The organism is Bradyrhizobium sp. JR4.1, assembly GCF_040548605.1.
Classification (GTDB): Bacteria; Pseudomonadota; Alphaproteobacteria; order Rhizobiales; family Xanthobacteraceae; genus Bradyrhizobium; species Bradyrhizobium canariense.
Genome location: NZ_JBEPRY010000002.1, coordinates 114,634 through 228,361, shown reverse-complemented (window position 1 = coordinate 228,361; position 113,728 = coordinate 114,634). Strand labels below are relative to the sequence as shown.

Annotated in this window: 104 protein-coding genes and 1 pseudogene (1 of these 105 cut by a window edge); 55 read left to right on the top strand and 50 right to left on the bottom strand. The window is 64.1% G+C overall.

Annotated elements, in window-relative coordinates:
* Nucleotides 1-778, bottom strand: partial view of a branched-chain amino acid ABC transporter permease gene (locus ABIB90_RS06315; RefSeq protein ID WP_354200450.1) — the 5' portion only. It extends 263 nt beyond the left edge of the window; the window shows 778 of its 1,041 coding nt (coding positions 1-778); its start codon is at nt 776-778; the stop codon falls past the left edge of the window.
* 176 nt (nt 779-954) lie between these two features.
* Here ABIB90_RS06315 and ABIB90_RS06310 point away from each other — a divergent pair, with 176 nt between their 5' ends.
* On the top strand, nt 955-1,476 hold the full coding sequence (locus tag ABIB90_RS06310) for a MarR family winged helix-turn-helix transcriptional regulator (protein WP_219682933.1): 522 nt from the start codon (nt 955-957) through the stop codon (nt 1,474-1,476).
* Between the two features lie 60 nt (nt 1,477-1,536).
* Here ABIB90_RS06310 and ABIB90_RS06305 read toward each other — a convergent pair whose 3' ends face one another.
* The 10 genes from ABIB90_RS06305 to ABIB90_RS06260 all read right to left on the bottom strand — a co-directional run bounded on the left by ABIB90_RS06305 (nt 1,537) and on the right by ABIB90_RS06260 (nt 13,766).
* Complete coding sequence (locus ABIB90_RS06305; RefSeq protein ID WP_354200449.1) at nt 1,537-3,633, bottom strand: putative bifunctional diguanylate cyclase/phosphodiesterase; 2,097 nt, start codon at nt 3,631-3,633, stop codon at nt 1,537-1,539.
* Between the two features lie 222 nt (nt 3,634-3,855).
* Nucleotides 3,856-5,139 (bottom strand): glycerate kinase type-2 family protein, encoded by a 1,284-nt coding sequence (locus tag ABIB90_RS06300; protein WP_354200448.1) that lies wholly within the window; start codon nt 5,137-5,139, stop codon nt 3,856-3,858.
* A gap of 193 nt (nt 5,140-5,332) precedes the next feature.
* Nucleotides 5,333-6,562: an ABC transporter substrate-binding protein gene (locus ABIB90_RS06295; protein WP_007599704.1), complete on the bottom strand. Its 1,230-nt coding sequence runs from the start codon at nt 6,560-6,562 to the stop codon at nt 5,333-5,335.
* Nucleotides 6,563-6,801: 239 nt separating this feature from the next.
* Nucleotides 6,802-8,028 (bottom strand): ABC transporter substrate-binding protein, encoded by a 1,227-nt coding sequence (locus tag ABIB90_RS06290; RefSeq protein WP_354200447.1) that lies wholly within the window; start codon nt 8,026-8,028, stop codon nt 6,802-6,804.
* A gap of 120 nt (nt 8,029-8,148) precedes the next feature.
* Complete coding sequence (locus ABIB90_RS06285; RefSeq protein ID WP_007599706.1) at nt 8,149-9,384, bottom strand: ABC transporter substrate-binding protein; 1,236 nt, start codon at nt 9,382-9,384, stop codon at nt 8,149-8,151.
* Nucleotides 9,385-9,415: 31 nt separating this feature from the next.
* Entirely contained in the window at nt 9,416-10,432 is a 1,017-nt protein-coding gene (locus ABIB90_RS06280) for a branched-chain amino acid ABC transporter permease (protein ID WP_007599707.1), read from the bottom strand.
* Between the two features lie 2 nt (nt 10,433-10,434).
* The gene (locus ABIB90_RS06275) at nt 10,435-11,313 is read right to left on the bottom strand and encodes a branched-chain amino acid ABC transporter permease (protein ID WP_007599708.1); all 879 of its coding nucleotides are present in this window, start codon (nt 11,311-11,313) and stop codon (nt 10,435-10,437) included.
* A gap of 12 nt (nt 11,314-11,325) precedes the next feature.
* Nucleotides 11,326-12,039, bottom strand: coding sequence for an ABC transporter ATP-binding protein (locus ABIB90_RS06270; RefSeq protein WP_007599709.1), 714 nt, complete (start codon nt 12,037-12,039; stop codon nt 11,326-11,328).
* Entirely contained in the window at nt 12,036-12,833 is a 798-nt protein-coding gene (locus ABIB90_RS06265) for an ABC transporter ATP-binding protein (RefSeq protein WP_007599710.1), read from the bottom strand. The genes ABIB90_RS06270 and ABIB90_RS06265 overlap by 4 nt, the downstream gene beginning before the upstream one ends.
* A gap of 66 nt (nt 12,834-12,899) precedes the next feature.
* A complete protein-coding gene (locus ABIB90_RS06260; protein WP_007599713.1) occupies nt 12,900-13,766 on the bottom strand; it encodes an IclR family transcriptional regulator in 867 nt (288 codons plus the stop codon).
* 128 nt (nt 13,767-13,894) lie between these two features.
* On the opposite strand from ABIB90_RS06260, the gene ABIB90_RS06255 reads away from it, so the two are divergent.
* The 6 genes from ABIB90_RS06255 to ABIB90_RS06230 all read left to right on the top strand — a co-directional run bounded on the left by ABIB90_RS06255 (nt 13,895) and on the right by ABIB90_RS06230 (nt 22,628).
* Nucleotides 13,895-15,991, top strand: a complete 2,097-nt coding sequence (locus ABIB90_RS06255) for a 3-hydroxyacyl-CoA dehydrogenase NAD-binding domain-containing protein (RefSeq protein WP_354200446.1) — start codon at nt 13,895-13,897, stop codon at nt 15,989-15,991.
* A 205-nt stretch (nt 15,992-16,196) separates the two neighbouring features.
* The gene (gene pimA, locus ABIB90_RS06250; protein ID WP_354200445.1) at nt 16,197-17,891 is read left to right on the top strand and encodes a dicarboxylate--CoA ligase PimA; all 1,695 of its coding nucleotides are present in this window, start codon (nt 16,197-16,199) and stop codon (nt 17,889-17,891) included.
* Entirely contained in the window at nt 17,888-19,075 is a 1,188-nt protein-coding gene (locus tag ABIB90_RS06245) for an acetyl-CoA C-acyltransferase (RefSeq protein ID WP_354127154.1), read from the top strand. Before pimA ends, ABIB90_RS06245 begins: the two co-directional genes overlap by 4 nt.
* A gap of 132 nt (nt 19,076-19,207) precedes the next feature.
* Nucleotides 19,208-20,398, top strand: coding sequence for a pimeloyl-CoA dehydrogenase large subunit (gene pimC, locus ABIB90_RS06240; RefSeq protein ID WP_007599723.1), 1,191 nt, complete (start codon nt 19,208-19,210; stop codon nt 20,396-20,398).
* 188 nt (nt 20,399-20,586) lie between these two features.
* A complete protein-coding gene (gene pimD / locus ABIB90_RS06235; RefSeq protein ID WP_354200444.1) occupies nt 20,587-21,729 on the top strand; it encodes a pimeloyl-CoA dehydrogenase small subunit in 1,143 nt (380 codons plus the stop codon).
* A 125-nt stretch (nt 21,730-21,854) separates the two neighbouring features.
* Nucleotides 21,855-22,628, top strand: coding sequence for an SDR family NAD(P)-dependent oxidoreductase (locus tag ABIB90_RS06230; protein WP_007599725.1), 774 nt, complete (start codon nt 21,855-21,857; stop codon nt 22,626-22,628).
* Between the two features lie 14 nt (nt 22,629-22,642).
* Here ABIB90_RS06230 and ABIB90_RS06225 read toward each other — a convergent pair whose 3' ends face one another.
* The gene (locus ABIB90_RS06225; protein ID WP_354200443.1) at nt 22,643-23,536 is read right to left on the bottom strand and encodes a hypothetical protein; all 894 of its coding nucleotides are present in this window, start codon (nt 23,534-23,536) and stop codon (nt 22,643-22,645) included.
* A 1-nt stretch (nt 23,537) separates the two neighbouring features.
* On the bottom strand, nt 23,538-24,896 hold the full coding sequence (locus tag ABIB90_RS06220; protein WP_354200442.1) for an MBOAT family O-acyltransferase: 1,359 nt from the start codon (nt 24,894-24,896) through the stop codon (nt 23,538-23,540).
* Between the two features lie 418 nt (nt 24,897-25,314).
* Here ABIB90_RS06220 and glpK point away from each other — a divergent pair, with 418 nt between their 5' ends.
* On the top strand, nt 25,315-26,820 hold the full coding sequence (glpK, locus tag ABIB90_RS06215; RefSeq protein WP_354200441.1) for a glycerol kinase GlpK: 1,506 nt from the start codon (nt 25,315-25,317) through the stop codon (nt 26,818-26,820).
* Between the two features lie 266 nt (nt 26,821-27,086).
* Nucleotides 27,087-27,692, top strand: a complete 606-nt coding sequence (locus ABIB90_RS06210) for a GNAT family N-acetyltransferase (protein ID WP_354200440.1) — start codon at nt 27,087-27,089, stop codon at nt 27,690-27,692.
* A gap of 283 nt (nt 27,693-27,975) precedes the next feature.
* Here the strand turns inward: ABIB90_RS06210 and ABIB90_RS06205 are convergent, their stop codons facing one another.
* Nucleotides 27,976-28,395 carry a DUF6636 domain-containing protein gene (locus tag ABIB90_RS06205; RefSeq protein ID WP_354200439.1) on the bottom strand — a complete coding sequence of 140 codons (420 nt, stop codon included), beginning with the start codon at nt 28,393-28,395 and terminating at the stop codon, nt 27,976-27,978.
* Between the two features lie 118 nt (nt 28,396-28,513).
* Between ABIB90_RS06205 and ABIB90_RS06200 the strand changes: the two genes are divergently transcribed.
* Nucleotides 28,514-29,143: a glutathione S-transferase family protein gene (locus ABIB90_RS06200; protein WP_035995420.1), complete on the top strand. Its 630-nt coding sequence runs from the start codon at nt 28,514-28,516 to the stop codon at nt 29,141-29,143.
* Between the two features lie 284 nt (nt 29,144-29,427).
* Here the strand turns inward: ABIB90_RS06200 and ABIB90_RS06195 are convergent, their stop codons facing one another.
* From ABIB90_RS06195 to metF, 5 genes are all read right to left on the bottom strand, one after another.
* Nucleotides 29,428-30,435 (bottom strand): DUF3592 domain-containing protein, encoded by a 1,008-nt coding sequence (locus tag ABIB90_RS06195; RefSeq protein WP_088941392.1) that lies wholly within the window; start codon nt 30,433-30,435, stop codon nt 29,428-29,430.
* An 83-nt stretch (nt 30,436-30,518) separates the two neighbouring features.
* Complete coding sequence (locus ABIB90_RS06190; protein WP_311985863.1) at nt 30,519-31,286, bottom strand: hypothetical protein; 768 nt, start codon at nt 31,284-31,286, stop codon at nt 30,519-30,521.
* A complete protein-coding gene (locus tag ABIB90_RS06185; RefSeq protein WP_007599743.1) occupies nt 31,268-31,399 on the bottom strand; it encodes a hypothetical protein in 132 nt (43 codons plus the stop codon). The genes ABIB90_RS06190 and ABIB90_RS06185 overlap by 19 nt, the downstream gene beginning before the upstream one ends.
* Before the next feature lie 516 nt (nt 31,400-31,915).
* Complete coding sequence (metH, locus tag ABIB90_RS06180) at nt 31,916-35,779, bottom strand: methionine synthase (RefSeq protein WP_354200438.1); 3,864 nt, start codon at nt 35,777-35,779, stop codon at nt 31,916-31,918.
* Between the two features lie 5 nt (nt 35,780-35,784).
* Nucleotides 35,785-36,696 (bottom strand): methylenetetrahydrofolate reductase [NAD(P)H], encoded by a 912-nt coding sequence (gene metF, locus ABIB90_RS06175; RefSeq protein ID WP_354200437.1) that lies wholly within the window; start codon nt 36,694-36,696, stop codon nt 35,785-35,787.
* Between the two features lie 392 nt (nt 36,697-37,088).
* Between metF and ABIB90_RS06170 the strand changes: the two are divergent.
* Nucleotides 37,089-38,100 (top strand): annotated as a pseudogene (locus ABIB90_RS06170) (LLM class flavin-dependent oxidoreductase).
* Nucleotides 38,101-38,145: 45 nt separating this feature from the next.
* On the opposite strand, the gene ABIB90_RS06165 reads toward ABIB90_RS06170, so the two are convergent.
* Both ABIB90_RS06165 and ABIB90_RS06160 read right to left on the bottom strand, forming a co-directional pair.
* The gene (locus tag ABIB90_RS06165; protein ID WP_007599747.1) at nt 38,146-38,991 is read right to left on the bottom strand and encodes a prephenate dehydratase; all 846 of its coding nucleotides are present in this window, start codon (nt 38,989-38,991) and stop codon (nt 38,146-38,148) included.
* Nucleotides 38,992-39,012: 21 nt separating this feature from the next.
* Nucleotides 39,013-39,753, bottom strand: a complete 741-nt coding sequence (locus ABIB90_RS06160) for a 3-deoxy-manno-octulosonate cytidylyltransferase (protein ID WP_007599748.1) — start codon at nt 39,751-39,753, stop codon at nt 39,013-39,015.
* Nucleotides 39,754-39,985: 232 nt separating this feature from the next.
* On the opposite strand from ABIB90_RS06160, the gene ABIB90_RS06155 reads away from it, so the two are divergent.
* The 6 genes from ABIB90_RS06155 (at nt 39,986) to ABIB90_RS06130 (ending at nt 48,474) form a co-directional block, all read left to right on the top strand.
* Complete coding sequence (locus ABIB90_RS06155; protein ID WP_007605350.1) at nt 39,986-40,540, top strand: c-type cytochrome; 555 nt, start codon at nt 39,986-39,988, stop codon at nt 40,538-40,540.
* A 208-nt stretch (nt 40,541-40,748) separates the two neighbouring features.
* A complete protein-coding gene (locus ABIB90_RS06150) occupies nt 40,749-42,650 on the top strand; it encodes an extracellular solute-binding protein (RefSeq protein ID WP_007599751.1) in 1,902 nt (633 codons plus the stop codon).
* Nucleotides 42,651-42,664: 14 nt separating this feature from the next.
* Nucleotides 42,665-44,545 (top strand): extracellular solute-binding protein, encoded by a 1,881-nt coding sequence (locus ABIB90_RS06145; RefSeq protein WP_354200436.1) that lies wholly within the window; start codon nt 42,665-42,667, stop codon nt 44,543-44,545.
* On the top strand, nt 44,542-45,651 hold the full coding sequence (locus ABIB90_RS06140) for a microcin C ABC transporter permease YejB (protein ID WP_007605353.1): 1,110 nt from the start codon (nt 44,542-44,544) through the stop codon (nt 45,649-45,651). Before ABIB90_RS06145 ends, ABIB90_RS06140 begins: the two co-directional genes overlap by 4 nt.
* Complete coding sequence (locus ABIB90_RS06135; protein ID WP_007599755.1) at nt 45,651-46,832, top strand: ABC transporter permease; 1,182 nt, start codon at nt 45,651-45,653, stop codon at nt 46,830-46,832. The genes ABIB90_RS06140 and ABIB90_RS06135 overlap by 1 nt, the downstream gene beginning before the upstream one ends.
* Before the next feature lie 4 nt (nt 46,833-46,836).
* Complete coding sequence (locus ABIB90_RS06130) at nt 46,837-48,474, top strand: ABC transporter ATP-binding protein (protein ID WP_007599757.1); 1,638 nt, start codon at nt 46,837-46,839, stop codon at nt 48,472-48,474.
* A gap of 6 nt (nt 48,475-48,480) precedes the next feature.
* Here ABIB90_RS06130 and ABIB90_RS06125 read toward each other — a convergent pair whose 3' ends face one another.
* Together ABIB90_RS06125 and ABIB90_RS06120 are read right to left on the bottom strand one after the other, a co-directional pair.
* Nucleotides 48,481-49,335, bottom strand: coding sequence for a C40 family peptidase (locus ABIB90_RS06125; protein WP_354200435.1), 855 nt, complete (start codon nt 49,333-49,335; stop codon nt 48,481-48,483).
* On the bottom strand, nt 49,328-50,701 hold the full coding sequence (locus tag ABIB90_RS06120; protein WP_354200434.1) for a leucyl aminopeptidase family protein: 1,374 nt from the start codon (nt 50,699-50,701) through the stop codon (nt 49,328-49,330). Before ABIB90_RS06120 ends, ABIB90_RS06125 begins: the two co-directional genes overlap by 8 nt.
* Nucleotides 50,702-50,901: 200 nt before the next feature.
* Between ABIB90_RS06120 and ABIB90_RS06115 the strand changes: the two genes are divergently transcribed.
* The 3 genes from ABIB90_RS06115 (at nt 50,902) to ABIB90_RS06105 (ending at nt 53,823) form a co-directional block, all read left to right on the top strand.
* Nucleotides 50,902-51,105, top strand: a complete 204-nt coding sequence (locus ABIB90_RS06115) for a hypothetical protein (RefSeq protein WP_007599763.1) — start codon at nt 50,902-50,904, stop codon at nt 51,103-51,105.
* Between the two features lie 266 nt (nt 51,106-51,371).
* Nucleotides 51,372-52,886 carry a metallophosphoesterase family protein gene (locus ABIB90_RS06110; RefSeq protein ID WP_007599764.1) on the top strand — a complete coding sequence of 505 codons (1,515 nt, stop codon included), beginning with the start codon at nt 51,372-51,374 and terminating at the stop codon, nt 52,884-52,886.
* 94 nt (nt 52,887-52,980) lie between these two features.
* The gene (locus tag ABIB90_RS06105; protein WP_354200433.1) at nt 52,981-53,823 is read left to right on the top strand and encodes a tetratricopeptide repeat protein; all 843 of its coding nucleotides are present in this window, start codon (nt 52,981-52,983) and stop codon (nt 53,821-53,823) included.
* 74 nt (nt 53,824-53,897) lie between these two features.
* On the opposite strand, the gene ABIB90_RS06100 is transcribed toward ABIB90_RS06105, so the two are convergent.
* From ABIB90_RS06100 to ABIB90_RS06055, 10 genes are all read right to left on the bottom strand, one after another.
* Complete coding sequence (locus ABIB90_RS06100; protein WP_007599767.1) at nt 53,898-54,872, bottom strand: type II secretion system F family protein; 975 nt, start codon at nt 54,870-54,872, stop codon at nt 53,898-53,900.
* Between the two features lie 9 nt (nt 54,873-54,881).
* Nucleotides 54,882-55,859 carry a type II secretion system F family protein gene (locus ABIB90_RS06095; protein ID WP_354200432.1) on the bottom strand — a complete coding sequence of 326 codons (978 nt, stop codon included), beginning with the start codon at nt 55,857-55,859 and terminating at the stop codon, nt 54,882-54,884.
* A gap of 16 nt (nt 55,860-55,875) precedes the next feature.
* Nucleotides 55,876-57,336: a TadA family conjugal transfer-associated ATPase gene (locus tag ABIB90_RS06090; protein WP_354159461.1), complete on the bottom strand. Its 1,461-nt coding sequence runs from the start codon at nt 57,334-57,336 to the stop codon at nt 55,876-55,878.
* A gap of 21 nt (nt 57,337-57,357) precedes the next feature.
* Nucleotides 57,358-58,626, bottom strand: a complete 1,269-nt coding sequence (locus tag ABIB90_RS06085; RefSeq protein WP_007599774.1) for a CpaE/TadZ family protein — start codon at nt 58,624-58,626, stop codon at nt 57,358-57,360.
* Nucleotides 58,623-59,360 (bottom strand): CpaD family pilus assembly protein, encoded by a 738-nt coding sequence (locus tag ABIB90_RS06080; protein WP_007599776.1) that lies wholly within the window; start codon nt 59,358-59,360, stop codon nt 58,623-58,625. Before ABIB90_RS06080 ends, ABIB90_RS06085 begins: the two co-directional genes overlap by 4 nt.
* A 17-nt stretch (nt 59,361-59,377) precedes the next feature.
* The gene (locus ABIB90_RS06075; RefSeq protein ID WP_007599778.1) at nt 59,378-60,853 is read right to left on the bottom strand and encodes a type II and III secretion system protein family protein; all 1,476 of its coding nucleotides are present in this window, start codon (nt 60,851-60,853) and stop codon (nt 59,378-59,380) included.
* Between the two features lie 11 nt (nt 60,854-60,864).
* Nucleotides 60,865-61,662 carry a Flp pilus assembly protein CpaB gene (cpaB, locus tag ABIB90_RS06070; protein WP_219682905.1) on the bottom strand — a complete coding sequence of 266 codons (798 nt, stop codon included), beginning with the start codon at nt 61,660-61,662 and terminating at the stop codon, nt 60,865-60,867.
* Between the two features lie 127 nt (nt 61,663-61,789).
* Entirely contained in the window at nt 61,790-62,314 is a 525-nt protein-coding gene (locus tag ABIB90_RS06065) for an A24 family peptidase (protein WP_007599781.1), read from the bottom strand.
* A 121-nt stretch (nt 62,315-62,435) separates the two neighbouring features.
* Nucleotides 62,436-62,576, bottom strand: a complete 141-nt coding sequence (locus ABIB90_RS06060) for a hypothetical protein (RefSeq protein WP_198288341.1) — start codon at nt 62,574-62,576, stop codon at nt 62,436-62,438.
* Between the two features lie 72 nt (nt 62,577-62,648).
* Nucleotides 62,649-62,813, bottom strand: coding sequence for a Flp family type IVb pilin (locus ABIB90_RS06055; RefSeq protein WP_007599783.1), 165 nt, complete (start codon nt 62,811-62,813; stop codon nt 62,649-62,651).
* Nucleotides 62,814-63,074: 261 nt separating this feature from the next.
* Here ABIB90_RS06055 and ABIB90_RS06050 point away from each other — a divergent pair, with 261 nt between their 5' ends.
* The 4 genes from ABIB90_RS06050 to ABIB90_RS06035 all read left to right on the top strand — a co-directional run bounded on the left by ABIB90_RS06050 (nt 63,075) and on the right by ABIB90_RS06035 (nt 66,066).
* Nucleotides 63,075-63,902 carry a sterol desaturase family protein gene (locus ABIB90_RS06050; RefSeq protein ID WP_219682903.1) on the top strand — a complete coding sequence of 276 codons (828 nt, stop codon included), beginning with the start codon at nt 63,075-63,077 and terminating at the stop codon, nt 63,900-63,902.
* A 153-nt stretch (nt 63,903-64,055) separates the two neighbouring features.
* Nucleotides 64,056-64,553, top strand: a complete 498-nt coding sequence (locus ABIB90_RS06045) for a pilus assembly protein N-terminal domain-containing protein (RefSeq protein ID WP_007599785.1) — start codon at nt 64,056-64,058, stop codon at nt 64,551-64,553.
* 287 nt (nt 64,554-64,840) lie between these two features.
* A complete protein-coding gene (locus ABIB90_RS06040; protein ID WP_007599786.1) occupies nt 64,841-65,413 on the top strand; it encodes a TadE/TadG family type IV pilus assembly protein in 573 nt (190 codons plus the stop codon).
* Between the two features lie 23 nt (nt 65,414-65,436).
* The gene (locus ABIB90_RS06035; RefSeq protein ID WP_007599787.1) at nt 65,437-66,066 is read left to right on the top strand and encodes a TadE/TadG family type IV pilus assembly protein; all 630 of its coding nucleotides are present in this window, start codon (nt 65,437-65,439) and stop codon (nt 66,064-66,066) included.
* Between the two features lie 77 nt (nt 66,067-66,143).
* On the opposite strand, the gene ABIB90_RS06030 is transcribed toward ABIB90_RS06035, so the two are convergent.
* From ABIB90_RS06030 to ABIB90_RS06020, 3 genes are all read right to left on the bottom strand, one after another.
* Nucleotides 66,144-66,356, bottom strand: a complete 213-nt coding sequence (locus ABIB90_RS06030; protein WP_007599788.1) for a cold-shock protein — start codon at nt 66,354-66,356, stop codon at nt 66,144-66,146.
* A gap of 266 nt (nt 66,357-66,622) precedes the next feature.
* The gene (infA, locus tag ABIB90_RS06025) at nt 66,623-66,910 is read right to left on the bottom strand and encodes a translation initiation factor IF-1 (protein WP_007599789.1); all 288 of its coding nucleotides are present in this window, start codon (nt 66,908-66,910) and stop codon (nt 66,623-66,625) included.
* Nucleotides 66,911-66,933: 23 nt separating this feature from the next.
* Entirely contained in the window at nt 66,934-68,514 is a 1,581-nt protein-coding gene (locus ABIB90_RS06020; RefSeq protein WP_051058446.1) for a DEAD/DEAH box helicase, read from the bottom strand.
* A gap of 479 nt (nt 68,515-68,993) precedes the next feature.
* Between ABIB90_RS06020 and urtA the strand changes: the two genes are divergently transcribed.
* The 15 genes from urtA (at nt 68,994) to ABIB90_RS05945 (ending at nt 83,139) form a co-directional block, all read left to right on the top strand.
* On the top strand, nt 68,994-70,316 hold the full coding sequence (gene urtA / locus ABIB90_RS06015; protein WP_007599797.1) for an urea ABC transporter substrate-binding protein: 1,323 nt from the start codon (nt 68,994-68,996) through the stop codon (nt 70,314-70,316).
* A gap of 84 nt (nt 70,317-70,400) precedes the next feature.
* Nucleotides 70,401-72,008 carry an urea ABC transporter permease subunit UrtB gene (gene urtB / locus ABIB90_RS06010; protein ID WP_007599798.1) on the top strand — a complete coding sequence of 536 codons (1,608 nt, stop codon included), beginning with the start codon at nt 70,401-70,403 and terminating at the stop codon, nt 72,006-72,008.
* Nucleotides 72,005-73,183 (top strand): urea ABC transporter permease subunit UrtC, encoded by a 1,179-nt coding sequence (gene urtC, locus ABIB90_RS06005; protein ID WP_007599799.1) that lies wholly within the window; start codon nt 72,005-72,007, stop codon nt 73,181-73,183. Before urtB ends, urtC begins: the two co-directional genes overlap by 4 nt.
* Nucleotides 73,180-73,941 (top strand): urea ABC transporter ATP-binding protein UrtD, encoded by a 762-nt coding sequence (gene urtD / locus ABIB90_RS06000; protein WP_007599801.1) that lies wholly within the window; start codon nt 73,180-73,182, stop codon nt 73,939-73,941. Before urtC ends, urtD begins: the two co-directional genes overlap by 4 nt.
* 3 nt (nt 73,942-73,944) lie before the next feature.
* On the top strand, nt 73,945-74,640 hold the full coding sequence (urtE, locus tag ABIB90_RS05995) for an urea ABC transporter ATP-binding subunit UrtE (protein ID WP_007605420.1): 696 nt from the start codon (nt 73,945-73,947) through the stop codon (nt 74,638-74,640).
* A gap of 31 nt (nt 74,641-74,671) precedes the next feature.
* Nucleotides 74,672-75,502 carry an urease accessory protein UreD gene (locus ABIB90_RS05990; RefSeq protein WP_007599808.1) on the top strand — a complete coding sequence of 277 codons (831 nt, stop codon included), beginning with the start codon at nt 74,672-74,674 and terminating at the stop codon, nt 75,500-75,502.
* Between the two features lie 24 nt (nt 75,503-75,526).
* Nucleotides 75,527-75,829, top strand: coding sequence for an urease subunit gamma (locus tag ABIB90_RS05985; protein WP_007599811.1), 303 nt, complete (start codon nt 75,527-75,529; stop codon nt 75,827-75,829).
* A 111-nt stretch (nt 75,830-75,940) separates the two neighbouring features.
* The gene (locus tag ABIB90_RS05980; protein WP_007599812.1) at nt 75,941-76,246 is read left to right on the top strand and encodes an urease subunit beta; all 306 of its coding nucleotides are present in this window, start codon (nt 75,941-75,943) and stop codon (nt 76,244-76,246) included.
* Nucleotides 76,247-76,303: 57 nt separating this feature from the next.
* Nucleotides 76,304-76,843, top strand: coding sequence for an HD domain-containing protein (locus ABIB90_RS05975; RefSeq protein WP_007599813.1), 540 nt, complete (start codon nt 76,304-76,306; stop codon nt 76,841-76,843).
* 37 nt (nt 76,844-76,880) lie between these two features.
* Nucleotides 76,881-78,596, top strand: a complete 1,716-nt coding sequence (gene ureC / locus ABIB90_RS05970) for an urease subunit alpha (protein WP_007599814.1) — start codon at nt 76,881-76,883, stop codon at nt 78,594-78,596.
* 142 nt (nt 78,597-78,738) lie between these two features.
* On the top strand, nt 78,739-79,038 hold the full coding sequence (locus tag ABIB90_RS05965) for a putative quinol monooxygenase (RefSeq protein ID WP_354200431.1): 300 nt from the start codon (nt 78,739-78,741) through the stop codon (nt 79,036-79,038).
* A 14-nt stretch (nt 79,039-79,052) separates the two neighbouring features.
* Entirely contained in the window at nt 79,053-79,682 is a 630-nt protein-coding gene (ureE, locus tag ABIB90_RS05960; protein ID WP_354200430.1) for an urease accessory protein UreE, read from the top strand.
* Entirely contained in the window at nt 79,663-80,391 is a 729-nt protein-coding gene (locus ABIB90_RS05955; protein WP_354200647.1) for an urease accessory protein UreF, read from the top strand. The genes ureE and ABIB90_RS05955 overlap by 20 nt, the downstream gene beginning before the upstream one ends.
* 159 nt (nt 80,392-80,550) lie before the next feature.
* A complete protein-coding gene (gene ureG / locus ABIB90_RS05950) occupies nt 80,551-81,174 on the top strand; it encodes an urease accessory protein UreG (RefSeq protein WP_007599817.1) in 624 nt (207 codons plus the stop codon).
* Nucleotides 81,175-81,471: 297 nt separating this feature from the next.
* The gene (locus tag ABIB90_RS05945) at nt 81,472-83,139 is read left to right on the top strand and encodes a CHASE domain-containing protein (RefSeq protein WP_219682899.1); all 1,668 of its coding nucleotides are present in this window, start codon (nt 81,472-81,474) and stop codon (nt 83,137-83,139) included.
* Here the strand turns inward: ABIB90_RS05945 and ABIB90_RS05940 are convergent.
* From ABIB90_RS05940 to ABIB90_RS05920, 5 genes are all read right to left on the bottom strand, one after another.
* On the bottom strand, nt 83,136-83,744 hold the full coding sequence (locus tag ABIB90_RS05940) for a TetR/AcrR family transcriptional regulator (protein ID WP_198288318.1): 609 nt from the start codon (nt 83,742-83,744) through the stop codon (nt 83,136-83,138). The genes ABIB90_RS05945 and ABIB90_RS05940 overlap by 4 nt on opposite strands.
* An 87-nt stretch (nt 83,745-83,831) precedes the next feature.
* Entirely contained in the window at nt 83,832-84,974 is a 1,143-nt protein-coding gene (locus ABIB90_RS05935) for an OpgC domain-containing protein (RefSeq protein ID WP_219682898.1), read from the bottom strand.
* Between the two features lie 179 nt (nt 84,975-85,153).
* Entirely contained in the window at nt 85,154-85,609 is a 456-nt protein-coding gene (locus ABIB90_RS05930; protein WP_007599822.1) for a hypothetical protein, read from the bottom strand.
* Between the two features lie 76 nt (nt 85,610-85,685).
* Nucleotides 85,686-86,057: an ElaB/YgaM/YqjD family protein gene (locus ABIB90_RS05925; protein ID WP_007599824.1), complete on the bottom strand. Its 372-nt coding sequence runs from the start codon at nt 86,055-86,057 to the stop codon at nt 85,686-85,688.
* A 78-nt stretch (nt 86,058-86,135) separates the two neighbouring features.
* Nucleotides 86,136-87,248 (bottom strand): AI-2E family transporter, encoded by a 1,113-nt coding sequence (locus ABIB90_RS05920; protein WP_354200429.1) that lies wholly within the window; start codon nt 87,246-87,248, stop codon nt 86,136-86,138.
* Between the two features lie 208 nt (nt 87,249-87,456).
* On the opposite strand from ABIB90_RS05920, the gene ABIB90_RS05915 reads away from it, so the two are divergent.
* Nucleotides 87,457-88,287 carry a L,D-transpeptidase gene (locus ABIB90_RS05915; RefSeq protein WP_354200428.1) on the top strand — a complete coding sequence of 277 codons (831 nt, stop codon included), beginning with the start codon at nt 87,457-87,459 and terminating at the stop codon, nt 88,285-88,287.
* A 17-nt stretch (nt 88,288-88,304) separates the two neighbouring features.
* Complete coding sequence (locus ABIB90_RS05910; RefSeq protein WP_219682895.1) at nt 88,305-88,958, top strand: DUF2865 domain-containing protein; 654 nt, start codon at nt 88,305-88,307, stop codon at nt 88,956-88,958.
* 167 nt (nt 88,959-89,125) lie between these two features.
* Here the strand turns inward: ABIB90_RS05910 and ABIB90_RS05905 are convergent, their stop codons facing one another.
* On the bottom strand, nt 89,126-91,219 hold the full coding sequence (locus ABIB90_RS05905; protein WP_219682894.1) for a methyl-accepting chemotaxis protein: 2,094 nt from the start codon (nt 91,217-91,219) through the stop codon (nt 89,126-89,128).
* A gap of 274 nt (nt 91,220-91,493) precedes the next feature.
* On the opposite strand from ABIB90_RS05905, the gene ABIB90_RS05900 reads away from it, so the two are divergent.
* The gene (locus ABIB90_RS05900; RefSeq protein WP_007599832.1) at nt 91,494-91,649 is read left to right on the top strand and encodes a Thivi_2564 family membrane protein; all 156 of its coding nucleotides are present in this window, start codon (nt 91,494-91,496) and stop codon (nt 91,647-91,649) included.
* Between the two features lie 152 nt (nt 91,650-91,801).
* Here ABIB90_RS05900 and ABIB90_RS05895 read toward each other — a convergent pair whose 3' ends face one another.
* From ABIB90_RS05895 to cysD, 3 genes are all read right to left on the bottom strand, one after another.
* Nucleotides 91,802-93,967 (bottom strand): malate synthase G, encoded by a 2,166-nt coding sequence (locus tag ABIB90_RS05895; protein ID WP_354200427.1) that lies wholly within the window; start codon nt 93,965-93,967, stop codon nt 91,802-91,804.
* 370 nt (nt 93,968-94,337) lie between these two features.
* Nucleotides 94,338-96,254, bottom strand: a complete 1,917-nt coding sequence (gene cysC, locus ABIB90_RS05890; protein WP_007599836.1) for an adenylyl-sulfate kinase — start codon at nt 96,252-96,254, stop codon at nt 94,338-94,340.
* Nucleotides 96,255-96,273: 19 nt separating this feature from the next.
* Nucleotides 96,274-97,068, bottom strand: coding sequence for a sulfate adenylyltransferase subunit CysD (gene cysD / locus ABIB90_RS05885; protein ID WP_026232781.1), 795 nt, complete (start codon nt 97,066-97,068; stop codon nt 96,274-96,276).
* Nucleotides 97,069-97,313: 245 nt separating this feature from the next.
* Between cysD and cysG the strand changes: the two genes are divergently transcribed.
* From cysG to ABIB90_RS05825, 12 genes are all read left to right on the top strand, one after another.
* A complete protein-coding gene (gene cysG, locus ABIB90_RS05880) occupies nt 97,314-98,750 on the top strand; it encodes a siroheme synthase CysG (RefSeq protein ID WP_007599840.1) in 1,437 nt (478 codons plus the stop codon).
* Nucleotides 98,747-99,064: a DUF2849 domain-containing protein gene (locus tag ABIB90_RS05875; RefSeq protein ID WP_007599842.1), complete on the top strand. Its 318-nt coding sequence runs from the start codon at nt 98,747-98,749 to the stop codon at nt 99,062-99,064. Before cysG ends, ABIB90_RS05875 begins: the two co-directional genes overlap by 4 nt.
* Before the next feature lie 11 nt (nt 99,065-99,075).
* Nucleotides 99,076-100,731, top strand: a complete 1,656-nt coding sequence (locus tag ABIB90_RS05870; RefSeq protein WP_007599843.1) for a nitrite/sulfite reductase — start codon at nt 99,076-99,078, stop codon at nt 100,729-100,731.
* Complete coding sequence (locus tag ABIB90_RS05865; protein ID WP_007599845.1) at nt 100,718-101,233, top strand: DUF934 domain-containing protein; 516 nt, start codon at nt 100,718-100,720, stop codon at nt 101,231-101,233. The genes ABIB90_RS05870 and ABIB90_RS05865 overlap by 14 nt, the downstream gene beginning before the upstream one ends.
* Nucleotides 101,230-101,961, top strand: coding sequence for a phosphoadenylyl-sulfate reductase (locus ABIB90_RS05860; protein WP_354200426.1), 732 nt, complete (start codon nt 101,230-101,232; stop codon nt 101,959-101,961). The genes ABIB90_RS05865 and ABIB90_RS05860 overlap by 4 nt, the downstream gene beginning before the upstream one ends.
* A gap of 112 nt (nt 101,962-102,073) precedes the next feature.
* On the top strand, nt 102,074-103,087 hold the full coding sequence (locus ABIB90_RS05855; protein WP_088941139.1) for a sulfate ABC transporter substrate-binding protein: 1,014 nt from the start codon (nt 102,074-102,076) through the stop codon (nt 103,085-103,087).
* An 86-nt stretch (nt 103,088-103,173) separates the two neighbouring features.
* Nucleotides 103,174-103,959, top strand: coding sequence for a sulfate ABC transporter permease subunit CysT (gene cysT / locus ABIB90_RS05850; RefSeq protein WP_354200646.1), 786 nt, complete (start codon nt 103,174-103,176; stop codon nt 103,957-103,959).
* Nucleotides 103,960-103,969: 10 nt separating this feature from the next.
* On the top strand, nt 103,970-104,881 hold the full coding sequence (gene cysW, locus ABIB90_RS05845; RefSeq protein ID WP_007599850.1) for a sulfate ABC transporter permease subunit CysW: 912 nt from the start codon (nt 103,970-103,972) through the stop codon (nt 104,879-104,881).
* Nucleotides 104,871-105,908, top strand: coding sequence for a sulfate/molybdate ABC transporter ATP-binding protein (locus ABIB90_RS05840; protein WP_354200424.1), 1,038 nt, complete (start codon nt 104,871-104,873; stop codon nt 105,906-105,908). Before cysW ends, ABIB90_RS05840 begins: the two co-directional genes overlap by 11 nt.
* Nucleotides 105,909-105,998: 90 nt before the next feature.
* Entirely contained in the window at nt 105,999-106,502 is a 504-nt protein-coding gene (locus ABIB90_RS05835; protein ID WP_219682889.1) for a CAP domain-containing protein, read from the top strand.
* A 78-nt stretch (nt 106,503-106,580) separates the two neighbouring features.
* On the top strand, nt 106,581-107,756 hold the full coding sequence (locus ABIB90_RS05830) for a DUF3734 domain-containing protein (protein WP_354200423.1): 1,176 nt from the start codon (nt 106,581-106,583) through the stop codon (nt 107,754-107,756).
* A 1-nt stretch (nt 107,757) separates the two neighbouring features.
* Complete coding sequence (locus tag ABIB90_RS05825; RefSeq protein WP_007599857.1) at nt 107,758-108,546, top strand: 3-hydroxybutyrate dehydrogenase; 789 nt, start codon at nt 107,758-107,760, stop codon at nt 108,544-108,546.
* Between the two features lie 136 nt (nt 108,547-108,682).
* On the opposite strand, the gene ABIB90_RS05820 is transcribed toward ABIB90_RS05825, so the two are convergent.
* The 5 genes from ABIB90_RS05820 to ABIB90_RS05800 form a co-directional block, all read right to left on the bottom strand.
* The gene (locus ABIB90_RS05820; protein ID WP_007599859.1) at nt 108,683-109,507 is read right to left on the bottom strand and encodes a sulfite exporter TauE/SafE family protein; all 825 of its coding nucleotides are present in this window, start codon (nt 109,505-109,507) and stop codon (nt 108,683-108,685) included.
* A gap of 230 nt (nt 109,508-109,737) precedes the next feature.
* Nucleotides 109,738-110,052, bottom strand: coding sequence for a type II toxin-antitoxin system RelE/ParE family toxin (locus ABIB90_RS05815; RefSeq protein WP_354200422.1), 315 nt, complete (start codon nt 110,050-110,052; stop codon nt 109,738-109,740).
* Entirely contained in the window at nt 110,049-110,285 is a 237-nt protein-coding gene (locus ABIB90_RS05810) for a hypothetical protein (protein ID WP_219682885.1), read from the bottom strand. The genes ABIB90_RS05815 and ABIB90_RS05810 overlap by 4 nt, the downstream gene beginning before the upstream one ends.
* Nucleotides 110,286-110,338: 53 nt before the next feature.
* Nucleotides 110,339-111,706, bottom strand: coding sequence for a flippase (locus ABIB90_RS05805; RefSeq protein WP_219682884.1), 1,368 nt, complete (start codon nt 111,704-111,706; stop codon nt 110,339-110,341).
* Between the two features lie 249 nt (nt 111,707-111,955).
* A complete protein-coding gene (locus ABIB90_RS05800; protein WP_354200421.1) occupies nt 111,956-112,795 on the bottom strand; it encodes a protein-disulfide reductase DsbD domain-containing protein in 840 nt (279 codons plus the stop codon).
* A 142-nt stretch (nt 112,796-112,937) separates the two neighbouring features.
* Here ABIB90_RS05800 and ABIB90_RS05795 point away from each other — a divergent pair, with 142 nt between their 5' ends.
* A complete protein-coding gene (locus tag ABIB90_RS05795) occupies nt 112,938-113,582 on the top strand; it encodes a YqgE/AlgH family protein (protein WP_007599866.1) in 645 nt (214 codons plus the stop codon).
* The last annotated feature ends 146 nt before the right edge of the window (nt 113,583-113,728 follow it).

The window sequence follows — 113,728 nt, the reverse complement described above, 5'->3', positions numbered from 1 at the left end:
ACAGTGCGCCGATGACGGACGCCAGTAGGAAGGCGATCTGCCCGGATAGCGTGGTGCGGATGCCGACGAGCCGGGCACCGAGCCGGTTCACGGCGGTCGCGCGCAGCGCCTTGCCGTAGAGTGTCAGCCCGAAGAACAGCCACAGCCCGACGATGAAGGCGATGGTAATGCCGTAGACCGTGATGCTCTGGCCTGTGAAGCGCAGCGCGCCGGTGGTGAAAGATCCCGACAGTACGGCAGGTCCGCGCTGACCTTCGGCGCCGAAGAACAATAGGCCTAAACCCTGAAGTGCGAGATGGACGCCCACCGAGGCGATCAGCAGCACCAGCACGGAGGTGTGCGCCAGCGGCTGGAATGCGATGCGGTAGAGAAACAGGCCGATCATCGCCACGATCACCAGCGACAGCGCGATGCAGACCGCAACCGGCGGCTTCTGAGCGGCGTAGTAGACAGTCAGCGCCAGCACGATGGCCGGCAGCACGATGTTGGTCAGGATGCTGCGCAGCACCAGGCGCCCGTGCAGCGCCTTGCGCGCGGCGAACAGGTCGAACGCGAAGGCGCCAAGGCCCAGGGCGAGCGCGAGTTTCGCCGTACCCGGCATCTGGCCCGCGGCCAGCGAGGCATAGGTCAGCGCGCCATAGGTGACGAATTCGCCCTGCGGGATGAGGATGACGCGGGTGACGGCGAACACCAGCACCAGCGCCAGGCCGAGCAGCGCATAAATCGCGCCATTGGTGATGCCGTCCTGCAGCAGGAACAGCATGATGGTGGTATTCAAGACCGGACGCTCCCCCTCAAAGATTCAGGACCGGTCCCCTGATTGTGGTGGACGGTCCGCTCACAGCCATTGAACAGCGCTGACGATATTTGATATGGTCCATAACAATTATCAAATATAACATCAAGAGTGGCGAACGATCCTCCCGAACTTAACGGGATTGCGAGCATGAGGCGATGACCGTTTCCAAAACCGCTGAAAAGTCCTCTGAAAAACCCGCCGAGACCGCCAAGGGCCGCAAGGACGCGGCCGACGGGCCTGGCGAAGCCCTCCAGCTCGGCGAGCTCTCGGAGCAGCTCGGCTATGTCCTGAAGCGGGCACAGCTCAAGGTGTTCGAGAACTTCCTGCGCTGCATGGCCTCGCTCCAGCTCACGCCGGCGCAGTTCTCAGTGCTGCTGTTGGTCGAGAAAAACCCCGGCCGTAACCAGACCGAGATCGCCTCCACCCTCGGCATCCTGCGCCCGAACTTCGTGGCGATGCTCGACAATCTCGAGAGCCGCGACCTTTGCGCGCGGATCCGCTCCACCAACGACCGCCGCTCGCACATCCTGGTGCTGACCGACAAGGGCAAGGCCGTGCTGGCCCGCGCCAAGAAGCTCGTCGCCACCAAGCACGAGGCGCGGCTGAACGAGGTGCTCGGGCCGTCCAACCGCGCAGCCCTGCTCGGGATGCTCTCGAAGATCGCCAACGAGTTTTGACGGTTGATTGCCCCCGGCGACCGGGCATCAAACCCGGAAGCGCGGGCGGGCTGGCCGCGGTTATGCCGCAGCGAACCGGTCGGGCATGGCAGGTGCTTCCGCGGACAGGAAACGGCGCTCGATTTCCACGGCGGGCAAGGGCGGGCTGAACAGATAGCCCTGCATTTCGGTGCAGCCCTCCGCTGCGATCCGATCCCTTTGCTCCTCGGTCTCCACGCCCTCCGCGGTCGTCGTCATGCCCATCCCGCGCGCCAGTGCCGCCACCGCGCGCACGATGCTGAGGGATGCCGCATTGTTTTCCACGCCGCTGACGAACGACCGGTCGATCTTGATCTTGTCGAAGGGGAAGCATTGCAGATAGGTCAATGACGAATAACCGGTGCCGAAATCGTCCATGGCGACCTTGATGCCCAGCGCGCGGAGCTGGTGCAGCGTCGTCAGCGTCCCGTGCCTGTCCTGCAGCAAAACGCTTTCCGTGATCTCGATCTCCAGCCGCCGCGGATCGAGGCCAGAGGCCGCCAGGGTGCCGACGATCACCTCGGTCAGGCCCGGCTGGCGGAATTGCACCGCCGAGATATTGACGGCGACGTGCAGATGGTCCGGCCACCGGCTTGCAGTGGCACAGGCCTGCCGGATCACCCACTCACCGATCGGCACGATCAGGCCGATCTCTTCCGCAAGCGGGATAAAGCTGTTCGGCGCGACCAGTCCGCGTCGTGGATGTCGCCAGCGGATCAAGGCTTCGAAGCCGCTGATCTCGCCGCCGTCGGTCTTCACGACCGGCTGGTAGTGCAGTTCGAACTCGCCGGCGGCAAGGCCGTTGTGCAGGTCCTGCTCCAGCGCGCGGCGGCTTTGCGCCTCTTCGCCCATGGCCGGTTCGAAGAAGCAGTGCATGCCGCGGCCGTCGCTTTTCGCGCGATACAGGGCCAGATCGGCATTGTGCAGGAGTTGCTCGGGCGTCGAGCCGTCGCCGGGCGCAATGGCGATCCCGACGCTCGCGCCCACAATAGCCTGATGTCCGTCGAGCCCGAACGGAGCACTCAGGGCGCTGACAACATCACGCGCCAGCGTGTCCGCTTCGTTCGAATCGGAGATCGGCGACTGGAGGATGACGAATTCATCGCCACCCATACGCGCGACGGTATCGCTGTCGCGGGCGAGCTGCTTGAGGCGGCGGCTGACATCCTGCAGCAGGATGTCGCCGGCCTGGTGGCCAAGGGTGTCGTTGACGGCCTTGAACTTGTCGAGATCGATGTGGTGGATCGCGAACATCCCACCCTGTTCGAGCGCCTGCTTGAGGCGCTGACCGAGCAGGGCGCGATTGACGAGGTCCGTCAGCGCGTCGTGGTGCGCCATATGCGCGATCTGCAATTCCGCCTTGCGCTGCTCGGTGATGTCTTCGTGGGTCGCGACCCATCCGAGATCGGGCATCGGTCGGTGCCTGATCTTGAAGGTCCGCCCGTTCCGCATCTCGACGATGCTGTCCATGGCCTCGGCCGACGTGGCGACATCGGTCCGCCATGTGGCGTATTCCTCCCGCGTCATTGTCGGCACGCTGCCGGCTTCGAAGCGCAGGTCGAGGATCTCCTGGAGCGGCGTGCCCGGACGAACGCGGTCGGGCGGCAGGCCGTACATTTCGATATAGTGCGTGTTGCAGACCAGCAGCCGATGGTCGGCGCTGAAGAAGCAAAGTCCCTGCGACATGTTGTTGATCGCGATGTCGAACTGGAAATTGCGTTCCTGTAGCCGCGCACTGAGCTCTTCGCGCTCTGTAATGTCCTCGTGCGTCGCCATGCCGCCGCCGTCGGGCAGGGGATGGATGGTGTAGGCGATGATTCGTCCGTCGGCGAACTGCTGAACCGTCTGCTCGCTGACGACCGAACCCTCGGTGCGGGCACGGACATAGGCGCCGGCTTCTCCGCCGATGTTCAGGCCCAGTTCGAGCCGATGCTGGATCAGGTCCTTGATCGGCGTGCCCGGGTGCACCTGCTCGGGCGAGAGCGCGTACATCTCGCGGTAGCGCGGATTGCAGAAAATGACCCTGCGGTCGCTGCCGAACAGGATGATCCCGAGCCACAGATTATTGGCGGCGCACTTGAGCAGCTCGCCGAGCACGAGCGGATCAATGCTTGCGACCTCCTGATCATTCTCCGCCATGCGCCTTGCCCCCGAAACGACGCGATTAGAGCAGGCGGTGGTGAATCAGCCCAACAATTCGCCCAGTTTCGGGACATGTTCCTGAAACTGCGGCGAACGCGAGGTTAAGGGCGGCGATGCCCGCCCCCTGGAAAAGAGGACGCCGACGAGAATTCAGAGATCGTTAACCATGTCGTCCCGCCGAACCGCGCGCGGTGCCGGCGGGATGGCGATGCCGCCGTGTCAGTCGACCAGGATCACCCGGATATCGTTCACATTGGTCAGCGTGGGACCCGGCAGCAACAGGTCGCCCGTCGCCTCGAAGAACGTCGTCGCGTCGTTGTTGTCGAGATAGGCCTGCGGCTGCAGCCCCTGCGCCGTCATCTTCGCGAACGTCGCCGCGTCGATCAGCGCGCCGGCGGGGTCGGTGGGGTTGCCGGCACCGCCATCGGCGCCGTCGGTGTCGCCGGCGAGCGCGGAGATGTCAGGCGTGTCCTTCAAGAGGCCGGCGAGCGCCAGCGTGTATTCCTGGTTCGGGCCGCCGCGGCCATTGCCGCGCACGGTGACCGTGAGCTCGCCGCCGGACAGGATCGCGACGCGCTTGCCTTCCGCGCGGGCCTGAAGCGCCAGCCTGGCATGAGCGGCGGCAACGTCGCGGGCCTCGCCTTCGAGGTCGGCGCCGAGATCGATCGTCTCGTAACCGGCCTCATGCGCGAGCCTCACCGCAGCGTCGAGCGATTGCTTCGGACGTGCGATCAGTTCGAAATGCGCGCGCGCGAACGCGGCATCACCGGGCTTGCAGCTCTCGTTGGCGGGGTCGTCCAGCGCGCGGCGGACGGCATCGTCGATGTCGAGCTTGTATTTGGCGACGATGGCGCGCGCATCATTGAGCGTGGTCGGATCGGGCACGGTCGGACCCGAGGCGATCGCCGAGGGGTCGTCATGCGGCACGTCGGAGATCGCAAGCGTCACGATCTCGGCGGCATTTTTGCCGGCGCGCGCCAGCCGCCCGCCCTTGATCCGCGACAGATGCTTGCGCACGACATTCATCTCGCCGATCGGCGCGCCGGAGCGCAGCAGCGCCTTGTTGACCGCCTGCTTCTGCGCGAAGCTGATGCCGTCCACGGGCGCGATCCAGTTCGCCGAGCCGCCGCCGGTGAGCAGCACCAAAAGCAAATCGTCCGGCCCGGCCTCGGCTGCGAGCGCGAGCGTATCGGCCGCGCCCTTCAGGCCGGCTTCGTCAGGCACGGGATGACCGGCCTCGACCACACGGATGCGGCGCGTCGGCACGCCGTAGCCGTGTCGCGTGGTGGCGATGCCGACGAGACGTTCCGGCGCGAGCCCGAGCGCGTCGAGATAATGCCGCTCGGCGGCGGCGGCCATCGCGGCCGCGCCCTTGCCGGCGGCGAGACAGATCACGCGTCCCCTTGGCGCGGGCCGCAGGTGCGGCGCCAGAATCGTGCTCGGATGAGCGGCGGCAACGGCGGCGTCGTAGAGCGCGCGGAGCAGGGGGCGTCGATCGGACATGACGAAGGGCCTTGAGCGGACAGGAAAGACTGGCGGCAAACGCGCCGCTCACCTGCCTACCGCATCATGCGCCAAAGCGTAAGCCGGCTTCACCATCATTCGATTGTGCAATCGCGTGATCATAATCGACGCGCAAGCAAAAACCCCCTGCGATGGTTCGCAGGGGGTTTTCATCGTCGTGGGTATCAGGCGGTTAGCCGCCGACGTCGGCGCTGATCACGTCACCGAACAGCTCCCACTTGTCGCCCTTGAACTTCTCGAGCTGGAGCTGGCTGATCGGCGCGAAGTCGGTCGGAGAGGTGTTGATCTGCACGCCCGGCAGCAGCACTTCGGTGCGGAAGTTCTTCAGGCTGGCGGCCTGCTTCATGACGTTCGCGCGCGTGAGATCGTCGCCGCACTGCTTGAGGACTTGGACCAGGGTCTGCGCCACGCCGTAGCCGACGATGGTGCCGTGGTCGAGCTTGTCGCCGTCCGGAAAGTACTTGTTCATGAACGCGACGAAGTCCTTCATGCCGGGATCGCTGTTCCACGCCGGATCCGAAATGTCCTTCAGGTAGTCGGCGGAGATGATGTCCTGCGAGTTCTCGAACCCGGCGGGCTTGAGCACGCTGCCGACGGACGCCGAGACGTTGTTGAGGAAGTGCAGCGGCTTCCAGCCGATCTCGGCATTCTTCTTGATTGCCTGCGCCGCGAATTTCGGCGTCGTGATGTTCATGAAGACGTCGGCGCCGGTCGATTTCAGCTTGACGATGTGGTTGTCGATGGTCGGCTCGGAGGTCTCGTAGCTCTCCTCCATGACGATCATCGACGCGGCCTTGGCGCCGAGGCCGTCCTTCAGGCCCTTGAGATAATCCTTGCCGTAATCGTCGTTTTGGAACAGCACGGCGATCTTGGCATCCGGCTTGTTCTTGAGCAGCCATTTCGCGTAGATCTGCGTCTCGCTCTGGTAATTGGGCTGCCAGCCCATGGTCCAGGGGAAATCCTTCGGGTCGTTCCACTTGGTGGCGCCGGTCGCGACGAAGAGCTGCGGCACCTTCTTCGAGTTCATGTATTTGTGAATCGCGGAGTTCGGCGGCGTGCCGAGCGAGTTGAAGATGAACAGCACCTCGTCGCTCTCGACCAGCTTGCGCGCCTGCTCCACCGTCTTCGGCGGCGAGTAGGCGTCATCGTAGCTGATGAAGTTGATCTTGCGGCCGTTGATGCCGCCTTCGTCGTTGATCTTCTTGAAATAGGCCGCTTCCGTCCGTCCGATGATGCCGTAGGCGGAGGCCGGTCCGCTGTAGGGCATGATGTTGCCGATCTTGATCTCGGTATCGGTCGCGCCGGTATCGTATTTCTTCTGGGCCGATGCAGTGGAGGCCGAGGCCGCAATGAGCGCGAGCGCGAGTGAGGCGGCCGCAAGTTTGCCGGTGACAGCGGGCATTCCTATCTCCCTATTTTCTTGGTGTGTGCGCGTCCCTTTTCTTGTGTTGCCTGTTTTTGCTGACGCAGCCGCAATTCAATACGATTTACCGGACGCCTTCAACAGAAAGCCCCTGCGGCGGGGGCGCAGGGGCTGCTTCTTTAGTAGTCACGGACCGGCGCGCGCTCGTGTGCGACTGCGAGAAGGTGCATCCGCCTGAGTTGACGAACCGATCTGGAGCGAGTTTGAGTTGCGTGGCTTCAGTGGCCGAGCTCGCTCGAGATGATGTCCCCGAACAGCTCCCATTTCCGGCCTTTGAACCGCATCATCTGGAGCTGCTCGATCGGGGCGAAATTATCGGCTGCGGTGTTGATCTTGATGCCGGGCAACAGGGTGTCGGGCTCGAAATCCTTCAGGCTTGCCGCCTGCTTCATGACGTTGTCGCGGGTGAGGTCGTCGCCGCACATTTGCAGCACCTTCACCATGGTCTGCGCGGCGGCATAGCCGAACACCACGCCGGCATCGAGCTTGTTGGCCTTGGGATCGTATTTGGCGAGGAAGTTGTAGAACTTCTTCATGCCGTCATCGGCATTCCATTGCGGGTCGGAGCCGTCCTTGGTGTAGCTCGCCGACAGGATGCCTTGCGAGATCTCGAGCCCCGCCGGCTCGAGCACGCCGCCGACGGAAGCCGAGACGTTGGAGATGATGTGGACCGGATGCCAGCCGATCTCGGCCGCTTTCTTGATCGCTTGCGCTGCAAATTTCGGCGTGGTGATGCTGACGAAGATGTCGGCGCCGGAGGCCTTCAATTTCACGACGTGCTCGTCGATCGCCGGCTCCGAAGTGTCGTAACCGTCTTCCAGCACGATCATCGAGGCCTTGGGCCCAAGGCCGTCCTTCAGCCCCTTGAGATAGTCCTTGCCGAAATCGTCGTTCTGGTAGAGCACGCCGATCTTGCCGTCCGGCTTCTCCTTCATGATGTACTTGGCGTAGATACGCGCCTCGCTCGCGTAGCTCGGCTGCCAGCCCATGGTCCAGGGATATTGCTTCGGATCGTTCCACTTCGAAGCGCCGCTCGCCACGAACAATTGCGGCACCTTCTTCTCGTTCATGTATTTGCGAATGGCGCCGTTGGTGGAGGTGCCGAGCGAGCCGAAGATCAGCAGCACCCCGTCGCTCTCGACCAGCTTGCGGGCCTGCTCCACCGTCTTCGGCGGCGAATAGCCGTCGTCGTAGGAGATGAACTTGATCTTGCGGCCGGCGATGCCGCCCTCGGCATTGATCTTGTTGAAATAGGCTTCCTCGGCTTTGCCGATCGCCGCATAGGCGGAGGCCGGGCCGCTATAGGGCATGATGTTGCCGATCTTGATCTCGGTATCGGAAGCGCCGCTGTCGTATTTCTTCTGCGCCAGGGCTGGGCCGCTCATCGCAGTGCACAACGCGAATGCGGCCAGTACGCCCGCAACCTGAAATCGAACGGCAGTCATCTTTCTCCACCCGGAACGGATCGCCGCCGCATTGAACAAGATTGATGCGGGACGTCAACAAAAAGCCCCCGCGATCGTTCGCGGGGGCTTCTCGAGGTGTCGGACTATTGCGTCAGAGCGTCACTCGGTGGCGATGTCGCCGCTGATGATTTCGCCGAAGAGTTCCCACTTCTCGCCCTTGAAGCGCTGCATCTGGAGCTGCGCGATCGGGGCGAAGTCGGTGGGGCCGGTGTTGATCTTGACGCCGGGCAGCAAGGTGTCCGGTGCGAAATCCTTCAACGAGGCCGCCTGCTTCATGATGTTGGCCCGGGTCAGATCGTCGCCGCACATCTCCAGGACCTTGGCCAGCGTCGACGCTGCGCCGTAGCCATAGACCATGCTGGTGTCGGACTTGTCGGCACCCGGCATGTACTTGTCGACGAACTCGTTCCACTTCTTCATGCCGGGGTCGTTGGCCCACTGCGGGTCCGTGGAGTCCTTGGCATAGGCCGCCGACAGCACGCCCTGTGAGGCCTCGAAGCCGGCCGGCTTCATCACGCTGCCGACCGAGATCGACACGTTGGTGAGGATCTGCAGCGGCTTCCAGCTCAGCTCCGCGGTCTTCTTGATGGTCTGGGCCGCGAACTTCGGCGTCGCGTAGATCAGGAGCACGTCGGGATTGGCCGCCTTAATCTTGACGATGTGACCGTCGATCGAGGGCTCGGACACCTCGTAGCTTTCTTCCATGATGATCATGGACGCGCCCTTGGCGCCCAAGCCGTCCTTGGTGCCCTTGAGGTAGTCTTTGCCGAAATCGTCGTTCTGATAGAGGATCGCGATCTTGGCGTCGGGCTTTTCCTTCAACAGCCATTTCGCGTAGATCTGCGCTTCGCTCTGGTAGGAGGGCTGCCAGCCCATGGTCCAGGGGAAGTTCTTCGGGTCGTTCCACTTGGTGGCGCCGGTGGCGACGAACAGCTGCGGGATCTTCTTGGCGTTCAAATACTTCTGGATCGCGCTGTTCGAGGGCGTGCCGAGCGGGTTGAACACGACGATCACTTCGTCGCTCTCGACCAGCTTGCGGACCTGCTCCACGGCCTTTGGCGGCGAATAGCCGTCGTCATAGGTGACGAAGTTGATCTTGCGGCCGTTGATGCCGCCCTTGTCGTTGATCATCTTGAAATAGGCTTCTTCGGTCTTGCCGATGATGCCATAGGCCGACGCCGGACCGCTGTACGGCATGATGTTGCCGATCTTGATCTCGGTATCGGACGCGCCGGTGTCGTATTTTTTCTGGGCAAAAGCGGCGCCGGAGGTGAGAGTGATGACCGCCGTTGCCGTTACCAGCGCAGCGGTTCGCAGTGTTCTTTCAAAAAACAATTCGGGTCTCCTTGGCTTAATCAACGGGTTGTCAGTTCTTTCTGAGCCGGCCGACGAGTTGCTGGCCCATGATCGCGATCTGCCTCGCGCCGTGCGGCACCAGGTAGATGACGGCGAACAGGAGTACGCCGAATACGGCGCCGGAGAGGCCCTTGGAGATGCCCTCCGCCATGTTCGGCACGAAGATGATGAAGGCTGCGCCGACGAACGAGCCGGGCAGCCAGCCGACGCCACCGACGACCATGCCGAGGAACAGCGAGATCGCGAGCGTGATCGTGTAGCTGTCGGGCGCGACGAACTGCACGGCGATGGCGCCAAGCGAGCCGGCAACGCCGGTGATGCCGGCGGACACGCCGAAGGCCAGTGTCTTGTACAGTGCGACGTTGACGCCCATCGAGGAGGCCGCGATCTCGTTGTCGCGGATCGCCATGAAGGCGCGGCCCGAGCGGGAGCGCAGCAGGTTCACCGAGAAGATGTAGATCGCGAGCACGACCGCGAGCGAGAAGTAGTAGAGCCAGGTGTCCTGCGACATCGGCAACCCGAACGGCGCGTCGGGCTTGGTGACGACGAGGCCCTGCACGCCGCCCGTCCAGTGCTCGAGGAAGTTCAGCTTCAGTAGCTGCGGCATCGCGGTGGCAAGCGCAAAGGTCGCGAGCGCGAGATAGACGCCCGACAGCCGCAGCGCCGGCTTGCCGAACAGGTAGCCGAAGGCGAAGCAGACCGCGGCGGAAACCGGAATTGTCAGCGCATAGTTGACGTTGAAGTACTCCATCAGCACCGCCGACGTATAAGCGCCCACGGCATAGAAGGCGCTCTGGCCGAGCGAGAACTGGCCGGAGCCGCCCGTCAGAATGTTCAAGGCCAGCACCGCGAGCCCGTAGATCAGGAGCATCGTCATCTGGAAGATGATGAAGTTCTTCACGAACATCGGCACGATCAACAGCACCGCCAGCACTAGCAGGGAGGTGCCCGTGCCCAGCGTCATCGCCCGCTTCGGAACCGCCTCGACGGCCGGGGCTTCCGTGACGACGTCTTCTGCAGCGCTCATGATCAAACTCGCTTGACAATTTGCCGGCCGAACAGGCCAGCGGGTTTGACGACCAGGACGGAAATGATCAGCGCGAGCGCGATCGGAAGCTTCAGCTCGTTGCCGACGCCGGGAATGTAGGTGCCGGCGAGGTTTTCGAAGACGCCGACCAGGAAGCCGCCGACCACGGCGCCGAACGGGCTGGTCAATCCGCCGAGCACCGCCGCAGCGAAGCCGTAGATCAGCACGCCGCCCATCATGTTGGGCTCGAGGAACACGACCGGTGCGATCAGCATGCCGGCGATCGCACCGATCGCGGACGCCATGCCCCAGCCCAGCGCAATCATCCAGCTCGTGTTGATGCCGACCAGCCGCGCCGATTCAGGCACGGAGGCGGCCGCGCGCATGGCGAGGCCGATCTTGGTGTACTGGAAGAAGAAGTAGAGGCCGAGCAGCAGCAGCACGGTGACGCCGATCATGCCGGCCTGGTGGGTCGAGATCAGCTGGCTACCGAGGAACGGCGAGGAGCCGAACGGGGTCGGATACTGCTTGATGGTGAAGTCCCAGATCAGGCCTGCCGAGGAGTTGATGATCGCGAACAGCGCGATGAAGCCGGCGACGTTGGTCAGCACCGGCGCCTTGGCGAGCGGCTTGAACAGGATGCGCTCGATCGCGATGCCGCCGACAAAGGACAATGCCAGCGTGATCACGAAGGCGGCCCAATAGGGGATGCCCCATTGCATCAGCTGCCAGGAGATGAAGGTCGAGAACATCGCCATCTCGCCCTGAGCGAAGTTGAGATGGTCGATCGCCTGATAGATCATGACCACGGCGAGCGCCATGCAGGCGTAGATCGCGCCCGTGGCGATGCCGGCCAGCACTTGGTTGGTGAACAGCTCCATCGTGCCGGCTCCTCAGTAACCCAGGTAGGATTTGCGGATTTCTTCGTTGTTCGCGATGTCCTTGGCGTTGCCCGACATCACGATGCGCCCGGTCTCGATCACATAGGCCTGGTCGGCGAGCTCGAGCGCGAGCTGGGCGTTCTGCTCGACCACCAGGATCGACACCTTGTCCTCGCGGTTGATCTTGCCGAGGATGCCGAACAGGTCGCGCACGACTAGCGGCGCCAGTCCGAACGAGGGCTCGTCCAGCAGCATCAGCCGCGGCCGCAGCATGAGGGCGCGGGCGACCGCGAGCATCTGCTGCTCGCCGCCCGAGAGCGTGCCGGCCTGCTGCGTATGCCGCTGCTTGAGCACCGGGAAATGCGCATACATGCGCTCGATGTCGGAGACGATGCCGGCGCTGTCCTTGCGGGTGATGGCGCCGAGCTGGAGGTTTTCCTCCACCGTCATGGTGGTGAAGGTGCCGCGGCCCTGCGGCACATGGGCGATGCCGAACCGCACGATGCTTTCGGTGGAGCGGTTGTTCAGCGGCTTGCCGTCGAACTCGATGCCGCCGGTCGAGCGCACCATGTTGCAGATCGCGCGCAGCGTGGTGGTCTTGCCGGCGCCGTTGGCCCCCAGCAGCGTGGTCAGCGATCCCTCGCTGAGCGAGAAGGACAGGCCGTGGAGCGCCTGGACCTGGCCGTAATAGGCGCGCAGGTCCTTGACGTTGAGGAGCGTCGTCATTGGTCCTTGCTCCCGAGATAGGCCTTGATGACGTCGGGATCCGCCTGCACCTGGGCCGGCGTGCCTTCCGCGAGCTTCTTGCCGAAATTCAGCGCGACGACGTGGTCGGCGATCGACATCACGAGGCCCATGTGATGCTCGACCAGCAGCACGGTCATATGGCGTTCGTCGCGGATGCGGCGGATGAGGTCGCCGAGCACGTAGACTTCCTCGTGGTTGAGGCCGCCGGCGGGCTCGTCGAGCAGCAGGATCTTCGGATCGGCAGCGAGCGCGCGCGCCAGCTCGACGCGCTTCTGCGTGCCGAACGGCAGGCCCGACACGACGGTGTGGGCGACGTCCTCGAGGTCGAGATAGGCGAGGATCTCATGCACCTTCTTGTTGACGTCGCTCTCGCTGCGGCGAACCCAGGCCAGCCGCAGCGAGTCGCTGATGATGTCGCTGGAGGTGCGGGCATGGGTGCCGACGCGGACATTGTCCATCACCGACAAATTCGGAAACAGCGCCACGTTCTGGAAAGTGCGGCCGATGCCGATCTCCGCGATCCGGTGCGGCGGGCGCGTCAGGATGCTCGCGCCCTCCATCAGGATGTCGCCGGACGACGGCTGGTACAGCCGCGAGAGGCAGTTGAAGAGCGTGGTCTTGCCGGCGCCGTTAGGGCCGATCAAGCCGAGGATCTGGCCCTTGTGCATGTCAAAGGACACGCCGTTGAGCGCGACGATGCCGCCGAACACGACGCTGACGTCGCGAACCGCGAGCAGGGGCGATGTCCCCTGCGCGAGTTGTGCCTGCGTCATCTCGTCTCGCCCACTGTGTTCAGTGAGCGAAGGGGCGATGTGAACCGCTCCCGATGACGACAAAGGCTATCTGATCCCCTCGGCCACACGCGCAACTTTCCCTCCTGATTTCAGCTTTTTGCTGACGTCTTTTTTGGAATGCGGCATCAGACCCCCAAGTGCCGCTTCGATGTTCCTTACCATCGCAAGCAGACGCGGTCCAATGTCGTTGATCAAACGCTCTTCCGTGAAGCGGAATGCCGGCGCGCCGCAATTGAATGCGTAAGGACCGGTTCCGTCGTTGAGCCTGAGCGCGACGCCGGCGGCGCCGATATCGTCGTGCCAGTCGCCGACCGAAATCGCAAATCCGTATTTCGCGACCGTCTCGCCGGAGCGTTCCAAACCGTCGCGCATCTTGGGCCAGCGGCTGCCGTAATGTTCGCGCAAGACACGAGACAGTTCCGCCCGATCGTTTTCCTCGAGCGCCCAAAAATAGGCGCGGCCCATCGCGCTGGTTGCAATCGGCACGCGGGAGCCGACGTCAAGTTGAACGCCGACCGTCTCGCTGCCGCGGCTTTGCCCGAAATAGATCATGCTGTGACGGTCGCGGCCGCCGACGGCAACGGCTCCGCCGGTCGCGCGCATCATTTCCTCGCGGAACGGTTCGGACAAATGCCGAACGCCGAGATTGGACAACGCGGCGTAGCCGAGCGCCATCGCGGCCGGCGCAAGCTGATATTTCTCGAAGCGGGGAACCGGCGTCAGATAGCCGAGCTTCGTCAACGTATAGGTCAGCCGCGAAACGGTCGGTTTGGGCAAATTGGTACGGGCCGCGATTTCCTGATTGCCAAGAAGTCCGTCGCTGGGCTGGAATGCGCGCAATACGTCTAGCCCGCGGGAAAGCGCGACGACGAAATTCCGATCGGTCGCTGTCTTCTTTCCTGTACGCTTCATCCCTGATCTGCTTCTTGCGCGGAGTCGTTGACAAGCCACGTGCTTCAAAATAACCCTGCCGTCAAGATGCGGAATTAAATTCCGCAGTGCGAAATTGAACAAAAGTTACCCCACCAAGGAGGGACACCGTGAGCGAAGTGGTCAAGCTTGAGCGTCATGACGAAGTCGGGATCGTCACGGTCGACAGCCCTCCGGTCAACGCGCTGAGCGCCGCGGTTCGCGGCGGAATTCTGGAATGCATCAAGGCCGCGGTCGCCGATCCCGCAATCAAGGGCATCGTGCTGACCTGCGCCGGCCGTACCTTCATCGCAGGCGCCGACATCACCGAATTCGGCAAGCCGCCGAAGCCGCCCGCCCTCAACGACGTGCTTTCCGAGATCGAGAATTCACCGAAGCCGGTCGTTGCCGCGATCCACGGCACCGCGCTCGGCGGCGGCCTCGAGGTCGCGCTCGCCTGTCATTTCCGCGTTGCGGTGAAGGAAGCCAAGCTCGGCCTGCCCGAGGTGAAGCTCGGCCTGCTGCCGGGCGCCGGTGGCACTCAGCGCCTGCCGCGCGCAGTCGGACCGGAGCTCGCGGTCAAGATGATCGTCGGCGGTGATCCGATCGGCGCTGCGGAAGCGCTGAAGAACGGTCTGATCGAGGAGATCGTCGAGGGCCCGGCCGCCGGAGGCGAAGCCTTCGTACGAAAGCTGCTGGCTGAAAAGCGTCCGCTGCGCCGCCTGCGTGACGACGACTCCAAGATCGCGGCGGCCAAGGCCGACCGCTCGATCTTCACCAATGCGGTCGCGGCCATGACCAAGAAGTCACGCGGCCTGGAAGCGCCGTTCGCGGCGGCCGACGCCGTCGGCTACGCCATCGACCTGCCATTCGATGAAGGGCTGAAGAAGGAGCGCGAGGGCTTCCTGAAGCTCGTCGCCAGCGATCAGTCCAAGGCGCAGCGTTATGCCTTCTTCGCCGAGCGCGAGGCCAGCAAGATCGCCGGCGTTCCTGAGGGGACCAAGCCGCGGCCCGTGAACCGCGTCGCCATCCTCGGCGCCGGTACGATGGGCGGCGGCATCGCGATGTCCTTTGCCAATGCCGGCGTTCCCGTCACTCTGATCGAGACCGGCGAGGAGCAGCTCAAGCGCGGCATGGGCATCATGCAGAAGAACTGGGAAGCGACCGCGGCGCGCGGCGGCATCCCGGCGGACGCGCCCGCCAAGCGCATGGCGCTGATCAACGGCGTCGTGGGCATCGAGAACGTCGGCGACGCCGACCTCGTCATCGAAGCCGTGTTCGAGACCATGGCGGTGAAGAAGGAAGTGTTCGGCAAGCTCGACCAGTACGTTAAGCCGGGCGCCGTGCTCGCCTCCAACACCTCGTACCTGAACATCGACGAGATCGCGAAGTCGACCAAGCGGCCGCAGGACGTGCTCGGCATGCACTTCTTCTCGCCCGCCAACGTCATGAAACTGTGCGAGATCGTGCGCGCCGACAAGACCGCGCCCGATGCCCTCGTCACGGCTGTCTCGATCGCACGCAAAATCGCAAAGGTGCCGGCCGTGGTCGGTGTCTGCGACGGCTTTGTCGGCAACCGCATGCTGGCCCAGCGCGGCAAGCAGTCGGAGAAACTGCTGTTCGAAGGCGCGCTTCCGCAGCAGGTCGACGCCGTCGTGACGAAGTTCGGCATGCCGATGGGGCCGTTCGCCATGGGCGACCTCGCCGGCCTCGACATCGGCTGGCGCTCGCGCAAGGACCGCGGCATCAAATCGGAGATCGCGGATGCGCTCTGTGAAGCCGGGCGCTTCGGCCAGAAGACCGGCAAGGGCTATTACAAATACGAAGCCGGCTCCCGTTCGGCGCTGCCGGATCCGGAAGTCGAGAAGCTGATCGACGAGACGCTGCTTCGTTTGGGCCGCAAGAAGCGCGTCGTCAGCGACGACGAGATCCTCGAGCGCATGATGTATCCGATGATCAACGAGGGCGCAAAGATCCTGGAAGAAGGCATTGCCGCGCGCCCGTCCGATATCGACGTGGTCTGGCTCTATGGCTACGGCTGGCCGATCTACCGCGGCGGCCCGATGTTCTGGGCCGACACCGTCGGCCTCAAGCACATCGCCGATCGTCTCTCTTTCTATGCCAAGGAGACCAACGACCCCAGCCTCGAGCCCGCGCCGCTGCTGAAGAAGCTCGCGGCCGAAGGCAAGACCTTTGCGTCATTGGCCGCGACATCAAAGGCGGCGTGATTGGATTGGGCTCGGTGACCGCGAACACCTTCGCCAGGGCAACGCTCTCTCCGTTCCCTCCCCCCTTGTGGGGGAGGGTCAGGGAGGGGGGTAGCCCCGGGCGAGGTCCGAGTTCGTGGCACCCCCTTCCCCAACCCTTCCCCACAAGGGGGAAGGGAGCCCGTCTGTCCGTACCCGCCTTACGTTTGCAGAGCATTGATCGTTGATGACCCATCCCGGCGAACAGTTTTATCCCGAGGGCGTGCGCTGGGACGAGACCATCGTCCAGGGCCCGTTGCCTGACCTGCTGGCAAAAGCCGCCGCAGAGTACGGACCGCGCACCGCGCTGGAATTCCGGGATCGTCCGATCACCTACACCGAACTCGCCGCGATGGCGGAGCGTGCGGCTGCCGCGTTCCTGCGCGCCGGTTGCGGCAAGAATGCTTCCATCGCCCTGTTCCTCGGCAATACGCCGGACCACCCCGTCAATTTCTTCGGCGCGCTGAAGGCCGGCGCCCGTGTCGCGCATCTCTCACCGCTCGACGGCGAGATCGCGCTGACCCACAAGATCTCCGATTCCGGTTCGCGCCTGCTCGTCACCACCAACCTCGCGGCGCTGCTGCCGACCGCGCTGAAATTCCTGGACAAGGGCCTGATCGACCGCCTGATCGTCTGCGAGGAGGACAGTTGGGGCAGGGTCGGCACGCCGCAGGCACCGATCCCCGATGATCCCCGCATCGTCACCTTCAGGGCCTTTGTCGAGGGCGCCACTGCGCCGGCAGAGTGGCCGCAAGTGAGCGCCGACGATGTCGCGCTGCTGCAATATACCGGCGGCACCACCGGCCTGCCCAAGGGCGCCATGCTGACGCACGGCAATCTCACCTCGGCGGTGTCGATCTTCGACATCTGGGGCAAGCCGTCCCGAGCCGCGCGTGGCGACGTGGTCGAGCGCGTGATCGGCGTGCTGCCGCTGTTCCACATCTATGCGCTGAGCCTCGTGCTGCTGTGCTCGCTCCGCCGCGGCTATCTGATCTCGCTGCATCAGCGCTTCGATGTCGAAGCCGTGATGCGCGACATCGAGGTCAAGCGCGCGACCTATTTCCCAGGCGTGCCGACGATGTGGATCGCGATTGCAGCGCTCCCGGATCTCGACAAGCGCGACTTCTCCTCGCTCAGCACCATTGGCTCCGGCGGCGCGCCGCTGCCGGTGGAGATTGCGAGTTTCTTCGAGCGCAAGGTCGGCAAGAAGCTCAAGAGCGGCTGGGGCATGACCGAGACCTGCTCGCCCGGCACCGGCCATCCGCCCACAGGCCCTGACAAGCCGGGCTCGATCGGCCTGATGCTGCCCGGCATCGAACTCGACGTCGTTTCCCTGGAAGATCCCACAAAAGTGCTGCCGCCGGGCGAAGTCGGCGAGATCCGCATCAAGGGCCCGAACGTCACCATGGGCTACTGGAACAAGCCCGAGGGATCCGCGGAGGCCTTCGTCGACGGCCGCTTCGTCACCGGCGACATCGGCTATGTCGATAGCGACGGCTATTTCTTCCTGGTCGACCGCAAGAAGGACATGATCATCTCCGGCGGCTTCAACGTTTATCCGCAAATGATCGAGCAGGCGATCTACACCCTACCAGGCGTGCACGAGGTGATCGTGCTCGGCATTCCCGACTCGTATCGCGGCGAGGCCGCAAAAGCCTTCATCAAGCTCAGGCCCGGCGCAAAGCCGTTCTCGCTCGACGAGCTGCGCGCGCAGCTCGCCGGCAAGCTCGGCAGGCACGAATTGCCGGCGGAGGTCGAATTCGTCGACGATCTGCCGCGCACGCCGGTCGGAAAGCTGTCGCGCCATGAGTTGCGCCAGCAGCAGAAACCATCACAATCCGCCCAACTTGTCACCCGACTTGCATCAGGAGATCGCTCTTGACCGACGCCGTCATCGTTTCCACCGCCCGCACCCCGATCGGGAAGGCCTATCGCGGCGCGCTCAACGCCACCGAGGGCGCAACGCTGCTCGGCCACGCCATCGGCGAGGCCGTCGCGCGCGCCAAGGTCGACCCCAAGGAGGTCGAGGACGTCGTGATGGGCGCAGCGCTCCAGCAGGGCGCTACCGGCGGCAACATCGCGCGCAAGGCGCTGCTCCGTGCCGGCCTGCCGGTTACCGTCGCCGGCACCACCATCGACCGGCAATGCGCCTCGGGCCTGCAGGCGATCGCGCTCGCCGCACGTTCGGTGATCTTCGACGGCGTCGAAATCGCGGTCGGCGGTGGCGGCGAGTCCATCTCGCTGGTGCAGAACGACAAGATGAATGGCTTCCACGCGCAGGACCCGGCGCTGCTCGAGATCAAGGGCGAGGTCTACATGCCCATGATCGACACGGCGGAGATCGTCGCCAAGCGCTACGGCATCTCGCGCGAGAAGCAGGACGAATATTCGCTGGAGAGCCAGCGCCGCACGGCCGCGGCCCAGCAGGGCGGCAAGTTCAGGGACGAACTCGCGCCGATCACCACCAGGATGGCGGTGACCGACAAGGCGACCGGTGCAGTCTCGTTCAAGGACGTCACGCTCTCGCAGGACGAGGGCCCGCGCCCCGAGACCACCGCTGAAGGTCTCGCCGGCCTCAAGGCCGTGCGCGGCGAGGGATTTTCGGTCACCGCCGGCAATGCCAGCCAGCTTTCGGACGGCGCCAGCGCGAGCGTGATCATGAGCGACAAGGAAGCGGCGAAGCGCGGGCTGAACCCGCTCGGCATCTTCCGCGGCTTCGTCTCCGCCGGCTGCGAGCCGGACGAGATGGGCATCGGCCCGGTGTTCGCGGTGCCGCGCCTGCTCAAGCGTCATGGCCTCACCGTCGACGACATCGGCCTGTGGGAGCTCAACGAAGCCTTCGCGGTGCAGGTGCTGTATTGCCGCGACAAGCTCGGCATCGACCCCGACAAGATCAACGTCGACGGTGGCGCGATTGCGGTCGGCCATCCCTACGGCATGTCGGGCGCGCGCCTCACCGGCCACGCTCTGATCGAAGGCCGCCGCCGCAAGGCGAAGTACGCGGTCGTCACCATGTGCGTCGGCGGCGGCATGGGCGCGGCGGGGCTTTTTGAGGTGTTGCAGTAGCCGTCGTCCTGGCGAAAGCCAGGACCCATACTCCGCAGCCGGAGTGTGGTGCTCAGACAGCCTTCGCATAACGAAGGCCGGTAGTAATGGGTCCTGGCTTTCGCCAGGACGACGAGGAAACAGGAGGATCCGATGGATCTCGCATTCACGAAAGAAGAGCAGGCGTTTCGCGAGGAAGTGCGGTCATTCTTCCGCGACAACGTGCCGCCGGATACCCGGCGCAAGCTGGTCGAGGGCCGCCACCTCTCGAAGGACGAGATGGTGACGTGGTGGCGCATCCTCAACAAGAAGGGTTGGGGCGTCAGCCACTGGCCCAAGCAATATGGCGGCACCGGCTGGACCTCCGTGCAGCACTACATCTTCAACGAGGAGCTGCAGTCCTATCCGGCGCCGCAGCCGCTCGCCTTCGGCGTCAGCATGGTCGGTCCCGTGATCTACACCTTCGGCAATGAAGAGCAGAAGAAGCGGTATCTGCCCCGCATCGCCAATGTCGACGATTGGTGGTGCCAGGGTTTCTCCGAGCCCGGCTCCGGCTCCGACCTCGCCTCGCTGAAGACGAAGGCCGAGCGCAAGGGCGACAAGTGGATCATCAACGGCCAGAAGACCTGGACCACGCTCGCCCAGCACGCCGACATGATCTTCTGCCTCTGCCGCACCGACCCGTCCGCCAAGAAGCAGATGGGCATCTCCTTCATCGTGTTCTCGATGAAGTCGAAGGGCGTCACCGTGCGTCCGATCCAGACCATCGACGGCGGCGCCGAGGTTAACGAGGTCTTCTTCGACGACGTCGAAGTGCCCTACGAGAACCTGATCGGCGAGGAGAACAAGGGCTGGGACTACGCGAAATTCCTGCTCGGCAATGAGCGCACCGGCATCGCCCGCGTCGGCGTCTCCAAGGAGCGGCTGCGCCGCATCCGCGACCTCGCCGGCAAGGTCGAATCCGGCGGCAAGCCGATCATCCAGGACGCGGCCTTCCGCGACAAGCTCGCGGCCTGCGAGATCGAGCTGAAGGCGCTCGAGCTGACGCAGCTCCGCGTCGTCGCCGACGAAGGCAAGCACGGCAAGGGCAAGCCCAATCCGGCTTCCTCGGTGCTGAAGATCAAGGGCTCCGAGATCCAGCAGACCACCACCGAGCTGCTGATGGAAGTGATCGGCCCGTTCGCAGCGCCCTACGACGTGCACGGCGACGACGGCTCGAACGAAGCCATGGACTGGACCGCCCAGATCGCGCCGAGCTACTTCAACAACCGCAAGGTCTCGATCTACGGCGGCTCCAACGAGATCCAGCGCAACATCATCGCCAAGGCGGTGCTGGGGCTGTGATCGATTGAATACAGGACGGTGTCGTCCCCCGCGAAGGCGGGGGACCCAGTACGCCGCGGCGGTCGTGAGTACAAGCGGACGGCTGCGTTTACTGGATCCCCGCTCCAGTGCGCAATTGCGCACAAGGCGGGGATGACGTCTGAGAGTGAGGCGACGGCACGGCAATTCCGGCCGATTTGGAGAGAAACATGGATTTTGATCTGAACGAGGAGCAGCGGCTTCTCAAGGAAAGCATCGACGGCCTCTTGACCGATTCCTACGATTTCGAGAGCCGCAAGAAGTACATGAAGGAGAAGGGCGGCTGGAGCCGGACCGTCTGGGGCAAGCTCGCCGAGCAGGGCCTGCTCGGTCTGCCCTTCGCGGAGGCCGATGGCGGCTTCGGCGGCGGCGGCGTCGAGACCATGATCGTGATGGAAGCGCTCGGCAAGGCGCTGGTGCTCGAGCCTTATCTCGCAACCGTCGTGATCGGCGGCGGCTTCCTGCGCCATGCGGGCAGCGATGGGCAGAAGGCCGCGCATGTGCCCAGCATCGTCGACGGCAGCAAGACGCTCGCCTTTGCCCAGCTTGAGAAGAACTCGCGCTACGATCTCTTCGACGTCACCACGACGGCGAAGAAGAGGGGTGATGGTTGGGTCATCGACGGCGAGAAGTTCGTCGTGCTCAACGGCGAGAACGCAGACACCCTCATCGTGACCGCGCGCACCAGGGGCGAGCGCCGCGACAAGAGCGGCATCGGCGTGTTCCTGGTGCCGGCCAACGCCAAGGGCGTCGCCAAGAAGTCGTATCCGACCCAGGACGGCCTGCACGCCGCCGACATCACCTTCACCGGCGTCGAGGTCGGTGCCGACGCGGCGCTCGGCAATCCCGACGATTCGCTCGCGCTGATCGAGCGTGTGGTCGACGAAGCCCGCATCGCGCTCTGCGCCGAAGCGGTCGGCCTGATGGACGAATCGCTCAAGACCACGGTCGAGTACATCAAGACGCGCAAGCAGTTCGGTGTCGCGATCGGCTCGTTTCAGTCGCTGCAGCACCGCGCCTCCGACATGTTCGTCGCCACCGAGCAGGCGCGATCGATGTCGATGTTCGCGACCATGGCTGCTGATTTCGAGGACGCCAAGGAGCGCAGCAACGCCGTTGCCGCGGCCAAGGTGCAGATCGGCAAGTCGCTGAAGTTCGTGGGGCAGCAGGCGATCCAGCTCCACGGCGGCATCGGCATGACCATGGAGGCGAAGATCGGCCATTACTTCAAGCGCCTGACCATGATCGAGAACTCGTTCGGCGACACCGACTACCATCAGCGCCGCGTGGCGGATGGTGGCGGGTTGATCTAGGGCTCTCCACCGTCATTGCGAGCGAAGCGAAGCAATCCAGAGTCTTTCCGCGGAGACGGTCTGGATTGCTTCGTCGCTACGCTCCTCGCAATGACGGAGTACGCGGCCTCAACGGAGCAACAACAATGAAAAACACCCCGTTCGATCTCACCGGCAAGGTCGCCGTGGTCACCGGCTCCAGCCGCGGCATTGGCCGCTCTTCCGCCGAACTGCTCGCAAAGCTCGGCGCCAAAGTCGTGGTCTCCTCGCGCAAGGCCGATGCCTGCCAGGACGTCGCCGACGGCATCAAGGCGGCCGGCGGCGAGGCAACCGTCATTCCCTGCAACATCGCGCGCAAGCAAGAGGTCGAGGCGCTGATCGCGGGCACGATCAAGCACTACGGCAAGATCGACATCCTCGTCTGCAACGCCGCCGTCAACCCGTATTACGGCCCGCTGCTCGACATCACCGACGAAGCCTTCGACAAGATCATGGGCTCGAACGTCAAGAGCAACATCTGGCTCTCCGCGCTGGCGATCCCGCAGATGGCCGAGCGCGGCAACGGCTCCGTCGTCATCATCTCCTCGATCGGGGGCCTGCGCGGTTCGACCGTGATCGGCGCCTACGGCATCTCGAAAGCCGCTGACTTCGCGCTGTGTCGTTCGCTCGCCGGCGAATGGGGCCCGAAAGGCGTCCGCGTCAACTGCATCGCGCCCGGCCTCGTCAAGACCGACTTTGCCCGCGCGCTGTGGGAAGACGAAGCAAATCTAAAGCGCCGCACCGCCACCACCCCGCTGCGCCGCATCGGCGAACCCGACGAAATCGCAGGCGCGGTGGCCTACCTCGCCTCGGATGCTTCGAGCTTCATGACCGGACAGACCATCGTCATCGACGGCGGCGTGACCACGGCGGCGCCGTAGCCGCCGCTCCTCCGCTACGGGCGGCGCTCGGCCAAGGTGCGTTCGATGGCGCTCTCGATGGCGCGTACGACGATCAGGGCCGAACGTTCGTCGAGATGCACGCCGTCGTCCCAACGCAGCTCGCGTCGCGGCGGATCGATCGGCAGCCAAAGCGCGCGATCCGGGAAGGCTTCGTCGACGATCTCGTTGGTGATCCGGACCATGCGCGAGCCTTCGATCTCCGGCGCAAACGGAACGTGAATCAGAAACACGCGGGTGCCGCGCCGCTGCAGTTCCTCGATGAGCTGTCTGACGCGGACCACATTCGCGCGTACCGGCACGGTCGGGTCAGCTTCGTTCATCTGCTCCAGCGCGCGGTCGAGATAGACCTTGTTGTCGAACGTGCCCGGCGGCTGGCTGAGCAGGCGATCCCGCTCGGCGCGCGCCCGGGCGGGATCGGGTTCACCGTGTTTCCAGCTTTCATAGCCCGCGACCGCTGTTCGCACCGGGCGCAGCAGCAGCGCTTCGGTACGCGCGCCGCCGGAAAATTTCTCGATCAGCGCGCTATCCGGCTCGCGCGTCAGGACATTCGTCTCGATCAGCACGATCTTCGGCGGGGTCGGTCGGTTCGCGACGATCTCGAGACCCGTCACCGGTGAGCCGCCCGCCAGCGAAAGATTGCGGACGCGCGGCGGCGAGAAATACTCCTCCTTGAGGCGCCAGGCGACCGAGCTGCCGACCAGCACGATATCAGGCGTGGGATCCCGCACATAGCGGTTGAGACTGACGAGGCTGCCGCCGCGGGTCGTGACCGCCGGCTGCTGCAGGGCCGAGCCGATGCGCGCCGTGGTGAAGGCGCAGGCCAGCAGCAGCGCGGCTGCCGCCACCGCGCACTTGATCAGCCATGAAAGCGAAAAATCCTGCTGCATGTCAGAACTGGAAGTAGATGAAAGTGCTGTCGGGCCCCGCCTCGAGACAGGCGAGCGCCGCGAGCGCGCCGTAGAGATACGGCTCCCATCGCCGCAACCGGCCTTCGATGAGCGCGCCGATGCCCGCATGCTGGATGATAACAGGCAAGGCGTAAAGCAAAGCCAGATTGGTGAACAGTTTTGGCGGATTGGGCGCGTCCGTCGCCATGAACATTCCCTTGAGATAGCTGAGCGCGTGGTCGAAGTTCGGCAGCTTGAAGAAGATCCAGAGCATCGTGACGCAGAAGAACACGACGCCCATCCGGATCACCCGCACCGCGGGGCTTCGATCGCCCAGCAGCTTCAGGAACGGTCGTTCGATCACGAGCAGAAACCCGTGCGCCATCCCCCACAGCGCGTAGCTCAGGCTTGCACCATGCCAGAGACCGCCAAGCGTCATCACGATCATCAGGTTGAGACAGGTTCGTGCCGGTCCATGACGGTTGCCGCCGAGCGGAATGTACAAATAGGTCCTGAGCCAGCTCGACAACGAGATGTGCCAACGCGTCCAGAACTCCGAGAATGAAATCGAGATGTAGGGCAGGTTGAAGTTCACGGGCAGGCGATAGCCGAACAATAGGCCGAGGCCGAGCGCGATCGCCGAATAGCCGAAGAAGTCGGCGTAGATCTGGTAGCTGTAGAGGAACACCAGCAGCCAGCGATCCTGCGTGCGCAGCGTCTCGTAGAGCGGGAAGTCCATATAGGACGTCATCTCGTTGAGATTGTTCGCCACATACAGCTTGAAGAAATAGCCGACCAGAATCCACTTCGCGGCCTCGACGAAGGCAACGTCGCCGAGCCGCTTGGGAACGATCTGCGGCATGAACTGGGCCGCACGCGTGATCGGCCCGGACACCAGCTGCGGAAAGAAGATGATGTAGAGGAACACCTCGCGCAAGCGCACGGTGCGCTTCTCGCGCGTCAGGTCGACCAGCAGGCTGATGTTGTGGAACACGAAGAACGAGATGCCGATCGGCAGCGGCAGCCGCAGCAGGAAGTCGATCGGCGCGGAGCCGGTCAGATGGGCCGCGGCGGCGTCAACGAACAGGAACTTGTATTTGAAGAACGCCAGCAGGCCGAGATTGAAGACGATGCCGGCCGGCATCCAGAAAGTTCGGTTATCAAACGCAAGCGCGAGGCAGAGATGGGTGCCGAGCACCGCGACGAGCAGCAGCGGCAGCAGCTCGGGCTGCCCGAAGCCATAGAAGAACACGCTTGCAAGGACGAGCAGCGGGACCTGGAAGCTGCGCAGTGAAGGCAGGTAATAGACGCCGAACACGATCGCGACGAAGACGCCGAACTGAAAAGAAGTGAAGGTCATGCCGCCCCATCTGCCCGCCCGGCATGTAGCATTTTCGCATTCTCTGTCCTAGTCCGGTGTCCTCCCCCGCTCCAGGGCAGTGGCATATGAAATTCAAAAGGACCGCGCCGCTTGCTCCGCCTCTCCCGCTTGCGGGAGAGGCCGACGCGCCCCGGGCGATGCGAAGCATCGTCCGCGCGCGGCGGGTGAGGGCTCTCACCCCTTGGGGATTCCCTCCGCAATTCTCGACAATCCTATTGCGGAGACAGCCCTCACCCCAGCCCTCCCCCGCAAGCGGGGGAGGGAGCGCACTGCCGATGCCGCCGCACCCCCCAGGGGAGGATCAACGCCCGCGCCTTGACCTGCTGCCGGCAATCCCGTTTTCTCTGCCCCAACACAACAACCCCTCCTCACGGGAACACGCCAAGGGCAAGCCGCCATGTCTTTCGTCCTCGCCATCGACCAGGGCACCACCTCCTCGCGCGCGATCGTGTTTCGCGGCGACATTTCCATTGCGGCAAAGGCGCAGGCCGAGTTTCCGCAGCATTTCCCCGCCTCGGGCTGGGTCGAGCACGAGCCGGAGGACATCTGGACCTCGACCATGACGGTCTGCCGCGAGGCGATCGCGCAGGCCGGCATCAGTGCAAAGGACATCGCCGCGATCGGCATCACCAACCAGCGCGAGACGACCGTGGTGTGGGATCGCGCCACCGGGCAGGCCGTGCATCGCGCCATCGTCTGGCAGGACCGCCGCACCGCCGACATCTGCGCGAGACTGAAAGCCGACGGCCGAGAGCCCGTGATCTCGCAGAAGACCGGCCTGATCATCGATCCCTATTTCTCCGGCACCAAGGTCGCCTGGATTCTCGACCACGTCCCCGGCGCGCGGGCGCGTGCCGCGCGCGGCGAATTGATGTTCGGCACCGTCGATTGCTATCTGCTGTGGCGCCTCACCGGCGGCAAGGTGCATGCCACCGACGCCACCAACGCCTCGCGCACGCTGCTGTTTAACATCCACACCGGGCAGTGGGACGACGAGCTCTTGGAGATCATCGGCGTGCCGCGCTCGATGCTGCCCGAGGTAAAGGATTCCTCAGCCCGCTTCGGCGAGAGCACGCCGGATCTGTTCGGCGGCGCGATTGCGATCTCCGGCATCGCCGGCGACCAGCAGGCCGCGACCATCGGCCAGGCCTGCTTCCGTCCGGGCATGATGAAATCCACCTACGGCACCGGCTGCTTCGCCCTGCTCAACACCGGCACCACGCCCGTGGCCTCGAAGAACAAGCTGCTCACCACCATCGCCTACCAGCTCGGTGGCAAACGCACCTACGCGCTCGAAGGCTCGATCTTCGTCGCAGGTAGCGCGGTGCAGTGGCTGCGCGACGGCCTCGGCATCATCAAGCACGCCGCCGAGACCGGACCTCTCGCCGATCAATCGGATTCGATGCAGAGCGTCTATCTCGTCCCGGCCTTCGTCGGCATGGGCGCGCCGTACTGGAATCCGCGCGTGCGCGGCGCGCTGTTCGGCCTCACCCGCAACACCGGCCCGGCCGAGCTTGCCCACGCCGCTCTGGAAAGCGTCTGCTACCAGACCTTCGACCTCTGGGCCGCGATGCGGGCCGACTGGCCGAGCTCGGAGGTGGCGAGCGTGGTCCTCCGCGTCGATGGGGGCATGACCGCATCCGACTGGACCATGCAGCGCCTCGCCGACCTGCTCGACGCGCCGGTCGATCGCCCCCTGATCCAGGAGACGACGGCACTGGGCGCCGCCTATCTCGCGGGTCTCGAGGCCGGCGTCTATCCCGAACCGACCAAGTTCGCCGACAACTGGCGCCTCGAGCATCGCTTCAAGCCGAACATGAGCCAGGCGACGCGCGAGCGGAAGCTGGCGGGCTGGGCGAGGGCGGTGAAGGGCGTGCTCGCGAGCGACGAGGGCGAGGGTTAGGCCGATCTCGTAGCCCGGATGGAGCGCAGTGAAATCCGGGGTTCTCTGGAAGCGATTACCCTGACGCCGCGATGAACGAGGCGTATCCACAAACTCCGCCGTCGTCCTGGCGAAAGCCAGGACCCATAACCACCGTGCTAAGTTGCCTTGGACCGCTGTCGGCCCCAGCCTGCCGCAACGGCGACCAGCTGTGGTAATGGGTCCTGGCTTTCGCCAGGACGACCCGGAATGTGTGGCCGGCGCTCAGCTTCAACGGGACGCATCCCATGATCCTCCCCGACGGCTATTCCGACATCCCCGCCGGCAAGATCGTTGCCGTCGTCACCCATCTCGAGATGACCGCGCGCCCTGCGCGCCGCGCCGATCCGCCGGGCGCTCCATCAGGTCTTTGGACCCTGCGCAAGGTCGATACCCCCGCGCTTCATTGGTATCGCGACCTCCATCGTCGCGTTGGCGAGGAGTGGTTGTGGTTTTCGCGGGCGCGCATGAACGACGCCGAGCTCGCCGCAATCATCCACGCACCGGGCGTCGAGGTCTATGGGCTTGTCGTGGACGGCCACGATGAAGGCCTGCTGGAGCTGGACTTTCGCGAGGCCGGCCAGTGCGAGCTCGTGTATTTCGGTGTCACCGCGAAACTGATCGGGAGCGGTGCCGCCCGTTTTATGATGAACCGCGCGCTTGAGCTCGCATGGTCACGCGACCTGTCCCGCGTCTGGGTGCACACCTGCACCTTCGATCATCCGTCGGCCGTCGCGTTCTACCAGCGCTCGGGCTTCCGCCCGTTCCGCCGCCAGATCGAGATCGCCGACGACCCGCGCCTCGATGGCACCGCGCCACGGACCGCGGCCAAGCATGTGCCGATCATCGAATAGTGCGCAGCTGCCTCCCCGCCGTCATTGCGAGGAGCCCTTGCGACGAAGCAATCCAGACTGTTTCCGTGGAAAGATACTGAGCCTCCCCTAAATCGGTGGCTGGATTGCTTCGCCGCGCTCGCAACGACGGAGTGTGGCGCTGTCGTCGCGTTTCATTCGGGCTACGCGCTCCCAAGTTGACGCGACGCAAGCAATCAAGCCTCGGAAGCGTAGCCCGGATGGAGCGGAGCGAAATCCGGGACAGCGTCCCCGCATTCCGCTCCGCTCCATGCGGGCTACACGCTCAAAACACCTTCTGCTCTGCCCGTGCCAACGAAAACCCTCGCTGCATCGCATTGAAGCACGTCAGCCCCGTCGGCTCCGACCGGCACGTAAACCCCGCGCGCTGCCAGACCTCGCCATAGGACAGCACCGGCAATGACGGGTCCATGATGGTATCGCCGGCGCAGATGCGGCCTGCGCTGCCTTTCGCACTCATCTCGAAGGCGTTGCCCCATTCGAGCTCGCAATCGGCGGGACGGCGCGGCCGCGTCTCCAGGTTCATGATGTCGCAGCGGAGCACGCCTTGACCATTGTCAGTGAAGAACTGGCAGGCGATGTTTTTCGACGGCGTCTGAAAGCCGATCGGACGGTCCTGCGCGTGGGCGAGGCTCGCGGCCAGCAGGGAGAGCCCGAGTGCGACCGTTGCAAGTCGTTGCGTCATGCATGCTCCTGCGCCCAGCTCTGCCATGCCCGGACTTGATCCGGGCATCCATCGCTTCCTAATCTGAGAAGAGATGGATTGCCGGGTCAAGTGCGGCAATGACAAAGGCTGCCAAACCATGTTCCTGATCGGCCAATACGATTCCCCCTTCGTCCGCCGCGTCGCGATCGCGCTGCGGCTTTACGGCCTCGCCTTCGAGCACAAGCCGTGGTCGACCTTCGGCGATGCCGACAAGATCGCGCCCTACAATCCGCTGCGACGCGTGCCGACGCTGGTGCTCGATGATGGCGAGGCGCTGATCGAGAGCACGGTCATCCTCGATTATCTCGACGAATTGGTAGGGCCGGAGAAGGCGATGCTGCCGCGCTCCGGCGCCGAGCGCCGGCGTCATTTGCGCATCTGCGCGCTCGCGTCCGGCCTCGGCGACAAGGCGGTCAGCCTGCTCTACGAGCGCGTGTTGCGGAAGGAGCAGCTTGCGCTGTGGGTCGAGCGTTGCCAGGCGCAGATCGCGGACGTGCTGAAAGCGCTGGAGGCCGAGCGCGCCAGGGTGACCACGCCATACTGGCTGGGCGATCGTATCGGCCACGCCGACGTTGTGGTCGCCTGCGTCGTCCGCTTCACCCGTGAGGCGCACCCGCTTCTGTTCGAGCCATCGCGCTATCCGTCGCTATCGGCGCATGCCGACGCTTGCGAGGCGCTGGCGCCGTTCCGGGAGATCGTGCAACCGCTGGCACCGCCGAAGGGGTGAGGCTCTTTCAATCTCTCCCGCGGGCGGTAGGGCCATCGCATATGAAGAAGCATATGGCTGGAAGCTCGGCTGCGGCCATCCTTCGAGACGCCCGCCTGCGGCGGGCCCTCAGGATGAGGGATGCGTATGCGGCAGCACTTCACGCGGATGGATGCAGCTGAGCCTCATCCTGAGGAGGCCGCGAAGCGGCCGTCTCGAAGGACGAGGCGCTCGCTCAAGCGCCGCCGAGACGTCATATCCGTTTGTCCTTCAGCCAGAGGGGAGAGGCGAACGGAGAAGCGCCGCTACGCGAACCCGACCTTGATCAGGATCATCAGGAAAAGGCCGCCGACGACCGCGCAGACCGCGGCACCGATCAGCGGCCCCAGCGCGCCCTCCCGGCGTGCCGGCTCCAGCACGGCCTGTCCCGGCTGGTCCGGATCGTAATAGACCTGGACGCTCTTCCCGGGCCGATATTTCGCCGCGCCCTCTTCGGCGACCTCGCGCAGGCCGGAGATCATGGTGCCGTTCCAATCGACTTCGGTGCCGATGAAGTCGCGCTTGCCGACCCTGTAGGCGTAGCGCAGGTCGACCTGATAGCGGTGGACGAGCTTTGATGTCGTCGGTCGATTGTCGTGCTCGGTCTTCTCTTCGATGATTTCCTCGATCACGTCGCAATGGATGACCCTGCCCGACGCGGTCGGCCAGCGCAGGCTGGCGCTCGCCAGCCGGCGCGTCCGGACATAATCGGCGGCGAAGAACACCCCGCCCACGAGCACGATGATCGGCACCGCGAACGCGAATAGCGGGACGCCCTTGTCGGCGTAGAGCACGTGGCCTGCGAACGAATGCGCGGTCAGGGTGGCGGCGATAATTCCGAACACCAACGTGAACGCCACCAGCGCCGCGACGTTCTGCGCGGCGGCGGGCTCCAGCAGCGCCTCGGTCGGTTGCTTCGGATCGACATGGACCTCGACATGGGCGCCGACCGGATAGCGTCCGGTCAGTTTTGCGGCCAAGACCCTCGTCGTGATGACGGGGCCGCCGACAAAGATCTTGTCGCTTTCCAGCTCCTGGCCGCCGGCCTGATAGCGATAGCGGATGATGGGCTTGGCGTCGTTCCGATCGTCCGAGGAATGCGCCGCCGGCTGGTCGACTCGGGAGACCGTGATGATGCCCTCCACCTTGTCCCAGCTCCGCGCGGCCACCATCCGGCCGCGCATGCGGACCAGGTTGAACAGCGTCAATCCAAACAGCAGCACGGCGATGCCGGCGGCAATCTGTGTCCACATCAATTGTTGGGCGTTCAGCATCCGATTCCCCTGCGCTTCGGCGGCGACCGCCATTGGTCGCAGCGAACGCGGGTTGCGTTCATGGCAGGGGTGCGGCGCCGATCCTATCTCCTCGTGCAGGGCTTGATCTCGCCCGAGGCAGAGTGCATCACGATCGGATTGGGCGACAGTCTGATGCCAAAGAACAATTGAGAGCCGGAGACCTTGTCGTTCGTCCCCTCATGGACGTCCAGATCGAGCTTCGTCGCGATCTCGGAGGTCAGTTTGGCCCTCTCCTCCATCGAAATCGCGTTGTGATATTTGATTTCGTAGACGACGTCGGCCTCCAGCACGGACCGCGTCTGGCACACGACGCCGCCGCTCGAAACGTTCTGAGTGACCGCGTCCTCACACTCGGCCTTCAGCAAGGCGTTGCGGGCCGAGATCAGCGACTCGTCGGATATCAGCAGAATGCTGGCATTCTCGAGCTTGAGGTTGACGGCCTCGACCTGCTGCATTCCGGCGAGGGCCGACAGCTTGTCCTTGACCTGGGCCGACACGTCGAGCCTCTTCTCGAGCGACTGCTTCAGGTCCCGGTCGACGGTCCGCGATTTCTGGATCTTGCCGGTCAGCAGCGTTGGATCGACATCACAAGTCGGATGCAGCTCCAGCCGGCCGTTGCTCAGATACTCGATGGTGTTGATCGTGCCGGGGCCGCCGAACGTGCTTGGCGGCACCACCTCGAAATATCCGGTCTCGGAGAGGATGGCCGTGATCGTCTGCTTCTTCCGCGGGAATCCGGCGTAGACCGCGACCATCACGAGGCCGATCGCGATGAAGACTCCGCTACCAAGCCAAAGCCATTTGCGGCTTGCTATTTTCCCGGGCAGCACAACTGATTTTTCTCGCCGCATGGCACATAGCCTTTCGGACAGTCCGCCGCGGCAATCGTGGGCAGCACGACGAGAGCGATCGCGGCGAGGAACGGTGCAATGAACTGCTTCATTTGTTCGATCCCAAGCAAATCGTCGGTTGAAGGTAGTAGGCCGAGAGAGTAGCGAACCAAGGTTGAGCGGACAAGTGAACGAGTTCACAAGCGGCCGATTCTTGCGAGGGCGCATTCGCAGCTGTTCGATGTGCTGCGTCGTTCCGGTACAGGCCGAGCATTTGCTTCACCAATGTCGTCCTGGCGAAAGCCAGGACCCATGACCCAAATGGGTCATTTGGCGAAGATTGGTCGTTCGGTATTACCAGCGATGGTCACCGATGGATCACGCGGTATGGGTCCTGGCCTTCGCCAAGACGACACCGAACGGACGACACCGAACGTGTGGTACGCGCGCATGATCGCGACGGACGAGGCAGCGAGTGTCAAACGGGCGCGGTGGGCGATCATGCATTCATACAGGTGTTTTGCCCGACGCCGCAAGTCCATTTCGGCAATACCGAAATTTATCGAGCTTTTTCAACCCCATGTCTACTGTGCATGGGGTTGATTTCTCGCTTTTTGTTTGGAGGGCGCCTAACCCGCGCCCGCGCGCTTCTTCTGCCAGACTAAATGCACCGCGCAGGTGCAGCCCGGCGGATGCGAGGCAAGCTCCTTCGACGTTTCGTCGTTCGCCGGCGTTGCCGCGAACGCCGCCTTGTCGCTCGCGCCCTCTCGCGCCGGGATGTAGTTCAGGATCGGCGCGAGCCAACGCTCGGTCTCGGCGACGCTCATGCCCTTGCGCGCAGCATAATCCTCGACCTGATCGCGCTCGATCTTGCCGACGCCGAAATAATAGCTCTCGGGACTGGCGAGATAGAGCCCCGACACGGAAGAGCCCGGCCACATCGCAAAGCTCTCGGTCAGCTTCACGCCGGCGGTGTTCTCGGCGTCGAGCAGCTCGAACAGCGTCGCCTTCTCGGTGTGATCGGGCTGCGCGGGATAGCCGGGGGCGGGACGGATGCCCTGGTACTTTTCGAGGATCAACTCGTCGGTCGAGAGCGCCTCGTCGGGCGCATAGGCCCAGAACTCGCGGCGGACGCGGGCATGCATGCGCTCGGCAAAGGCTTCGGCGAGGCGGTCGGCCAGCGCCTTGCACAGGATCGAGGAGTAGTCGTCATTGGCCATCTTGAACCGGTCGGCGACCACATCCTCGCCGATGCCGGCGGTGACGACGAAGCCCCCGACATAATCGGGCACGCCGGTGGTGGCGGGTGCGACGAAGTCGGACAGCGCGGCGTTGAAACGGCCCGCGCGCTTCTCGAGCTGCTGGCGCAGCGTGTGCAGCGTCGCGATCGTCCTGGTCCGGCTCTCGTCGGCATAAAGCACGATGTCGTCGCCCTCTGCATTGGCCGGCCAAAAGCCGACGGTGGCGCGCGCTCGGAACCATTTTTCCTTGACGATCAGGTCGAGCATTTTCCGCGCGTCTTCGTAGAGCGAGCGCGCGACCTCGCCGACCTTGGCATCGCTAAGGATGGCGGGGAAGCGCCCGGCGAGCTCCCAGGTCTGGAAGAACGGCGTCCAGTCGATATAGGGCACCAGCTCGGCGAGATCGTAGTCGTCAAAGCTCCTGGTGCCGAGGAAGGTCGGCTTCACCGGCTTGTTGGCGGCAAAGTCGACCGGCACGCGGTTGGCGCGGGCGGTCGCCAGCTTCAGCCGCTTCTTGTCGGCCTGGGCGCGCATATGCGCATCCGAGATCTTTGCGTATTCGGCGCGGACTTCGGCAGCATAGGCCTCGCGCCGCTCGGGCGACAGCAGCGCGGACGCAACACCGACCGCGCGACTGGCGTCGTTGACATGCACCACGGGGCCGGCGCGATAGCTCGGGTCGATCTTCACCGCCGTATGCACACGGCTCGTGGTGGCGCCGCCGATCAGCAGCGGCAGCTTGAGGCCTTCGCGCTGCAATTCGCCGGCGAAGAACGCCATCTCGTCGAGCGAGGGCGTGATCAGGCCGGACAGCCCGACGATGTCGGCCTTCTCCGCCTTCACGGTCTCGACGATCTTGGCCGCGGGCACCATCACGCCGAGGTCGATCACCTCGTAATTGTTGCACTGGAGCACGATGCCGACGATGTTCTTGCCGATGTCGTGGACGTCGCCCTTGACGGTCGCGAGCACGATCTTGCCGGCGGACGAGGAGCCTTCCGTGCCGATGCCGTTGGCGAGATTGCGCGCCTTCTCCTCTTCCATGAAGGGCATTAGCCAGGCGACAGCCTGCTTCATCACGCGGGCCGACTTCACCACCTGCGGCAGGAACATCTTGCCGTCGCCGAAGAGATCGCCGACTACGTTCATGCCGGCCATCAGCGGTCCCTCGATCACGTCGAGCGGGCGCGTCGAGGCCTTGCGGGCCTCTTCGGTATCCTGCTCGATGAATTCGGTGATGCCGTGCACCAGCGAATGCGACAGCCGCTTCGCCACCGGCCATTCGCGCCAGCTGAGATCGGCTTCCTTAGTCTGGGTCTTGTTGCCGCGGAATCTTTCCGCGAGCACCAGCAGACGCTCGGACGCACCGGGGTCGCGGTTGAGGATGACGTCCTCGCACACCTGGCGCAATTCGGGATCGATGTCGTCATAGACGATCATCTGCCCGGCATTGACGATGCCCATGTCCATGCCGGCCTTGATGGCATGATACAGGAACACCGAGTGCATGGCCTCGCGCACCGGCTCGTTGCCGCGGAACGAGAATGACAGGTTGGACACACCGCCAGAAATGTGCGCGCCCGGCAGATTCTTGCGGATCCAGCGCGTCGCCTCGATGAAGTCGACGCCGTAATTGTTGTGCTCCTCGATGCCGGTTGCGATCGCGAAAATATTCGGATCGAAGATGATGTCTTCCGGCGGGAAGCCGACGCGGTTCACCAGGATGTCGTAGGCGCGCTTGCAGATCTCGGTCTTGCGGGCGAACGTGTCGGCCTGGCCGACCTCGTCGAACGCCATCACCACGACGGCCGCGCCGTGGCGGCGGGCGATCTTGGCCTCGTGAACGAACTTCTCCTCGCCCTCCTTCATCGAGATCGAGTTGACGACCGGCTTGCCCTGCACGCATTTCAGGCCGGCCTCGATCACCGAGAATTTCGAGGAATCGACCATCACCGGGACTCGGGCGATGTCGGGCTCGGCGGCGACGAGGTTGAGGAAGGTCACCATCGCGGCTTCCGAGTCCAGAAGACCCTCGTCCATGTTGACGTCGATGATCTGCGCGCCGTTCTCGACCTGGTCGCGCGCGACTTGCAGCGCGGCGGTGTAGTCGCCGGCAGTGACCAGCTTGCGGAAGCGGGCGGAGCCGGTGACGTTGGTGCGCTCGCCGACATTCACGAAAGGAATCGCGTCGGTCAGGATGAACGGCTCGAGGCCGGAGAGCCGCAAGCGAGGTTCGATCTCCGGCACGATGCGCGGCTTGTGCGGCGCGACCGCAGCCGCAATCGCCGCGATATGGTCCGGCGTGGTGCCGCAGCAGCCGCCGACGATATTGACCAAACCATCACGCGCGAACTCGCCGACCAGGCGAGCCATGTATTCCGGGGTCTCGTCATACTGGCCGAACTCGTTGGGCAGGCCGGCATTGGGATAGGCACAAACGAGCGTGTCGGCGACGCGGCCGATATCGGCGATATGCGCGCGCAGATCTTCCGCGCCGAGCGCGCAGTTGAAGCCGATGGTGACGGGCTTGGCGTGCTGCACCGAATGCCAGAACGCTTCCGGCAACTGGCCGGACAGCAGGCGGCCGGACTTGTCGGTGATGGTGCCCGACACCATCACGGGCATGTCGATGCCGCGTTCTTCGGTGATCTCGGCGATCGCGTAGAGCGCCGCCTTGGCGTTCAGCGTGTCGAAGATGGTCTCGACCAGCAGCAGATCGACGCCGCCGTCGAGCATGCCGTTGATCTGCTCGCCATAGGATTTGCGCAAATCGTCGAACGTGACGGCGCGGTAGCCGGGATTGGACACGTCGGGCGAGATCGAGGCGGTGCGGTTGGTCGGTCCGATGGCGCCCGCGACGAAGCGCGGCTTGCCGTCCTCGGCCTCGACGCGGCGTGCGGCATTGCCGGCGAGGCGGGCGCCTTCGCGCGCCATCTCGTAGATGATGTCGGCGAGATCGTAATCGGCCTGCGCGATCGAGGTCGTGGAGAACGTGTTGGTCGCGACGATGTCGGCGCCGGCGCGCAAGTAAGCCGCGTGGATGTCCTCGATCGCCTGCGGCTGGGTCAGGATCAAGAGATCGTTGTTGCCGCGCAGGTCGCGATGGAAATCCTTGAAGCGCTCGCCGCGGAAGGCGGCCTCGTCGTACTGGAGGTTCTGGATCATCGTGCCCATGGCGCCGTCGAGCACGAGGATGCGCTCGCGAGCGGCATTGAGCAGGGCAGTTCGCTTCGGAGAGGGAGATACGGTCATTTCTCTTACGCCGCCTTCTGTGCGCTCTTGGCGCGAATGCCGAGCAAGTGGCTGATCGCGAACACGAGATCGGCGCGGTTCATGGTGTAGAAATGGAAGGTGTCGACGCCGTGCTTGGCCAGCTTCTGCACCTGGCCGGCGGCGACGGTGGCCGCCACCAGCTTGCGGGTCTCGGCGTCGTCGTCGAGGCCCTCGAATTTCGCGGCGAACCAATCCGGCACGGAGGTGCCGGCGCGGGTGACGAAATTGCGAGCCTGCTTGAAATTGTGCATGGGCATGATGCCCGGCACGATCGGGATGTTGATCCCGCGCGCCCGCACGCGGTCGAGATAGCGGAAGTAGAGGTCGTTATCGAAGAACACCTGCGTGATCGCGCGGGTCGCGCCCGCATCGACCTTGGCCTGCAGCGTGTCGATGTCATCGTCGAAGTCGCGCGCCTCGGGATGCTTCTCGGGGTACGCCGACACCGACACCTCGATATCGCCGTGCCGCTTCTTGATGCCGGCGACGAGGTCGGCGGAACTCTGGTAGCCGTCGGGATGGCTGGAGTAGGCCGTGCCGATGCCGCCGGCGGGATCGCCGCGCAAAGCCACGATGTGGCGGACGCCGACCTCGTGATAGCGGTCGACGATCTCGTCGATCTCCCCGCGCGAGGCGCCGACGCAGGTCAGATGCGCGGCCGGCAGCAGCGCGGTCTCTTTCAGGATGCGCGAGATGGTCGCGTGGGTCCGCTCACGGGTCGAGCCGCCGGCGCCATAGGTCACTGAGACGAATTTCGGGTCGAGCGGGGCCAGGCGGTTGATGGTGTCCCAGAGATTGCGCTCCATATCTTCCGTCTTGGGCGGAAAGAACTCGAAGGAGATCGCAGGCCGCTTCAGGTACCCGTCGGTGTGGGCAGGCATCGTCGCGTCAGTCATGGGCACCACTCACTCCAAGGGCTCGCCGGGTCGTTGGCGGCCGGCGGTCAGGTCTAGATTGGGAGAGGTCAAGATAGGCCAAAGCGGCCGCTCTCGACAGCCCATCAGTGATGGGAAATTGCCCACTTTACGGGTATAAATTAAGAAACGTCTGAGGTTAGAGGTCGAGGTGGGAAATTCGATTTTAGATAAAATATCTGATATATCAGATATATAATAGAGGAGGGTGGTTCGTTCGGCGCGAATTTGTCGGTGGGCAATATGAAAATGATACTATTAGCGCGGTCGCTGTCCCAACACTGCGGCGAAGTCCCGCGAGTCCGCGGCCTGCACGTCAGACCTGCGCGCCCGGCCCATTGCCGCTGCGCCGCTCTCCACTACGTTAGCGCGCCATGATCCCGCTCTCAGTCCTCGTTCTCCGTCGTCACAAGCGGCACAAAGCCCGCCGCGGCGCTGCGCAACAGCATCGACCTGGCGCGCCATGTCGATGGGCTCGGCTATGTCCGCTACTGGCTCGCCGAGCATCACAATCTCGCCTCTGTCGCTAGTCCGGCGCCCGACGTGATGATCGGGCAAATCGCGGCGGTGACGAAGCACATCCGCGTCGGCTCCGGTGGCGTGATGCTGCCAAATCACGCGCCGCTGGTCGTGGCCGAGCGCTTCAAGATGCTGGAGGCGTTGTTTCCCGGCCGCATCGATCTCGGCCTCGGCCGCGCCCCCGGCACTGACGGTGCCACGGCCTATGCGCTGCGCAGCCGGCTCGACCGCCGCGAAGGCGATGATTTCCTCGAGCGGCTGCACGAATTGATCCTGTGGCAGACCCGGGAATTCCCCTCGGGCCATCCCTACCACAACGTCGTCGCGATGCCCGACGATACGCCGTTGCCGCCGATCTGGCTGCTCGGCTCCAGCGATTATTCGTCGGAGCTCGCCGCGCAGGTCGGCATGGGCTTCGCATTCGCCCATCATTTTGCGTCCCACGATGCGATCGATGCGATGGTGCACTATCGCAATCGTTTTCAGCCCTCGGCCTGGAGTGCGAGTCCGCGCGCGATCCTCGCGGTCGCCGTCATCACGGCCGACACCGATGACGAAGCCGAAAAGCTCGCCGCGTCTTTCGACCTCAACCGCCTGCGCCGCGACCGCGGCCAGTATCTTCCGTTGCCGAGCGTCGAAGAGGCACTGGCCTATCCCTATAGCGACTCGGAGCGGATCTCGATCCGGCGCAACCGCTCGCGCCTGTTCGTCGGCAGCACTGCAACCGTGCAGAAGACACTGCAGCCGTTGATCGACGCGAGCAAGCCGGACGAGTTGATGGTGATCACCGCCGTGTACGATCACGAGGCGCGCAAGAAATCGTATTCGCTGCTGGCGGAGGCGTTCGGACTTAAGGCGGTCGGATAAAGCTCTCGTGCCCCGGCTCGCGCTTCGCGCGTCCGGGACACGGGACTATTCCATCGTCGCGCGGAACGGGTGGCCTGGATACACGCCGACGATGCGGAATTCGCGCGAGAAGAATTTCAGCTCCTCGATCGCGAAAGCGAGGCCCTTGTCCTCGGGGTGGCCGTCGACGTCGGCGTAAAACTGGGTGGCGAAGAAATTGCCGTCGACCATGTAGCTCTCGAGCTTGGTCATGTTGACGCCGTTGGTGGCAAAGCCACCGAGCGCCTTGTAGAGCGCGGCCGGCAAATTGCGCACCCGGAACACAAAAGTCGTGACCAGCGGACCGGAGCCCTGTGCGGCCCATTTCGGTTCGCGCGCCAGCACCACGAAGCGCGTGGTGTTGTGGGCCTCGTCCTCGATGTCCTCGGCCAAAATGTCGAGGCCGTAAATCTTTGCGGCCAGGCGCGAGGCGATCGCGGCCACCGTCTTGTCGTTGCGCTCGGAGATGTCGCGGGCGCTGCCGGCGGTATCGGCGTGCACGATTGGCTTGATGCCGAGCTTGCGGATGATGCGCCGGCACTGGCCGAGCGCGTGCACATGGCTTTCGACGCTCTTGATGTCTTCGAGCCGGGTGCCCTTCACCGCCATCAGCTGATGCCGGACCGGCAGAAACCATTCGCCAATGATGAAGAGGCCGGAGGCCGGCAGCAAATGATGGATGTCGGCGACGCGGCCCGCGACCGAATTCTCGATCGGGATCATACCGAGATCGGCTTCGCCGGACGAGATCGCCGACAAGGCGTCCTCGAAGGTGGCGCAGGGCATCGGCTCGGCGTCGGGATAGGCCTCGACGATGGCGATGTGGGAATTGGCGCCAGGCTCGCCCTGGAATGCGATTTTCAGCTTGCTCATGCTCGGCCTTGTAACAGCGGCTCAGGATTTGGAAAGGATGCTGCGGGCGGTTTCCAGGTCCGCCGGCGTGTCGACCCCGCGGGGCACGGTATCGACAATGGTGAAGTCGATGCGCATTCCGGCCTCGAGCGCCCGGAGCTGCTCGAGCTTCTCCTGCAATTCCAGCGGCGAGGGCGGGAGCCGGACGTAGCGTTCCAGCGCGGCACGGCGATAGGCATAGAGACCGATATGGTGGTAGCGCGGTCCGTCGCCGGTCGGGGCGGTTGCGCGGGTGAAATAAAGTGCGCGCATACGTCTGCCGCCGAGCGAGGTCCCGATCGCCTTCACGACGCTCGGCGCGAGGTCCTCCTCCTCGGTGTGGATCTGCGAAGCCAGCGTTGCGATGTCCACGACGGGGTCTTGCAGCGGCGGCAGCACCTCGCGGATGTTGTCGATCGTGATGGTCGGGAAATCGCCCTGCAGATTGACCACGATCTCGGCTTTGCCGTCCGGATCGAGCTTCAGCATGGCCTCGTGGATGCGGTCGGAGCCGGACGGGTGCTCCGGGCGGGTCATCACGGCCTCGCCGCCATGGGCGGTCACGACGGACGCGATCTCCGCCGTGTCGGTTGCGACCGCGACCCGGCCTATCCCGGCGGCTTCGGCACGGCGCATGACGTGCACGATCATCGGCTGCCCCGCGATATCGGCGAGCGGCTTGCCGGGCAGGCGGGTGGCGGCCATGCGGGCCGGAATAAGCACCAGGATGCGGGGATCGATCATGATTCAAGGGCCTGGGTTCAAGGGCCTGGAAACGGGGCGTTTTCCGCGCCGAGAAATGGGTGGGGACGGGCTTGAAGCCCGCTCGCTTATACGGGTTGCCAGACCCCGGGCAAACCGATATCTCAATGGCAAAACTCGGGGAAACAGTTAAGGAACGTTGATTCTCCGAGGCTCGTCCTGGCGGCCGCATTGGGCCGCTCGATCCTTCTTGCGGTGTGGGGCCTGGCCGGAAATGGACTCTTTCGAACTGAACAAGATTCTCGGTGCCGTGCTCGGCACCTGTCTCCTTCTGCTGGTGACGAGCTTCACCGCCCAGGCGTTGTTCTCGCCCAAGATGCCGGAAAAGCCGGGGTTCGAGATCGCAGTGAAGGAAGACGCCGGCCACGGCAAGGAAGGCGGAGCTGCCCCCACGGCCGCCGAGCCGATCGAAAAGCTGCTGCAGACCGCCTCGGTCGAGAAGGGCGCTTCCGCCGCCAAGAAGTGCGGCGCTTGCCACACCTTCGAGAAGGGCGGCCCCAACCGTGTCGGTCCGAACCTCTACGGCGTTGTCGGCGACCATGTTGGCGAAGGTCGCGGCGGCTTCAACTTCTCGGCAGCGATGAAGGCCAAGGGCGGCACGTGGGACTTCGATGCGCTCAACAAATTCATCGCCAATCCCAAGGCGGCTGTCCCGGGCACCGCGATGGGCTTTGCCGGCATTCCGAAGGATAGCGAGCGCGCCGACGTGATCGCTTACCTGAACAGCCTCTCCGACAGCCCGAAGCCGCTGCCCACCGCGGCGAAGTAAGGCCTGTCGACTTCGCTCTTCGTACGCGGCCGGGCTCAAAGCCCGGCCGTTCGCTTATCCGGGCCTCGCGGCGTTGTTATCGGGGCGTTTGGCCGCAGCGATCAGCCAGCCGGCCTTCCAAGATGAGGAAAAAGCAACATATTCCGTCGAAACCTCGCCTATATTGGGAACTTAAAGGAGTAGCCTCCTTCAAGACAGGAATGTTGATTTGGCCCTTACCCGACGCGATCTCCTGCTCACTGGCACTGCTGCCGTAACGCTCCCCGCCCTTGGTTCCGTAGCGGGCCTTCCCGCCGTCGGCGTGGCACACGCGCAATCCGCCAACGAGCCCACCTGGCGCCATGCTCTGTCGCTGTTCGGACAGGTCAAATACCCCGCGGACTTCAAGCGCTTCGACTACGTCAATCCGGAAGCGCCAAAAGGCGGCGTCGCGCGCCAGATCGCCGTCGGCACATTCGACAATTTCAACATCGTCGTCTCCGGTGTGAAGGGGCAAGTCGCCGGCGCCGTAGCATTCATCTACGAATCCCTCACGACGGCCGCGCTCGACGAAGTCTCGACCGAATACGGCGCGCTGGCCGAGGCCGTCAGCCATCCGGATGATTTCTCCTTCGTGACTTACCGCTTGCGGCCGCAAGCCAAATGGCACGACGGCAAGCCGGTTACGGCCGACGACGTGATCTTCTCGCTCGATTCCTTCAAGAAGCACCACCCGCAGTACTCGGCGTATTACAGCCATGTGGTGAAGGCCGAGAAGGTCGGCGAGCGCGAGGTGAAATTCGTGTTCGACGCGCCGGGCAACCGCGAATTGCCGCAGATCGTCGGGCAGCTCACGGTCCTGCCGAAGCATTGGTGGGAGGGCACCGACGCGCAGGGCCGCAAGCGCGATGTCTCCGCCACCACGCTCGAAGTGCCGCTGGGGTCGGGCCCCTACCGGGTCAAGGAATTCGTTGCCGGGCGGTCGATCGCGCTGGAGCGCGTCAAGGACTATTGGGGACGCGATCTCGCCGCCAATGTGGGCCGTAATAATTTCGACGAGCTGCGCTACGAGTATTTCCGCGACGCCACCGTGGCGATCGAGGCCTTCAAGGCCGATCAGGTCGATTGGCGCACCGAGAACAGCGCGAAGAACTGGGCGACAGCCTACGACTTCCCGGCCGTCACCGAAAAGCGCGTGATCCTCGAGGAGTTCGCCAATCGCAGCTCGGGCGTCATGCAGGCCTTCGTGCCGAACCTGCGCCGCGCCAAGTTTAAGGATCCGCGCGTGCGACGCGCGCTCAATTACGCGTTCGACTTCGAGGAGATGAACAAGCAGATCTTCTACGGCCAGTACAAGCGCATCAGCAGTTATTTCGACGGCATCGATGAGCTGATGGCGACCGGGTTGCCGCAGGGCAAGGAGCTCGAGATTCTCGAGACGGTCCGCGCCGAGGTTCCGCCCGAAGTCTTCACGACGGCCTATACCAATCCAGTCGGCGGCAGTCCGGAAGCCGTGCGCGACAATCTGCGCGAAGCGCTGCGCCTGTTCAAGGAAGCCGGCTACGAGGTGCGCGACCGCAAGCTGATCGACGTCAAGACCGGCACCCAGTTCTCCCTGGAGTTGCTGAACTCGGATCCGAGTTTCGAGCGGATCACGCTGTTCTATAAGCCTTCGCTGGAACGGCTCGGCATTGCCGTCAGCGTGCGGACGGTGGATCCCACCCAGTACGAGAACAGGACGCGCGAGTGGGATTTCGACATCGTCACCAACTCCTGGGGCGAGTCGCAGTCGCCGGGCAACGAGCAGCGCGAATTCTGGTCCTCGAAGACGGCCGACATCGCCGGTTCACGCAATATTACCGGCATCAAGAATCCGGCTGTCGACAAGCTCATCGAGCGGGTGATCTACGCCAAGGGTCGCGACGATCTCGTCGCGGCAACCAAGGCACTCGACCGCGTGCTCCTGTGGAATCACTACGTCGTGCCGCAGTGGACTTATACGAAGGTCCGCACCGCGCGCTGGGATCGGTTCGGCCGGCCGGCGGAATTACCCAAATACGGTCAGTCCGGCTTTCCGTTCATCTGGTGGTACGACGCGGACAAGGCGGCGCGGATCGCAAAGAAGTCGTGAAGGACATTCTCCGCATGGCGCAGCTTTCACGCCGGCATGTGCTGGCCTTGGGTGCCGGTGGCGCGTTCGGCGTCTCCTGGCTCCGGGGCGCGGCAGCGTCCGAGATGCCTGCCGAGGCCCACGGCATGTCGGCCTTCGGCGACCTCAAATATCCCGCCGATTTCCATCACTTCGACTACGTCAATGTCGACGCGCCGAAGGGCGGCACTTTCTCGCTTATCCCGTCGGTGCGCGCCTACAATCAATCCTATCAGACCTTCAACTCGCTCAATGCCTTCATCCTCAAAGGCGATGGCGCGCAGGGCATGGACATGACCTTTGCGCCGCTGATGGTGCGCGCCAATGACGAACCGGACGGGATGTACGGGCTTGCCGCCAAGTCTGTAAAGATATCGGCAGACAGGCTGGTTTATCGCTTCACGATGCGACCCGAGGCGAAATTCCACGACGGCACCAAGCTGACCGCGCACGACGCGGCGTTTTCGCTGACGTCGCTGAAGACGAAGGGCCATCCCCTGATCATCGTGCAGATGCGCGATATGGTCAGCGCGGAAGCTGTTGACGATGCGACGCTTGTTGTGACCTTCGCCAAGGGACGCGCGCGCGACGTGCCACTCTATGTGGCGAGTCTGCCGATCTTCTCGAAAGCCTACTATGCCTCCCGTTCGTTCGACGAAACGTCTCTGGAGATCCCGTTGGGTTCGGGGCCGTACAAGGTCGGCAAGTTCGAGGTCAACCGCTACATCGAATACGAGCGCGTCAAGGATTGGTGGGCTGCCGATCTGCCCTCCTGTCGCGGCAGCTACAATTTTGACGTCGTGCGCTACGAATTCTACCGCGACCGCGATGTCGCCTTCGAAGGTTTCACCGGTAAGAACTATCTCTATCGCGAGGAGTTCACCTCTCGGATCTGGGCGACCCGCTATGACTTCCCTGCGGTGAAGGACGGTCGCGTCAAGATGGAGGTCGTGCCCGACGACACGCCCTCCGGCGCGCAAGGATGGTTTATCAACACGCGGCGCGACAAGTTCAGGGATCCCCGCGTGCGCGAGGCACTGATCGACGCCTTCGACTTCGAGTGGACCAACAAGACCATCATGTACGGTGCTTATGCCCGCACGGTGTCGCCATTTCAGAACTCGGACCTCATGGCGAGCGACGGGCCTCCGCCGCCGGAAGAGCTGAAGCTGCTGGAGCCGTTTCGCGGCCAGATTCCCGACGAGGTGTTCGCTGCGCCGTTCACGCCGCCGGTCTCGGACGGCTCCGGGCAGGACCGCAGCCTGCTGCGCAAGGCGCAGCAACTGCTCAGCGACGCCGGCCTGCCGATCAAGGACGGCAAGAGGGTGCTGCCGAACGGCGAGATCTTCAGGATCGAATTCCTGTTGGACGAGGCTTCGTTCCAGCCGCACCATGCGCCCTACATCAAGAATCTCGCGACGCTCGGCATCGAAGCGAGCGTGCGCCTCGTCGATGCCGTGCAATACAAGGCGCGCCAGGAAGATTTCGACTTCGACATCACGATCCAGCGCTTCAGCATGTCGGCGACACCGGGCGATGCTATGCGCGCGTTCTTTTCCTCGCAGGTCGCGGCGACCAAGGGCTCCTATAATCTCGCGGGCGTCGCCAGTCCGGCCATCGACGCCATGATCGAGAAGATCATGGCGGCGGACAATCGCGAGGACTTGACCGTCGCCTGCCGGGCCTTCGATCGGCTGTTCCGCGCCGGCCGTTATTGGGTGCCGCAATGGTACAACAAGACGCACCGGCTTGCTTATTGGGACCAATTCGGTCATCCGCAGAAGCCGCCGCGTTATGCCAACGGCGTCGGTGCCCCCGACATCTGGTGGTACGAGGGCGGCAAAGCCGCCAGGCTCGAGCAGGCGAAACAGCCATGAGCGCCTATATCGCCCGCCGCATCCTGCTGATGATCCCGACCTTGCTCGGGATCCTCTTCGTCTCCTTCATCGTCGTGCAGTTCGCGCCGGGCGGGCCGGTCGAGCGCGTGATCGCGCAGCTCTCGGGCGCCGATACCGGCGGGACCTCGCGCATTTCGGGCGGCAGCGACTTTGCGCAACGCGCCCCGGGGCAGTTAGGCGCTGGCGGCGACGCTATCAATTCGAAATATCGCGGCGCGCAAGGCCTCGATCCCGATTTCATCAAAAAGCTGGAAGTGCAGTTCGGCTTCGACAAGCCGGCCCCGGAGCGCTTCGCACTGATGGTCTGGAATTTCGCCCGCTTCGATTTTGGCAAGAGCTATTTTCGCGATGTCAGCGTGCTGCAACTCGTCAAGGAGAAGTTGCCGGTCTCGATCTCGCTCGGCATATGGCTGACGCTGCTGACCTACCTGATCTCGATTCCGCTCGGCATCCGCAAGGCGGTCAGGGACGGGACGCGCTTCGACACCTGGACGTCGAGCGTGCTCGTGCTCGGCTACGCCATACCCGGGTTCCTGTTCGCGATCCTCTTGATCATCCTGTTTGCCGGTGGCTCGTTCTTCAACTGGTTCCCGCTGCGCGGACTGACGTCAGACGGCTGGTCGCAATTTCCGTGGTACTGGAAGATCATCGATTATTTCTGGCATTTGACGCTGCCGCTGATCGCCATGGGGCTCGGTGCGTTCACCACCATGACGTTCCTGACAAAGAATTCGTTTCTGGACGAGATCCGCAAGCAATACGTGATGACCGCGCGCGCGAAAGGCTGCAGCGAGAATAGGGTGCTCTATGGCCACGTCTTCCGCAACGCGATGCTGATCGTCATCGCCGGCTTTCCCTCGACCTTCATTCACGCTTTCTTCTCGGGCTCGCTTCTGATCGAGACCATCTTCTCGCTGGACGGACTGGGACTGCTCAGTTTCGAGAGCGTTCTCAACCGCGACTACCCCGTGGTGTTCGGCACGCTCTTCATCTTTTCGCTCGTCGGCCTCGTGATCAACCTGATCTCTGACCTGACCTATATGTGGATCGATCCGCGAATCGATTTCGAGGCGCGGGAGGTCTGATGACGCTGGCCGCCCCCACCACGCCGATCGAAACCACTGCGAAGTCGCCGCTCGGCAATGCCGTGCCGATCACGCGCAAACCGTTCGTGCCGTCGCCGCTCAACAGGCGCCGCTGGCAGAATTTCAAGGCGAACCGGCGCGGCTATTGGTCGTTCTGGATCTTCCTGATCCTGTTTGTGGTGTCGCTGTTCGCCGAGCTGATCGCCAATGATCGGCCGTTCCTGATCAAATATGATGGCCACCTTTATTGGCCCTCCGTCGTCACCTATTCGGAAACCACTTTCGGCGGCGATTTCGAAACGGCGGCCGACTATCGCGATCCCTATCTGCAGAAGTTGATCAAGGACAAGGGTGGCAGCATCGTCTGGCCGCTGATCCGCTATTCCTACGACACCCACAATCTCGATCTGCCGACGCCGGCGCCGTCGAAGCCGACCTGGATGCTGACGGAAGCGCAATGCAAGCCTGTCGTCGAGAAGAAAGGCCTCAAGAGCTGCCGCGATCTCGAATACAACTGGCTCGGCACCGACGATCAGGGCCGCGACGTGGTGGCGCGGCTGATCTACGGCTTCCGCATCTCGGTGCTGTTCGGCCTCTGCCTGACCATCGTCTCCTCCATCGTCGGTATCGCGGCCGGCGCGGTGCAGGGCTATTTCGGCGGCTGGATCGACCTGTTGTTCCAGCGTTTCATCGAGATATGGACTGCGATTCCTTCGCTCTATCTACTGCTGATCCTGTCGTCGGTGCTCGTGCCCGGCTTCTTCGTGCTTCTCGGCATCCTGCTGTTGTTTTCCTGGGTGTCGCTGGTCGGACTCGTGCGCGCGGAATTCCTGCGCGGGCGCAATTTCGAGTATATCCAGGCGGCGCGGGCGCTCGGCGTGTCGAACAAGGTCATCATGTTCCGGCATCTGTTGCCGAACGCGATGGTCGCGACCATGACGTTCCTGCCGTTCATCGTGTCGAGTTCGGTGATGACGCTAACGGCGCTCGACTTCCTCGGGTTCGGACTGCCGCCCGGCTCGCCGTCGCTCGGCGAGCTGCTGTCGCAGGGCAAGTCCAACGTGCAGGCGCCCTGGCTCGGTTTCTCCGGCTTCTTCTCGGTCGCCATCATGCTGTCGCTCTTGATTTTCATCGGCGAGGCCGTGCGCGACGCGTTCGATCCGCGCAAGACGTTCAGGTAAGCCAATGGACGCGATCAACCAGCCCCTGCTCAGCGTGCGCGAGCTCTCGGTGGCCTTCCACCAGGGCGGCGTCACCACGCTCGCGGTCGACAAGATCTCGTTCCAGATCAGGCGCGGCGAGTGCGTGGCGCTGGTCGGCGAGTCCGGCTCCGGCAAGTCGGTCAGCGCGCTCTCGATCCTCAAGCTCTTGCCCTATCCGAACGCCTCGCATCCTTCGGGCAGCATCCACTTCAAGGGCCAGGAACTGATCGACCGGTCGGAGCAGGAGATGCGGGAGATTCGCGGCAGCGACATCTCCATCATCTTCCAGGAGCCGATGACCTCGCTCAACCCACTGCACACGATCGAGGCGCAGATCGGCGAGATCATCCAGCTGCACAATCCGACCAGCAATGCCGAGGCGCGCAGGCGGACGCTGGAATTGCTGACGCAGGTCGGCATTCCCGAGCCTGAAACGCGGCTGAAGAGCTATCCACACCAGCTCTCCGGCGGCCAGCGTCAGCGCGTGATGATCGCGATGGCGCTCGCCAACGAGCCTGACCTCTTGATCGCGGACGAGCCGACCACGGCGCTCGACGTCACCGTGCAGGCGCAGATCCTGACGCTGCTCGCGGAGATCCGCAGTCGCCTCGGCATGAGCCTGCTCTTCATCACCCACGATCTCGGCATCGTGCGCCGCATCGCCGACCAGGTCTGCGTCATGAAGGGCGGCGAGATCGTCGAGCAGGGGCCGGTCGAGCAAGTGTTCAAGACCCCGAAGCATCCTTACACGCGCGACCTGCTTGCCGCGGAGCCGAAGCCGGATCCGGCGCCGCCGCAGCCGGATGCGCCGGTGGTGATGTCGGCCGACGACCTGAAAGTCTGGTTTCCGATCAAACGCGGGTTGATGCGCAAGACGGTCGGTCACATCAAGGCGGTCGACGGTGTCAGCATCGCCGTGCGCAAGGGCGAGACGCTTGGCGTCGTCGGCGAGTCCGGCTCGGGCAAGACCACGCTGGGGCTCGCATTGCTGCGGCTGATCTCGTCGAACGGACGCATTGTGTTCCTGGGAAAGGATATCCAGGGCCTGCGCTTCAAGGAGATGCGGCCGTTCCGGCGCGACATGCAGATCGTGTTCCAGGATCCGTTCGGCTCGCTCAGCCCGCGCATGTCGGTCGCCGACATCGTCGCCGAGGGCCTCACCGTGCATCAGCCGCAGCTCTCGCGCGGCGAGCGTGAGGAGCGCGTCGTCAAGGCGCTCGAGGACGTCGGACTGAAGCCGGATACCCGCCACCGTTATCCGCATGAATTCTCCGGCGGCCAGCGCCAGCGCATCAGCATCGCCCGGGCGGTGGTGCTGGAGCCGGATTTCGTCGTGCTGGACGAGCCGACCAGTGCGCTCGACATGCTGATTCAGGCGCAAATGGTCGATCTGCTACGTGAATTGCAGCGCCGGCGCGATCTCACCTACATGTTCATCTCGCACGATCTGCGCGTCGTCGCCTCGCTCGCCAGCCATCTGATCGTGATGCGCGGCGGCAAGGTGGTCGAGGAAGGCCAGGCCGCCGAGCTCTTCAAGAACCCGAAGACGGATTACACGCGCGCGCTGTTTGCGGCGGCGTTCCGGCTGGAGACGGCGGGGAATGGGTCTGCGGCGACTTAGCGTCCGTCAGAGCCGCTTGATCGCGGTGACCTCGCTGCCGGCTTGCTTGATCCTTGCGATGGCCGGCTCGATCGGCTCGATCGCCGTTGCCATGTGATGCGCATTGGCGTGGACCATAGTGTCGGCGTCGCGGACGATGGCGACATGACCCTTCCAGAAAATGAGATCGCCGCGCAGCAAGCTGCTCCGCTCATGCGGCTCCAGCGCGCGGCCGAGGCCGGCCTGCTGCATGTCGCTGTCGCGCGGGCAGCCGATGCCCGCTGATGTCAGCGAGATCTGGACGAGGCCGGAGCAATCGACGCCGAGGCTGCTCTTGCCACCCCAGAGATAGGGCGTGCCGACGAAACGCTCGGCGACTGCGACGAAATCCGGCTCGCGATGGCCAAGCGGGGCGAGATGGGCCTTGGGCAGATATTGTCGGTCGCCCGTCACGGCGAAGCTGCCGTCCTCGCGTGCAACCGCGATCTTCGATCCCATCACCAGCGTGTCCGCCGGCGGCAGCTTGATCGAGGGGCCGGGGAAGGCAAAGGTTCGTAAAGCCCTGACTATGTGGGTCGGCGCGGCCGCAGGCTTCATGAGCGCTGCGTCCGGCAGCCAGCCGACATAGCCGTCACCGGAAAGCTGACCCCATGCCCAGCCTTCGCTGTTGCGGTCGTAGACCGTGACGCGCTCGCCGCGCAACGCTTGCGTCATCAGCATCGCGTTCGGCGACGGCTGCTCGCGCACGGGCGCGATCGCCTCGATCATCTCGAATTCCTCGCCCGTGACGAAGCGATCCGCCTGCACCGTGCCTTCGAGATACTTCGCGGCGAGGTCGCCGCGCGCGGGTGTCAGCCTTGGATCTCGTCCCGGATCACGCATAGCGCTCGCTCAGCAATGTGTAGATCGCGCGCGCGGCCTGGCACTCGCCGCCCTCGGGGCGTGCGGGCTTCGCCGACGGCGTCCAGCCGTAGATGTCGACATGCAGCCAGCTCTTGGCCTGTTCGACGAAGCGTTGCAGGAACAGCGCGCAGATGATCGAGCCGGCAAAGCCGCCTGACGGTGCGTTGGTGATGGTGGCCGTCTTGGAGTCCAGCCACGCATCGTAAGGCGGCCACAGTGGCATGCGCCACAACGGATCGTTCTCCCTCGCCGCGCATCGTGCGACGTCGGCGGCCAGCGCCTCATCATTGGTGTAAAAGGGCGGCAAATCCGGCCCCAGCGCGACGCGTGCCGCTCCCGTCAACGTGCCGAGATCGATCAGCAGGTCCGGCTTTTCCTCGTCCGCCAGCGCCAGCGCGTCGGCGAGCACCAGCCGTCCCTCCGCGTCCGTATTTCCGATCTCGACCGTGATGCGCTTGCGCGAGGTGAAGATATCGAGCGGGCGGAAGGCATTGCCCGCGACCGCGTTCTCCACGGCCGGAATCAGCACGCGCAGTCGCACCTTCAGCTTCGCATCCATCACCATGCGCGCCAGCGCCAGCACGTTGGCGGCGCCGCCCATGTCCTTCTTCATGATCAGCATGCCGCTCGACGGCTTCAAGTCGAGCCCGCCGGTGTCGAAGCAGACGCCCTTGCCGACCAGCGTCACCTTGGGATGGGCCGGGTCGCCCCAGCCGATGTCGATCAGCCGCGGCGCGCGGCTAGATGCCATGCCGACGGCGTGGATCAGCGGAAAATTCGTCTTCAAGTCGTCACCGATGGTGCAGGCAAAGCTTGCACCGAATTCGGCGGCGAGATCCTGCGCGGCCGCGGCCAGCTCCTCCGGCCCCATGTCATTGGCCGGCGTGTTGATGAGGTCGCGCGCCAGTGTTGCGGCGTTCGCCATGCGGTTGATCTCGGTCGCGTCGACGCCGTCGGGCGGCACGAGGCGGACCTCGGGGCGATCCGCCTTGCGGTACCGGGCGAAGCGGTAGCTGCCGAGCGCGAAGGCGAGTGCGGCGAGCCGTGCATCGTGCGGTGCATTGGCGAAGCGATAGATGCCCGGCGGCAGCAGGCCGGGCAGGGCGCCCGGTCGGAACAGGTCGCGCGATCTTGCACCTTCGTCCTCGAGCCCGAACAGCACTTGCGCGATCGCGCCATCGAGCGCGGGCAGCGCGAGATAGCCGCCCGGCTTTGCGGTAAAGGCGCTCGCAATGGCGAACTGGCGTTGCGCCGCCGGTAGCCCCTCGGCGACCTGATCCCAGCTCGACTTGGTGACGAAGGTGATCGGGATGGCGGTAGGCGACGTCTCGAAGACAGAAGGCATTGGCGGGTCCGGATCCAGATCGAGCGGGTCATACGAACGGACGAGATTTCGCAGAGTTTTGCCGCCGCCGCAATCAGCTTTGCTGCCACCGTTCAGCGATCCGCTACTCGCAGCAAGGGGGCCATGCTAGGTTCCGGCAACGGCCGTCGGGTGCGGAGATCTCCGGCGGCCGACGACAAAGCCGGCCGGGAGGAAATGCAATGGAATTTGTGTGGAGCGTGGTCACATTCATCGGCCAGGCGGTCGAGGCGATTTTTGGCTATGTCGAGCATCATCATTGGATATTCGCGTTCCTTGCCGGCGGTTACGCCTTCTATCTCCACGACCGCTCCGTTCACGCGCGGTTCGATGCACTGGACAAGCGCATTGACGAAATCCGCAAGCGGCTCGCCATCGAATATTGATCAAGTGTGCGAAACCATCATCGGGCGGGCCCCGTATCTCATGCCAAGATCCGCGGTTCGCGCGAGCGGCCGCGGGGCTTTACTAGCGCTGCGGTTGTGGCATTATTGGCCAATATTTTAGATTGTGTCGTGCGGGTTCTGCACGTGGCGAAAGTCATTGCTACCTGGCTCATCACGGCCTGGGTTGAAACCGGCCTGAATCTGATCGTCGAAGGCATTTCTCTCATCGTTTGCGCGGCGCGACATTCGCAAATGAGCGACGCAAAATGGATAGATCGTTCGTCATCGTACAGATTTCCGACCTGCATCTGGACGGGTCTGGTCGACTGCTTGCGACGATCGAGACGCTCAATGCCGCAATTCGCGAGAGGATGGCGGACTTCGCGGACATTCCCGATCGCATCCTGCTGATCACCGGCGATATCGTGGACGACCCGACGCCGCCTGCGCTCGACGAAGCGCTCGCAGTCATCGCGTCCTTCCGACAGACCGGGCTGTTCACCGACATCCAGGCAATCGCCGGCAATCACGACGTCAAGCGCTCGAGCCAGCGTGCAGGCCGCTACGACGTCTATGATTACCTGCATTTGCCGCGGACCTCGAAGAGCGTCTACTACCGTCAGGCCGGCCTCGATCTGGTGCTGCTGGATTCCAACCGCGCGAGCCTCACGACGCTCGCGAGCGGCAACGTCGACCAGAGCGCCTATCACGCCATGGTTTCGGATTCCGCGCGGCTGAGCGTCGAGCTCGCGGGCAGCCTCGGCTCGGGCGGCCGCGCCGATTATGCCGAGCCGGTGGAAAACCTCGTGCGCGTGCTGGCGCTGCACCATCATCCACTGCCGCAGGCGACCGGAGAAGGAAAGCGGTTTCTCGGCGTGCCCGACGAACCGCTGATGTATCTCGCCGCGCCCGCGACCTTCCTCGAAGCGGCGACATCGCTCAACGTCGATCTGGTTCTGCACGGACACCGGCATGTCGAAGGGTTGACGCGCTATTCGATTCCCGATCCGCGCGCCATGTCGAGCGAGAGCGATGAAGCATTCTGGCGCACGATCTACGTCTTGTCCTGTCCGTCATCGACCGGGCAGGCCGGTGACGACGCCGGCTTCAACGTCATCCATTTCGGCCCGATGTCCCATCCGATGTCCCATGGCGGCCGCACCGAGTATCGCTTCGCGATCGCCCGCTACTCACGTCCGCGCAAGGATGGTGTCTTCAGGCTCCTCGATTCCAACCTGCCGCACGGCGTCGTCGGGCTGCCGGCCGGGCGGGATTTTTCCCGAGATCCGGCCGTCCAGTCGGGCATCGAGATCGACGCATGCACGACGCTGAAACGGGATCAGGTCGCGGCATTCGCCCGCCGGCTCCTGCTGCGCCGCGCCTTCTATGCCGATGGCGAGGCGGATTGGGCCGATTTGCTCCACGTCTATCTCGTCACCTCCCACGTCTGGGCAGATCTCGAAAGCAAGTTATCGAGATCCGCACGCAAGCATGAGGTCGACGCCGCGGCCACGGTGACATCGCTGCTGCGTCGGTTGATCGAACAATCTGCAAATGTGCTCGGCATCGACGATTTTCAGCTCGACGAGCTCCGCGCGAGGCGTCTGGTCAATCGTGACGACCTTCGGCGCGAATTGCCGAGGGTGGCGCGCCCGGGTATCGATCTCGAGATCGAGACGCGGCAACGATTGCAATTGCTGCGAGACCTGAACGAGCAGGCAAAGGCGCTCGGTCTCGATCCGGGTCTCGGCGGCAAGGTCCCGCCGCCGGCGCCGCAGTGAGGGACGCGGGTCCGGGGAATTAACCGGCCGTTAGGGTTAACAGTCTATTGCTGGCGCGTTCGGCTCGATCAATCGGCTCGAGAGTCAAAGCGTCATGCGTCAACGGTTCGGTCTTGAACGGTTCAGTCTTGGACGGCTCAGTCTTGCCCGGCTTTTCGCGTCCACCTCGCTGGTCGCGGCGGTGGCCATGGGCCTCGGCGGCTGCACGGCGATGTCGAAACTCTCCGACGTCACGGGCTCGGTCGGGCCGCGAGCGGAAGCCGCTCCCACCGATCCCGCGCGTGCTGCCGAAGTCTATGGCGAGCGCTATCGTGCCAATCCCAAAGACGCCGATGCGGCGCTCGCCTACGGTCAGGCCTTGCGCGCCAGCGGCCAGCACGCCCAGGCCGCCGCCGTGCTCGAGCAGGCGACCATCGCCAATCCCGGCAACAAGGCGCTGATGGCCCAATACGGCCGCGCGCTCTCCGACAACGGCAATTTCCAGCAAGCCTTCGACGTGTTGTCGAAGGCGCATTCGCCCGATAACCCGGATTGGCGCCTGCTCTCGGTACAGGGGACGGCGCTCGATCAGATGGGCCGTCACGAGGAAGCGCGCTCCTATTATGCGAGCGCGCTCAAGATCGCGCCTGGCGATCCCGGTGTGCTCTCCAATCTCGGCCTGTCCTATATGTTGTCGAGAGACCTGCCGAAGGCCGAAGACGCCCTGCGGCAAGCCTATGCCTCGCCGCGCGCAAACGCGCGGGTGCGGCAGAATCTCGGTCTGGTCGTCGGTCTCCAGGGCCGCTTCGCCGAAGCCGAGACCATCGTGAAAGCGGACCTGCCGCCGGACCAGGCTGTGGCCAACGTCGCCTATCTCAAGGAAATGCTGACCCGCAACGACGTCCGGCGTGGTGCGCCGAAGCGGATTCCGGTCGCCTCGCTCGGCCAGCCCGACTGATCAGACGTGATCTTCGAGTCTTGATCTTCCAATCTTGAAGGCGCCCGCGGACCGTGCGCGGTCCGCGTCTAACGTCATTGCATCTCGGTGACCTTGATCCCCGTCGGCCCGAGGATGACGACGAACAGCACCGGCAGGAAGAACAGGATCATCGGTACCGTCAGCTTCGGCGGCAGTGCTGCGGCCTTTTTCTCGGCTTCGTTCATGCGCATGTCGCGATTTTCCTGCGCCATCACCCGCAAGGATTGACCGAGCGGGGTGCCGTAACGCTCGGCCTGCTGGAGCGCGAGACATACCGACTTGACGCCCTCGAGCCCGGTGCGCCGCGCGAGGTTCTCGTAGGCGACCTTGCGATCCTGCAAATAGGATAGCTCGGCCGTGGTCAGGGTGAACTCCTCGGACAGCGCGATCGACTGGCTCACGATTTCGACCGCGACCTTCCGGAACGCCATCTCGACCGACATGCCGGATTCGATGCAGATCAGGAGCAGGTCGAGCGCATCGGGAAAGGCGCGCTTGATCGAGAGCTGGCGCTTGGAGATCGCGTTCCTGAGGAACAGCATTGGCGCCTGAAGTCCGAGATAGGCCGCACCGACGCAGATGCCGATCTTGATCGGCAACGACTGCTGCATGTGCGCGATCAGGAACACGTAGATGACCGAACCGACGAATAGCACGATCGGGGCAACCAGGCGGGCGAACAGGAAGGTGATGTAGGGCGCCTGGCCTCGATAGCCCGCCATGATGAGCTTGTCCCGCGCAGCTTCCTGCGCGAGCCATTTGGTCAGGTTGAAGTCATCGACGACCTTCGAGACGAGCTGCTTCGGCGTCTGTCGCAGCGAGACTTTTTCACTCTTGTGGAGGCGCTCGCGCTCGCGCTGCCGGATGCGCTCACGTTCGTTCGCAACCGCCTTCATGCGCTTGGAAAGGCCCTCGCCGGCGAACAGCGGCATCACCAGCGTATAGACGGTGGCGCTGGCGGCGATGGCCGCCAGCAGCATCGTCATGAAGTGAACGTCGTGAAGTTTCGCAACGAGGAACTCTACCATAAGGCACCATCAGAAGTCGAAATTGATCATCTTCTTCATCACCATGATGCCGATCGACATCCAGACGACGCAGCCGACCAGCATGAGCTGGCCGGTGGGATGAGTCCAAAGCATCGAGATGTATCCCGGCGTCGTGAGGTAGACGAGAAACATCACGATCGGCGGCAGCGAGCCGATGATGCCGGCCGAGGCCTTGGCTTCCATCGACATCGCCTGGATCTTCTCTTTCATCTTCTTGCGGTCGCGTAGCACCTTGGAGAGGTTGCCGAGCGCTTCGGAGAGGTTGCCGCCCGATTTCTGCTGGATCGAGATGACGATGCCGAAGAAATTGGCCTCGGGCAGCGGCATGCGATCGTAGAGTCGCGTGCAGGCCTCGCCGAGCGGCATGCCGATCGCCTGCGTCTCGATGATGGACAGAAACTCGGAGCGTAGCGGCTCTGGCGCGTCGGCGGCGACCACCTTGATCGATTCGAACAGCGGCAGGCCCGCCTTGATGCCGCGGACGATCACGTCGACGGCATCGGGCAAGGCGGCCAGGAACTTGTTTTCACGGCGCTTCTTCAGGAAGCCGAGCGCCCAGCGGGGCAGACCGAGCCCGCCGGCAAAAGCGAAGCCGGCGGCACCGAGCAGGCCGCCGCCGATGAACAAGGCGACTGCGAACAGCACGCCCGCCACGACGGCGGATGCGACCCAGAATTTCTGCGGCGTCCAGTCGAGGCCGGCCTGCGACAGGCGTACACTGAGCGATACGCTCTTCTCCTGCTGGCGCCGCGCCTCGAGATCCTTGAGCGAGGTTTCGACCTGCTCGCGGCGCGAGCGCTGCGTCTTCTCGGCGGCGCGGGCCGTGGGCGCCTCGGCGCGCGAGATCGAGGCGCGGCGGCTCTCGGCCTTCCGTTCCCCGGACAGCATCGGATAAAGGAAGACCCAGGCCAGGCCGCCGACGGTCGCGGTGGCAAGGAAGGCGAGGGCAAGGACTTGCATGTTCATGGCTGTGCTGACCTGCTCACGTCGGCGGCGCCACTTCCGCGGCGTCGAGCGCCGCGGCAAGGCGCTTCTCTTCGCCGTAATAGCGGGCGCGTTCCCAGAATTTCGGGCGGCCGATTCCGGTCGACCGGTGCCGGCCGATGATCTTGCCGTTGGCGTCCTCGCCGACCATGTCGTAGAGGAAGACGTCCTGGGTGATGATGGTGTCGCCTTCCATGCCCATCACTTCGGTGATGTGGGTAATGCGGCGCGAACCGTCGCGCAGCCGCGCTGCCTGGACGATGACGTCGATCGAGGCGCAGATCATCTCGCGGATGGTGCGTGAAGGCAGGGAGAAGCCGCCCATCGTGATCATGGATTCGCAGCGCGATAGCGCCTCGCGCGGATTGTTGGCGTGCAGCGTGCCCATCGAGCCGTCATGGCCGGTGTTCATGGCCTGGAGCAGGTCGAACGCCTCGGGTCCGCGGACTTCGCCGACGATGATGCGCTCGGGACGCATACGCAAGCAGTTGCGCACCAGTTCGCGCATGGTGACCTGGCCTTCGCCCTCGATGTTGGGCGGGCGGGTTTCCAGTCGCACTACGTGCGGCTGCTGGAGCTGGAGTTCGGCGGCGTCTTCGCAGGTGATGACGCGCTCGTCGTGCTCGATGTAGTTGGTCAGGCAGTTGAGCAACGTGGTCTTGCCCGAGCCGGTACCGCCGGAGATCAGCACGTTGCAGCGGACGCGGCCGATGATCTGGAGGATTTCCGCGCCTTCCGGCGAGATTGCGCCGAACTTGACGAGCTGATCGAGCGTCAGCTTGTCCTTCTTGAACTTGCGGATGGTCAGCGTGGGGCCGTCGATCGACAGCGGGGGCACGATGGCGTTGACGCGGGAGCCGTCGGCCAGGCGCGCGTCGCAGATCGGCGAGGATTCGTCGACGCGCCGGCCGACCTGGCTGACGATACGCTGGCAGATGTTGAGGAGCTGCTGATTGTCGCGGAAGCGGATACCGGTGCGTTGGATCTTGCCGGCGACCTCGATGTAGACGGTGTCGGCGCCGTTGACCATGATGTCGGCGATGTCGTCGCGCGACAACAGCGGCTCCAGCGGACCGTAGCCGAGGACGTCGTTGCAGATGTCGTCGAGCAGCTCTTCCTGCTCGGCGATCGACATCACGATGTTCTTGATCGCGATGATCTCGTTGACGATGTCCCGGATTTCCTCGCGCGCGGACTCCGAATCGAGCTTGGCGAGCTGGGCGAGGTCGATGGCTTCGATCAGCGCGCCGAAGATGGTCGCCTTGACCTCGTAATAATTGTCCGAGCGGCGGGCTTCCATGGTCGGCGCAGGCTTCGCCGGGGCAAGCGGCGGCGACGAGACTGTCGGCTGCGGCAAGCGCGACACGGCGGGCGCCGGAGCCTGGGCAGGCTCTGGCGACACGGCACCGGGCTTCGGGGCCCGGGCGTCGGCGTCTGTTCCGCTACGCTTACCGAACACTTAAAAACTCCATGCGGCGACCTATTTTCCCCGCAACTTGTCAATCAGGGGTGAAAGCAGGGACGATTTTTGCTTCTTCGTTTCGCTGCGGCCGGTCAGGCGCTGGGCGATCTGAAGGAACATCTCGATCGACTTATGGTTGGCCGAGATTTCCGCGATCATCTGGCCGTTATTGGCCGCCGAGCCGAAGATCTGCGGCTCGAACGGGATCGAGACGACGGGCTGGCTCTCGATCGCCTTGGCGAACTCCGCCGCGGCGATTTCGGGCCGTTTCGGCACGCCGACCTGGTTCAGGCAGTAGAGCGGCGGCCGGTCGTTGGGGCGCGCGGCTTTCAGGAGATCGAACATGTTTTTGGCGTTGCGCAAATTGGCGAGGTCGGGCGCCGCCACGATCAGGATGTCGTCCGCCCCGATCAGGGCGCGTTTGGTCCAGCCCGACCATTGGTGCGGAACGTCGAGCACGATGCAGGGCATGGTGGAGCGCAGCGTGTCGAACACGGCATCGAAAGCGTCGGCGCCGAAATCATAGACCCGATCGAGCGTCGCCGGCGCCGCCAGCAGGCTGAGGTGGTCGGTGCATTTCGACAGCAGGCGGTCGATGAAGGCGGTGTCGACGCGATCGGGCGAGAACACGGCGTCGGCAATGCCCTGCGGCGGATCCTGGTTATAGTCGAGCCCGGCCGTGCCGAAGGCGAGGTCGAGGTCGGCGACGACCGCGTCCATCGCGAGATCGCGGGCGATCGCCCAGGCAACATTGTGGGAGATAGTTGACGCGCCGACGCCGCCCTTGGCGCCAACCACGGCGATGATGCGGCCGACGGCCTTGGCTTCCGGCGCCGAGAACAGGTTGCAGATCGAGCGCACGACGTCGATCGCGCCGACCGGCGCGAGCACGTAGTCGCTGACGCCGCGGCGCACCAGCTCGCGGTAGAGCGTGACGTCGTTGATGCGGCCGATCACGACCACGCGGGTGCCGGCGTCGCAGACGGTCGCGAGATGGTCGAGCCCGCCCAGGAGGTCGTTGCGGCCGTCGCTTTCGAGCACGATCACGTTCGGCGTGGGTGCCGAGCGGTAGGCTTCCACCGCAGCCGCCATACCGCCCATCTGGATCTTCAGATGGGCCTTGCCGAGACGGCGATCTTCGCCGGCCGACTGCACGGCGGCCGCCGTTTCCACGGTCTCGCAGAAAGCCTGGACGGAAACGCGGGGCGCCGGCGCAATATGCTCCTCGACCGGCGGGAGCGATGCCTCGGACTGTTCTTCTTGGGGCTGGCGAGCGTAGCTGATCATCTGCCGGTGTCGCTGAGTTTGGCCTTGTCGGCCTCGGGATAGGCGACCGCCGTCGGCATTCCCTTGCGATACTTCTCGAACGCGGCGGTCCGCCGCGGCGTGTAGGACGGCGTTTCGGGCCGCGGCTGCTCGAGATCCGACGGATTGTCGACCATCGCCGCGAGGTTGCGCTGATAGGCGCAGCCGTAATTGTAATAGTCCTTGTTCTCGAACCAGCTCTTGTTCTTCATCGAAGGGCCGATGTCTTCCGGCCACAGGCCGCAGGGGCCCGCGACCGCCGCGATCTTGGAATAGGTGAGCCGGATCGGCGGCAGGAAGCGCTTGTCCTCCGGTTGGTAAGAGCGGGCGCTGACGCCGCGCGGCGGAACGCCCGCCGCCGACAGGATCGCCTGGATTTCACGCATGGTGTCCGCGACCGGACGCGCGTTGGGCGTGCCGGACGGCACGTCGATCCGGATCGCGCCGGTGCCTTCGTGCATCCAGGCCGAAGCGACGCCCATCACGTCGGCGCGCTGGGCCGCGGTCAAGCCGCCGCGGGCATGGCCGACGAAGACGACGATGGAGCGATTCTGCTCCTCGATGGCGATCGGATGGCGCTGCTTGTAGTCGTCGGGAATGGAGGCCGTGACCGCTTCGTCGTGCTGGCAACCGCCAAGGGCGAGCGCCATGCCGACGAGCGCGCCGCCGAGGTGGATGGCGCGCCTGCGAATCTGGGGTGGTCTAGTGATCTTCATGAAGTCCCCGTTCCGCCTCAGTCGGTGATGAAGCCGTAGGTGCCACGGTAGTTCTTGGCCGGTTCGCTCCGGCCGGGCACGCCGTAGATGCGGTTGATGTTGCCGAGCAGTTCGGCCTGCGGATCCGCAGGCGCGGAGAAGCCATCATCCGGCCGCGACAGATCCTTTTGCGCAACTGCGCGAACGATATAGGGCGTCACGATCACGACCAGCTCGGTCGCGTTGTTGACGAAGTCGCGGCTGCGGAACAGCGTGCCGAGGACCGGGAGCTGCATCAGACCCGGCAGTCCGCTGACCGCCTGCTTGGTCTGCTGCTGGATCAGGCCGGCCATCGCCATCGCGCCGCCGGAGGGAATTTCCAGCGAGGTTTCTGCGCGGCGGGTCTTGATCGAGGGCACCGTAAGCGAGTTGACCGAGGTCGAGGTCACGGCTTGGGACAGCGTGATCGCGTTCTCGTTCGAGAGCTCAGAGACCTCGGTCATCACCCGCAGGCTGATCTTGCCCTCGGTGAGAACGACGGGGGTGAAGTTGAGCGAGATGCCGAACTTCTTGAAGCTGATTTGGGTGGTACAAACGTGCGTGGTGGGGTCGCACGCGTAGCCGGCGGGCACCGGGAATTCACCGCCGGCGATGAATGTTGCCGATTCACCGGAGATCGCGGTCAGGTTCGGTTCGGCCAGCGTCCGGATCACGCCCGCGGTTTCCATCGCTCGCAGGGTGGCCTGCACCGACGGCGCCCCGCCGAATTTGGTGGTCAGGTTGTTACTGTCGACGAGGTTATGGCCGAGAGCCGTGAACGGATTGGAGTTGCTGAAGGTGACGACCGAGGTGCCGTAGCTGAGGTTGGCGGTGAGGTCGATTCCGAGCTGCTTGATGATGCTGCGCTGCACTTCGGCGACTGTCACCTTGAGCATGACCTGGTCGCGGCCGCGGACCACGATCGAGTTCACGACCTTCTCGGGACCGCCGGCGAGGCGCGCAGCGAGGTCGTTGGCCTGCTGGGCTTCGGCTGGATTCGCGGCCGAACCGGTCAGGATGATGCCGTCGCCTAGGCCGTCGATCTGGATGTCTGAATTCGGCAGGACCTGTTTCAGCGCGGCCCGCACGCCGTTGAGGTCGCGCTTGACCGCGATGTCATAGGCCGCAATCTGCTGGCCGGCTGAATCGAAGAACACGATGTTGGTCTGGCCGATCGAGGCGCCGATGATGTAGGCGCGCTGCGCCGAGCGGACGACCGCATTGGCGATCTTGGGATCGGCGACGAGCACGTCCTTGATGTCACGCGGAAGGTCGATCACGATCGACTTGCCGATGCCGAGCGAGAGGAATCGCGCGTTCATCTGACCGTCGGCCGCAGCCTGCGCCACAGGGCGATAATCGGCGGCGACCACAGGGGTCAGCACCGGGTTGAGCGCGAGCGCGACGGCGGCCGAAAACGACAGGGCGCGGACCACAGAGGTTCGCATCGTCGCCAAATTCGCCCTGCATTTCATGTCGACAGTCCTCATCGTGCCTTCGCCGTCGAGCTTGGGATACCGTACCGAATGATCGAGACGCCATCGCGCTTCTGCGCGGAATCATCGAGCGTGATCTCGCTCAGCTTGACGTCGACGATGCTGCGCAACGCCAGCGACAGCGTGCCGCTCTGGCGTGCCGAGGAGAGCGTCGCAGTCTGCGCAGGATTGAGCTCGAGGGTGACGGTCTTGCCGACCACCGCGTTCTGCCCGTCCTTCTCCTTCGGCGCCTGGTCGATGGCCAGGACGCGGATATTGGCCAGGATGATCTCGGACGTGACCACATCGGGAGCGCCGCTGCTCTGGTCCGGGTTCTTGAGACGGCGCGTCAGAAGCACGTCGACGCGGTCGTTGGGGAGGATGAAGCCGCCTGCGCCGGTTTCCGGCGAGATCTCGGTCGAGATCGCCCGCATGCCGGTGGGCAGGATTGCTGCCATGAAGCCGGAGCCTTCCGCCTTGACCAGCTTCTGGTCGCGGATCGGCTCACCCTGGATGAAGGGGGATCGTGCGATCGAGCCGGTGACCTGGGTTACGCCCTCGGGGCGCTCGTTGCGGCGAATGAAGGTGGCGCTGGCGGTCGCGGACGGCCAGGTCTGCCATTGCACGTCTTCCGGCTTGACGGTCTGGCCGAGGCCGATGTCGTTCTTGGCGACCAGGACGTCGACGGTGGGAAGCTGCGCGACCGGAGCCGGAGGCGGCGCAGAATTGTCCGAGCCGCTCGCCAGATACGCGGCGACACCGCCGGCGCAGATGGCGACCGTCAGGACGACAATGCGTGCCCTATTCATACGCTTCACTTTCCACCAAACGCCGCGACGCTGACGCCGCCGTAATCGGCAGTTGACCAGCTATTCGTCAAAGCATGGTTAATGAGGCGTATCTAAATCGCCTTAACGCCGGGTTTACCCGATGCGTTCAGCGCAATGCGAGGTGAGCGAGATCGATCGCCTTCACCCATTCGGTCTCCGGGTAGACCATCAGCGCGCTCAGTGCGAGCGCGATGCCATAGGGAATGCCGCTCTCCTTGGCGTGCAGCCGCGCGAGCCAGGCTTGGCCGGCGAGCCCGTAAGGCAGCGGCCACTGCCGGAACTGGAGCAGGAGCAGCGTCAGCGCCCCGCCGAACAGCGAGGCGTAGAGCAGGAAGTTCATCAGCTGTGCGAAACCGAACCAAAGTGCGACGGAGGCCGCGACCTTGGCATCGCCGCCGCCGACCCAACCCATCGCAAAACAGGTGAAGGCCACGACCAGGACAAGCGTGCCTGAGCCGACATGGCTCAGCATCTCGTAAGGTGCCATGCCACCGGCGAGAGCGAGCGCGAAAAAGCCGGCGACCAGCGCCAGCGATACGCGGTTGGAGATCGTCATCGTGAAGAGGTCGCTTGCGGCGGCAAACGCCATCAGGGCCGGGAAGAGCAGAAGGCGCGCAAGGTCGAGGATCATGGGCTGCGTCTTGAGGCCTGGGTTCGCCGCGGAGCTGGCGTCGCCGGATTCTAGCCGGCAGTGCTAAACAAACCGAAAACGGCGGCAGCGGCTCGAGGGGTGGAACCAGCCGAAGGCGTGCTCACCAAAGGGAGGCGATGCGTGCGGCGAGCGCGACGGTCGCAAGCAGCAGGGCAAGGCAGACCCAGTAGACCGGCGAGCCGGTCTGCGTGGCCTCCGCCGCATTTGCCGCGACCGCGGCATCGGTTCTGTACTTGCTCAACGCCACTGGAACTCGCCGTCTGAAACACAAAGCCCCGGAGGCCCGGGGCTTTTGCCGTCGTTCGTCGATCGCTTACTTCAGCGAGCTGCTGATCGAGGTGAACTTGGCGTTGAGCGTGGTGCCGAGATTGTTGACGACGGTGATGATGGCCAGCGCGATGCCGGCGGCGATCAGACCGTATTCGATGGCGGTGGCGCCGGATTCATCTTTCGCGAAACGCGCAATGAGGTTCTTCATGAACAAAACTCCATCTGGGGTGGGATCGCCTCGTTCGGCGTTGTGCTTGACGCAATGACCATGAGATCCGAGCTCTTTCGGGAGAGTTAATTAGATCGGGCAAACGCGCTTGCCGCTGGCCAGAGTGAATTTCGCCTTAAGGCCGCCATCTGCAATTCGTTCCAGTTCCGAATGCGCAGCAAGCGCGGCACCGGCTTCACCGTCCCTTAAATTTAGGGGAGTACGCGTAGGTAGGACCAGCAATTCGCAAGAGAGGCGACGATGTCGAGCCTGCCCATGGAAATCGCCCTGATGCTCGGCGAGACCATCGCGAAGGTGATCCCCACGACCTTCGCGCTCGCGGTGGTCTTCACCGTGCTCGAGCATGTCTGGGCCTGCAATCCCGGCGCACCCTGGTGGCGCAAGCGGGAGATCGTCACGGACATCTGCTACTGGTTTGTCGTTCCGGTGTTCGCACGCGTCATGCGGATCGGCCTTCTGATCGTCGGTGCGAGCTTCGTCTTCAACATCCATGATGCCGACGAGCTCATCGCCTTCTACGACAATGGCCACGGCCCGCTGGCGCTATTGCCGCTCTGGGTCCAGGCCATGCTGTTCCTGGTGCTGTCCGATTTCATGCTGTACTGGCTGCACCGGCTGTTCCACGGCGGGGGGTTCTGGAAGTACCACGCGATCCATCACTCTTCGGAGGAGATCAGCTGGATTTCTGCGGCCCGCTTCCATCCAGTCAATCTCGTGCTTGGTACGATCGCGGTCGACGTCGTGCTGCTGATGGCCGGCATTTCGCCGAACGCCATGGTCTGGCTCGCCCCGTTCACGACCTTCCATTCGGCCTTCGTGCACGCCAACCTGAACTGGACCTTCGGGCCGTTCAAATATGTGCTGGCGACGCCGGTGTTCCACCGCTGGCACCACACCTCGCTAGCAGAGGGCGGCGACACCAATTTTGCCGGCACGTTCCCGATCTGGGATGTGCTGTTCGGCACTTTCCGCATGCCCGAGGGGCAACTGCCGCAGGATTACGGCAAGGATGAAGCCACCATGCCGAAGGAAATCGGAGGGCAGCTTGCCTATCCGTTCCGCCGCTAGGTTCTCGAGGGCCGCGAAACGCCAGTCCGTTCAAACAATAGTCGGCGAATTTGCGGAACGTTCACGAATTGAGGGCAGGTTAGCCGGGTCGGGCACCGGCTCGGCTGTTATGTGATTGCTTCTGCCGGTTTGTGACGTCCCGGGGGTAAGAGTATGCGTAAACAATTGCTGCGCCGTCGTGCGCGCGTCTGTCTTCTGGTTGCGGCCGCGGTGCTAGCATCGCCGGCTGTCGTCATTGCCGAGCCGACCGCAGATGCCATTGCCGTGAATGTCGACCAGGCCAAGCTGGTGCGGTTGCCCGGCAAGGTGGCGACCATCGTGGTCGGCAATCCCATGATCGCCGACGTCACGCTCCAGCCCGGTGGCATGATCGTCGTGACCGGAAAGGGCTATGGCGCCACCAATTTCATCGCGCTCGATCGGGGCGGCGAGATCCTGGTCGATCGCCAGATCCAGGTCGAAGGTCCGAGCGATCGGCTCGTCACCGTCTATCGCGGGATCGACCGCGAGTCCTACAGCTGCATGCCGATTTGCCAGCGTCGCGTGACGCTCGGCGACAGCGACACCTACTTCAACAACACGATGAGTCAGGCCGGTTCGTTGAGCAGCACGGCCAGCGGCAATGCCGGTGCGGGCGCCAAGACGAACTGACCAAGACGAACTGAGCAAGACTAACCAAGTAAGACCAACCAGCGAGTTTGATTGGCAGGTTTGCCGGGGCAAGGATCGTCCTCGCCCGACGCACGCGCGCGAGTTTCTCTCTCCGCGTCCTCGTCTCCATGCCCCGCCCCATGCCCTCGTCTCCGTGCCCTGGGTCGTTTGCGGTTAACCCGTCCTTAACGGCCCGGGCCGCCGGGTGCGGATCGCCTGAAACACTTAAACAATCAGTTTCCGCTATTGAACATGGCAGATGATTGCTGCTGCTGCTGGGGAATTTGATGCCTTCGCCTGCACCTACGAGATTCACACTCCTCGCCACGTTGCGCCGGTTTCGCGGCAGCCGCCGCGGCTCCGCAGCCGTCGAGTTCGCGCTCGTCGCGCCGATGTTTTTCGCATTGCTGTTCGCCATCATCGAGTCGGCGCTGATGTTCTTGGCGAGCCAGGTGCTCGAGAGTGCCGCGCAGAATTCTGCACGCGTGTTGCTGACCGGGCAGGCGCAAACCGGCACGCTAACAGCCTGCGCGGTGTCCGGCGTGAGCACACCCTGCTCGCAAACGACGTTCAAGGCTTACGTCTGCAACCAGATCCCGGCGCTGTTTGATTGCACCAAGCTCTACGTCGACGTCGTGAGTACAAGCTCGTTCGGAGCGCTAAGCCTCACCAACTATGGCGATTCCTGCAGCTTCAATCCAACTGGCGTGCAGTACAGTGCCGGGGCCGCCAACCAGGTCGTCGTGGTGCGGCTGTTCTATCAGTGGCCGCTCTTCGTCACGGGCCTTGGCTTCAACATGGGCTGCAGCAACAAGCGGCTGCTGATTGCGACTGCGGCCTTCAAGAATGAACCCTTCTGAGACAGATGGATCCGAGCCCACCGATGCAGGCGATTGCAAATATCTGGAAAAATGCCAGTAGTTCCGTCCGCGACTTCGTCGCCGACAGGCGCGCGATCGCGGCGACCGAATTCGCGGTCATCGTGCCGCTGATGCTGGTGATGTTCTTCGGTACCGTCGAATTTTCATCGGCCGTGGCGATCGATCGCAAAGTTACGATGATTGCACGGACGCTGTCCGACTTGACGTCGCAGTCGATCGCGACCAACGGTCCGGCCATGCAGGACACGTTCACGGCAAGCATATCGATGATCATGCCGTATGACGCTACGCTCGTGAACGGTACGGTTGCCCAGATCTATATCGACTCAAGCAAAGTCGCCACGATTAAATGGAGCAAGTCCGCCACCATTGCGAACGGCGCGACGCAGGCCACGGTGACGGACGCGCCTCCGTCTCTGGCGCCTGATACCACGGTCACCTCGATGATTCCGCCGACGCTCTTGATCGCGAAGACCTACCTCATTTACAGTGAGGCGAGTTACCTCTACACGCCTTCCGTCAAATTCGTCCTGAAGTCGGGCATCACGCTGAGCGATGTCTCCTACACGCGGCCGCGCCAGGTCACCTGCGTTCCTTACGACGGTGTACCGTCGCCGTGCCCCCTAAACTAGAAAAAAGGCCGGGCATCGCGCCCGGCCTTTTCTTTTGATTTGTTCGCTCGAGCCGATCGGGGCCGTAAGCGGTAGGCTCAACCGGCGGAACGAAGGTTGTCCGCTGCCGACTTACCGGAACGGCGGTCGGCCACGATCTCGTAGGAGATCTTCTGACCTTCGCGCAGCGTGCCGAGGCCCGCACGTTCCACAGCGCTGATGTGGACGAACACGTCCTGGCCGCCATCGTCGGGCTGGATGAAGCCGAAGCCTTTGGTCGCGTTAAACCACTTCACGGTTCCCATGCTCATGGGGGTAGTCCCTTCTCAGATAACACAATGTCAGAGCCCGCTTGCGCGGACAGGTTAGATCGAATTTTTGGAAGGGTCGTCAGCGTGTCTGAACCGGCTGTACCGGTGGATGCTAATGTCGTCCGGCCGAAAATCGATTAGTTCATTTTATTGGAAACAGAGCTCCAAAACAATGCTGACGTGCACGATTTTTTGATCCGCCGTGATGGTCACGGCGGATCAGCATGCAGGTCGGAATCTTAGGTTCGCGCTCGCGCGCCGAGCCCCTAGCGGCGGCGGAACTGGCCGCCGCGCTGTCCGGGACGCGGAGGTCCGCCCATCCCGCTCGGACGTTCGTCCTTGTGGCGGAAAATCAGCCGGCCCTTTTCGAGGTCATAGGGCGACATCTCCACCGTCACGCGGTCGCCCGCCAGAGTCTTGATGCGGTTCTTCTTCATCTTGCCGGCGGTGTAGGCGACGATCTCGTGTCCGGCGTCGAGCTGCACGCGGTAGCGCGCGTCGGGGAGGATTTCGGTGACCAGTCCTTCGAACTGGATCAGCTCTTCCTTAGCCATGAATTTCTCCAGGTCGTGGACGGCTAGTGCGAATGGGGTTTGCGGTTCGGTTGGCCGTTCGGCCGACTCTCGCGGCGCAAAAAGGCAACGCCTTGTATCCCATCAGACGCCCCGGCGCTATGCGCGGAACGCTGTTCCGGACGGCCGTTTGGCGAAGAATGCGCCTTGCCTCCGGTGTGGTCGCGACGAGGAGTCTTCGAAGCCTTCGGGCCACTGCCGGGCCGTGCGTCAGCACGCCTGGCGTCGCCATGACGTCCCTCGCCGGGCCTTCCGTCGCCCTGCTTGGCGGCACTGTGGTGACGACCGTCAGCATGCCTTTCGTCGGCACGCCGCCCGTCGCCATGCCGTGCGCCGTGCGGACGCTGGCCTGGGCGGCTGGGCCGGCCCTGACGTTGCTGGGACGGGGGAGGACCCGCATCGCGGCGGCCCGCGTCGGTGCGGTGGTCTTCGCGCGGCAGCGTCACTTTGATCAACCGCTCGATGTCGCGGAGATAGGCAAGTTCCTCGCCGCCCGCGACCAGCGAGATCGCGGTGCCCTCGGCGCCGGCGCGCGCGGTGCGGCCGATGCGGTGCACGTAAGTCTCGGGCACGTTGGGGAGGTCGAAATTGATGACGTGGGTGATGCCGTCGACGTCGATGCCGCGAGCGGCGATATCGGTGGCGACTAGCGTGCGGATTTCACCGGTGCGGAACTGGGCTAGCGTCCGTTCGCGATGGTTCTGCGACTTGTTACCGTGGATGGCGCTGGCGGGGATTCCCGCCTTCTCGAGTGTCTTTACGACCTTGTCGGCGCCGTGCTTGGTGCGCGTGAAGACCAGGGCTCGGTTGACCGGCTCGTCCTTCAGCAGCTTGGCCAGTAAGGCCGGCTTCGCGGAGAAGTCGACCTGGATGATGCGCTGCTGGATGCGCTCCACGGTCGAGGAGACCGGGGTCACCGCGACGCGGGCGGGGTCGCGCAGCATGGCGTCGGCCAACTCGGCGATGTCCTTCGGCATGGTGGCCGAGAAGAACAGCGTCTGCCGCTTGATCGGCAGCTTGGCGACGATTTTGCGGATGTCGTTGATGAAGCCCATGTCAAGCATGCGGTCGGCCTCGTCGAGCACGAGGAATTCGACGCTTCCAAGCTTCAGTCCGTTGCTCTGCACGAGATCGAGCAAACGGCCGGGGGTGGCGACCAGCACCTCGACGCCCTGCATCAGCGAGCGGACCTGACGGCCCATCGGCACGCCGCCGATGGCGAGTGTCGAGGACAAACGGATGTGGCGGCCATAGGCGTTGAAGCTGTCAAGGATCTGGCCGGACAGCTCGCGCGTCGGCGACAGCACCAGGACGCGGGTCGTCTTCGGCTGCGGCTTGATGCGATTCTCGAGCAGGCGGTGCAGGATCGGCAGCGCGAAGGACGCGGTCTTGCCGGTTCCGGTCTGGGCGATGCCGACGACGTCGCGGCCGGTCAGCGCGGTCGGAATCGTCTGGGCCTGGATCGGGGTGGGGGTGACGTAGTTCTCTTCGGTGAGAGCACGAGCGATGGGTTCGGCGAGGCCGAAATCCTGAAACGAAGTCAAAAGATGGGTTCTTTCCATGTCAAAAGCGGGCGCCCGGCGCATTCGGCGCGGCGCGCGCAAAAGGGTGTCGAGAGGGACACCTGCGTGTTTGGGGTGTCGGATGGCTTGATGGGATGGGGCAAGCCAGACGCCCGTAAGGGCTTAAGAACACGCGGCTCGCAACGGTCTCTGATTCGCAAGAGACCTCGCCCTCCATATGGAACATTGAGGCGGCGCTTTCAAGGCAGGCTCACCCCAAATGGCGATCGCGGTGCAGAAATAGTTGTGCCGGAAATTTAGCCAGAGTGGCAAATTTGCTCAAAAAATAGCCCGTCTGCCACATTCGCATACATTCGATTTGCTCAGTGTTTAGGCGGCGCGGTCATGGCGAGGCTTTGTTTTCCGTCCATTTTAGCAACAAAGCCAATGGCTTAGTTGGTGTCTAATCCATGGCACGGTTCTTGCGAATCCGTTAATCGCAGGCGGCCGTTGGGGCCGTTTCGCAGCGTTTTTCACGTCTGCGTCAGGGAGATGAGACACTCATGCATAGCAAATCCACTCACGATATAGCGGCGCCATTTAGCCGCCGTGGCGTTCTCGCCGCGACCGCCGGACTGATGCTTGGTCTGGCTTCCATTTCTGGTGCGAAAGCCGCGGACGACACCATCAAGGTCGGCGTGCTTCACTCCCTCTCCGGCACCATGGCCATCAGCGAAACCACGCTGAAGGACACCATCCTCTTCCTGATCGACGAGCAGAACAAGAAGGGCGGCGTCAACGGCAAGAAGCTCGAAGCCGTCGTCGTCGATCCCGCTTCGAACTGGCCGCTGTTCGCCGAGAAGGCGCGCGAGCTGATCACCAAGGACAAGGTCTCGGTGGTGTTCGGCTGCTGGACCTCCGTGTCGCGCAAGTCGGTGCTCCCGGTGTTCAAGGAGCTGAACAGCATCCTGTTCTACCCCGTGCAGTACGAGGGCGAGGAGAGCGAGCGCAACGTGTTCTACACCGGCGCCGCGCCGAACCAGCAGGCGATCCCCGCCGTCGACTATCTGATGAAGGACGAGAAGGTGAAGCGCTGGGTGCTCGCGGGCACCGACTACGTCTATCCCCGCACCACCAACAAGATCCTGGAAGCCTATCTGAAGTCCAAGGGTGTCGCCCAGGAAGACATCATGATCAACTACACGCCGTTCGGTCATTCCGACTGGCAGACGATCGTGGCCGACATCAAGAAGTTCGGCTCGGCCGGCAAGAAGACCGCGGTGGTCTCGACCATCAACGGCGACGCCAACGTTCCCTTCTACAAGGAGCTCGGCAACCAGGGCATCAAGGCGAAGGACATCCCGGTCGTCGCGTTCTCGGTGGGTGAGGAAGAACTCGCCGGCATCGACACCAAGCCGCTGCTCGGCCATCTCGCCGCCTGGAACTACTTCCAGTCGATCAAATCGCCGGAGAACGAGAAGTTCATCAAGGCGTGGCAGACCTACACCAAGAACCCGAAGCGCGTGACCAACGATCCGATGGAAGCGCACGTGATCGGCTTCGACATGTGGGTCAAGGCGGTCGAGAAGGTGAAGTCGACCGATCCGGACAAGGTGATCGATGCGCTCCCGGGCATCGAAGCCAAGAACCTGACCGGCGGCACCTCCAAGATGCTCCCGAACCATCACATCACCAAGCCGGTGTTCATTGGCGAAATCAAAGCCAACGGCCAGTTCGACGTGGTGTGGAAGACCCCGGGTCTTGTCGCAGGCGACGCCTGGTCGAAGGAGCTCGATGGCTCCAAGGACCTGGTCGGCGACTGGGTCGGCAAGAAGTGCGGCAACTTCAACACCAAGACCAACAAGTGCCTCGGTTCGGGCTCCTGATCCGGATCTGACGCTCCATTGCACGATCGGAGAAGGCGGCGATCCCGCCGCCTTCTCCACCCTTTTCTGCCGGGGTCTTTCACAGTGCCAGCCAATTTGTCCGCCCGCCTCTGTTCGCTCCTGCTCTCGTTGTTCCTGATCGCGTTCGCACTGCCGGCCTTGGCCGGCCCGTTCGAGGATGCGGTCGCCAAATTCGCCAACGACGATTATTCCGACACGGAAGAGGCGATCGGCGTGGTCGCGGGCAGCGGCAACAAGCTGGCTTTCCCCATCATCAGCGCGCTTCAGGACGGCCGACTCATGGCCGACCCGGATAGCAAGAAGGTTTACGTCACCGGCACCGACGGCAAGTCGATCGATGCCGCGACCGGCCTGGCTGTGGCGAGCGTGCCCGACAGTGCAAGCGCGGTCCGCCTCAACAACCGCTTGCGCCGCAGCGTCGATGCCGCGATCGGCAGCCTGACGCTGCAGTCACCGGACATCGGAGCGCGGCTGCAGGCCGCGCAATCCGTCTTCAAGTCGCATGAGGAGACGTCGCTCGAAGCCGTCGATGGCGCGCTCGCCAAGGAAACCAACCGATCCGTCAAAGCTGCGCTGGGCGACGCCCGCGCGGCGATCCTGTTGTTCAAGCCTGATGCCACCGAGGTCGAGAAGCTCGAAGCCGTTGCCACCATCAAGGCGCGCGGCGACCAGGAGGCGATGGCGCTGCTTACCGGCATGGGCGACCAGCCGGCCTCGGTGACCAAGGCTGCCGCGAGCGCAATCGGCTCGATCCAGAGTTCGCTCGCGGTCTGGTCGATGGTGCAGAATGCCTGGTACGGCCTCTCGCTGGGTTCGGTGCTGCTGCTTGCTGCAATCGGGCTTGCCATCACGTTCGGCGTGATGGGCGTCATCAACATGGCCCATGGCGAGATGGTGATGATCGGGGCCTACACCACCTTCGTGGTGCAGGAGGTGATCCGCACCCGCTATCCCGGCCTGTTCGACTATTCGCTGCTGATCGCGGTGCCGCTCGCCTTCCTGGTGGCGGGCGCGCTCGGCGTCGTGATCGAGCGCAGCATCATCCGCTTTCTCTATGGCCGTCCCCTGGAGACGCTGCTGGCGACGTGGGGCTTGTCGCTGGTGCTGCAGCAGGCGGTGCGCACCATGTTCGGCCCGACCAACCGCGAGGTCGGCAACCCCTCCTGGATGAGCGGCGCGTTCGAGCTCGGCCAGATCACGATTACCTATAACCGGCTCTGGATCCTTGTCTTCACGCTCGCGGTGTTCGTCATTCTGCTCGCGATGCTGCGCTACACGGCGCTAGGGCTTGAGATGCGCGCGGTGACGCAGAACCGCCGCATGGCGGCCTCGATGGGCATCGCGACCTCGCGCGTCGATGCGCTGACCTTCGGCCTCGGCTCGGGCATTGCCGGCATCGCCGGCGTGGCGCTGTCGCAGATCGACAATGTCAGCCCCAATCTCGGCCAGAGCTACATCATCGACAGCTTCATGGTCGTCGTGTTCGGAGGCGTCGGCAATCTCTGGGGCACGCTGGTCGGCGCCTTCACGCTCGGCATCGCCAACAAATTCCTGGAGCCGGTCGCCGGCGCCGTGCTCGGCAAGATCGCCATCCTCGTTCTCATCATCCTGTTCATTCAAAAGCGGCCGCGCGGCCTGTTCGCGCTCAAGGGCCGTGCGGTGGAAGCATGACCCCTCACATGCTGACGCGATCGCTGGACCGCGGCGCGACGATCTTCCTTGCGGTCGTCGTGGCCTGCGGCATCCTGATCCCGCTCTCCAACCTGCTGCTGCCCGCAGGTTCGTTCCTGCAAGTGCCGACCTATCTCGTCGCGCTCTGGGGCAAATATGTCTGCTACGCCATCCTGGCGCTCTCGATCGACCTGATCTGGGGCTATTGCGGCATCCTCTCGCTCGGCCACGGTGCCTTCTTCGCGCTCGGTGGCTACGCGATGGGCATGTACCTGATGCGGCAGATCGGCAGCCGCGGCGTCTACGGCAACCCGATCCTGCCTGACTTCATGGTGTTCCTGAACTATTCGAAGCTGCCCTGGTACTGGTACGGCTTCGACATGTTCTGGTTTGCCGCGCTGATGGTGCTGATCGTGCCGGGCCTGCTCGCCTTCTGCTTCGGCTGGCTCGCCTTCCGCTCCCGCGTCACGGGCGTGTATCTGTCGATCATCACCCAGGCGATGACCTATGCGCTGCTGCTGGCCTTCTTCCGCAACGATTTCGGCTTCGGCGGCAACAACGGCATGACCGACTTCAAGGACATTTTGGGCTTCAACGTGCAGGCAGAAGGCACCCGTGCTGCGCTGTTCGCGCTGAGCTGCCTGGCGCTGATCGCCGGCTTCCTGATCTGCCGCGCCATCGTCTCGTCCAAGCTCGGCAAGGTGCTGATCGCGGTGCGCGATGCCGAATCGCGCACGCGCTTCCTCGGCTACCGCGTCGAATCCTACAAGCTGTTCGTGTTCACGGTGTCGGCCTGCATGGCAGGCGTCGCCGGCGCGCTCTATGTGCCGCAGGTCGGCATCATCAACCCGAGCGAATTCGCGCCCGGCAATTCGATCGAGGCGGTGATCTGGGTTGCGGTCGGCGGCCGCGGTACGCTGGTCGGCGCTGCGCTCGGTGCCGTCGTCGTCAATTACGCAAAGACGTTCTTCACCTCCGGCATGCTCGCGCCGTACTGGCTGTTCATGCTGGGTGCGATGTTCATTCTGGTGACGCTGCTGCTGCCCAAGGGCATCGTCGGCACTTTCAACGCCTGGTGGGACTCGTCGAAGGAAAGGCGCGACGCCGCGACCATTGCGAGCGCCGCGGCCGAAGATGGCGTCGCCGAACCCAAAATGGCGGAGGAGGCGCAATGAACGTCATGGACACCCGCGCGACCTCCGCAATGCTGTATCTCGACGGCGTGCACGTCTCGTTCGACGGCTTCCACGCCATTAACAACCTCTCGCTGACGCTCGAGCCCGGCGAGATGCGCGCCATCATCGGCCCGAACGGCGCCGGTAAGACCACGATGATGGACATCATCACCGGCAAGACCAAGCCCGACGAAGGCACCGTGCTGTTCGACGGCGTCACGGACCTGACGCGGCTTGACGAGACCCGCATCGCCGAGCTCGGCATCGGCCGCAAATTCCAGAAGCCGACCGTGTTCGAGAGCCAGACCGTGCAGGACAATTTGCTGCTCGCGCTCAATGTCGACCACAGCGTCAAGGCTACGCTGTTCTGGCGCGGCAGCCGGGCGGAATCCGAGCAGATCGACAAGGTGCTGGAAACGATCCGCCTTACCGAGGCCCGCAACCGTCTCGCCGGCAGCCTCAGCCACGGCCAGAAGCAGTGGCTTGAGATCGGCATGCTGCTCGCCCAGGATCCAAAACTGCTTCTCGTCGACGAGCCCGTCGCTGGCATGACCGACGTCGAGACGCATCTCACCGCCGAGCTGCTCAAGGAAATCAACAAGACCCACACCGTGATGGTGGTCGAGCACGACATGACGTTCGTGCGCGAACTCGGCGTCAAGGTCACTTGCCTGCACGAAGGTACCGTGCTCGCCGAAGGCACCATCGACCAGGTCTCGTCCAACGAGCGGGTCATCGAAGTCTATCTGGGGCGGTGAGCGATGCTTGAGGTCAAGGACATCAACCTGTTCTACGGCGCGGCGCAGGCGCTGCGCGGCGTGTCGATCGCGGCCGAGCCCGGCAAGGTCACCTGCGTGCTCGGGCGCAATGGCGTCGGCAAGACCTCGCTCTTGCGTGCCATGGTCGGGCAGTACCCGATCTCCTCGGGCGCGATCGTGCTCGACGGCAGCGATATCACGGGCCTCAAGCCCTATGAGCGTGCGCGCAAGGGCATCGGCTTCGTGCCGCAGGGGCGCGAGATATTCCCGCTTCTGACGGTCGAGGAGAATCTCAAGACCGGCTTCGGCCCGCTCAGGCGCGAGGACAAGCACATTCCGGACGACGTGTATTCGCTGTTCCCGGTGCTGCAATCCATGCTCGGCCGGCGCGGCGGCGATCTCTCCGGCGGCCAGCAGCAACAGCTCGCGATCGGGCGTGCGCTGGTGATGCGGCCAAAGCTGCTGCTGCTCGACGAGCCGACGGAGGGCATCCAGCCCTCGATCATCAAGGATATCGGCCGCGCCATCTCGTACCTGCGCAATCTCGGCAACATCGCCATCGTGCTGGTCGAACAATATCTCGACTTTGCCTGCGAACTCGGCGACAGTTTTGCGGTGATGGATCGCGGCGCGGTGAAGTTCACCTGCGATCGCTCCAATCTCGACGCGAGCGAAATCAGCCGCCAGATGGCGCTGTAGGCCATTCTGCCGCGACCGGCTGGGGAGGCGGATGCGCAGCGACGTTTTAGCGACATCTTCGGTGTTCGACGCCAACCGTGCCCGCGGAGCGGTGCGCTTCGACGTCCACGCGCGCGACGGTGTGACACGTCGCGGGATCTTGCATGAGTCCGGCTCCCTGCGCGTGCGCTTCCCTTCGCCGGAGGACGAGGGGCTCTCCGGCGTGTTCGTCAACACGGCCGGCGGCGTCGCCGGCGGCGATCGCTTCGACATCGAAATCGCGGCCGCAGATGGTGCGAAGCTGACGCTGACGACGGCGGCCGCGGAAAAGGTCTATCGCGCGCCAGGGCAGGCGGCGGAGCTCAATATAGCGCTGAAGGTTGCCGCAGGCGCACATCTCGGCTGGCTGCCGCAGGAGACGATCCTGTTCGACCGGGCGCGCGTGCGCCGTCGCTTCGACATAGACCTCGATGCGACTGCCTCGCTCCTGCTGTGCGAGATCGTGGTGTTCGGCCGTACCGCGATGGGTGAGCGGATGGAGCAGGGCGAGTTCGTCGACCGCTGGCGACTGCGTCGCGGCGGCAAGCTAGTGTTCGCCGAGACCGTCAGGCTCGACGGCAATATCGGCGCAAAGCTTGCGCGATCGGCGGTGGCGAAGGGCGGCGCTGCGATCGGGACGGCGCTGATCGTGCCCGGCGACGAGGCCCTGATCGAGCGTCTCCGCGAGGCCTCGGAATCCTTCGCCGGTGAGGTCGGGATGTCCGCCTGGAATGGCTTTGCAATGGCGCGGTTCTGTGCCCAAGATGCGGCGCGCCTGCGTGGCGACATGATGGCCGTATTGGCGCGCACCGGTGCGGCGCTGCCGCGGCTCTGGCTGAATTGACGAAGTGAACGGAAGAGATTTCGTATGAACCTGTCTCCGCGCGAAAAGGACAAGCTTCTGATCTCGATGGCGGCGATCGTGGCCCGCCGCCGGCTGGATCGCGGCGTCAAGCTCAACCATCCGGAGGCGATCGCGCTCATCTCCGATTTCATCCTCGAAGGCGCGCGGGATGGCCGCACCGTCGCCGAGCTGATGCAAGCGGGTGCGCAGGTCCTCACGCGCGACCAGGTGATGCCGGGCATTCCCGAGATGATCCACGACATCCAGGTCGAGGCGACCTTTCCGGACGGCACTAAGCTCGTCACCGTGCACGAGCCGATCAGGTAGTTTTGAATTCGTCATTCCGGGGCGCCTGAAGGGCGAACCCGGAATCCAGAGATTGTTGATCGAGATTCCGGGTTCTCGCTGCGCGGGCCCCGGAATGACGAGGAGGATAGAATGATTCCCGGCGAACTCTTCATCCAGGACGGCGAGATCGAGCTCAATGCCGGCCGCAAGACCGTGACGCTGACGGTCGCCAACACCGGTGACCGCCCGATCCAGGTCGGCTCGCACTACCATTTCTTCGAGACCAACCCGGCGCTGAAGTTCGACCGCAAGAAAGCCCGCGGCATGCGCCTCGACATCGCCGCCGGCACCGCCGTTCGCTTCGAGCCCGGCCAGACCCGCGACGTTCAGCTCGTCGCGGTGGCCGGCAAGAAGACCATCTACGGCTTCCGCGGCGACGTGATGGGGAAGCTGTGAAATCCACAGGAACGAGCGTGGCGCGGCATGGTTGAGGCGAAAACGGAGGACTTTGCCATGCTGTCACCTGTCCGCCTCGTCTCCGAAGCCGCCGAGCTCGCCGCGCGCCGTCACAACGGCATGGCGCGCAAGGGCCGTGGTCATGAGCCCTACATCAACCACCTCGCCGAGGTCGCGAACCTGCTTGCCACCGCGACCGACGGCGCCGACGCCGAACTCGTTGCCGCAGGCTGGCTGCACGATGCGATCGAGGACACCGACACCACGCGCGAGGAGCTCGCGCAAAAATTCTCCGACCGTGTCGCGTCGCTTGTCGAGGAATGCACCGACGATATGAGCCTGCCTAAGCCGGAGCGGCGGCGGCGTCAGGTGCTCGACGCACCGAAGAAATCGGCTGGCGCCAGGCTGATCAAGATCGCCGACAAGATCAGCAATATCGGCGCGCGCGTGCATTCCGATCCGACGGCCGAGGAACGTGACGATCTCGTCGACTACACCGACTGGGCCGAGCAGGTTGTCGCCGGTTGCCGCGGCGGCAACTCTTGGCTCGATACGACATTCGACGATACTGTGCTCACAGCGAGGACCTCGCTGTGAGCACCGGTCCAAAATTCAAAGGCAAACGGGGCTTGTGATGTCCGTCAAAATAAAGCGTTCGGTCTATGCCGACATGTTCGGCCCGACCACCGGTGACAAGGTGCGGCTGGCCGACACCGACCTCATCATCGAGGTCGAGAAGGATTTCACCACCTACGGCGAGGAGGTGAAGTTCGGCGGCGGCAAGGTGATCCGCGACGGCATGGGTCAGTCGCAGGTCACCAACAAGCAGGGCGCGGCGGACACCGTCATCACCAATGCGCTGATCGTCGATCACTGGGGCATCGTGAAGGCCGACGTCGCGATCAAGGACGGCATGATCGCCGGCATCGGCAAGGCCGGCAATCCCGACATTCAGCCAGGTGTCACCATCATCATCGGCCCCGGCACCGACGTGATCGCGGGTGAAGGCAAGATCCTCACCGCCGGCGGCTTCGACAGCCACATCCACTTCATCTGCCCGCAGCAGATCGAGCATGCGCTGATGTCGGGCGTCACCTCGATGCTGGGGGGCGGCACCGGCCCCTCGCATGGCACGTTCGCCACGACCTGCACGCCGGGGCCGTGGCACATGGGGCGGATGATCCAGTCGTTCGACGCCTTCCCGGTCAATCTCGGCATCTCTGGCAAGGGCAACGCCTCGCGGCCCGCCGCGCTGGTCGAGATGATCAAGGCCGGGGCCTGTGCGCTGAAGCTGCACGAGGACTGGGGCACGACGCCGGCCGCGATCGACACCTGCCTGTCGGTCGCCGACGACTACGACATCCAGGTGATGATCCACACCGACACGCTCAACGAATCCGGCTTCGTCGAGGATACCATCAAAGCCTTCAAGGGCCGCACCATCCACGCCTTCCACACCGAGGGCGCCGGCGGCGGTCATGCCCCCGATATCATCAAGGTCGCGGGGCTCAAGAACGTGCTGCCGTCCTCGACCAACCCGACGCGGCCCTTCACGCGCAACACCATCGACGAGCATCTGGACATGCTGATGGTGTGCCACCACCTCGATCCCTCGATCGCGGAAGATCTGGCGTTCGCGGAAAGCCGCATCCGCAAGGAGACCATCGCGGCCGAGGACATCCTGCACGATCTCGGCGCGCTCTCGATGATCTCGTCGGACTCCCAGGCCATGGGCCGCCTCGGCGAGGTCATCATCCGGACCTGGCAGACCGCCGACAAGATGAAGAAGCAGCGCGGCTCGCTGCCGCAGGATAAGGGCAAGGACAACGACAATTTCCGCGTCAAGCGCTACATCGCCAAATACACGATCAATCCCGCGATCGCCCATGGCGTTTCGAAGCTGATCGGCTCGGTGGAGAAGGGGAAGCTCGCCGATCTCGTGCTGTGGTCGCCGGCCTTCTTCGGCGTCAAGCCCGATTGCGTCGTCAAGGGCGGCATGATCGTCGCCGCTCCCATGGGCGATCCCAACGCCTCGATCCCGACCCCGCAGCCGGTGCATTATCAGCCGATGTTCGGCGCCTTCGGCAAGGCGATAACCGCATCCTCAGTGGTGTTCACCTCGAAGGCCGCGATCACCGGCGGCCTCGCGCGTAAGCTCGGCATCGACAAGAAGCTCTATGCGGTCCAGAACACCCGCGGCAGGATCTCGAAGAAGAGCATGATTCACAACGACGCCACGCCCAATATCGAAGTCGATCCGGAGACCTATGAGGTCCGCGCCGACGGCGAGCTTTTGACCTGCGCCCCCGCCGAGGTGCTGCCGATGGCGCAGCGATATTTCATGTACTGAAATAGCGCCTCAACGCATGTCTCAGGAACATGTCCTGGTCGCATATCCGGGGGCAGCTTTTCCGGGTTTTGCGTTCGATCCCGCCTGGTCTAAGGTCCCGCCGGGTATCTGAAGCCCAGAAGAAAAGCCGGGAGGATTTCTCGTGATCTACGTCGTCGCCACCTTGACCATCAAGCCTGAAACGCGCGCCGAATTCATTGCAGCTGCCACCGTCTGCATCAAGGAGACGCGGAAAGAGCCCGGCAATATCGCCTATGATCTGCATGAGAGCGTCACCGATCCCGCCAAGATGGTGTTCGTCGAGCAGTGGGAGAATGCCGAAGCACTGGTGCCGCATCGCGCCATGGAGCACATGAAGACGTTCGGCCGCGTCGCGGTGAAGTGTTTTACGGCGCCGCCGAAGATCGAAGTGATCACGCCCGAGAAGGTCGAGACACGGTAACGGGGTAAAAGCGCATGATCCGGGCGACGCAGGTCAGGGGACAACACCGCTTCGCGGAAGCGCCGGCGGATACGGTCGTGCTCGATTTCGACGATCGACACCGCCGCCGGATGGCGATGACGGGAACGCGGGGGCTCGAGTTCCTGCTCGACCTGGAGAATGCCGTCGCCCTGCGCGGCGGCGATGCACTGGTGTTGGAGGACGGCCGACTGGTCGAGGTGGTCGCCGCGCCCGAGCCGTTGCTCGAGATTCGCGGCCACGATCCGCACCACCTTATTCGCGTCGGCTGGCATCTCGGCAATCGCCATCTGCCGACGCAGATCATGGCCAAGGGCCTGCGCATCCGCCGCGACCACGTCATCGAAGCCATGGTGAAGGGCCTCGGTGCGCGCGTGATCGAGATCGAGGCGCCGTTCGATCCCGAGGGCGGCGCCTATGCCGATGCCGGTCATGCGCATGGACACGACGACCACGCGCATCACGATCATGGCCACGATGATCATCATGATCACCATCATGATCACCATCATGATCACCATCATGATCATGCCGCACATGGCGACGGTCACGATCACCAGCACGACGAGCACTGCGATCACCCCGATCATCACCACGGCCACAAGCATGCTCATAACCACAAATGAGCCGGTCGCGGCCCGCGACCTCGCGGAGCGCGAGGCGGCGGCGCTGTACCGGCTGATGACCTGGCTGTCGCCCGCGTTTCCCGTCGGCGGCTTTTCCTACTCCAGCGGCATCGAATGGGCGGTCGAGGCCGGCGACATCACCGACGTCGCGTCGCTGGCGGACTGGCTCGACGCGATGCTTCGCGATGGCTCGGGCTTCTGCGATGCGATTTTTCTGGTCCACGCCTATCGCGCCACTGAAGCGGGCGAGGGCGACACCTTGAGCGATATCGCCGAGCTCGCCGCGGCCTTCGTGCCGTCGCGCGAGCGGCAACTGGAGACGACATCGCAGGGCCGTGCCTTCATCGACATGGCCCGCGCAGCGTGGGATGCCGACGGGCTGGATGCCATGGTTGCGGCATGCCGCACGCCACTGGTCTATCCCGTTGCCGTTGGCGTGGTCGCCGCGATGCACGGCGTGCCGCTGGCACCGACGCTGCACGCCTTCCTGCATGCGTTGGTCTCGAACTGGATTTCCGCGGCCAGCCGGCTCATCCCGCTCGGCCAGACCGACAGCCAGCGCGTGCTGGTGAAGCTGGAAGCCGCGGTTGCCACGACGGCACATCGTGCGCTGAATGCGACGTTGGACGATGTCGGCGGCGCGACGTTTCGCGCCGACCTCGCCAGCCTGCGGCACGAGACGCAATATACGCGGCTGTTTCGGTCATGAGCAGGGTGAGTTGCTCTCCGCCGTCGTCCTGGCGAAAGCCAGGACCCATAACCACGAGTGCGCGTGGCTATGCACAGATGCGGCTCCAGCGTGCCGTGACAATCGGGTTCAGTGGTAATGGGTCCTGGCTTTCGCCAGGACGACGATAGGAAAGACTCAATGCCTACATCTCACGGTCCCTTGCGCGTCGGCATCGGCGGTCCGGTCGGATCGGGCAAGACCGCGCTGATGGACCTGCTCTGCAAGACCATGCGCGAGCGCTACGACATCGCGGCGATCACCAACGACATCTACACCAAATGGGATGCGGAATTTCTCGTGCGCTCGGGTTCGCTGACGCCGGATCGCATTGCCGGGGTCGAGACCGGCGGCTGTCCGCACACCGCGATCCGCGAGGACGCCTCGATGAATCTCGCCGCGGTGGCGGATATGCGCGCCAAGTTTCCCGGGCTCGATCTCGTGCTGATCGAATCCGGCGGCGATAACCTCGCTGCCACCTTTTCCCCCGAGCTCGCCGATCTCACCATTTACGTCATCGACGTGGCGGCCGGCGACAAGATCCCGTCCAAGGGCGGCCCCGGCATCACCCGGTCCGACCTCCTTGTCATCAACAAGATCGACCTGGCGCCCCATGTCGGCGCCTCCCTGGAAAAGATGGAGACGGACGCCAGGCGCATGCGCGGCGAGCGGCCGTTCGTCATGACCAACCTGAAGAAGAGCCAGGGGCTGGACCGCATCATCGGCTTCATTGAGGCCAAAGGCGGCTTGAAACGGGCCGGCTGACCGGCGCGACCACCTAACGCAGGCGTTTCCCCCCGTTAACGCCATGGGCAGAGCCGTGTCCACGGAACAAATTTCGGTCACGGCAATTGATTACCTCCGGTGCCCGGAGCAAATCCGTCCCGGCCGGACCAGCGGCGGGCCGATTTAAGCTTCTCAGGCGACCAAGTTGCGTACCGATGTCTCCTCCTTCATTATCCCGGCCATTGGGGTCCACCCTGTTTCGGCACGTGCCCGTTCGAGCGGCGTCCATATGCTCCGTGTTTATTGCCGACCTCCTGCTTTCGCCTGAGTAGTCGCGTGGTCCGGCTGGGTTTCATCATCGGCTTCATTGCTCTTCTCGGAGCCCTGCTCTCCGGGCTTGCGGCCTATCGCGTCCACGACCAGGAGCTGGCGCTGGACCGGATCGCGCTGGCGCGCGCGATCGACGTCCATGCGAGCCTCGTCCAGGACCGGCTCACCGAGCGCGAACTGCTCGCGCGGGTTGCCTCCGGCCTGTTCCGGGCGCCGTCGGTGCTCAAGCCAAACATGCTCGAGCCGCTGCGCTCGGCCATCTACGCCTTCAAGACCGATTTCGTGGTGGCGGGCTGGGTCGCCCGCCTGAAGCCGAACGAACTTGCCGCAGCACAGGCCGCCATCGCGAGCGCCGGCTTCCCCAATCCGCGAATCCGCACCTATGACGACAAGCCGATCGATCCCGCAGGTGTCACCCAGCCGATCGACGTGCTGATGGATCTCGAGCCGCGCAGCAACGAGACCAAGGGGCTGCCCGGCCGCAGCTACGACCAGGATCAGGTGCGCAGCGCCATGCTGGCGCGCGCCAGAGTGGAGAAGAGATCGGTTGCCTCAGAACCGGTTGCCCTCCTGCGCAGCGGCGGGCCGATCGGCATCATTGTGGCCGCTCCCGTCATCCCCGAGGGCGCGACGGAGCCGGCGGGCTTCATCACATTTTCCTACGAGCTCTCTTCCCTGATGCTGACCAACGACGACATGTCGTTGTTCGCGGTCGCACTGAAGGATCCGCGCCGGGAGGGGGGCGAACTCGTCGCCAACGATCAAGGCGTGGTCTCGGCCCGAACGACAGCGGCTGAGGGGCCGGCGCCGTCGGCGACGCGCACGGTGAGCTTCGGTGGTCGCGACTGGCAGCTCGGCTATTACGCCAAGACCAATTCGGCGCGCCGCGCCGAGCAGACTGCGATCATCGTGGCGGCGATCGGCTTTGCGATCACCGCGATGGTGTGCGGCCTGTTCGGCTATGTCGCCTACAACAATTTGCGGCTCAGCCGGGAAATCCAGGTCAGAATCGGCTTCGAGCGCCGGTTGACTGCTGTCATCGACGAGCTCAACCACCGGGTCAAAAACATCCTGGCAGTGATCCAGTCGATCGTGACCCGCACGCTGCGCCATGGCTCGGACATCGATGTCGCGCGCGAGCTCCTGATCGGCCGCATCCACGCCATGTCCAACGTCGTCTCACTGCTCAGCGAGAGCCAGTGGCAGGGGGTCAAGCTGAAGGGCCTGTTCGAGGCGCGCGCCATCCCGCATGCCGACCGAATCGCCGTCACCGGTCCTGATATCGCAGTCAGCGCGCGTGCAGCGCAGAGCCTGTCGCTGCTGTTCTTCGAGCTCGCCTCGCACTCCGACGAGGGCCTGTCGCTGGTCGGCAAGCATCCGCACATCACGGCCAATTGGACGGTGACGAACGAGGGGGCCGGCGAGGTCTTCTATTTCCGCTGGGAGGAGTTCAACACCAGCGAAGCGACGCGCCGCCCCGATTCCGATTTCGGCCTGATCCTGCTGGACCGCGTCGCGCCCGAGGCGCTCGGCGGCACCGCCAAGCGCTATTTCACCGACGTCTCCTATGTCTACGAGCTGACCGCGCCGATGGAGACGGTCGAGGACATGACCGAGCGCGACCGCACCGACAAGCTGTCAGCACCGATCCGGCCGGCGCGGAAAACGCCCTAACTCTTCGGGCGCAGCACGAGGTCAACCAGAGTCCGCGCGTAGGCCGGCGTGATCGGCGCGATGCCGAAGACGTAGCGGTAGAACAGGCTGCCATAAATCGCGTCGTAGAGATCCTGGGGCGGCGCTTCCGCCAGAATGCTGCCGTCGTTCTGGCCTGCGGCGATCATCTCGATCAGTGCGTCGCGGCGGAATTGCAGGTAGCGGGCGTAGAACAGCTCCGCCGAGCCGGTCTTGGAGATGCATTCGGAGATGACGGCGAGCTGGACCTTGCCGAACTCGCCCTGGAGCGCTTCGGCGTAGGCCGCGGCATGGCGGCGTGCGCGCGCGGCGGGGCTGCCCGAGCTTGCAGGCGGCAGCGGTAGCATCTGCGCGGCATGGTGAAGGAAGGCGTCGATCAGCAAGGCTTCGCGGGACGGCCACCATTTGTAGATCGTCATCTTGGAGACGCTGGAGTGGCGCGCGATTGCGTCGATGGTGGTGGCGGCAAGGCCGGTGGTGGCCATCAGCGCATAGGCGCTTTGGAGAATGGCGTTGGTGGTCTCGATCGACCTCGGCCGGCCGCGCCGGGGCGCGCTGTCGGCTCCCTCACTCCCGCCATTCGCCATCACCACGCCGGCCTCCTCGCGCAATCCGCTGCCGCTCCGCATAGCCCAGCCGTGACGGCCGGCCTAGCGGAATCGGAAGGTGTCGAGTTAGGTCTGCTGCCGCAAGGCCGCGGGCAGGTCCTGCCGCTTCGACCAGCCGATGTAATATGCGACCGCGGCCATCGCCGCGAAGCCGGCCAGACTCACGGCGATCTGCATCACCACCAGATTGGCGCCGGTGATCAGGACGAGATGGCCGGCGAGGGACAGGAACACGCCGACGCAGAACACCGCGAGCCATTCCTCGCCGCATCTGATGACCGCCCGTAACGGTCTCCATTGCAGGGCGGGATGATCGGCCGGGACGAGATATGTCGCGAGGAAAGCGAGTGCGAGGAAGTGGACCACGCGATAGGGTGCGAGGTTTTCCTTGTCGGTCGGCGTGATATTGTCGAGCACGATGTTCGGCAAGTAGGCGGCAAGCGCGGGCGAGTGGCGCATCAGCGTGATCGCCATTGCGAATACGAGATAGGCGCCCGCAAGCACGCGCAGCCAGGACAGGCCATGCAGCGCGCGGCCCGACGCACCGGTCACGGCGAACCAGCCGCCCAGCACCATCAGCATCTGCCAGCAGAACGGGTTGAAGGTCCAATCCTGGTCCGGATAGACCCGGAAATTCCAGTCGAACCAGCGCGCCGCAACGTACAGCGCGACCGATGCCGCAAGCATCAGGTTCGGACGCCGCAACAGGCCCCACAGCGCGAACGGAAAGAAGGCCATCAGCGGGATCATAAGCTGTAACAGGTCGAGATTCAGCGGCTCCTCCTGGAGCACGAGGCCACGCACCAGGATGCGCAGCGGGTGCTCGAGAATTCCCGATATGTTGTATTCGTGGATGATCTCGGGCGCCTTCGATTGCGAGGCGACGTAGGCGATGGTGTCGATATAGATCACGAACAGCACGACATAAGCGGCATACAGCCGCCAGACGCGGCGAAAGATGCGCGTCGCCGCGACGACGTAGCCGCGCTCCAGTGCTATCCTGCCGTGAATGATCGCGACGCCATAGCCCACCACGAACACGAACAAGTCTGCGGCGCCGCTGAAGCCGAAGTTGCGCAGCGTCAGCAAATTGACGACGTTGTTCGGGATGTGGTCGACGAAAACCGACCAGTTGGCGATGCCGAGCGTCAAATAGAGACGAGGGTCGTGATGGAATGCGGCGAGGTTCGCCTGGACGGACGGTTTCATCGAAAAAAATGGCTTTTTGGAATCAGGGGCGCTGCTTTTACCGGCAACCGCCTGCCTATCCGAGTAGCGTTTGCGTGATGGCGCAGGCAACGGCGCAAAATCGGCGCGGGGCCACTGGTGCCGATTCGATAGATGCGTATACGGGACCTGGGACGAAACTTTCTAAGGCGTGCTAGCTGCTACTCGGCAGGTTCGGCCGAGGCCTCGTCGGGTACGCCGGCGCGGCTCGCCATGATTCCGAGGGCGACACCGCCGATCGCCAGGATCGGCAACAGCCGCTTGATCCCGATGGCGCGAACGATCTGGAGTCCGGTGGCGAGCAGCATGGGGTCCGCGAGCATGCTCGAGGCCGCCGACTTCGTGGCGCGCTCGGCCGCGATATAAGCTTGCTTGCGCAGCTGCCGCTTGTAGACCCAATAGCTCACCGCCGCGGTCAGGGTCAGGAGAAAGAAAACGCCTGCACCGGCAAGGCAGGCCTGCACCGGACCATATTTCTCGAGCACCGAGATGAACGCCGCTGCGCACAGGAAGCAGGTGGTGATGAAGAGCGCGAACGCCGCGCCTGCCGCCAACGAGGTCAGCCGCACAGCGCTGCCGGTGGATGCGCTGATCCCGTCGATGATGCGCTGAAACATGGTCTTGCTCCTCAGATCCCCACAAGCCGGCGCCGGCGGCGCCGCTGCGCCACCGTCTCGATACCCATTCGCGACCTCAGCGGCGCCAGGCCGCGCCGATCAGAAAGCCGATGCCGAGCGCGAGCCCGACGGTCGCGAGCGGCCGCTGGCTGATCGCGTCCTCCAGCGTCTCCTCGATCGAGCCGTAGGCCTCCTGTGCCGCGCCCATCATCGCGCTGCCGCGCTCCGACATGTCGTCGATCGCGGAATCCACGTTTTCGCGCGCTTGGCGATAGCCGCGGCGGGCCTGCTTGCCGGAGGAGTTGGCAAAAGTATTGAGCGCGTCGGTGATCTGATCGGTGAGGGCGGCGATATCGCTTTTCACGGCTGCTACATCCTTCTCGAGGCGTTCTCGGGTGGCTTTGTCGGTCCAGTCTCTCATCCCGGCTTCGGCATTGGTGGTGGACATCGGGGGCTCCGAGCTGTTGACGGTTGAGACAGCCGGGAAACGTTTCGTCGTCGGGTAAGTTCCGTTCACGGAAACCGGTCAGTCCTGCGGGAGCTGCGGCGAATCCTGCGGCGACAGATGCTCCTTCAGGATCAGGGCGACGATCAGCAGCGGCGACGACAGGAACGCGCCCATCGGGCCCCACAGCCAGGTCCAGAACGCCAGCGCCAGCAGCACCGCGAGCGCATTGAGCGCCAGCCGCCGGCCAATGATGGTCGGCGTGACGAAATGTCCCTCCAGGAAGGTGATGCCGCCAAAGGCGAGCGCCGCCATCAGGCCGCCGCTGACGGTTGGGAAGGTGACCAGTCCCACCACGACCAGAATGGCGAACATGGCCACCGGTCCGATGATCGGAATGAAATTGAGGGTGGCCGCGAGCGCGCCGAGGCCAGCCGGATTGGGCATTCCGGTGAGCGCGCAGACGATGCCGGCGGCGACGCCGACGCCGACATTGATGAGAGTCACGGTCAAGAGATAGTTGCCGAGATGGACCTCGATCTCGTTGAGGATGCGAAGCGTGCGCAGCCGTGCCTCATGATCGCTGAAGGTCATGATCATCGCCCGTCGCAGGTCCCGCCAGCTGGCGATGAACAGGATCAGCGTGACGAAGAACAGCAGGAATTCGGTAAAGGTCGGTGACAGGAATTCGATCGTCGGCTGCACCCAATCGAATTTCGGCATCTGGAAGCTCGGCAATCCCTCCGAGCCGCCGAGCATCGTCTGCAGCTCTCGCCACAGCGCCAGCGGCCGGTCGAACACGTGGACCTTGTCTTTCAGCTGGGTGCCGAGTTCGGGCAGGCGCGAGCTCCATTCCATCGCCGGCGAGGCGATCAGCGCGACGATGAAGCCGACCACGGCGGTCACCGCGAACACGATCAAGACGGCGGCAAGCCCGCGCGGCACTTTCCGGTTCTCCAGAAAGGTCGCTGCCGGCGAGAGCATCGTGCCGGTGACGAACGCCATCACGACAGGCAGGAAGAACGCCTTACCGACATAGAGTACCGCGACGATTGCGATGAGGAGCAGCCCGGCGAGCGAGAAGGCGACGAGCTCTGTGCGGCGGATCACCGGGGGGAGTTCGCCGTGGCTCTCGGGAAGCGGAGTGCCTTCGCCGTTGCCGGGAATCATACGTTCACTGGGAAGGACGCGCACAATACCTCTCCGGCACGGAGTCTTCGGTCCTCGCGCCTATGATCAGGGAGAACGTCCAAGCGCCCTGCGGGTTCCATCGCGGCTTCGTGAAGAAGGGCTCGCTTGACTGTGACGTCGCTGCTGCATCCCGCAGCGGAACTTGTAGCGGTTCGACCGCGTTGATCGAACCAGCGCATCACCCTGATGCAGGCATCCAACGGGGCAGCACATGACGAAGCTCTCTGCAGTCCGACGCCGCTTATCGCCGCGCCGCATCACCGCATTCGCGTTCGCAACCGCTTTGCTGGCAGTGCCGTTCGGCGCCGCGAGCGCACAGACGCTGGGCTACACCTATCCGCATCAGCCCTACCCGCAGGACCAGGGCTATTCGCAGGGTTATGCGAGCCAAGGGTATGCAAACCAAGGCTATGCGAACCAAGGCTATGCGAATCAGGGCTATGCAAGCCCGAACGCCCAGGCCGCCGACGAGGATGCCGCGCTGCCCGATCGCCTGCGCAGGCAGATTGTCAGCTTCGACCGCAGCGAGCCGGCCGGTACCATCGTCATCGATACCAACAATACTTATCTCTATTACGTGCTCGGCCAGGGCCGCGCCATCCGTTATGGCGTCGGCGTCGGGCGCGAGGGTTTTACCTGGTCGGGTGTGCAGAGCGTCAGCCGCAAGGCGGAATGGCCGGACTGGCATCCGCCGGCTGAGATGATTGCGCGACAACCTTATCTGCCTCGCTTCGTCGCTGGCGGCCCCGGCAATCCGCTCGGCGCGCGTGCGATGTATCTCGGGTCGAGCGAATACCGCATCCATGGCACCAACGATCCCACCACGATCGGTAAGTTCGTCTCGTCCGGCTGCATCCGCATGACCAATGAGGACGTCACCGACCTGTTCGGCCGCGTCAATGTCGGCGCCAAGGTCGTCGTGCTGCCGAAGAACGCGCCGCTGATGGCGAAAGGTAGCGATTCCGTGCGCAAGCGCCCGGCCGTGACGGCGCTGCCCTCGGGCCGGCAGGCGCTGAACGTTTCGAATTCGGCCGTGAACTAAGGATCGTGTGAGGTCACATGAAGAGACGTTCGATCGGCAAACTCGCCGGTGGCGCGGTGGCGTTCGTCGCCGTTGCCTCCGTCGGCCTCGCGCTCACGCCATCGGCCCATGCGGAGGACTTTTTCTCGGCGCTGTTCGGCGGCTTCCGCGGGCGACCGGCGCCCGAGATTCGCATGCCGTTCCAGACCGATGACACGCCACGCTACGACACGCCGCGTCAGCGGGCGTCCTATGGCGGCGGCACGGCCTATTGCGTGCGCGGCTGCGACGGACGTTATTTCCCGGCGCAGGGAAACGATTCCGAGAGCAAGGCGCAATCCTGCAAGAGCTTCTGCCCGGCCTCGGAGACTTCGCTGGTCTATGGCGGCAACATCGACGACGCGACGACGGAGAAGGGGAAATCCTATTCCGACCTGCCTAACGCGTTCCGCTATCGCAATGAGATTGTCTCAGGCTGCACCTGCAACGGCAAGGATCCGGTCGGGCTCGCTCAGGTCAAGGTCGACGACGATCCCACCTTGCGCAAGGGTGACATCGTCGCGGGCGCCGACGGCCTGGTGGTCGCCAGCCGCAATGCCAACGACCGCCGCGGTGTCGCGATGAATTTCTCCCCGCTGCCGGATTCGGTGCGCGCAAGATTCCGCCAAGTGCCGGTGGTGGCGAAGGAGTAGCCCTCAAGGTCGTCCTGGCGAAAGCCAGGACCCATTACCCCAAATGCCGGTGTTGCCCCCACACCGCTGACCACCAGCCTGCCCCTTGCAGAGTGGGGTGGCTATGGGTCCTGGCTTTCGCCAGGACGACACCGGCATGTGTGGCTCGTCGTTCCCATATACCCACGCTACGCTGCGCGTATCTTGCCGAGGAAGTCGCTGACCTCATGGCCGAGCTGGCGGCTCTGGCTCTCCAGCATCTCGGAGGCATGCTTCACGTTGTCGGCGGCGGCGGCAGCAGCGTCAGCATCGGATTTGACGCCGGTGATGTTGTCCGAGACGTTCTTGGTGCCCTGCGCCGCAAACTGAGTGCTGCGGGTGATCTCTTGCGTGGCCGCACCCTGCTCCTGCACGGCGGCAGCGATTGCGGTCGCGACCTCGTTCACTTCGCCGATGATGCCACCGATGGTCTGGATCGCGCTGATGGCGTCGCCCGCGACCTTCTGGATGTCGGCGATCTGCTCGGAGATCTCCTCGGTCGCCTTGGCTGTCTGGCTCGCCAGCGACTTCACCTCGGAGGCGACCACGGCAAAGCCACGCCCGGCTTCTCCGGCGCGGGCGGCCTCGATCGTGGCGTTGAGCGCGAGCAAATTGGTCTGCTGCGCAATGGTGTTGATCAGGCCCACGACCTCGCCGATGCGACCGGCCGACTTCTGAAGTCCCTGCACCGTGCCGTCGGTCTCGCGGGCCTGGGTCACGGCGCGGCTGGCGATACCCGCGGCATGCGCGGCCTGCTGGCTGATGTCGTTGATCGAGGCGCTGAGCTCTTCCGCTGCGGCGGCGACGCTGTCGACGCTCATGGAGGCGTCGTTGGAGGCCTTGCCCGCGACCTGAACGCGGTCGTTGGTCTGCCGCGACACCGCGGAGAGATCGCCCGAGGTCTTGCGCATCTCGCCGGAGGCTTCGCTCAACTCGCCGAGCGTCTTGCGCACCGCGCCCTCGAACTCGCCGACATAGGTCTCGACGGCGCGCTGGCGCGCGGAGGCGCCCGCATTGCGTTCGCGCTCCTGCGCCTCGATCGTGAGCTTCTCGTTGGCCTGCTGCTTGAAGGTCTCCAGCGCGCCGGCAAGCGCGCCGATCTCGTCGTTGCGATCGAGATAGCCGCTGTCGACGGCAAGGTCGCCGCCGGCGACCTTCAGCATGGCGTCGCGGATGGTGTTGAGCGGAGTGATGACGCGGCGGCTGACCAGCATGATCGCGCCGACGGCAAGCCCCACGGCGAGCGCCAGCAGCGTAAGCTGCACGATCAGTGCGCGCTCTGCGGCGCCGCGCTGCTCCTGCGTGTGGATCTTGGCGGCATCGAGCGCACCTTCTGCCACTGCGACCGCGCTCGCCATCCGGCCGACCGTGAGCGGGCTCCATTGGTTCGCCGTCATCTCGGGCTTCTCACCCTTGACCAGCGCGTCCGCGAGACGGTCGCGCAAGGCCAGATACTGCGGCTCGAAATAGGAGGTCTTGGCGGAGGCCATCGCGGAGGCGAGCCCCGCCGGCAACTGCATGCCGGCCGTCGACAACTCCAGCGCCTTCCACATCGCGCTCGTGCCGCCGACATGTTGGGTATAGGCGTAGCGGCCCTCCGGCGTGATCTTGCCGGCGGCCAGCCCGGTCGAGACGATCAGCGAAGCTTCGCCTGCTGTGTTGCGGAGCAGCCAGGCGTTCTGTTTGATCGACAGCAACTGGTCGATCGCGGCGTCCAGGTGATTGACGGTGGCGGCCAACGTGTTCGAGAGCTTGTCGAGCGTGTCGAGCAGGCCCTGCGTCGTTTCCATGTATTCCTTGGGCAGGCTGGCGCGGCGCTGGTCCTTCGGCTTGGCGACATCCTCCCAGAACTGCTTCTGCTCCTCGATCAGCAGCTTATAGAGGCGCGCGAGCTCCGGTACCAGAGTGCCCGATTGCGGAAAGTCCATGGCCGGCAGCAGCGCGAGCGCGCGCGCCATGGCGGGCATTTGGGCATCGCGCAGGGCGCGCAGATATTTCTCGATTTCGCCGTCCATCGGCTCGGTCGCGTTCAGCAGGCGGACCGTGGTCGAGCGGTCGGTGCGCAGATTGTGCATCGCCTTGAACAGATCGGCGGACGTGTCGGCGATCTGCGAGATGCGATTGGCGGTCTTCAGGCGATCCCAGGACTCGTAGGCGGTAAGGGAGAGCACGATCACCACGCAGACCGACGTGATCGCGATCACCGCCTTCAGCAGCGCGGATACGGTCAGACGATTCAGCATCGAAGTCCCCCCAATTCCCAATACAAAGTTCGTGAAGTCGCCCCGGCAACAACAGAAAAAGGGGCCCGTAAGACGAGGCAATCGCATGCCGTTTGCGGCTCACGGCCCAAACGGTTTCCGCATCTCAAAGGAAAAGGGTAAAGTTTTAGGCCGGCCGGCTGATCGTAGAAGTACGTATTTACTAGAAGTTGCAGAGGGTTGCGTCGATGGAACCAAGCCGGGAGTTGCGCGTTAGGAGAGGGTCAGCAATTTTGCCTAAAGGGGGGTCCTAGCGATGCTGGTCGGCGTACTCGTCACCTTTCTCGTCGTCATTCTCGTACTTTATCTCATCAACATGCTGCCGATGGACGGCCGCGCCAAGCAGATCGCGCGCGTGGTCGTCATCATCATCGGCATCGTGTCGCTACTGAAATATCTGGCCGTGTTCTAGCCGCGCTTTCGTAGCCCGGATGGAGCGCAGCGCAATCCGGGTCTTGCCCCAATCGATAGCGGCTTCGGATTACGCTCCACTCCATCCGGGCTGCTGCGCCAACAAAAAAGCCCCGGCGTGAGCCGGGGCTTTTGGTGCTCGCCTATTCGGGCCTATCCCGCCCCTTTGGCCTCGCGGCGGCGGGCGGTGAGGATGTATTCGGTGTAGCCATTCGGCTGCTCGCGCCCCTTGAAGATGAGGTCGCTAGCCGCCTTGAAGGCTGTGCCGTCGAAGCCGGGCGCCATCGGCTTGTAGATGGGATCGCCCGCGTTCTGCTTGTCGACCACGACCGCCATGCGCTTGAGCGATTCCATTACCTGGGCTTCGGTGATGACGCCCTGGTGCAGCCAGTTGGCGAGGTGCTGGCTGGAAATGCGCAAGGTGGCACGATCCTCCATCAAGCCGACGTCGTGGATGTCAGGCACCTTGGAGCAGCCGACGCCCTGGTCGATCCAGCGCACGACGTAACCGAGGATGCCCTGGCAGTTGTTGTCGATCTCCTGCTTGACGTCGTCGGGCGCCCAGTTCGACTTCGACACCGGGATGGTGAGGATGTCGGAAAGGTTTGCGCGTGGGCCGCCCTTGGCGAGCTCCTGCTGGCGCGCGGTGACGTTGACCTGGTGGTAGTGCAGCGCGTGCAGCGTCGCGGCGGTCGGCGAGGGCACCCAGGCGGTGGTGGCACCGGCCTGCGGATGGGCGAGCTTCTGCGCCAGCATGTCCGCCATCTTGTCCGGCGCGGCCCACATGCCTTTGCCGATCTGGGCATGGCCGGGCAGGCCACAGGTCAGGCCCATATCGACGTTCCAGTCCTCATAGGACTTGATCCAGGGCTGCGCCTTCATCTCGTTCTTGCGGATCATCGGACCCGCCTCCATCGAGGTGTGGATCTCGTCGCCGGTTCGGTCCAGGAAGCCGGTGTTGATGAACATGATGCGCTTGGAGGCGCGCTGAATGCAGGCCTTGAGGTTGACGGTGGTGCGCCGCTCCTCATCCATGATGCCGACCTTGAGCGTGTTCTCGGGCAGCGACAGCATCTTCTCGACGCGGTCGAAGATCTCGCAGGTCAGCGACACCTCGTCGGGACCGTGCATCTTCGGCTTGACGATATAGGCAGATCCCGTGCGGCTGTTCTTGACCTTGGAGTTGCCTTTCAAGTCATGGACAGCAAGAAGCCCGGAGACGGCAGCGTCGAGCAGGCCTTCCGGAATCTCCTCGCCCTTTTCGTCCAGCACCGCGTCGGTGAACATGTGGTGACCGCAATTGCGCATCAAGAGCAGGCTGCGGCCGTGCAGCTTGACCTCGCCCTTGCCGTCAGGCGTCTTGTAGCTGCGGTCGGCATTGAGCGAGCGCGTCAGCGTCTTGCCGCCCTTCTCGAAATCGGCCGACAGCGTGCCGTTCATCAGGCCGAGCGTGTTGCGGTAGACCAGCACCTTGTCCTCGGCATCGACCGCAGCGACCGAGTCTTCCATGTCGAGAATCGTGGAGACCGCGGACTCCATGACCATGTCCGCGACGCCGGCCGGATCGTCCTTGCCGATCGCGCTGGTGCGGTCGATTTTCACCTCGACATGCAGGCCGTTGTTGGCGAGCAGCACCGCGCTCGGTGCGGCTGCGTCGCCCTGGAAGCCCGCGAATTGCGCGGCGTTCTTCAGCGCGGTGGCGTTGCCGCTCTTCAGCTTCACCGCGAGCTGGCCCGCGACCACGCTATAGGCGGTGACGTCGGTGTGACTGCCGGTCGCCAGCGGCACGGCGGCATCGAGGAAGGCCTTGGCCTTGGCGATCACCTTGTCGCCGCGCGCCTTGTTGTAACCCTTGCCGCTCTCGGATGAATCGTGCGGGATCGCGTCGGTGCCGTAGAAGGCGTCATAGAGCGAGCCCCAGCGCGCATTCGCCGCGTTCAGCGCGTAGCGTGCGTTGGTCAGGGGCACGACGAGCTGCGGGCCGCAGATCTTGCCGATCTCTTCGTCCACATTTTCGGTCTCGACCTTCTGCGTCGCCGGCTCCGGGACGAGATAGCCGATCTCCTTCAGGAAGGCCGTATAGGCGTTGAGGTCGAACGCCTTGCCCTTGTTGGCGCGGTGCCAGTCGTCGATCTTGGCCTGCAACGTGTCGCGCACCGCGAGCAGCGTGCGGTTCTTCGGCCCCAACTCCTTGATGATGGCGGCGAGCCCGGCCCAGAACGCATCCGGCGCGATCCCCGTCTTCGGGGCCGCTTCCTTGGCGATGAAATCGAACAGGACGGGAGCGATCTTCAATCCGTGGGCGTCGACGCGTTTCATGATGGGCTTTCTTGTTGGAAATGGCTGTTTTTGGCTGCTTTTGACCCGACAGCAGCAAAATGCGCTCCAAGGAGCGGCTTTCGGGGTCTTATTAGCCCCAAAATCGGGGCCGTGAGAAGGCCCCCAAAAGTTGTCAAAATGTCAAGACGAGGTGGGGAGCGCGGACGCGCCGTGCCCTTGATGCCCGCTGCTGAAGCATTCGGCGCGATCTCTCCCCGGCGTCGTCCTGGCGAAAGCCAGGACCCATTACCCCAGGGAGGAGTTAGGCGAAGACTCGTCCCGGTACTGCTGCCGTCCCAACCGATAAATCACGCGGTATGGGTCCTGGCCTTCGCCAGGACGACAGCACGGGTCGGGGCAGCAGCCCGGCTCAAATATTCGCGGCGAGGTCCACGAGTTCGTCGAACAGCACGCCGGTCGTCTTGAGCATCCGTTCGATCTCGTCCGCCGCCTCGGCGACCGTCCGCGTCGAGGTGTCGATCACGAGCTCAGCGGCTTGCGGCGTCTCGTAGTCGTTGCCGATGCCGGTGAACGACGCGAGCGTGCCGGCGCGGGCCTTCTTGTAGTGGCCCTTGGGGTCGCGCTCCTCGCAAATTTCCGCCGGCGTCGCGACGTGAATCTCGCGGAACGCAGTGTCGGCGATGCGGCGCGCGGTGGCGCGGTCCTCGCGGGCGGGCGAGACGGCGGCGACAATGGCGATGTGGCCGTTGCGGGCGAGATGCGTCGCGACTTCGGCGAGACGGCGGATGTTCTCGCTGCGATCGGCGGCCGAGAAGCCGAGATCGCTGTTGAGCCCGGCGCGTAGCGTATCGCCGTCGAGCAGGATCGGCGAGCCGCCATTGCTGAACAGCCGCCGCTCCAGCGCTTTTGCGAGAGTCGACTTGCCGGAGGCGGGGAGGCCGGTGAGCCAGACCACGGCGCCGTTGTGACGATAGCGCGCGGAGCGCTCGTCGGGCCGCAGCGCGGATTCCACCGGCACGATGTCGACGGGCAGAGCGCGCTGACCGGCGTCGACCGACAGCACGAGACCGCCGCCGGCGATGCGCCCGGACACCTCGATCACGAGACGGCCGGTGCGCGGATTCTCGGTGTAGGGATCGGTGGCAATCGGATTCGAAAGGGAAATGTCGATCTCGCCGACATGGTTGCGCCCGATCGCCTTGTTCTCGACGCTCGACAGCTCGCCGGGATCGACCGCCTTCTCGATTGCGACGACAGTGGCGCGGCTTTCCTTCGGTCCGCAGCGAACCAGGAGCTGGTCGCCCTTGGCCAGCGGCTTGTCGTGCAGCCAGAAGATCCGCGCGCGCAGCCGTCGCGTCTCGCGCGGCGCGCTGTTCGTATGCGCGATGATATCGCCGCGTTCGAGGAACAGCTCGCGGTCGAGCGTGATGCCGACCGAGCGGCCTGCGCCCTGACGTCCTGCGACCGGCGTCACCGGCCAGCTCTCGACCGTCTTGATCCTGGCGATCTTGCCGGCCGGCATGATCACGATTTCGTCGCCGGCAACCAGGCTGCCGGATTCGATCCGGCCCGCAACAATGCGGCGATCGTCGAATTTGTAGATCGCCTGCACCGGCAGGCGCAGCGCCAGCGCTTCCAGCGGCCGCGCCGGCTCGAGCCGGTCGAGCGCCTCGACCACGGTCGGACCCTTGTACCAGTCGATGCGGTCGGTGCGCTCGGCGACGCCGTCGCCGTCACGGGCGGAAATCGGGATCACGGCCGTGGGCTTCACGCCGAGGCCTTGCAGATGCGCCGAGATCTCGTCGCTGATCTCCTTGAAGCGTTCGGCGGAGAAGTCGACGCGGTCCATCTTGTTGACGACGACCGCGACCTGCTTCACGCCGAGCAGATGCAGGAGATAGCCGTGCCGCCTTGTCTGGTCGCGCACGCCTTCGAGCGCGTCGATGATCAGCACCGCGCCGTCGGCCTGCGAGGCGCCGGTGATCATGTTGCGCAGGAATTCGGCGTGGCCGGGTGCGTCGATCAGCACGATGTCGCGCGAATTGGTGCGGAAGCGGATCTGCGTGGTGTCGATGGTGATGCCCTGGTCGCGCTCGGTCTGGAGCGCGTCGAGCAGGAACGACCATTCGAACGGCATGCCGCGCCGCGCGCTGACGGCCTTGAGCATGTCGAGCTTACCGTCGGGCAGGCTGCCGGTCTCGTGCAGCAGGCGGCCGACCAGCGTCGACTTGCCGTGGTCGACATGGCCGACGATGACGATGCGGACCTGCGGACGCGTGGTGCCGTTCGGGGTGGCGGGCGAAGCGGGGGTGACGATCATGTTCATACGACGCTCGCGTCCTTGATCAGAGATAGCCGGCGACACGCAGGCGCTCGAAAGCGTCCTCGGTCTCGTGATCGAGCGCGCGGCCGGAACGTTCCGGCACCTTGGTCTGCTCGAGTTCGATCAGGATCTCGTCGATGGTCGACGCGTTTGAGGCGACCGGATTGGTGATGTCCTGATCACCCAGCGAGCGATAGCGCTTGCCGTTTTGCGACAGATACAGCGGGATGATCGGGATGTTCTCGCGCTTGGTGTAGGCCCAGATATCGGACTCGGTCCAATGCAGGATCGGATGGATGCGCAAATGCGCGCCTTGCGGCGGCGACGCATTGAAATGGTCCCAGAACTCCGGCGGCTGATCGCGCACGTCCCAATTGCCCTCCAAGCCGCGCGGCGAGAACACGCGCTCCTTGGCGCGCGTTGCCTCCTCGTCGCGGCGGATGCCGGCGATCAGTCCGTCGAAACCGTATTTGGCGAGCGCCATCTTGAGGCCCTCGGTCTTGCGCGCGGCGGAACGGGCAGCCGGCGGCAACGTTGGGTCGACGGCATCAATCGGCGGGCAGGGCTCGACGCGTAGATCGAGATCCCATTCCTTGCCGTAGTGATCGCGGAAGCGATACATCTCCGGAAACTTCTTGCCGGTGTCGACATGGAGGGCCGGGAACGGCAGACGGCCGAAGAACGCCTTGCGCGCCAGCCAGATCATGACGTTGGAGTCCTTGCCGAGCGACCACAGCAGGGCAATCTTCTTGAGGCGGCCGAAGGCTTCGCGGAAGATATAGATGCTCTGGGCCTCGAGCTGGTCGAGATGGTCCATGCTCGGTGCCAGGTCGGCAGAAAATTCTTGCGCGGGCACGCGCTCGGCGAGAGCGGGGCTGCTCAGCCCGCCAGCGGTGGAATTGTCCTTGAGAAGATGCATCTCTGCCACTTTGCGTTTGGAGGCGAAAATTCTATAGTTGCGGTGCAAGAGAGAAGAAAAAATTTTCTCTTTGCGCGCTAGAAACGACACATATATAGAAAATAATTCCAGTCAACCCCGGATCTGGGGGGAGCGAGTATCGTATGCGGTTCTTGCCGGTGTTCCTCGATCTCAAGGCCGGTCCGGTGGTCCTCATCGGTGCGGGTGAGCTTCTGCGCGCCAAGCTGCGCGTTCTGGCCGCTGCCGGTGCGCGCATCCGCGTGCATGCGATCGACGGCAATCAGGACCTGGGTCTGAGCTCCGAGGACGCGGCGCGTATCAACATCGCGGCCGCCGACCCGCTGACCGCCGATCTCTCGGGCATCATCGCCGTCGTTTGCGCCGGCGCCGGCGATGTCGGCGTGGCGATGTCGGCCCGCGCCAAGGCACTCGGCCTGCCGGTCAATGTCATGGACGATCTCGCGCATTCGAGCTTCATCTTCCCGGCGATCGTCGATCGCGGCGATGTCGTCGTCGCCGTCGGCACCGGCGGCACGTCGCCGGTGGTGGCGCGGCGCGTGCGCGAAAAGATCGAGGCGCTGCTGCCGGCGCGCATCGGCGAGCTGGCCGAATTCATCGGCGGCTTCCGCAAATCCATCAACGAACGTATTGCCGAGTTTCCGCTGCGCCGCCGCTTCTGGGAGCGCATCATCGACGGCCCGATCGGCGCCGCCGTTCTGGCCGGCCGCAAAAGCGAGGCGGACGCTGCGCTCAAGGCGATCTCCGATCCATCCGCGTTCGCGCGGGCCGACAAGCCGGAAGGCTCGGTCGCGCTGGTCGGCGCCGGTCCGGGTGATCCGGATCTGCTCACCATCAAGGCGCTGCGCGCGCTCCAGGACGCCGATATCGTCTTCCATGACGAGCTGGTCTCGCCCGAGATTCTCGATCGCATCCGCCGCGACACCACGCGCGTGCCGGTCGGACGCCGCGTCGGCAAGCCCGGCATCGGGCAGGACGCCATCAACAAGCGCATGATTGAGGCCGCGCAATCCGGCCAGCGCGTGGTGCGGCTGAAGGGCGGGGATCCCTTCGTGTTCGGTCGCGGCGGCGAAGAAGTCGAAGCCCTGCGTGCCGCCGGCGTTGCCTATTCGATCATTCCCGGCATCACCGCAGGGCTCGGCGGCGCCGCCGATTTCGAGGTGCCGCTCACCTACCGTCATGAAGCCACCCGCATCACCTTCCTCACCGCGCACAAGGCGCGCGACGCGGAAGTCGTGGACTGGTCGACGCTGACCGACACCAGGATGACCGTCGTGGTCTACATGGGCATGACGGCTGCGCCGGCCATACGCGCCGGTCTCCTGGCCGCCGGCCGTTCGCCGGAGACGCCCGTCGGCGTGTTCGCCCGCGTCACGCGTCCCGATGCGCAAGGCGCGATCGGCACGCTGCGCGACCTGCCCGAACTGGTGCGCCGGACCCATGGCGGTCCCGCCATTCTCATCATCGGCGACGTGGTCCGGCATGCCGGCTCGCTTCGCCGCGAAACCGCCGAGAAAACCCCAAAGCAAATCATCTCTGACCTATTGGATGCAGCCGAATGACCTCCCCGCTTGAACAGAAGAAGATCAAGATCGCCGGCCCCTCGGTCGTGACCGCCAATCGCACCTGGGACGGCATCGTGGTGTACCGTACCGCCGCCAAGAGCTGGTCCGCGGACCTGTCGGAAGCTGCGATCGTGCGCAACTCCGACGAGGCGAAAGCGTTGCTTGCCGAGTCCGTGGCCGATGACGTCGGCGCGATCGGTCCCTATATCGCCCCGGTACAGGTCGGCGCCGACGGCAAGGTCGAACCCGGCAATCTGCGCGAACAGATCCGCCGCACCGGCGTGACCATCGGACAGCCGGTCCAGGTTTAAGGCATTCTCCCATGTACGCTTACGACGAAATCGATCGCACGCTCGTCAACGAGCGCGTCTCGGAATTCCGCGACCAGGTGAAGCGCCGCCTCTCCGGCGAGCTCACCGAAGACGAGTTCAAGATCCTGCGGCTTCAGAACGGCGTCTATCTGCAACTGCACGCCTACATGTTCCGTGTCGCGATCCCCTACGGGACGCTGGCGTCGAACCAGTTGCGGGCGCTGGCCCACGTCGCGCGCAAATACGACCGCGGCTACGGCCATTTCACCACGCGGCAGAACATCCAGTTCAACTGGATCAAGCTCGCCGAACTGCCGGACGCGCTGGCTGATCTCGCCGAGGTCGGCATCCATGCGATGCAGACCTCCGGCAACAACATGCGCAACGTCACCTCGGACCAGTGGGCCGGCGTCGCGCCCGGCGAGATCGAGGATCCCCGTATCTGGTCGGAGCTGATCCGCCAGCACACCACGCTGCATCCGGAATTCTCGTTCCTGCCGCGCAAGTTCAAGATCGCGATCACCGCGTCGGATCACGATCGCGCCGCGATCAAGATCCACGATATCGGCCTGCGTCTGATCAAGAACGAGAAGGGCGAAACCGGCTTCGAGGTGCTGGTCGGCGGCGGTCTCGGCCGCACGCCGTTCATCGCCAAGACCATCAAGCACTTCGTCCACGGCCGCGACATCCTCAGCTACATCGAGGCGATCCTGCGGGTCTATAACCAGTACGGCCGCCGCGACAACATCTACAAGGCGCGCATCAAGATCCTGGTGCACGAGCTCGGCATCGAAAAATTCTCGCGCGAGGTCGAGGAGGAGTGGCAGCATATCCGCAACTCCTCGCTCCAGATCGACGACGAGGTGATCGAGGACATCCGCTCGCGTTTCACCTACCCCGCTTACGAGAAGCTGCCGCACAATCCGGACGAACTGCGCCAGGCCGCGGCCGATCCGGATTTCGAGGCATGGCGCAAGAACTCGGTCGCCCCGCACAAGAACCCGGGATATTCCATCGTCACGATCTCGCTGAAGCCGATCGGCGCGCCTCCGGGCGATGCCACCGCCGAGCAGATGGATGCGCTCGCCGATCTCGCCGACAAATATTCCTTCGGTGAGATTCGCGTGGGCCACGAGCAGAACCTGGCGCTGCCGCATGTCGCCAAGCGCGACCTGCCGGGCTTGTGGAAGGCGCTCGACAAGCTCGGGCTGGCAACCCCGAACGTCAATCTGATCACCGACATCATCGCCTGTCCGGGCCTCGACTATTGCTCGCTGGCGAATGCGCGCTCGATTCCGATCGCGCAGGAGCTGACGCGGCGCTTCGCCAACCACGAACTCGCCAATCTGATCGGCCGGCTCCACATCAACATCTCCGGCTGTATCAATGCCTGCGGCCATCACCATGTCGGCCATATCGGCATTCTCGGCGTCGAGAAGAACGGCGAGGAAGTCTACCAGATCACCATCGGCGGCCGCGCCGACGAGAGCGCCGCGCTGGGCAATCTGATCGGTCCAGGCGTCAAGTTCGACGAGGTCGCCGACGTGGTCGAGGACATCGTGGAAGCTTATCTGGCGCTGCGCGAGCGGCCCGAAGAGCTGTTCATGGACACGGTGAAGCGCCTCGGCGTCGAACCCTTCAAGGAGCGCGTCTATGCCACTCGTTAACGGCGGAAAGATCGCCGACGACAGCTTCGTCAAGCTCGCCGTCGACACGCCGCTACCCGAGAGCGGCGATGTCCTGGTCCCGGCCGAGCGTTTCATCGGCGAGGTGGATACGCTGCTCAAGCGGGCCGGCAAGGTCGGCGTGATCTGGCCGAACAATCGCGACATCGCCGAACTGGTGCCCTACCTCGGCAAGATCGCCGTGGTCGCGCTGGTCTTCCCGACCTTCCGCGACGGGCGCGCCTACAGCCAGGCGCGGCTGCTGCGCGAGCGTTACAACTACCGCGGCGAATTGCGGGCCACGGGCCAGGTGCTGCGCGACCAGTTCGTGTTCATGCTGCGCGCCGGCTTCGATTCCTTCGAGGTCAAGAAGCAGGCCGACGCGGAAGCCTTCATGCAGACCGCGAAGCGCTATTCGGTGTTCTACCAGCCGACCGGCGATGGCCGCATCACCGCGCTGCACCGGCGCATGCAGCTGCGTCATTCCGAGGGTGTCGGCACGTGAACGCAATCGCGTCTTCAGTTTCGTCAATCTCCGCCTCTGCGCTGCCTTCGGCGGAGGAGCTCGATCGCGCCTTGCGCGATGCCTCGCCCGCCGAAATCATCGCCGCTGCGCTGAAGACGGTCGGGCGCGACAAGCTTGCGCTGGTGTCGTCCTTCGGCACAGAATCGGCGACGCTGCTGAAGGTCATGGCCGACGTCGATCCGGCGATCCCGGTGATTTTTCTCGACACCGGCTGGCTGTTTGAGGAGACGCTTGCCTATCGCGATACGCTGATTGCGATGCTCGGCCTGAAGGATGTCCGCTCGATCAAGCCGGCGGAGGAGACGCTGGCGCGCGAGGATGGCGATCGCGACCTCTGGTTCTCCGATCCGGATGCCTGCTGCCGTATTCGCAAGGTCGAGCCGCTGGCGCGTGCGCTGAAACCGTTCGATGCATGGCTCAACGGTCGCAAGCGCTTCCAGGGCAGTACCCGCGCCGACATTCCTGTGGTCGAAGACGATGGCACAAGGTTGAAGTTCAACCCCTTCGCCAATGTCTCGCGTGAGGAACTCGAAGCGATTTTCGTCCGCGCCAAATTGCCGCGTCATCCACTGGCCGCCTCCGGTTTTCTGTCGGTTGGGTGTATGCCTTGCACCAGCAGAACGGCCGAAGGCGAGGACGCACGCGCCGGTCGCTGGCGCGGCCGAGCGAAGACAGAATGCGGCATCCATACGATGAAGATTTCGTAGCACAGTCGCGCTGCCCGGCTACGAACAAGGAAATCCGGTTCCGTTGACTTGAGCGCGTTTCGACCCGAGTTATGCCCGCATGCCATCGATGACACAGATGTCGTCGAGGTAAATGGAGATGGACATGATGCGCCGTATCGTCCCGCTCGCGGCAGGCCTCCTCGTGACGGCTTCTTTGGCAAGCTCGGCTCTCGCTGCTGACATCAATCTGCTGAACGTGTCGTACGATCCGACGCGCGAGCTCTATGCCGAGTTCAACAAGTCGTTCGCGGCTGCCTATCAGAAGGAAACCGGCAAGAGCGTCGAGATCAAGCAGTCGCATGGCGGCAGCGGATCGCAGGCGCGCGCGGTGATCGACGGATTGCAGGCCGACGTGGTGACGCTGGCGCTTGCCTACGATATCGACGCCATCGCTGGGAAAGGGCTCACCGCAGCCGACTGGCAGAAGCGACTGCCGCAGAATTCATCGCCCTATACCTCCACCATCGTGTTCCTGGTGCGGAAGGGCAATCCCAAGGCTATCAAGGACTGGGACGATCTGCTCAAGCCGGGCGTTGCCGTGATCACGCCGAACCCGAAGACGTCGGGTGGTGCGCGCTGGAATTATCTTGCCGCCTGGGGCTTTGCGCAGAAGAAATACGGCTCGGCCGACAAGGCCAAGGACTTCATCGGAAAACTCTACCAGCAGGTTCCGGTGCTGGATACCGGCGCGCGCGGCGCCACCGTGACCTTCGTCGAGCGCGGCGTCGGCGACGTGCTGCTCGCCTGGGAGAACGAGGCGTATCTCGCGCTTAAGGAATTCGGCCCCGAAAAGTTCGAGATCGTCGCGCCGCCGCTGTCGATCCTCGCCGAGCCGCCGGTTACGATTGTCGACAAGGTCGCCGATAAAAAAGGCACCCGCAACGCTGCCGACGCCTACCTTCAGTACTGGTACACCAAGGAAGGTCAGGAGATCGCCGCGCGCAATTTCTATCGTCCGCGCGATGCCGAGATCGCGAAAAAATACGAAAACGCCTTCGCCAAGGTCGAACTATTCACGATCGACAACGTTTTCGGTGGTTGGACCAAGGCGCAGAAGGAACATTTTGCCGACGGCGGCGTCTTCGACCAGATTTACAAGAACTGATCGGGCGCCGTCGGAGGGGTTTAGCAGGGGGCCTGGTGAGCGTAATCGCAGCACGACGCCGGACATTGCCGGGCTTCGGTCTCACCATGGGACTGACGCTTTCCTGGCTGACCCTGATCATCCTGATTCCGCTCGCCGGGCTGTTCCTGAAATCGCTTGAGCTGAGCCCCGAGCAATTCTGGAACATCCTCTCCAGCCGCCGCACCCTGAACGCGCTGCGGGTGTCGTTCGGACTCGCTTTCGCGGCGGCCTGCGTCAATCTGGTAATGGGCAGCATCATCGTCTGGGCGCTGGTGCGCTACCGCTTTCCGGGCCGGCGCCTCTTCGATGCCATCGTTGATGTGCCGTTCGCACTGCCGACGGCCGTTGCCGGCGTCGCGCTGACCGCCCTGTTCGCCGAGAAGGGCTGGCTGGGTGCGCCGCTTGCCGCGCTCGGCATCAAGGTGGCGTTCACGCCGGTCGGCATCTTCGTTGCCATGATCTTCATCGGCATTCCCTTCGTGGTGCGCACGGTGCAGCCGGTGCTGCAGGACCTCGATCCCGAGATCGAGGAAGCCGCGGGCAGTCTCGGCGCCAGCCGCTGGCAGACCATCATTCGCGTGATCCTGCCCTCGCTCGGGCCGGCGCTGCTCACCGGGCTCGCGCTCGCCTTTGCGCGCGCGGTCGGCGAATACGGCTCGGTGATCTTCATCGCCGGCAATCTGCCGAATGTCTCCGAGATCGCGCCATTGCTGATCGTGATCCGGCTGTCCGAATTCCGCTATGCCGATGCGACCGCGATCGCCGTCGTCATGCTCGTCGTCTCCTTCGTCATCATCTTCGCCGTCAACCGGCTCCAGCGCTGGGCGCAGAGCCGGATACCTGTGCGCTGAGGAGGATGCGATGACGATGCAGATCGCAGATTCCGTCTCACTTTCGGCTCCGGACGCCAGGGCACGCGCGCATGCCGCGGCCGCACGCAACAATCTCCGCACCGAGCCAAAGGCGGTCCGCATCGTCATCATCGCGCTGGCGGTGATCTTTCTCACCATGTTCGTCGTGCTGCCGCTGGCCCTGGTCTTCGCACAAGCTTTCTCAAGGGGCGTCCTCGCCTATCTCTCCGCGCTCGCCGACCCGGAAGCGTTGTCCGCGATCAAGCTGACGCTCGTGGTGGCGGCCATCTCGGTTGGTCTCAATCTCGTGTTCGGTCTCGTCGCGGCCTGGGCGATTGCAAAATTCGAATTCTCGGGCAAGACCTTCCTGATCACGCTGATCGATTTGCCGTTCTCGGTCAGCCCGGTGATCTCGGGTCTCGTCTTCGTGCTGCTGTTCGGCGCGCAGGGCTATTTCGGCGGCTGGCTGCGCGATCACGACATCCAGATCCTGTTCGCGGTGCCCGGCATCGCGCTTGCGACCACCTTCGTGACCTTCCCCTTCGTGGCGCGGGCGTTGATCCCGCTGATGCAGGAGCAGGGCACGCAGGAGGAGGAGGCCGCGATCTCGCTCGGCGCCTCGGGCCTGCAGACCTTCTTCCGCGTCACGCTGCCCAATATCAAATGGGGCGTGCTCTACGGCGTCCTGCTCTGCAACGCGCGCGCGATGGGCGAGTTCGGCGCGGTCTCCGTCGTCTCCGGCCATATCCGCGGCGAGACCAACACCATGCCGCTGCTGGTCGAGATTCTCTACAACGAATACCAGTTCGTCGCGGCGTTCGCGATCGCCTCGCTGCTGGCGATGCTGGCGCTGATCACGCTGATCGCCAAGACCGTTCTGGAAAATCACCTCGACGAAGGACATGACGCAAGTGAGCATTGAAGTCAGGAATCTCGTCAAGAAGTTCGGCAGTTTCAAAGCCCTCGACGGCGTCGACCTCAAGGTCAATGACGGCGAGCTGCTCGCGCTGCTCGGGCCGTCCGGCTCGGGCAAAACAACGCTGCTGCGGATCATCGCCGGGCTCGACTGGCCCGATTCCGGCGAGGTGTCCTTCAACGGCGAGGATGCGTTGGCGCAGGGCGCGCGCGAGCGGCACGTCGGATTCGTATTTCAGCACTACGCGCTGTTCCGCCACATGACGGTGTTCGAGAACGTGGCCTTCGGGCTGCGCGTGCAGCCGCGCGCGATCCGCAAGGACGAAGCGACCATCCGCGCGCGCGTCAAGGAGCTGCTCGATCTCGTGCAGCTCGACTGGCTCGCCGACCGTTATCCGAGCCAGCTCTCCGGCGGCCAGCGCCAGCGCATCGCGCTGGCCCGCGCGCTCGCGATCGAGCCGCGCATCCTGCTGCTCGACGAACCCTTCGGCGCGCTTGATGCCAAGGTGCGCAAGGAGCTGCGCAAATGGTTGCGTTCGCTGCACCACGAGATCAACGTCACCTCGATCTTCGTCACCCATGATCAGGAGGAGGCGCTCGAAGTCGCCAACCGCGTGGTGGTGATGGACAAGGGCAAGATCGAGCAGATCGGCTCGCCCGATGACGTCTATGAGAGCCCGGCGACCGCCTTCGTCCACAGCTTCATCGGCGAATCCATCGAGCTTCCGGTCCTGATCGCGGACGGTCTCATCACGCTCGGCGACCGGCCGCTTCGGCTCGCGGCAGACGGGCATGCGCCTGGCGCGTCAAGACTGTTCGTGCGGCGACACGACATGTTGGTTGGCCCGCCCGGCAGCGGTGCCTTTGAGGGCGCCGTGCGGCATGTCCGGAATTTCGGTCCCGTGCAGCGGGCCGAGGTGGCACTATCAGGCGGAGAAACCATCGAGATTGACGCTCCCCGCGACAGGGAACTGCGCGCCGGCGACACGATCGGCCTGGAGCCCCGCCGCTACCGGATCTTTGCGGGCACCTGAGCGCACTCAACGGGTCAATTTTTCCTCAATATTCACCTTTCAGCCACGGTTGGTATGCAACAACGGCGCCTGATTTGGGGGCTCCTGTTCATGCGCGTCGCGGCCGCGATACTCATCCTTTTGCTGCTCGCCGGCTGTGCCGGCAACGAGGCACCGGTCCAGCAGCCCTCGATGTATGCCGATATGGCTGTCCCGGGCGCAAAGCTCGATGCGCAGGCGGCAGCGATCATGATCTCGCAATACCGCCAGAACAACGGGCTCGGCACCGTCGTGATCGATCCTGCCCTGATGAGTCTCGCCGAATCTCAGTCCCAGGCCATGGCTGCCGCCAACAAGATGGACCACGACGTCCGCGCGCCGCTGGCTAAGCGCCTCAGCGCCGGCGGCTATCCGGCGACCGTTGCGGTCGAGAACGTCTCGGCCGGCTATCATACGCTGGCGGAAGCGTTTTCCGGCTGGCGCGACTCGCCCCCGCACCGCGCCAACATGCTCAAGAGCGGTGTCACAAAATTGGGCATCGCGGCGGGCTATGCTCCCGGCACCAAATACAAGGTGTTCTGGACCATGATCCTGGCCTCGACGGACGCCCGATAAGCCAGACTTGATCCCGGGATGCATTGACGCCGCGGCAGACTGTCGCCACGGTCGCTCGCCATCTGCTACTGTTCCCGCATGATTGATCATAGTCCAGAAGTCGCAACAATCCCCGCGAACGCGCAACGTGTCCTGGTCCTCCAGGGCGGCGGCGCGCTCGGCTCCTATCAGGCCGGCGCCTTTCAGTCGCTCTGCCATGCCGGCTTCGAGCCGGACTGGGTCGCCGGCATCTCGATCGGCGCGGTCAATGCCGCGATCATCGCCGGCAACGAAGGGCAGACGCGCGTCAAGCGGCTCAAGGAATTCTGGGAGATGGTCTCCGCGCCGGTGCCGTGGAAGCCGATCGGCAAGAGCGACCACAGCCGCGAGCTGTTCAACTCGACCAGCGCCGCATTGATCGCGACCTTCGGCGTGCCCGGCTTCTTCACGCCGCGCATTCCGCCCGCGCCGCTCTGGCCGCCCGGCAGCCCGCAGGCCGAGAGCTATTACGACACCGCACCGCTGAAGAAGACGCTGGAGCGTCTGGTCGATTTCGACCGCATCAATGATCTGAAGACGCGGCTGTCGGTCGGTGCCGTCGGCGTCACTTCCGGCAACTTCAAATATTTCGACAATTTCGAGTTCAGGAAGCTCGGCAAGAAAATCGGCCCCGAGCACATCATGGCCTCCGGCGCGCTGCCGCCCGGCTTTCCGTCCGTTGTGATCGAGGGCGAGCATTATTGGGATGGCGGCATCGCCTCCAACACGCCGCTCGACTACGTGCTGGACGCCGAGACCGACCGCGATCTTCTCATCTTCCAGATCGACCTTTTCAGCGCTCGCGGCGATCTGCCGACCTCGCTGCTCGAGGCGACCGAGCGCGAGAAGGACATCCGCTTCTCGAGCCGCACGCGGATGAACACCGACAAGAACAAGCAGGTGCACAACGCCCGCAGGGCCGTGCGCGACCTGATTTCCAAATTGCCCGATTATCTCAAGAACGACCCTTCCGTGGAATTCCTTGCCAAGGTATCGCGCGAAAGTACCGTTACTGTGGTGCACCTGATCTACCGCAGCAAGAATTACGAATCCTCGTCCAAGGATTACGATTTCTCGCATGTCGCCATGGTCGAGCATTGGGAAGCCGGCGTGCGTGACGTGCATCTGTCGATGCGCCACAAGGATTGGCTCGAGCGGCCGCAATCCGGCGAGACCATGGTGACCTACGATCTCACGGGGGACGTCACTGTGCCCCCGCCAAAAAGGAGCGAGTAATATGGGTAGTCTGTCAGGCAAGAACGCCGTCGTGACCGGGTCGACCAGCGGCATCGGGCTCGCCTATGCGCGCGCCTTCGCCGCCGCCGGCGCCAACGTCGTCATCAACGGCTTCGGCTCGCCGGAGGACATCGAGAAGGAGCGCACCAAGATCGAGTCCGATTTCGGCGTGAAGGCGGTCTATTCGCCCGCCGACATGACCAAGCCCGCCGAAATCGCCGGGATGATCGCGCTCGGCGAGAAGAGTTTTGGTTCGGTCGACATCCTCGTCAACAATGCGGGCATCCAGTTCGTCTCGCCGATCGAGGAATTCCCGCCGGAGAAATGGGACCAGATCATCGCGATCAACCTGTCCTCGGCCTTCCATGCCATTCGCGCCGCCGTCCCGGGCATGAAGAAGAAGGGTTGGGGCCGCATCATCAATACTGCTTCCGCGCACTCGCTGGTCGCCTCGCCCTTCAAGTCGGCCTATGTGTCGGCCAAGCACGGCATCGCCGGCCTGACCAAGACCGTGGCGCTGGAGGTCGCGACCAGCAAGATCACCTGCAACTGCATCAGCCCGGGCTATGTCTGGACGCCGCTGGTGGAGAAGCAGATCCCCGACACCATGAAGGCCCGCAATCTCACGCGCGAGCAGGTCATCAACGACGTGCTGCTCGACGCGCAGCCGACCAAGGAGTTCGTCACCTCCGAGCAGGTCGCGGCCCTCGCGCTGTTCCTGTGCGGCGACGATGCCGCGCAGATCACCGGCACGAATTTGTCGATCGACGGCGGTTGGACCGCGGAGTAGTTCGGCGGTGCCGTAGGGTGGGCAAAGGCGCGTCAGCGCCGTGCCCACCATCGTTTGTTCGAATGAGGAAAAAAGTGGTGGGCACGCTTCGCTTTGCCCACCCTACAAGATGATATCGGACGACGCCGTTCTCCGTTCAGTGTGTCCAGGCCAGCGCCGTCTCGAATGCCGAGGACAGGTGCAGCTCCGCGAACATGATCTTGCCGGCGACCACGAACAGCACGCAGGCAAGTGTCAGGCGCAGCACCGTCTCGGGCACGCGTGTCGCGCTAAAGCTGCCGACGACGATGCCGGGCAGCGAGCCCAACAGCAGCACGCCCATCAGCGCCCAATCCACGTCGCCAAGCGCCCAATGCCCCATTCCAGCGATCAGCGTCAGCGGGACCGCATGGGCGATGTCGGAGCCGACGATGGTCGCCACCGGCAGTCGCGGATAGAGCAGCAGCAGAACGGTGACGCCGACCGCGCCGGCGCCGACCGATGAAATCGAAACCAGCACGCCGAGCACGATTCCGGTGACGACGGTCGCGATCGCCGTGGTGCGGTCATCGACCTGCTCCAGGCGCCGGCGATAGCGCTCCATGATCGATCTGCGGAAGATCAGCGAGGTCGCAGTCAGCAGCAGTGCGAAGCAGAGCACGAGGTTGACGAGATTGCGCTCGGAATCGCTCTTGAGGTCGAGCTTCCATAGCACCAGCAGCGTCAGCGCGCTCGCCGGAAGGCTGCCGCAGGCGAGCCGCAGCACCGCCGGCCAGTGCACGCTGCGCGACCAGCCATGCACCACGCTGCCGCCGGTCTTGGTGGCGGCGGCATAGAGCAGGTCGGTGCCGACTGCGGTCGATGGGTGAATCCCGAACAGCAGGATCAGCAGCGGCGTCATCAGCGAACCGCCGCCGACGCCGGTCATCCCGACCAGCAGGCCGACGCCGAAACCCGAGGCGACGTAGAGTGGATCGATCATGTCCAGGGAATCTTAGGTTCATCTCGTCAGTTGGGCAATATGACGTAGAATAAACTTTCCCTGCGGTGCAACTGCTTGCACCGAATAAGAAAAATCCTCCTGCAGGGGGGCGGAGCGGAGGCGTTTTCTCCAATTCGTCGCCCTCTCGCGAAACGGACATTTCGGTTAGACGTCAAAACCGGAATCCAGAGCTTCGGTTCTCATTCAATCAGAACCGATAACGCTCTAGATTAGGCATATTGCCTTCCGGGCTCATTCAGCCCCGCGACCGGTCGCCGTGACGTGTGGCGGATGTGGACGATATGGATGACGTCGCCACGGACACGGTAAAATATCCGGAATGGGTAGCGGACGACCGCTGCGACACGAACCTCGGAACGGTGCGCAACGCGTAGCGCCGAGAAAGGCGCGACACGGACACGTTCCACGACGTCAACGAATCTCTGGCCGACAGCTTCCGCGATCACAGGGCTGGCGTTGCTGGCATAATAGGTCGCGATGTCCGCGAGATCAGCAAGCGCCCCTCGCGTCCAGACGATCTTCATCCCCGCGCAAATTTCGCGAAGGCCTCCGCAACCTCGGCATCCGTAGCGACCTCGCCGCGATCTATCGACGCCAAGGCCGCGTCAATGCTTCGCAATTCCTCTTGCGTTGCAAGATACTCGCCGCCGAGCAGCTCACTCTCGATTTCGCTGGCAATGGCAACCAACTCCTTCTGGGCCTCTTCAGGCCAAGTCTGGGCACGTTCCAGAAGGTTTCGCAGATCGCTTGCAGCCATGGATCCGACCATATCAGGCGGCGGATGGCTTTCCAATCGCCTTGAGCCGATGGCTAGCGTCCGAACGCCAGCACGTGCAGGCCGAGCCGTTGTCGCACGATCCAGAACAGCAGCACCGTCTCGAAACTGAGCGAGATCGAGGTCGCGGCCGCAGCACCGTGGCCGCCGAAGCGCGGCACCAGCGCGATGCAGAGCACCAGGTTCATCGCAAACGCCAGCGCATAGGCCAGCGCGCAGATCTTCTGCTGGCCGAGCATGTTGAGCAGCCGTTCGACCGGGCCGATCGCGGCGCGGACCACGAGACCGATCGCGGCGACGAACATGATGTCGTAGCCGACCACGAATTGCGGCCCGAACAGCCAGAGCAGCGGCTTGCCGAGCGCGAGCAGCACGATGGTCGCCGCCAGCGACGGCCAGAACGTCCAGTTGATGGCATGCGCCACGTAGGCCGACAGCCGCGCCTTGTCGCCCGCAGCGTTGTATTCGGCGAAGCGATGCGCTGTTGTCGCCGACATCGCGTAGTGGATGAAGGAGACCAGCGCCAGCGTCTTCACCACGGCGAAATAGACGCCGACCTCCTCGGAGGGGCGGAACTGCTGCAGCACCAGCACGTCGGTGTAGGACAGCAGCAGGTAGAAGCTTTCGACCAGCAGGATCGGCAGCGACACGGCGAGCCAGCCGCCGATGTCGTAGGCCTTGGGGCCCGGCTCGATATGACCGCCGAGCTTGCGGTTCAGCACCACCATCTGCCCGGTCATCGCGATCCACACCGCGCCGGCGCTCGCGACCATCGCGGCGACCGCGCCGAGATGATAGCCGAGCAGGAAGGCGCAGGCCGTGATGACGATGATCAGCGCCTGGCGAATGATGAATTGCGGCATCAGGCCGAGCTGCATCCAGTCATGCGAACGCGCGATGCCGTCCTGGGTGTTGGCGACGACGAAAGCGGGCAGCGTCATGCAGCCGATATAGAGCGGCAGCTCTTCGGCCGGATCGATCCAGGGCGACAGCAATTTGACGATACCGGCAAGGCCGAGCGACACCAGTGCGGAAACGGCAAAGGTCAGCCAGCGGCTGCCCGAGAGAAAGCCGCGGAGCAGCGCATGCTCGCCACGGCCGCGGTATTCCGGAATGATTTTTTGCGCGGAGGCCGAGATGCCAAAGTCCATCATGCTGCCGAGCAGCAGCACCCAGGTCCAGACATAGACATAGACGCCGTAGTCCGACGTTCCCATCCAGCGCGCGAGCAGGACCTGCGAGAAATAGGCAAGACCGGCGCTGATCACGCGGATGACGAAGATGGTGCCGGCCAGCCGCCGCGTCAGCGACGCCTCGCTCGACCCGCCCGTCAATTTTTGGCGCAGCCGCGCGATAAGGCCGGCAGGTCCGGTCGTTGCGGGTTCTGCATCCATCACGGCCAATTCGAAGGATCCCCGAGGCGCACAGGAATGCTGCGGCAGACTTGCCGCGCTAGCCTAGGGGATTAGCAACCATTCGTTAAGATTCGGTTGGGTGGAGTGTGTTGCAACTCCAACGTCGTCCTGGCGAAAGCCAGGACCCATTACCCCAGGGAGAGGTTTGGCGAAGATTCGAGGTTAGCAGTTTCGCGCCACCACTACGCCTTGGGGGAATGGGTCCTGGATCTACGCTCCGCTTGTCCAGGACGACAATCACTCCAAATTGGTATTGAACTCGTACGACTTCTCCGGTCCGACCAGCGTGAACTTCAGCGCTGCGCCGTCGGGCTTGGCGCCCGGCGGCAGTCCGTCGAGCTCGAAAGAAAATCGCTTCACGCCCGGTGGGCTGGGCTCGACCGGTGCCGGGATGGGCAACGCCCAATCAGGCGTCGGGCCTTCCACGTAGAGATTGACGGTGCGCGCATCGGGCGCGACCACGTCGACTACGACATTCTTGGGCCCGTCACGCTTGACGTCGCGGATGGTGAGCGGGTTGGGATCGCCGATGGTGGCAGGCTTGGGCACGGTGTCGAGCGCTGCACGCAGATTGGCATCCTCGGTCGAGGCGACGCTGTTGAAGCCGAGCTCGGCGCGGGCCTCGACGGGAATGCAAAGCTTTTCGCACACCGCATAATTGATTTCGGCGCGCAGCGTCACCGGCTTGTCGGCCGCCTTGGCGATGATGCGCAGGGGCAGCACGATCTGGTCGTGATAGCCGATCGAATGGCCGCCCGCGCCGTCGTCGAATTTCTGCGGGGCCGGCCACATCACCGTCACCGCTTCGACATTGTCGGATTTCGAGAAATCGAAGCGCGGCGGAACGCCGGAATCGCCCGGCATTCGCCAATAGGTCTTCCAGCCGGGCTGGATCTGGAAGGCGATACCGCCGAGCAGGACGGCGCCGCTGCGCGATCCCGCCAGCAACCGCACCGCGGAATGTCCGTCGCGTTGCCATGGCGATGAATCGTCGGCATGGGCATCAAGCGCCAGCGACGACGCGAGCAGGGCTGTCGCGACGCCAACCGCCGCACGCAGGGGAACTCTTGTCAGCATGGTACGTCTTTACAGGGTGACCCCGCGGCAAACCATTGAATTGCTTGTGATGGATGCACTTGAATCGAGTCCCTGCAAGCCTTGATTTGACAGCCGGTCGGCCCGACATCAGGATAGGAACTGAAACCGGAGTGCTTCACCGATGGCTCCCACAGGCAAGAGGACGGGCGAAAGCACCCGCAAGTCAGCCCCCGCGCTCCCGAGTTCGGCGGGCTACCTCGACGGCCAGCTGTTGATCGCCATGCCCGTGATGGGCGACGAGCGCTTCGAGCGCTCGGTGATCTATCTCTGCGCCCACTCCGCCGAAGGCGCGATGGGCATCATCGTCAACCACCCGGCCGGCAGCATCGACTTCCCCGAGTTGTTGGAGCAACTCGGCATCATCAAGAAGGGCGAGCACATCAAGCTGCCGGAGAATGCCGAAAGCATGAAGGTGCTACGCGGCGGTCCGGTCGATACCGGCCGCGGCTTCGTGCTGCACTCCAGCGATTTCTACATCGAGAACGCGACGCTCCGGATCGACGACGGCGTCTGCCTCACCGCGACCGTCGACATCCTGCGTGCGATCGCCAACGGCTCCGGTCCCAAGCACGCCATCCTCGCGCTCGGCTATGCCGGCTGGGCGCCGGGCCAGCTCGAGACCGAAATCCAGAGCAATGGCTGGCTGCATTGCGACGCGGATTCGGATTTGATCTTTGGCGACGACGTCGACGAAAAATACGGACGCGCGCTGCGCAAGATCGGCATCGATCCCGGCATGCTCTCGAACGAGGCGGGCCACGCGTAGCGCCATTCTCGCTGCCGTGTATCGCCCTCCGCTGTCATGCCCCGGCTTGACCGGGGCATCCAGTACGCCGGGGCGTATCGGCTCTATCGCAGCTGTCTCGGAGTACTGGATCGCCCGGTCAAGCCGGGCGATGACACCGATTGCTG

Excerpts from the sequence above, each read along its gene's own strand:
- glpK (WP_354200441.1), top strand. The coding sequence starts at position 25,315 with ATGTCTTTCGTCCTCGCCATCGACCAGGGCACCACCTCCTCGCGCGCG.
- ABIB90_RS05910 (WP_219682895.1), top strand. The coding sequence starts at position 88,305 with ATGAAGAGACGTTCGATCGGCAAACTCGCCGGTGGCGCGGTGGCGTTC.
- ABIB90_RS06305 (WP_354200449.1), bottom strand. The coding sequence starts at position 3,633 with ATGGCGGAGAATGATCAGGAGGTCGCAAGCATTGATCCGCTCGTGCTC.
- ABIB90_RS05835 (WP_219682889.1), top strand. The coding sequence starts at position 105,999 with ATGCGCGTCGCGGCCGCGATACTCATCCTTTTGCTGCTCGCCGGCTGT.
- ureE (WP_354200430.1), top strand. The coding sequence starts at position 79,053 with ATGATCCGGGCGACGCAGGTCAGGGGACAACACCGCTTCGCGGAAGCG.
- cpaB (WP_219682905.1), bottom strand. The coding sequence starts at position 61,662 with ATGAATAGGGCACGCATTGTCGTCCTGACGGTCGCCATCTGCGCCGGC.
- urtE (WP_007605420.1), top strand. The coding sequence starts at position 73,945 with ATGCTTGAGGTCAAGGACATCAACCTGTTCTACGGCGCGGCGCAGGCG.
- ABIB90_RS06290 (WP_354200447.1), bottom strand. The coding sequence starts at position 8,028 with ATGACTGCCGTTCGATTTCAGGTTGCGGGCGTACTGGCCGCATTCGCG.
- ABIB90_RS05895 (WP_354200427.1), bottom strand. The coding sequence starts at position 93,967 with ATGAAACGCGTCGACGCCCACGGATTGAAGATCGCTCCCGTCCTGTTC.
- ABIB90_RS06105 (WP_354200433.1), top strand. The coding sequence starts at position 52,981 with ATGCGTCAACGGTTCGGTCTTGAACGGTTCAGTCTTGGACGGCTCAGT.
- ABIB90_RS05800 (WP_354200421.1), bottom strand. The coding sequence starts at position 112,795 with ATGCTGACAAGAGTTCCCCTGCGTGCGGCGGTTGGCGTCGCGACAGCC.
- infA (WP_007599789.1), bottom strand. The coding sequence starts at position 66,910 with ATGGCTAAGGAAGAGCTGATCCAGTTCGAAGGACTGGTCACCGAAATC.
- cysG (WP_007599840.1), top strand. The coding sequence starts at position 97,314 with ATGCGGTTCTTGCCGGTGTTCCTCGATCTCAAGGCCGGTCCGGTGGTC.
- urtD (WP_007599801.1), top strand. The coding sequence starts at position 73,180 with ATGAACGTCATGGACACCCGCGCGACCTCCGCAATGCTGTATCTCGAC.
- ABIB90_RS06130 (WP_007599757.1), top strand. The coding sequence starts at position 46,837 with ATGGACGCGATCAACCAGCCCCTGCTCAGCGTGCGCGAGCTCTCGGTG.
- ABIB90_RS06095 (WP_354200432.1), bottom strand. The coding sequence starts at position 55,859 with ATGAACATGCAAGTCCTTGCCCTCGCCTTCCTTGCCACCGCGACCGTC.
- ABIB90_RS06165 (WP_007599747.1), bottom strand. The coding sequence starts at position 38,991 with ATGAGCAAGCTGAAAATCGCATTCCAGGGCGAGCCTGGCGCCAATTCC.
- ABIB90_RS06230 (WP_007599725.1), top strand. The coding sequence starts at position 21,855 with ATGAAAAACACCCCGTTCGATCTCACCGGCAAGGTCGCCGTGGTCACC.
- ABIB90_RS06020 (WP_051058446.1), bottom strand. The coding sequence starts at position 68,514 with ATGCGCCGGGCGCCCGCTTTTGACATGGAAAGAACCCATCTTTTGACT.
- ABIB90_RS06055 (WP_007599783.1), bottom strand. The coding sequence starts at position 62,813 with ATGAAGAACCTCATTGCGCGTTTCGCGAAAGATGAATCCGGCGCCACC.
- ABIB90_RS06045 (WP_007599785.1), top strand. The coding sequence starts at position 64,056 with ATGCGTAAACAATTGCTGCGCCGTCGTGCGCGCGTCTGTCTTCTGGTT.
- cysW (WP_007599850.1), top strand. The coding sequence starts at position 103,970 with ATGACGATGCAGATCGCAGATTCCGTCTCACTTTCGGCTCCGGACGCC.
- ABIB90_RS06210 (WP_354200440.1), top strand. The coding sequence starts at position 27,087 with ATGATCCTCCCCGACGGCTATTCCGACATCCCCGCCGGCAAGATCGTT.
- ABIB90_RS06225 (WP_354200443.1), bottom strand. The coding sequence starts at position 23,536 with ATGCAGCAGGATTTTTCGCTTTCATGGCTGATCAAGTGCGCGGTGGCG.
- cysC (WP_007599836.1), bottom strand. The coding sequence starts at position 96,254 with ATGAACATGATCGTCACCCCCGCTTCGCCCGCCACCCCGAACGGCACC.
- pimD (WP_354200444.1), top strand. The coding sequence starts at position 20,587 with ATGGATTTTGATCTGAACGAGGAGCAGCGGCTTCTCAAGGAAAGCATC.
- ABIB90_RS05925 (WP_007599824.1), bottom strand. The coding sequence starts at position 86,057 with ATGTCCACCACCAATGCCGAAGCCGGGATGAGAGACTGGACCGACAAA.
- ABIB90_RS05865 (WP_007599845.1), top strand. The coding sequence starts at position 100,718 with ATGCCACTCGTTAACGGCGGAAAGATCGCCGACGACAGCTTCGTCAAG.
- ureC (WP_007599814.1), top strand. The coding sequence starts at position 76,881 with ATGTCCGTCAAAATAAAGCGTTCGGTCTATGCCGACATGTTCGGCCCG.
- ABIB90_RS06270 (WP_007599709.1), bottom strand. The coding sequence starts at position 12,039 with ATGACGACGCTCCTCAACGTCAAGGACCTGCGCGCCTATTACGGCCAG.
- ABIB90_RS06220 (WP_354200442.1), bottom strand. The coding sequence starts at position 24,896 with ATGACCTTCACTTCTTTTCAGTTCGGCGTCTTCGTCGCGATCGTGTTC.
- ABIB90_RS06050 (WP_219682903.1), top strand. The coding sequence starts at position 63,075 with ATGTCGAGCCTGCCCATGGAAATCGCCCTGATGCTCGGCGAGACCATC.
- ABIB90_RS05985 (WP_007599811.1), top strand. The coding sequence starts at position 75,527 with ATGAACCTGTCTCCGCGCGAAAAGGACAAGCTTCTGATCTCGATGGCG.
- ABIB90_RS06080 (WP_007599776.1), bottom strand. The coding sequence starts at position 59,360 with ATGAAGATCACTAGACCACCCCAGATTCGCAGGCGCGCCATCCACCTC.
- ABIB90_RS05875 (WP_007599842.1), top strand. The coding sequence starts at position 98,747 with ATGACCTCCCCGCTTGAACAGAAGAAGATCAAGATCGCCGGCCCCTCG.
- ABIB90_RS06200 (WP_035995420.1), top strand. The coding sequence starts at position 28,514 with ATGTTCCTGATCGGCCAATACGATTCCCCCTTCGTCCGCCGCGTCGCG.
- ABIB90_RS06300 (WP_354200448.1), bottom strand. The coding sequence starts at position 5,139 with ATGTCCGATCGACGCCCCCTGCTCCGCGCGCTCTACGACGCCGCCGTT.
- urtA (WP_007599797.1), top strand. The coding sequence starts at position 68,994 with ATGCATAGCAAATCCACTCACGATATAGCGGCGCCATTTAGCCGCCGT.
- ABIB90_RS05935 (WP_219682898.1), bottom strand. The coding sequence starts at position 84,974 with ATGAAACCGTCCGTCCAGGCGAACCTCGCCGCATTCCATCACGACCCT.
- ABIB90_RS06120 (WP_354200434.1), bottom strand. The coding sequence starts at position 50,701 with ATGCCTTCTGTCTTCGAGACGTCGCCTACCGCCATCCCGATCACCTTC.
- ABIB90_RS06280 (WP_007599707.1), bottom strand. The coding sequence starts at position 10,432 with ATGAGCGCTGCAGAAGACGTCGTCACGGAAGCCCCGGCCGTCGAGGCG.
- ABIB90_RS06265 (WP_007599710.1), bottom strand. The coding sequence starts at position 12,833 with ATGACGCAGGCACAACTCGCGCAGGGGACATCGCCCCTGCTCGCGGTT.
- ABIB90_RS06140 (WP_007605353.1), top strand. The coding sequence starts at position 44,542 with ATGAGCGCCTATATCGCCCGCCGCATCCTGCTGATGATCCCGACCTTG.
- ABIB90_RS05855 (WP_088941139.1), top strand. The coding sequence starts at position 102,074 with ATGGAGATGGACATGATGCGCCGTATCGTCCCGCTCGCGGCAGGCCTC.
- ABIB90_RS05815 (WP_354200422.1), bottom strand. The coding sequence starts at position 110,052 with ATGAAGATCGTCTGGACGCGAGGGGCGCTTGCTGATCTCGCGGACATC.
- ABIB90_RS06275 (WP_007599708.1), bottom strand. The coding sequence starts at position 11,313 with ATGGAGCTGTTCACCAACCAAGTGCTGGCCGGCATCGCCACGGGCGCG.
- ABIB90_RS05955 (WP_354200647.1), top strand. The coding sequence starts at position 79,663 with ATGCTCATAACCACAAATGAGCCGGTCGCGGCCCGCGACCTCGCGGAG.
- ABIB90_RS05810 (WP_219682885.1), bottom strand. The coding sequence starts at position 110,285 with ATGGCTGCAAGCGATCTGCGAAACCTTCTGGAACGTGCCCAGACTTGG.
- ABIB90_RS05820 (WP_007599859.1), bottom strand. The coding sequence starts at position 109,507 with ATGATCGATCCACTCTACGTCGCCTCGGGTTTCGGCGTCGGCCTGCTG.
- cysT (WP_354200646.1), top strand. The coding sequence starts at position 103,174 with ATGGGACTGACGCTTTCCTGGCTGACCCTGATCATCCTGATTCCGCTC.
- ABIB90_RS06100 (WP_007599767.1), bottom strand. The coding sequence starts at position 54,872 with ATGGTAGAGTTCCTCGTTGCGAAACTTCACGACGTTCACTTCATGACG.
- ABIB90_RS06110 (WP_007599764.1), top strand. The coding sequence starts at position 51,372 with ATGGATAGATCGTTCGTCATCGTACAGATTTCCGACCTGCATCTGGAC.
- ABIB90_RS06040 (WP_007599786.1), top strand. The coding sequence starts at position 64,841 with ATGCCTTCGCCTGCACCTACGAGATTCACACTCCTCGCCACGTTGCGC.
- ABIB90_RS06295 (WP_007599704.1), bottom strand. The coding sequence starts at position 6,562 with ATGCCCGCTGTCACCGGCAAACTTGCGGCCGCCTCACTCGCGCTCGCG.
- urtC (WP_007599799.1), top strand. The coding sequence starts at position 72,005 with ATGACCCCTCACATGCTGACGCGATCGCTGGACCGCGGCGCGACGATC.
- ABIB90_RS06125 (WP_354200435.1), bottom strand. The coding sequence starts at position 49,335 with ATGCGTGATCCGGGACGAGATCCAAGGCTGACACCCGCGCGCGGCGAC.
- ABIB90_RS05915 (WP_354200428.1), top strand. The coding sequence starts at position 87,457 with ATGACGAAGCTCTCTGCAGTCCGACGCCGCTTATCGCCGCGCCGCATC.
- ABIB90_RS05825 (WP_007599857.1), top strand. The coding sequence starts at position 107,758 with ATGGGTAGTCTGTCAGGCAAGAACGCCGTCGTGACCGGGTCGACCAGC.
- ABIB90_RS05905 (WP_219682894.1), bottom strand. The coding sequence starts at position 91,219 with ATGCTGAATCGTCTGACCGTATCCGCGCTGCTGAAGGCGGTGATCGCG.
- ABIB90_RS05795 (WP_007599866.1), top strand. The coding sequence starts at position 112,938 with ATGGCTCCCACAGGCAAGAGGACGGGCGAAAGCACCCGCAAGTCAGCC.
- ABIB90_RS06035 (WP_007599787.1), top strand. The coding sequence starts at position 65,437 with ATGCAGGCGATTGCAAATATCTGGAAAAATGCCAGTAGTTCCGTCCGC.
- metF (WP_354200437.1), bottom strand. The coding sequence starts at position 36,696 with ATGACTGACGCGACGATGCCTGCCCACACCGACGGGTACCTGAAGCGG.
- ABIB90_RS05900 (WP_007599832.1), top strand. The coding sequence starts at position 91,494 with ATGCTGGTCGGCGTACTCGTCACCTTTCTCGTCGTCATTCTCGTACTT.
- ABIB90_RS06160 (WP_007599748.1), bottom strand. The coding sequence starts at position 39,753 with ATGATCGATCCCCGCATCCTGGTGCTTATTCCGGCCCGCATGGCCGCC.
- ABIB90_RS06085 (WP_007599774.1), bottom strand. The coding sequence starts at position 58,626 with ATGATCAGCTACGCTCGCCAGCCCCAAGAAGAACAGTCCGAGGCATCG.
- ABIB90_RS06135 (WP_007599755.1), top strand. The coding sequence starts at position 45,651 with ATGACGCTGGCCGCCCCCACCACGCCGATCGAAACCACTGCGAAGTCG.
- ABIB90_RS05975 (WP_007599813.1), top strand. The coding sequence starts at position 76,304 with ATGCTGTCACCTGTCCGCCTCGTCTCCGAAGCCGCCGAGCTCGCCGCG.
- cysD (WP_026232781.1), bottom strand. The coding sequence starts at position 97,068 with ATGGACCATCTCGACCAGCTCGAGGCCCAGAGCATCTATATCTTCCGC.
- ABIB90_RS06205 (WP_354200439.1), bottom strand. The coding sequence starts at position 28,395 with ATGACGCAACGACTTGCAACGGTCGCACTCGGGCTCTCCCTGCTGGCC.
- ABIB90_RS06155 (WP_007605350.1), top strand. The coding sequence starts at position 39,986 with ATGGACTCTTTCGAACTGAACAAGATTCTCGGTGCCGTGCTCGGCACC.
- ABIB90_RS05930 (WP_007599822.1), bottom strand. The coding sequence starts at position 85,609 with ATGTTTCAGCGCATCATCGACGGGATCAGCGCATCCACCGGCAGCGCT.
- ABIB90_RS06075 (WP_007599778.1), bottom strand. The coding sequence starts at position 60,853 with ATGAAATGCAGGGCGAATTTGGCGACGATGCGAACCTCTGTGGTCCGC.
- ABIB90_RS06065 (WP_007599781.1), bottom strand. The coding sequence starts at position 62,314 with ATGATCCTCGACCTTGCGCGCCTTCTGCTCTTCCCGGCCCTGATGGCG.
- ABIB90_RS05940 (WP_198288318.1), bottom strand. The coding sequence starts at position 83,744 with ATGGCGAATGGCGGGAGTGAGGGAGCCGACAGCGCGCCCCGGCGCGGC.
- pimA (WP_354200445.1), top strand. The coding sequence starts at position 16,197 with ATGACCCATCCCGGCGAACAGTTTTATCCCGAGGGCGTGCGCTGGGAC.
- ABIB90_RS05990 (WP_007599808.1), top strand. The coding sequence starts at position 74,672 with ATGCGCAGCGACGTTTTAGCGACATCTTCGGTGTTCGACGCCAACCGT.
- ABIB90_RS05830 (WP_354200423.1), top strand. The coding sequence starts at position 106,581 with ATGATTGATCATAGTCCAGAAGTCGCAACAATCCCCGCGAACGCGCAA.
- ABIB90_RS06260 (WP_007599713.1), bottom strand. The coding sequence starts at position 13,766 with ATGAAGCGTACAGGAAAGAAGACAGCGACCGATCGGAATTTCGTCGTC.
- ABIB90_RS06185 (WP_007599743.1), bottom strand. The coding sequence starts at position 31,399 with ATGAAGCAGTTCATTGCACCGTTCCTCGCCGCGATCGCTCTCGTCGTG.
- pimC (WP_007599723.1), top strand. The coding sequence starts at position 19,208 with ATGGATCTCGCATTCACGAAAGAAGAGCAGGCGTTTCGCGAGGAAGTG.
- ABIB90_RS06030 (WP_007599788.1), bottom strand. The coding sequence starts at position 66,356 with ATGAGCATGGGAACCGTGAAGTGGTTTAACGCGACCAAAGGCTTCGGC.
- ABIB90_RS06310 (WP_219682933.1), top strand. The coding sequence starts at position 955 with ATGACCGTTTCCAAAACCGCTGAAAAGTCCTCTGAAAAACCCGCCGAG.
- ABIB90_RS06145 (WP_354200436.1), top strand. The coding sequence starts at position 42,665 with ATGGCGCAGCTTTCACGCCGGCATGTGCTGGCCTTGGGTGCCGGTGGC.
- ABIB90_RS06115 (WP_007599763.1), top strand. The coding sequence starts at position 50,902 with ATGGAATTTGTGTGGAGCGTGGTCACATTCATCGGCCAGGCGGTCGAG.
- ABIB90_RS05980 (WP_007599812.1), top strand. The coding sequence starts at position 75,941 with ATGATTCCCGGCGAACTCTTCATCCAGGACGGCGAGATCGAGCTCAAT.
- ureG (WP_007599817.1), top strand. The coding sequence starts at position 80,551 with ATGCCTACATCTCACGGTCCCTTGCGCGTCGGCATCGGCGGTCCGGTC.
- ABIB90_RS06195 (WP_088941392.1), bottom strand. The coding sequence starts at position 30,435 with ATGCTGAACGCCCAACAATTGATGTGGACACAGATTGCCGCCGGCATC.
- metH (WP_354200438.1), bottom strand. The coding sequence starts at position 35,779 with ATGACCGTATCTCCCTCTCCGAAGCGAACTGCCCTGCTCAATGCCGCT.
- ABIB90_RS05870 (WP_007599843.1), top strand. The coding sequence starts at position 99,076 with ATGTACGCTTACGACGAAATCGATCGCACGCTCGTCAACGAGCGCGTC.